The sequence below is a fragment of the Psychrobacter sp. TB15 genome, from assembly GCF_000511655.1.
In the GTDB taxonomy this organism is placed as follows: domain Bacteria; phylum Pseudomonadota; class Gammaproteobacteria; order Pseudomonadales; family Moraxellaceae; genus Psychrobacter; species Psychrobacter submarinus.
Map to the genome: position 1 here is coordinate 1 of NZ_AYXN01000031.1, position 115,343 is coordinate 115,343.

Here is a 115,343-nt window from a genome sequence, read left to right on the forward strand (position 1 = left end):
TAATCTAGCATTTGCTTAAAATTATGTTCGTAATGAATTAACTTTGAGTTTTTCTGCTGATTAAATGATAATTTTTATAGTTAGAATAAACTCCGAAAAGAAGTTCAAACCAACTTTATTTTTAGCATTCTTATCTCAGCAAAAATCCACACAAGTTGTTCTTTAGTTCTGATTTTAAATAGTGTCTCTTTACTGTCGTCCAGTTAAAGAGTTATAAACTAATAACTCAGCAATGTGCTTATTGTTATTAGCGAGCTGACTATCATATCATGTTAATTATGTTTGTCAAGCTTTTTTATAATTTGTTTCAGTAAGTTAAGCGCTTGATTTGACTAAATTATTTAGTCTGTATCTCGCCCTATCCCTTAATGAGGTGCGTATTATAGACGGTTTGTTTTGGAAGTCAAGAAGTATTTTTATTTAATTTGAAGTTTTTATCTTAAAAGATTTGAACTTCTTATCAAACTTGCTAGCTGCTAACCTAACCGTTAATCGCTTAACTTGCTAAGTATCAGTGCCGCTCCTCGTTCCGATAGGGGCGTATTATACGCAGTTTAGTTTGGCCGTCAAGCTTAAATTTGGGTTTATTTTAAATAAATTTTAGATACCCGGTTTACTGCTTATTTATCAGTGTTTTAAGGTTAACTTACCCTCAGTATTGGCATTCAATGATGGATTACGCTGCATCAACCACACCCTACTCGCTTCCCTTCTATATGAGTTATAGCTTACCCATCTTTTCAAAGAAGGCTTTATAAGCAGCTACCTTTTTATCTAGTGCTAGTGGATAAGCGCGCGACGTAGAAGGCAGTCTATATAGAGTCAACTCTGGTGCTTGTGCTTTGGTGCTTTGATTATGCCATTGGTACGGATAGTCGATACTTTGATTGGTCTTGGGCTGCTTTGACTTAATAGGCGGATCATTTAATAAATTCAGCAGCACCTCAGTTGCCTTACCCCCTGTGGTAAATAGGGCTTCTAACTTAGGAACCTTCGGCAAAATAGTATCTAAATCCACTGGGGTCACGACCGTTAAATTCTTATCAGACGCATTTCCGGTCTCACGAATGGCCTGTCTGACCGTGGGACATAGAGCGATGCCGCGCTCAAACAAAAAGTCGCGGATATGCTTAGGGTCAAAGTGTTTTTCGTCCCCGACTCTAAAGTAGTTCACATCATCGAAGAACGCGCCGCCATAGATACGCCACATATCATTATAGAAGTTCGGATAATGAAACTGCATTGCCCATTTATCAGAGGTTGGCGGAAAGGTACCCATCATCATTAGTGTAGCGTTCGGTGGCAGGACGGGTTCAAAAGGGTGAGTTTCTATTTCGGTAGTAGTTGCTTCCATCCTTGTGTTCTCCTTCGCATCAATCGTATTCGTAAATTTATTATCACTGCTTTTAGGGCGTGTTGAACATTCAAATGTGGCACTGGCGGCGGCTATTTTTTAGGCAATACGCAGTGAAATTTTCGAATCCTAGTCATTCTAGGATAGACAATTTCGCCATGTATTGGCAAAAAAAAGCCCCGCCCCGAAGGGCTGATGCTAAAATCACCCCAAACGGTGTTGTAAACCTAGCTAAGGCCTCGACATTATCGTCGGTTTACGCCTAGTTTGGTGCGATTTTATCTATCAGCAGTCCTAATATTTGAATGTTCAACACGCCCTAGTCTTATAAGTTTTATTGGTCATAACATTCTTCATTAGAAAAGCAGTTTTTTTGTTATCATAGCATACGATTAAAATTCGAAATCGAAACCTAAAATAGATATGAAGGCTGATATCCAAACTTGATAGATAAGAGAGACTTTATGAGCGAGCTAAATAACGACTTAAGCATTACCGTCATCGATCATCCATTAATACGTCATAAGCTAAGCCTTATGCGCGAAAAAGACTGTAGTACTTATAAGTTTCGCACTTTGACCAAAGAGCTTGCCCGCCTTATGGCTTATGAGGCAAGCCACGACTTTGAGATTGAGACCTTTCCGATGGCAGGATGGTGTGGTGAGATAGAAGGCGAGCAAATCGTTGGTAAGACAGCGACAGTGGTACCTATTTTGCGTGCAGGATTAGGTATGCTCGATGGTGTACTCGACCTGATTCCAACCGCTAAAATCTCGGTCGTCGGTCTACAACGTGACGAAGAGACTCTGCAGCCTGTGCCTTTCTTTGAGAAGTTCGTCAGCCACATGGACAAACGCCCTGCATTGATTGTCGATCCGATGCTCGCTACTGGCGGCTCTATGGTCGCAACAATCGATATGCTTAAAAAGCACGGCTGCAAAAACATCAAGGCTTTGGTTTTGGTCGCCGCGCCTGAAGGTGTGCGCTTGGTCAATGACGCGCATCCTGATGTGCAGATTTTCACCGCTGCTCTCGATAGCCATTTAGATGAGCATGGTTATATCATCCCGGGGCTTGGTGATGCTGGCGACAAGATATTTGGCAGACAATAATTTTAGTAAACGGTAGTTTTGGTAAACAGTCGTATCGCTGATGCCTCGTTATAACATGCGCTTTAGGCTATCAAGAATAGGTAGAGGATATATCATGAATGTATTAATCACTGGAGCGAGTGCTGGATTCGGTAAAGCGCTGGCGGAGAAGTTAGTCGCGCAAGGCCACCGCGTCATCGGCTGTGCTCGGCGCCTGGATAAACTAAACGAGATGGCAGAGACTTTAGGTGAGCTGTTTTTGCCAGTCGTTATGGATGTCAGCGATACCCAGTCTATTGCTCCAATTATCGCTGATCTGCCAAAAGACTTTAGCCAAATCGATGTCTTGGTGAATAATGCAGGGTTGGCATTAGGTACTGAGCCTGCGCAAAATGCCAAGTTCGATGACTGGATGCAAATGGTCGATACCAATGTCAAAGGGCTAATGGCATTAACCCATGTCGTCTTGCCAACGATGGTTCAGCGCGATAGCGGTTATATCATTAACGTTGGCTCTATCGCTGGCACTTGGCCTTATTATGGCGGTAACGTCTACGGCGCGACCAAAGCGTTTGTAAAGCAGTTTAGTCTCAATTTGCGTGCGGATCTACTTGGTACGCAAGTGCGCGTAACTAACCTTGAGCCAGGTAATGTGGCGGGTACGGAGTTTTCAAACGTGCGTTATCACGGCGATGACGAAAAAGCAGCAAAGGTCTATGACGGCTTTAAAACCATGAGCGGTGAAGATATCGGCGATATCTTACTGTGGTTGATTGAGTCTCCTACGCATATTAACGTCAATCGCTTAGAAGTCATGCCAGTAGCACAGACCTATAATGGTTTGACGATTGCTAAAGACTGACTATAAAAGACTAACTATAAAAAGTAAGCCTGCAAGCTCAAGCGATGTCTAAATACCCGTAATTATTGTAGTTAGCGTAATTCATAATAACGAAGCAATATAGTCTCGGCTATATTGCTTTTTTTTATCTCGCTTGTCTCGATTACCTCTTCATTCACCAAGCGCAAATCTCTAAAATCCAGTATGAGCACTTCATTACGGGTGCGCTCGCTGGTACGCTTATTATGGCGTATCGGAAAGCCCATAACTTGCTTGCCTGCTATAGTTAGCTGATTGATAATAAGGGACGGATGGCTTGCTCGCCCTGATTGTAGCGAGTGTTGATAGAGCTTTTCTGCGGCGGCAAGCGCCGTAGCAGGATTAACTGTGGTGGTAAACAGCCTCTCTTGTCTTACGCTTTTTGGCATCTCGCCTGCAAAAAATAAGGTTTGATGAAGGGGCAGATATTGAGCATGGCGCGTCAGCTCGTTACGAAATAGCGCGGGCATATCCATATTGAAGCTGTCTTCCGTCTGCTGATAGAAGGCGGCAAAACTGCGCTGAATATAGCGCCCAAAGACAGTTGCGTTAATCCACTCTTGATAGACAGGGTTGTTTAGCAGCAGCCTAGTGAAGTCTTCTGGTTTTATCTCAGCGCTCTGGCTTAGTATCGCTATCAAGAATTGCTGCGAATCTATAAAAGTCTGCTGCTCCCATACTAGCGGATAGAGGCTCATATCTAACGACGCTAAAGTCGCTCTACTCATACTTAGGCCTCCTTTTAAGAGTCAGGTTGTTATTTTTATTTATTATGATTGATAAATTAGCGCTGATGATTATTCGGTATTGCAAGCTCACTTTTATGCTATGGTCAATGAGCTGATTTTACTATAGCAGTCTTACTGCAAGTATATCGGGTCTGTTGAAGTCAGCAACCTCAATTATGGCTACTATGCGAGCGCACAGAATAGAACTCATGATAAAAAAATTACTCACACTGCCGATATCCGACCAGTATCAAGTGCAAACTACTCATATTACGATGACTGATGGCACGCGACTACCTATCTCTGTTATCGGACAAGGCGCGCCTGTGCTGATGCTGCATGCCTACGGCATGGATGCACGTGAATTTTTGCCTTTTATCTTACCGCTTGCTAGCAAATACACTTTTTATTTGCCGCATTTGCGCGGCTTTGGACTGGCACAGCCCATCGGTCTTACGCAGTTTGATTTTGTGCGGCAATATGCAGAAGATGTCGATTGTATCATCGAGCAGATTTGTCAGTGGCAGTCTGTTGAGACGCTGTCTGTAGCGGCTATTTCGATGGGCGCGCAAGTGATGTGGTCTTATTTTGAAAGGTTTGGCGCAGCCAGAGTCAGCCGCTATCTCAATATCGATCAAAGCCCTGCTATTCATAATCAAGACGATTGGCAAGGCGGACTATTTGGCAGCCGCCAACAAGAGGTATTCGATATCTTTCGCGGTGTTATCGATATGAGTCTGCCATATGCCGATGCCCAAAGCTTCACTCACCTGCCCTTTACACTGAAACGGCACGCTACTGACGTCGAGCGCTTATTCTCATTATTGTCCGTCAATCGTACGCGCTCAAAAGCGTTTATACAAGCGATGACTTATAAGAACGATCCTAAGCTTGCGCTGTATGAGCATCGTCTTTGGAACCATAAAAGGCAATGCTTGCAAGCTTATCTAACCTTGCCTTATGACTTTCGTGGTGCGTTAGATAAAGTGACGATTCCGGTCGTCAATCTAATTGGTGGGCGCTCAAAGCTATATAATCCTAAGTGGCAACAGAAGGTGACACAGATGCTGCCCAATGCCACTGAAATCGTTTTACCGCATTCAGGTCACGCCGTACCGATGGATGAGCCCGTTAGGTTTTATCAGGTATTAAGAAGGTTTTTCGGGAATGAGCTATAAGTAGAAATGGAAAAGCGACTCCATCAGTCACTCTTTTTTGATTAGAAGTTGTCAGAAATTTTTAAGCTTAATCCGCTAGCACTTTAATCAGCTCAAAGCGTGGTACTTCTGTGCCATGACGCATTACAGTTTCAGCAAACATCGCCAACGGCCGCACCCAAACGCCATACTCACCGTAAAGACAACGATAAACGACTAAGGCTTCTTCGGTTTCGGAATGATGCGCGGTGTGCAGCACTTGGTAAAGATTGCCTTTATAGTGGCGGTAGATGCCTTGGGGGACGACTTGAATTTTTTGACTCATAATTACACTCGCTAATCAATCTTATTCATATCAACGTCGTAACCTGAGCTTTTCATTTCTTTAGCAATACTATATTTCCAAGCTCCATCTGTATCCATAGATTTGTAGACTACCCCTGATATATCATTTGGAATCTCAACATGACCTTTTACAAGCGCAACAACATTTGCTTGACCAATCTTACCAATTAAAAGTCCATGCTCAAAAATAACATTCTGTCTTGCTCGTGGTTTTAAATCTTCTGGTTTAGAAGACTTAACACCTCCAATATCACATTCAGTATAAAGCACAATAGCAAAACCAACATCTGTATGCTTTTCTAACTTTTCTATGATAGTAGCGCCAGAGTCAACCTGCTCATGAAGAATTACTGCTTTAAAACCAAGTCGCTCTACAAATCTCGCTACTTCGTTTTTAGCACCATTGTCATGACCGTGAACGATGAAGACTTTGCTGCAATCAATTTTCTTCATGTCTGCTTCGGTGTCAATTTTACTAATATCTTTCGAAAATAATTCTAGTTCTTCAATTATAGTGTCTATCAAATTAATGGCACTATTTTTCCCTGACTTCCAATAAGCAATATCTTCATCTTTACTACTGTTAAATGAAAGAGGAATATAACTAATATTCATTATTTCTTGTAAATAGTCAGAATCACTACCATGGACATTTTTGATAAGCATAGTAAGTTGTCGAGTTAATCTATCTAGTTTGTGTTCATCCTCATATGTTAACTGCTCAAACTCTAGTTTGACTTTTTGGAATAAATCAACTTTATCCATATCAGCCAACCGTCACTTTTGCATAGGCTTTTTTGCCCGCTTGGATAACCACTGTCTGACCTGAGGTTAAGCTAAAGCCTGCATCGACCACTTCGCCATCTACTTTTACTGCGCCGCGTTTGACCATGTCTTTGGCTGCTGAGTTGTTTTTGGCAAGGGCTGCTTGGTTCAATATTTGCGTGATAAATAACGCATCCGCACCTTCTAGCTCCAACGTCACCTCTGGCAAATCGACTGGCAGCTCACCATCTGCTAGGACATTGCCTGCTGATTTGTGCGCATTAGCTGCAGCATCAGCATCATGGAAGCGCTCGATTAACTCTTCGGCCAAGATACGCTTGATCTCTTGTGGATTGCGACCGTTTTCCATCTCGTTCATCAAGCCTTCGACTTCATCCATCGGCTTAAAGCTTAAAAACTCAAAATAACGACGAATCAAGGTATCTGGCATCGATAGCAGTTTTTGGTACATGGTGCCCGGCGCATCATAAATGCCCACATAATTGCCAAGTGACTTCGACATTTTATTAACGCCATCTAGGCCTTCTAAGATTGGCACGGTGATACACACTTGCGGCTCTTGCCCATAACGGCCTTGCAAAGTGCGGCCCATCAAGATATTAAAGGTCTGATCGGTACCGCCCAGCTCGACATCGGCTTCAAGGGCGATAGAGTCGTAGCCTTGCACTAACGGATAGAGAAACTCATGGATGGCAATTGGCGTTTGTGCCGCGTAGCGTTTGGAGAAGTCATCACGCTCAAGCATGCGCGAGACCGTCAGCTGGCTTGAGAGCTGAATCATATCGCCTGCTGACATATCCTTGAACCATTCGGAATTAAAGACGATACGAGTTTTCTCTTTATCCAAAATCTTAAACACTTGCTCAGCGTAAGTCTGCGCGTTGACTTTGATTTGCTCATCGGTCAACGGCGGACGCGTGCTGTTCTTACCCGAAGGGTCGCCAATCTTGGCCGTATAATCACCAATAAGAAAATAAATCTCATGACCTAAGTCTTGAAAATGCTTGAGCTTATTGATGAGTACCGTATGGCCTAAATGCAGATCCGGTGCAGTAGGATCAAAACCGGCCTTAATACGTAGCGGGCGATTCAGTTTAAGCTTAGCGACTAAATCCTCTTCGGATAAAATTTCTTGAGTACCGCGCTGAATCAGGGCCAGTTGTTCTTCTAAATTGTAGGACTGCTCTGTCATGTTGCTCTCTTGTTTATCTTTATTAAATGATGAATGCCTCAAGGGCTTTTAGAATCTTGAAGGCCTATAAAAAGTGTTAGAATTTGAGAGATATATTAGCTTTTTTTAGGGGAAATTGCCATGAGTAACGCCGCACCTACTATAAATACAAATAATAATGACGCTGAGCCGACTACTAACGATTATGACGACCTAGACTACACCGCTCTCACTGATGCTCTAGAACAAACGGTGTTTGAGAATTTCGATGACGGCTTATATATCGGTATGATGTCAGGGACGAGCTTAGATGGTATGGATGCAGTGCTGTGTCAGTTTGCAAGTGATAGTGAGAACACACAGCAACCGCTGCAGCTCATCACAAGCCATAGCCAAAACTTTCCAGCGCGTCTGCGTGAGGTATTACTGGTTCTGTGTCAGCCAAACGGTACCGCTGCTTTGACCCCTAACTTCGATGAGCCCAATGATTTGGTAAGTGAGCTGGACTGGTTCGGTTGGGCCAGTCGTGAGTACAGTGAGTTTGCCAGCGAAGTGGTCAATACGTTACTGCAGCAAGCCGATACTGATAGCGAGTCGGTGCTGGCGATCGGCTGTCATGGACAAACCGTACGTCATCGTCCACAAATGGCGGTCACCTTACAACTGCTCGATGCCAATATCATCGCTGAGCGCACCGCTATCAGTGTGGTCAGTGATTTTCGACGCCGCGATATGGCAGTTGGCGGTCAAGGCGCGCCTTTAGTGCCAGCCTTTCACAAGGCTTTATTTTCTGACTCCGCTAGCACTCGTATCTTACTGAATTTGGGCGGTATTGCGAATATTACTGTGCTGCTAGCTAATGATGATCCGGTCATAGGCTATGACACCGGCCCTGCCAATCTGTTGTTAGACGCTTGGGCCAAACAGCATATCGATAAAGACTATGATCAAGATGGGGCATGGGCGCAGTCAGGACAAGTGATCGAACCACTGCTTAATCAACTCTTAGAGCATCCATTCTTTGCCCAGCCTCACCCTAAAAGTACCGGACGCGAGGACTTTAATTTATCTTGGTTAAAGTCTGAGCTACAAGCCTTTGATAAAACGGCGACCGATACACGCTATTCAGCCGCTGACGTACAAGCGACACTGACCGAGCTGACCGCTATCAGTGCTTGCGATCAGATCAATCAGTTCATTAGTAATCAAAAACAAAGCAGCGTTTATGTATGCGGAGGCGGCGCGCTCAACCGCTATTTAATGACGCGTCTGCAAGCGCATCTTCCGCACTGGGCGGTGACTACTACCACTGAATTAGGACTGCAGCCGACTTGGGTAGAGTCAGTCGCTTTTGCTTGGCTGGCGCGGCAGACCTTGATGGGCGAGACTGGTAATCTGCCGGCAGTCACAGGCGCGCGTAAAGGCGTGGTACTCGGTCAAGTTTGTTTTGCTTAAACTGTCATTAGCAGTCATCATGAGTTTACAAACGTACACTAATGTATATTATAATGACTGCTAAAATAATATCATTTTTGTATAGTCAGGATAGGATATAGCTATGAGCAAACAGCAGCAAAAATCGCGTCAAAAGCAGCCGCATTATGAGCGCTCCGATGAGATGCGTGTGGTAGTCACTGGTATGGGCGCTATTACCCCGCTAGGCTTGGACGTTGAAAGTACATGGACGCGCCTGCTGGCCGGCGAAAGCGGTATCACTCCTATTGAGCACTTCGATGCTAGCGACTATCGTACACAAATCGCCGGCACCGTCAAAGACTTCGATGCTAAGCAATTTATGAATGCCAAAGACGCGCGGCGCTATGATGAGTTTATTCATTACGGTATAGCGGCCTCAAGTATGGCGCTAAAAGACGCGGGGTTTATAGATGAGGTCAGTGCTGATGACAGCCCTGTAGCGCATGTCGATCCAGAGCGTTTTGGTATTATTCTAGGTTCAGGGATTGGCGGTATTCAAACTATTGAAAATAGCCGTGACACGTTACGTGATAAAGGCGCTAAAAAAGTCTCGCCTTTTATTATTCCAGGTTCTATCGTCAATATGGCGGCAGGCTTAGTGGCTATTAAGCACAAATTACAAGGCCCTAATCTAGCGACTGCCACCGCTTGTACCACCGCGACGCATGCTATCGGCTTAGCGGCACGTCTGATCGCTCATGGTGATGCTGATATCATGCTCGCAGGCGGTAGTGAAAAAGGCTCAAGCCCGCTAGGTATCTCAGGGTTTGGCGCTATGCATGCGCTCTCTACGCGTAATGAGGAGCCAACCCGTGCTTCACGACCTTTCGACAAAGATCGCGATGGTTTTGTCTTAGGGGATGGCTCAGGTGTCATAGTATTAGAGAGTCTAGCTCATGCTAAAGCGCGCGGCGCAACTATCCTTGCAGAGCTAGTCGGCTTTGGGATGAGCGATGACGCCAGTCACATTACCGCACCGCCAGAAGATGGTCGCGGAGCGGCACGCGCGATGCAAAACGCGCTCAATGACGCAGGCATTGATGCCGCCAAAGTCGGTTATGTCAACGCCCATGGCACGAGTACGCCGGCAGGTGATGTCGCTGAATCTTTGGCGATTGAGTCGGTATTTTCAGCAGTAAAAGACAGCATCCTTGTCAGCTCGACTAAGTCTATGACTGGGCATCTGCTAGGCGCGGCAGGCGGTATCGAAGCGATATTTACGGTGCTTAGCTTGCATCATCAAGAGGTTCCGCCAACGATCAATCTAGATAATGTCGAAGACAACTGCAATCTAGACTATGTGGCAAATCAATCGCGTGATGTGCCTGAGCTTAACTATGCGGTATCCAATAGCTTCGGCTTTGGCGGTACCAATGGCTCGCTTATTTTTGCCCGTTGGTCTTAGAGCAAACACCTTATCTTCATAAGCTAAATTGATTAGCGTAAGGTTTATAATTGTTTTGCTACGTTTGTCCTCTTGCAGCCCCTTATTATACTTGCGTATGATAAGGGGTAATTTTTAGCAGTTTATGGAAGCCATTATGTCGAGCTATTCTTTTTCTCATGAATTCTATCAGCATTGGACAGGAGCTCCTCAGCCAGTACGCGCCGCTATTGTACAAGAACTAAAAGACATCACTGCGCTATTACGAGCAGACACCTCGTTTGAGCAGTTTGTCTTTAGTAATCATGATCTCGATGCTCATCTTGATGACTTATACGGTGCACACGAGAAGCAGCAAGCGGCGGCAAAAGCACTTGCTGACGAACAAGCAGCACTGCGAGCTGAGGCGGAGCAGCAACGTTTAGAAGAAGAGCGCTTAGAGGCAGAACGTATAGAGGCCGAGCGCTTAGCTCGAGTCAGAGCGCAGGCTGAAAAACAAGCGGCAGAAGAAAAAGCGCAAGCCGACGCAGAAAATGAACAGCGACAACAGCAGCAAACCATTCAGCAAAAAGACAATCAAGAGCCAAGCGCTAGTGAAGAAAAACTAAGCTCATATACTCTTCATGCACATACCTCTCATAACCGCGAAGCCAATGCTGCAACTGCCACTTCAAAAGAAACTGATCCTAAGTCCAGTGCTGATAAAAAAGAGACGAGTGCTCACGATGAGCAGCTGATTAATGCAGTCGATGATAAAGTGTCTCATGCAGCGTCTTCCATCGATCTATCGTTAAAAGATACGACACTTAGCGCAGCTGAGCAACAAATGATTCATGAGTTAGAAGTTCATATCGATGACTATTTAACCGAACAGATGATGCAGCTGTCCGAAACGCTAAAGTCTTGGCTACGCGCGGAGGTCACGCGTCAGTTAAGCGAGAAGCAATAAGCCGCTTATAATAAAGCCAAAAACTAAGCTCAGAAAAGCGCTCAAGCCTGAACTGGCCGAGCGCTTTTTTATGTCTGATAGGTCAGAATCTAGAATGACTGACCATCAATACAGCTTTTTTAGATAGCTTGCGTACGCTTAGTGAGCCACTCAAGCGCTGCTCCCTCGACGCGACTATTTAGCTCAGCATAGACTTGGCTGTGATAGTCATTTAACCAATCAATCTCTACCTGATCTAAAAGCGACTTCTCAATAAGACGAGTATCGATAGGACAGTAAGTCACAGTTTCAAAATTTAGAAAGTCACCAAATTCTGTCTCATTAGGGTTCGCCACAGCTTTATTGATGACTAAGTTTTCGATACGGATCCCCCACTTACCTTCACGGTAGAGTCCCGGCTCATTGCTTGAGATCATATTTACCTTCATCGCGCGCTCTTTTGGCGTGCTGGCACTATAAGCGATCACTTGCGGGCCTTCATGGACGTTCAAGAAGTAACCGACGCCGTGGCCAGTACCATGACCATAGTCCATCTGCGCTTGCCACAGCGGCGCTCGGCAAATCGCATCAATAAGCGGCGAAGCGATACCGTCGGGGAAGTGCGCGCGCGCCAGTGCAATGTGCGCTTTGAGTACCGTAGTGAAGTCGCGCTTATGCTCGTCTGTGACTTGGCCAATACCGACAACGCGAGTAATGTCAGTCGTACCGTTTTGGTACTGAGCGCCTGAATCAATCAGTAGTAAGCCGCCCTCGCCCTCATTGACATCTAGATAGCTGAACTTCTCTGGCGTCGCGCGGTAATGCGGCAAAGCGCCGTTGTCATTGAAGCCAGCAATGGTCGGAAAACTCGGAGAAACATAATGCGGCTGCTGACTACGTGCGTCGATCAGCATACTATCGACATCCAGCTCGCTTAAACGCTCACCGCTTGCCAAGCGCTCCTCGAACGCACTAAAAAACTCACACAGTGCTGCGCCATCTTGACGCATGGCTTCGCGAACATGATCCACGTCGGCATCTGACTTGACGGACTTCAGTAAAGTGCTCGGCGCTATCTGCTCAATAAAACCAACGCCATCGACCATCTGTGATAACGTGCCAACAGCGACTTTGTTAGGGTCTAATAGCAGTAAGTCATCGACTGTCAGCTCGCTAAGCGCTTGTTGCACCGCGTCATAATCAGCAAGCGTGATACCACTGTCTTTGAGCTCTTTTTCAATACCGCTACTGACTTTTTGCTTATCGACAAACAATGTTGCCTCGTTTGCACTGATTAGCATATGCGATAAAAACACGGGGTTATAGTCGACATCAGAGCCGCGTAGGTTGGTCAACCAAGCAATATCATCTAAGCTTGAGAGCAAGTGATGGGTTGCACCTACTTCCTGCATGCCTGAGCGTACAGCAGCCAACTTATCGGCGGCAGACTGCGACACAAACTGCTCATCGTGCTCATATAGCTTCGCAGTTGGTAGTGCGGGACGATCTGCCCAAATGTCAGTCAACACATCACGATCCGTAATTAAGGTAATGTCGTGAGCTTCAAAAGCGTCTAATAGACGGTCTTGCTCAGCGATGGAGAGCACATTACCATCAATCGCTACGCTATCGCCTTCGCTCAAGTGCTCGCTCAACCAGTCAATGTGGTTGGGCTGCTTAGGCGCAAGCTTCTCTAGAGTAATCCCAGTATCGGCTAACTGATCAGCGGCGTGCACCCAATAACGGCTATCGGTCCATAGCCCCGCAAAGTCAGCGGTAACCACTAGCGTACCTACCGAACCGGTAAACCCTGAGAGCCACAGGCGAGCTTGCCAATACTCCGGTAGATACTCAGATAAATGCGGGTCCGCAGAAGGGACAATAATAGCGCTCAGGTCCTGCTTTACCAGCGCTTGGCGTAGGCTGTCGATACGGTCGTGAATAGCTTGTTTACTCATTGGGTGTTCCTTATATAGTTAGCTGAATGTAAAACTGTTATGGATTTAAACGCGCTACTGGTATAAATTTTACTTGCGTGCTGCGTTCCTTCGATGCTGCGCAACTTATGTTTTAAAAAGAGCATCCCAGTAGCGCTATGACATTTTTAGAGTGTATCGACTATATTATGTACTGAGTGTTTTTAATTAAGTCGTTTTGATGAGTCAGTTTTGACTGATTTGTTCTTTTGAGCTAGCGATTATCAATAATCGTCTTATTTTATTAACGCTAATATAATTAGTTGTCGATATCAGTAGAGGTTTGGGCGTGTAGATGGTTTTCAATAGCTAAGTTGAGCTATCTTTTTATAAAAGAAAAACGTGCCACCTAAGGTAACACGTTTTGGCTGATGCTCTTTTGAGTAGCGACTGACTATCAGCGCTACTTATGAGTACGACGCGTCACGGCCATTAAACTTTGGCATCCGCCTGCTCGCTCTTTTTGAGCATAGTGTTGATCGGTTTGGCTAATAGCAACAAAATCACTGCTGTTACTACCAAGAAGATAGTCATCGTGGTAAATAGACCGGGCAACCCTTCGATCTTGTCTGCCGACACATATCCACCAAAGAATGCAGCAACCAAGTTACCCATCGCTAAAGAGGCAAAGAATAACCCCATCATCTGCCCTTGCATCCCTTTTGGAGCCAGCTTAGTCATAGAAGATAAACCGACAGGACCAAGCGCCAATTCGCCAAGCGTCAATAATAAAAGACTACCGACTAACCATAAAGGCGAAGCCAAGCCGCCCTCATTGGTTAAAATACTCTTAGACGCTAGAATCATCAGCCCAAATCCCGCTGCTGCTAAGAGCATACCAAGAGCGAACTTCACCATACTACTAGGCTCAACTCCTCTATTACCGAGCTTGACCCATATAATACTCACAATTGGCGCAAGTAATAATATAAACAGTGGGTTTAGCGATTGGAACCAAATGCTCGGAACTTGAAACCCTAACACATCCAAATCAGTATAGTTATCGGCAAACAAGTTAAAGGAGGTCGGCTGCTGCTCAAAGCTTGACCAAAACAGCGTTGAGCCGATAATCAGAATAAAACAAATCAGCAAACGCAGCTTATCGGTTTTATCAAACTTCGGTAAAACGAACAAGATAGCAAAATACCCTATCACCACAGCTGCGATGATATAGGTCATATAAGTCACTACCTGTTCAGGATTGAACGGCATAATCCCAGTAGCCACTAAGATAACCACAGCTGCGAGTAGGCCCAAAAAGCCAAGCACCCAGCGACCTATGTTTTTGTGATTATCATTAGCGCGCTTCCATTCAGGAGTGATGTTTTTGGCTTGTGCATAGTGGGTTAGTGTTTTTCGCGCTGAAAAACGATATATAAGTAGTGAGGCTAGCATGCCAAGGCCGCCGACCCCAAAACCGACATGCCACATGCCTTGCTCTTTGAACACGCCCACGATAAGCGCCGCGAGTAACGCGCCTATATTGATACCCATGTAAAATATGGTAAAGCCACTATCACGGCGTACATCACCCTCAGGATATAGCGCGCCGACCATGACTGCGATACAAGTCTTGAATAGACCTGACCCTAAGACGATACAAATGAGACCGACAAAAAACAGGGTCATACCAAACATGGCGGACAGGGCAATAGACAGATGTCCTAGCGCAATAATGATACTACCCCACCACAGGGCACGCTCTTGTCCTAGCCAGTTATCTGCCAGCCAGCCGCCAGGAACGGCTGCCAAATACAATGACCCAGCAAAGATGCCATAGATAGCAGAAGCGGTCGTTTCATCGAAACCAAAACCGCCACTACCCACAGTGGCCACCATGAACAGGACTAAAAGTGGCCGAATACTATAATAAGAAAACCGCTCCCACATTTCAGTGAAGAATAGCGGACGTAAGGGTTTAGGATGTCCCATAAAGCCGTTTTCTAGCGCTTCTATCTCAGCGTCACTTCCCTGGGTGTTTGATGTTTTGCTCATACTTCTATTCCTTCAAAAAGCACTCTATGTATGACGAAGTGATTAATAATGACGACTAATGGTCATATAAGCGCAATATTGTATCACTTGTACAAATTCAAGTAAACAAGCCATTGCTCAATAATTACACAAATACCCACAAAAAAACCCTGCTCTCATCGAAGAACAGGGCATTATGCAAGCTTATATCTTAGTAGTAAGGCGTACTTTTGATAAGGCTGATAAGCAGTTGTACCGACACAGATCCACTCAGCAGCGTTATCGATATTGGCAGCGTTTGTTATAAACGTGATGACTCATTTATCATCATAAATGATTAAGGTATAAATGACGATAACTTGGCTTTACTCGGCAGCAGTCTCTTCAGCATCAACAGTAGCGTCGGCATCGCCATCGGCTTGTTCTGCAGTCAAGTCTGCATCAGCTGCCGCTGCTTGGTCTACCGTGCCATCAGCAGTCGCGGTAGCTGAACCGGTAGCGATAACAGCATCATTACTGCTAGGAGTCGGCGTAGTCGTTGCATCAGCAGCCGTATCCGCCGTGGCCTCTCCAGCGCCAATACTAGCATCGGCATCATCAGTTGCGACTGGATCAGCGACTGTTGCCTCTTCTGTGTCGGCTTCAGCTGCAATCACTGCCGCTTCATCAGCTGCGACTGACTCTTCAGTAGGCTCAGCAGTAATATGCTCACCCGCTGGACGCAAAAATGCAGAAATACCAATGAGTAACACAATGCCTAAAAATAAGCCAATGCCGCCTAAGGCAAATAGCAACTCTTTTTTTGGATTGTTATTAACAACATGCTCTGACATAGCTTATCTACCTTACAACAAAGAATATGTGAAATATTGAGCTATTATATCGCAATTTATAGCGGTTTGTTAAATCCCTTAACCAATTAAAGGTATTATTACTAGTCAGACCGTTCATTTTTATCTGACTTGACTAACTACGCTTGGGCCGCGTCCTAGTGATTGAGCGCTTACTGGCGAAACTTAGGCCCAATAGTAACGCTATAATTATTAAAATAGGATAATGACCAACCACCATAAAAGGGGTGTTGCCCACGCGCGCTTGGACATCGGCGCGCAGTACTGTACGCTCAAACTGCGGTGCGCGCGCAACGATTTGCCCTCTATGATTGATGATGGCGGTCACGCCTGTATTGGTTGCACGCATAAACCAGCGGCCGTTTTCTAGCGAGCGCATTTGTACCATCTGTAGATGCTGTAGCGGGCCTGCTGAAGTCCCAAACCAAGCGTCGTTAGATATCGTCAATAGAAAATCTGTGCCAATAGCATTGCGGCGCGTGGTATCTGGATAAGCGACCTCATAACAGACCGCGGCGCCTAAGTCGTACCCACGGACTTGCAATGGCGACTGCTGAGGACCGCCGCGGCTATAGCTCAATATCTCTTGGCTACCAGCAAGACTGGGCAAAATATCGAGCATCCCCTGAAACGGAATATACTCACCAAACGGTACTAAGCGCTGCTTTTTATACATGCCCTGCGCGTCGCTGCCAAGCGCGATTACACTATTATAAAACGGCGGATAGCTCTGCGTCGCTGGATCAAAGGCGGCCTCATCCTTATAAGGAATGCCGGTCACCCAAGTGGTATCGGTCTCCTTAGCCATTTTTACCATTTCACTGATAAAGCCTACCGCCTCAGTCTGAAACATCGGAATAGACGACTCCGGCCAAATCACAAGATCGCGGCCCCACTCATCACGCGTCAATCCGGCATAAATCTTCAAAGTCTCAAACTGATACTCAGTCAGCCACTTCATATCTTGCGGAATGTTACCCTGAATCAAGGACACCGACAGATCTGGAGTGCCTTTAGGTTTGGTCCATTGCGGATTAATCAGCCATAAGCCAACACTTAATAACAATAATACCGATGACACGACAAGGTAACCGGCGCGGCGACGCATCAGCTCGACAGCACTTGCCGCGAGCAATACTGCCACAAAAGAGACAGCAAACACGCCAGCTACTGGCGCCAACGAGGATAGCCAGTACTGCTCGGTAAAGGCGTAACCTAAGAATAGCCAAGGAAAACCGGTAAATAACCAAGTCTTCAGCCACTCTTGTAAGATCCAAAGCGCCGCAAACGAGAAAGGCTGACGACCAACGAAGCGATTAAATATCAGCGCTAAGAAGCCATGAAACAGCCCCATCCCCAAACCCATCAACGCAATCAAAATCAGTGCCAGCCATGTCGGCGTCTCACTATAGTCATTGATTGAGGTAAATAACCAAAAGGCACCAACGCACCACAGCCCGGTGCCATAAGCTTCACCGATAATAAAAGCACGTTTGCCGCTCATCTTTGGCAATAGAAGCGCATACAAAATCGCTGGCGAGACAAAAGCGATCGGCCAAAAGCCGTAAGGCGCGAGCGCAAATATAAATATCGCTCCTGCCAAAGCGGCAATGATAGCGGTAAGTCCAAGTGGCATCTGATAAGCCTGTTTGGGCTTTAAACGCTTTTGTAAATCATCAGTAGACAGACGCATAGCAAATTATCCAAGTTCTAAATCTTTAAGCCTATGATGAGAGGCTATCAATGACGGTTATAAATTAAATGGGCTCATAATAACAGCCTGTCATCATAAAAAGGGTAAAAAAGCAAAAAACACGACCGCAATCGTGTTTTTTAAACGACAAAAGAAGCGCTTAGCTTGCGCCCTTTATCGCTAATGGCTGCCTGCATTAACGCTAATGGCTACCTATGAGGATATGAGAATCGGCGTTGGTTTTGGTCACTTCAAGATCATTAATAGAGCGGCCATCGACATCGGTGATAGTAATCTGCCAATCATCGATAGTGACGCTCTCGCCTTCTAAGTCGCTGACGTATCCCAGCGCTTGCATCACAAGCCCGCCCATCGTATCGACCTCCGTATCGTCGAAGTGACTACCTAGCTCATCGTTACAATCCTCAATCACGGTAGAGGCTTGCACCCGCCAAGTATTTGGCTTTTCTGGATGTGCGACAATATTATTAATGTCGCTATCTTCATCGAAATCATCATGCTCATCGACGATATCACCAACGATTTCCTCTAACAAATCTTCCATAGTCACGACGCCTGCGAAGTTACCAAAGTCATCGACGACGATTGCCATATGCACCTGCGTACGCTGTAAGGAGCGCAGTAAGGTATCAGAGCGCGAGGTCTCAGTAATATATAAGGGCTGACGCACTAGATCTTTGAGACGCTTACTATCGATTTTCTCTTCTTGGTCTCGCATCATATGCACTAAGATAGGGATCAAATCTTTGGCTAATAAAATACCAATAACCGCATCATCATCTTGGCTGTCAAATACAGGGTAGCGTGAGTGGGTGGTCTCAAGAATAATATCCATGACCTCTTTGAGACTCGTGCTTTCGTGCAGACCTATCACTTGCGGGCGCGGGGTCATAATCTCGCGCACTTGCGTCGCTGGTAGATCTAATACGCCTTCTAACATATCAACCGTATCAGGCTCTAAGAACTGGCGCGACTGCTGCACCAAGCTGATCAATTCATCGCGGGTTTCAGGAGCGGTCGATAGCCAGCGTTTTAAGCCGCGCATCGACCAACTACTCGGACTGGGAGCATCATCAGACATAGTGATGTGAGTTAACCTCTTAAGTTCATGGACAGGGAAATAATGGCTATTTAAGTGACTGCTATTACAATTACTAATAGCAAAACAGCGACTACAAAATTTTTACTCAACCGAGTATACATGGGGATAAAATTGTAAATAAAAACAACGATTCGGCGATCGCATAAAACACTAGCCTATTTAGCTTCACTTTATCCCAAGGTAAAGCGACATTCAACGACAAATTTATCCAAATTGTACTGTCAGTGTGTTATAAACTTTGCTATGGTCAAAGCCTTCATTTACGTAGTTCACTCTTATGTCTCGTCGCTTCTTTTTCTCTCGGCTATTAGCGCCGCGTCGCCAAGCTCATGGCGATACAAATACCAAAACTTTGGCTAATCCTCCAAGCTGGCTATATCGTATCGTGCGCTTTTTTATCGTCGTGGCCTTAATGCTGTCGGCACTTTGGCTATTATTAGCGCTTTGGTATCAGTTCGGTACGTTCAGCCCTATCACTTGGCTGGCAAGTGTCTTTATCGTGGGTCTTTTAGCCTCGATAACGATGCTAGAGTACGCCCCAACACTGGCAAATAAAATCATTAATAAGACGCTTAGAACCAAAAAACTAAGTAAATTTTTGGCTATGTTATATAGCGGGCTCTGGCTAGTAGGCGTCGGCTGGTATTTTTCTATCGAGGCCAAAAGCGATCGCGACTGGCAGCCAGAAGTTAGCGAGGTGCTGTCCTACACTCGTGATGCTAACAATCCTAATCTGATTACCTTTTATAAGGTGCGTAACTTTGATTGGCACCTTGCGGAGAAAGAGACTGACGGCGCTGCAGAGATTTTAGCGAACGAGCGCTGGGAGACGCGTACGGTAGATATGTCAAAGTTATCAGGCATTGATGTGACCAACTCATATTGGATGGGACCGCTGATTGCGCATACTTTAGTGAGCTTTCGCTTTGAGGATGATAGACCGCTCGCTTTTTCCTTTGAGATTCGTAAAGAAGACGATGAGTCTTTTTCTGCTTTTGCTGGGTTTTTTCGGCGCTTTGAGCTCAGTCTTATCGCTAGCGAGGAGCGTGATATTATCTATACGCGTAGCAATGCTCGCGGCGAGCAAGTTTACTTATTTCCGATCAGTCATCTGCAAAAGCACGAGGTTAAGGCACTGTTTGAGTCTTATCTAAAAGCTGCTGATGAGCTAGTGGCTAAGCCGTCTTGGTACAATACTTTTACCACCAACTGTACCAATATTATATTTTATATGGCGCGTATCGTCAGTGGTGAGCGGCTGCCGTGGGATTATCGGATTTGGGTTTCAGGCTGGCTGCCCAATTATCTTTTTGATATCGGTATGTTAGATGCCAATCCTAAAGAGCAAGGACAACCTTGGTCGATGGATACATGGTACGAGCGCACCCATATTAACCCAAAAGTGCAAGGGTTCGATAATAATGCAGACATAGAGCTTAATGAGCAGCAGCTTATCGAGAATAGTCATGAGTTCTCTAAGCACATTCGTCAAGGTCTGCCTATGCCGCCACTTGCTGATTCGCAGATGGAGGCGGAGAGTCGCGCTAAGTCAGCGGCTAGAGTTTCTAATTAATTTTAAAACCTAACAGTTAAGGCGTCACCCAATTGACCACCCGCTCCTCCATTTCCTCATCAGAGATGCCAATCTCAGAGATGCAGCGCCCCGCAACGCCTATATTTGCCGCGCGCATTTGCTGCTGAGTCGCTACGGCATCTTTCGTCAGTAATAGATGCCACTCTGGCAACGCCTGTCCTTTATACAGGCGCTTATAGGCGCAGTGCGATGGTAGCCACATCATCTTTGGCAATTTATCGATAGTCAATTGAATACAGTCGGGCACGTACTCTTGACGGCTCTCATAATGCTGACAGTAGCCCGTTTCACAATTCATCAGCTGGCAGGAGACATCGGTATATTCAACCAACTCTTCGTCCACCTCGCCCTGCTCGTCCTCGTCGATATACTTAATCAAGCAGCAACAGCCGCAGCCATCGCACAGCGCTTCCCATTCGCTATGATTCAGCTCATCGAGGCGAAAGCGTGACCAAAACTGTGGGCGCAAAGTGTCTGCCACTTGCACATTGGCATTAGCGGCCAACTCTGCTTGCTGCTCGGCTTTGTTTTGATGTTTTGCTTTGGGGTTTGATAACACATTCAACCTCATAGACTCGCTATAGTTGTTAAAGTTTTCAATGAAAACCATTTTGATAAATTGCGTTACAGTATTATAGCTGTTTTTGTCCGCTATGGGCGTTAAGGTGGTTGAGTAGTGAAAAAGCAACCTCATAAATCACGCTATAAGTACAACTAAAACTCATAACATAATAAGGACAATAATATGTCAATTAAGACTTTGGAATTAATCAGTACCACCGAAAACGGCGTTGAGCTGATCAGCTATGTCGCTCTTCCAGAAAAAGCCACAAACGACAGTCCAGTACCTGGCATTTTAGTCGCCCCAGAATGGTGGGGCGTCGTTGATCACCCCAAGTCAGTGGCTGAACGTCTAGCCAAAGCGGGCTATGCAGCAGTCGCGATGGACGTTTATGGCGAAGGCAAACTGACCACAGAGGCGTCGATGGCAAATATGTGGATGGAACAAGTGCTCGCGGACCAAGACATGCTGATGAATCGTTGCCGTTTGATTTTGAATGACTTCGGCGATCAGCTAGGAGTAAATGGGGATAACTTAGGCGCTATTGGCTTTTGTTTCGGCGGTAAAGTCGTATTAGATATGGCGCGCGTTGGCATGCCGCTCAAGGCAGTTGCGACTTTCCATGGCAACCTAGCGCCTAAACAAGCAGCCGATGACAAGTTCAATGCCAAAGTACTAGTCGCTCATGGCGGTGATGATAGTATGGTCTCTATGGACGCCGTTGAGGACTTCAAAAAAGAGATGGACAACGCTGGTGCTGACTATAGCGTCGATGTCTATGAGGGCGCTAAGCATGGTTTCACCAACCCGCATGCCGATGAGCGCGCTGCCAAAAATGATATCGACTTGGGCTACGACGAGAAAGCTGCGAATGACAGCTGGAGTAAAATGCTAGACTTTATGAAAGCGAATCTAGGCTAATTGGACTTTTAAAGCCAATCATATAATACGCCGAAAAGCGGAGCATGCATGTCATGCTCCGCTTTTTTATGCTCTGCTTTTCACAAGGTAACGCCTTTTATAAAATATGACTTATCACCTACAACCGGCCAAAACCTATAGACTTACTTTAGCCTGACTCAGCTTCTCATTGTATAGTAAACTTAACGCCATTATAAAAACAAACCGCTAACAGCTTGGCTTAGCATTCCGTTTTAGAGAGTCATCAATTTAAAAAGGTAGTAAAACAATGGTCAAAGAGACGATTCAGTGGTTCCCCGGGCACATGAATAAAGCCCGTAACGAAGTCAAAGAAATCATGCCAGAGATGGATATTGTCATCGAAGTCATTGATGCCCGTATTCCTTATAGTAGCGAGAACCCTATGGTTGCTGCTCTACGCGGTCAAAAACCCGTGATCAAAATCCTTAATAAAGCTGACCTCGCCGACCCCGAGCGCACGCAAATATGGCTTGATCACTTTGAGGCGCAAAATGGTGTCAAAGCGATTGCTTTTGATGATAATAAAGCCGATGACGTCCATAAAATCATTGAACTGTGCAAAAGAATGATGCCGGGTAAAGCAGAGTCCGGCCGGCAAATCAAAGCGATGATTATGGGTATTCCGAACGTTGGCAAATCAACCTTGATTAATACCTTAGCCGGTCGCTCGGTTGCAAAGACGGGCAACGAGCCTGCGGTCACCAAGTCACAGCAACTGATAAAACTCGATGGCGGCATTATGCTCTATGACACCCCCGGCATGCTCTGGCCAAAAGTTGAAAACGAACATTCAGGCTATCGCTTAGCGGCGACGGGCGGCATTCGTGATACTGCCTTTGATTTCGCTGATGTCGCAGGCTACACCGCAGAGTATTTGATCAAAGATTATCCTGAATTATTGAAGTCGCGCTACAAAGTTGAAGATCTACCAACAACCGATTGGGAGTTTTTTGAAGTAGCGGGACGCAATCGCGGCCTACTCAAAAAAGGCGGTATCGTCGATACCTACCGCATGTCAGAGATACTCATCAATGAGCTGCGCAGTGGTACGCTCGGTCGCATCACCCTTGAGACGCCTGAGATGATGGCAGCAGAAGAGAAAGTCGTGGCGGAACAGAGAATCGCTGCTGAAGCCAAAAAAGAAGCCAAGCTTGAGGAAAAGAGAATGCGTAAAAAGCGGGCTCGGAAGAATCGGAAGTAGGGTTTATTTAAAAGATCATTGCTCAAAAAGCTACTACTTATATAAAAGCCCTAATGGGCTTTTTTTATGTCTGTATTATCTGTATAACATAAGTATCATATATCAAAATTATAAATATAGAGAGTGCTTAATGACAGATTACAGCATAATGAGAGAGTTAACTTTTTCGAGTAGAGATGAGTTCACACGTAAGCCTATCGCTGAAAAAATCATTAAACTCTTGGACTCAGATATTGATGTTCCCCGATGATTATTGATGGTAAATGGGGTACAGGAAAGACAGAGTTTTGTTTTAAACTAAAAAATCTGATTGAGGAGAATAATCCGAATGATTATAAGGTTGGTTATGTAAATGCTTTTCAAACTGATCATGCCAATGAGCCGCTCTTAACACTTATAGCTGAGGTGGCTAGTTTTTACGATGAAAAAGACTACAAGCGAAAGAATTTTATAAAAAATGCAGTCCCTTACCTAAGGCTTATTTCTGGTATAGGTCTCAAAGCAGGATTAGGATTTGCATTCGGTAGATATGCGGCAGATATTCCTGATGCACTAGCAGACGGAATGGAAGAAATAAAGGATGGGTCAAAATCTCTTATCGACCAGTCACTTGAGTCTATGATTAAAGATCAAGTAGAAGCGGAAAAGAATTTATCGACATTGCGCGATGCTCTATCAGATATTGCTTCCACAAACCCTATCATTTTACTCATTGACGAGCTTGACCGATGTCGTCCAGATTTTGCAGTGATGATGTTAGAGACCATCAAGCATGTGTTTGATGTAGATAATGTACAAATTATATTAATTACCAATGCTGAGCAGCTTAAAGCCACTATAAAACATAGCTATGGTAGTGAGACTGACTCACACAGCTATTTATATAAATTTTTTAAATATCAAATCAACCTGCCAACGACCATCAAAGATGTTGAAGGCAGGTCTATTGAAAATAACGTCACTTATTTCAAGGTGACAGTTCAAGCTAGCAGGGTAATTCCTCAAGATTTTAAAGACAACGAATTTATCTATGAGATTCCAACATTTCTTGATGTTGGTACGCTGTCTCTACGAAATATTGAGCAAATCGTCCGCTGTATAGAGACTCTAGTAGTATTTGAAAATATTGAGCGGAGTAAATCATTGACTATTGAACAGATTTTAATGGTCTTTCTATCATTTGTTTATATGATGGATAGAGATTTACTAAATCAAATCATAACAAGACATATAAATCCGACTAAATTTTCAAATTTTATCAGAGGCACTAGGTTAGATATGAGGCAACCGTATTCTAGGTCTAACATCCTTAATGATTTGTCCGTCAAAAATCTTTTCTCGATTGTATTTGATAAGTATTTTGTAAATTCTTTTCTAGACCTACCAAGTAGTACTATTGAACAACAAGAAGTGCAAAGGCATATCAAGATTAGTTTAGGCAAATATGATTATATCAGTGATATACATAAGGATGAATACATTAAGCAGATAATCAATAACCTCCTACTATTCGACATCGTTAAGTAGTTATTTTTATTATATTATTTCATAGAAACACGTCAAAACTGGGTCGTAGCAAATACATATATCAGGTATAATTGTTTACCTTCAAAAAACCAAATATAAGAGCCTATGACCCAACCTACCGCCATACCCGATACTCAATTTTTTCAGTCAGCTAACTCCCTAAACACCTTCGCACCCCGTCTATTAGACTGGTTCGAAACCGACGGACGCCACGACTTACCTTGGCAGCAGCACCAAACCGACACACCCAATCCTTATATCGTCTGGCTATCCGAGGTTATGCTGCAACAAACGCAAGTTAAGACGGTGCTGCCCTACTTTACGCGTTTTATGGCGTCGTTTCCGACCGTGCAAGACTTAGCAGCTGCCGACTGGGATGTGGTTGCTGAGCATTGGGCAGGACTTGGCTATTATGCGCGTGCGCGTAATTTGCATAAGGGTGCTAAGCAGTTGGTTGAGGTAATCGATGAAACGGGGGACTTTCCGCAGACTTTAGCGGGTTGGGAGGCGATTTCGGGCGTTGGGCCATCGACTGCTGGCGCGATTATGGCAATGGGGCTGCATAAATATGGCGTCATTTGCGATGGTAATGTCAAACGCGTACTGACACGCTGGGCAACTATCGATGGTGATATTACTAAGTCTGCTACCACCAAAGAGCTATGGGCATTGGCAGAGCGGTTAACGCCAAAGGATAACTCAGGACTCTTCGCACAAGCGATGATGGATATGGGCGCGACTTTATGCGTGCGCCGTAATCCTAACTGTCAGCTATGTCCGCTAAAGGCCAACTGTATCGCTCACGCGCAAGGTCGCGAAATGGACTATCCTGTCAAAGCCAAGAAAAAGCCCAAGCCGAGCAAATTTAGCAATGCGCTTATTATTGAAAACGCACAAGGAGATATCCTCTGGCTACAGCGTCCTGACAATGGTATTTGGGGTGGCCTATGGAGCTTGCCTTTGCAGTTTGTGCAGAAGCTTGAAGCTAGCGATTTAGCTAAGACATCAGAAGAACAGCCAAAGAAGTCTCAAGTACGTAGTAATGAAAAAGTCTACGAGAGCGAATTTACCACTGCTGAGCAAATCATTAATGACTGGCTAATTGAGAATAATTTAGTCGCCAAACCTGTGAGCAATACTTTATTAGAGGATGCGCCTATTAAGCATTCATTGACTCATTTTCACTGGTATTTGCAGCCACAAAGAGTGGTTGTTGATAATAAGCAGATTGCAGAACTAAAAGATAAGTTAAACGCTGCCGATATAGAGTTTAAGTGGTTAAGGCAGCAAAAAGCGCGCGATAGTCTCGGACTGCCGCGCGCAATGATTAAGATTATTGAGGTTTGAAATTAAGCTCAACCGTAGGCTGGCGCTTTAGCCTAGCATCTTGAACTAGATGTTTAAAATCTATCTTTAGTGAAGACTTCTGCCAACTAAGACTTTGGCACTCGTAGGCGCATCAGCCCTTCTTGCTGCACGGTAGCGACGAGATTACCGTCTTGCCAAAACTGGCCATGATTAAGACCTTTAGAGCTAGAAGTGGTGTCGCTCCACATCTCATAGAGTAGCCAATCATTGAGATCGAACGGACGATGAAAATGCATGGAGTGATCGATACTCGCCGCTTGTAGGCCGCTGGTCATAAAGCTGACACCATGCGACATCAGTCCCGTGCCTACTAAATAAAAGTCCGACGAAAACGCTAATAATGCCTGCTGAATAGCGACAGGCTGATTGCCAAGCTCGCGAATACGTAGCCAGTTGGCCTGCTTAGGTTTCATAGGCGTTGGGTTGATCGGATCGCGCGGTTTGACCGGTTTGATCTCGACATGACGACGACGCATAAACCGTGCTTTGAGCGCATCTGGTACTTTGCCGACGTGCTCGTCTTTTAACTCTTGCTCTGAAGCTAAGTCTTCTGGCGGCGGATACACTGGCATACTCTCTTGATATTCAAGCCCCTCCTCAGCAGGCGAGAACGACGCTATCATCGAAAATATCACTTGCTCTATAGGCTCTTTGCCTTTTACTTGCTTGTACTGAATCGCCGTCACTTCTCGCGCGGATAGGCTACGACCGTCTCGCAAGCGGCGCACTTGGTAGATGACAGGCTGCTTGATATCGCCGCCACGCAAAAAATACCCATGCAGTGAATGGCAAGGCTTGTCCTCATTCAAGGTGTGAGACGCTGCCATAATTGCTTGCGCGAGCACTTGTCCACCAAAGATACGTGAGCCCACATAATCGTGGCTTGCGCCTTCAAAAACATCCGGGCTGAGCTCAGTGAGTGCGACTGTCGCTAACAGCTCGTCGATAAGTTGCGAGTTATCAAACATATCAGACATAGCGCTTATTTTCCTTATTCTAATATTTCTACTAACAAACATTTTCGCTTTGAATGACAATACTTGTTAGTAAAAATGATCACTTTAGAAGGTTTGTTAAAAGTTAAACATAGTAACCAATAACGGCATTTTTGACCAGTGATGTCATATGACTTAGCGGCTATTATGATGACTGTATCGCCTAAAAAATAGTCTCTGCCAGTTCCATAAATGGATTCTATACCGCTCCTTGGCTCTATTTTATTTCGTGCTAAATCCTAATACGAAAAAGAGGCGCTAACGAGCACCCCTTTTTATACTACTGCTAGCTTAGACTAGGGCTTTACTGCCACCAAAATCCGGATAGAGTCAGGTACTAGCGATAGACTCGCTAGGGCCTGCTCGCCTTGGGCTTGCAGCTGCTCTAAGCGCTCAATCTCGCTGCTACGCACATTAGGATTGATGGTTTGTAAGTGCTTGAGACGCTTGATCTCACGTGACCACTGCTGAGTAAAGCGGCTACTTGCCTGCGCTCCTATTTCAGCCAGCTGTGCACGGGCGATATCTTCAGCGTCATAGTAGCGCTGCTCGATAACATCACCGCGCGCCTTAATCACTTGCCGCGCTCGATTGTTATCTAAACGCTCGATATGCGGCATAATCATCTCGGCACTGATACGACTTGATAAATCGCCGCCCTGCTCACTCATAAACACCCGAATATTTTGTGTCGGCAAGGTTGCAGGCAGATTGAGCACTTTTGGCGCGATAGTCTCGACCCGAAAGTTAATCTCAAGCAGTACGGTGCCCTGCGGCATTGCGGCGCTCTTTAGCATACCGACAGTAGTATTACCAAAGGTGCTGGTGCTCGCCAGCTCATAGATAGCGCGCATCAAAGGATGCTCATGAGTAATAAAATCAATCTCTTCGCGCTGCAAAGCCAGCTTGCGCTCGAAGGTCAAGCTCATGCCATCTTCGCCGAGTGGTAAGCTCTCCATATACTCATTGACTTCATTACTATCGATCGGCGCAATCACCCATGAGCCATCGCGCTGTACGCTATGATCGATGTTGGCGGACGCCAAAAAACGCTCGACGAATTGCGGCAGTAGATTATGACTATCAAAATCCACCATCGCATCTTTGATACGCGAGGCCACCCGCGGACGGCACGAGTTATACTCAAGTAGGCGGTCGCGGCCTGCTTGTAGCTGAGCCTCTAAACCTAAACGCGTCTGCTTCGCCTCAGCGATAACCGCTTGTAGCGCTTGCTGATTATCCGCGGTATCTGCGCCTTCTAACAGCGGCTTTAAGGTCTGAATATACTCCTCTTGCACGCTTTGCGCTGTTGGCGATATCTGATTGAATATATTGAGCGCGCTGTTATACCAGTGATACAGACGCTCTTGCGCCGTGCTCTCTACATAAGGCACATGCAGTGTAATCCGCTGCGTCTGGCCGATACGATCCAAGCGGCCAATGCGCTGCTCTAAAGTATCAGGATTGGCCGGTAAGTCCCAAAGTATCAGCTGGCTTGCAAATTGGAAGTTACGACCTTCTGAGCCAATCTCTGAGCACAGTAGTATTTGCGCCCCTTCTCTATCAGCAAAAAACGCCGCAGCTTGGTCACGCTCAAGTAGCGTCATCTGCTCAGTAAAGATAGCGGTCTTGATACCGGCATGCAAACGCAGTACCGCCTCTAAGCTCTCAACTGTCGCGCCACTACGGGCAATAAGTAATACTTTTTCTTGTTTCAGCTCGCCTTTTAAGATATCGATCAGCCAAGGCACGCGTGGGTCGTCTTCAAGCCAGCCACCATCGGGCTGATTTTCTTCGCCCCATAGCTGCTCGCGCAGTTTACCTGTGGTCTGATAGCTGTCTATCCAAGCCTCAGGCAGCGGCAATGGATGCGACTGACTGCTACGGCCGTAGAAGCCTTTGACACTTTCGCGCGTATTACGGAATAACACCCGCCCCGTCCCATGACGATCTAGCAGCTCATTGAGGGCATAATTACGCAGCCTCTCATCTTCATTGATGTTTGCCAACTCCTCGGTGCTGATATCGAGCAGGCCACTTAAAGCTTCAATCTGATTGGAGCTCAAAGGCTTATCTTCTATCAAGATATTGGCAACTGCCGCCGTTTCGGCAAAGGCATCTTGGGACTCAATAAACGCATCCAAATCATCGAAGCGATTGGGATCAAGCAGACGCAGACGGGCAAAATGACTTTGCGCGCCCAATTGCTCTGGCGTGGCAGTGAGTAGCATCACCCCTGGCGTTTCATTAGCAAAGTCAGCGACGAGCTCGTATTTATCATTGCCGCCTTGCGCCTCATCCCAATGCAAGTGATGCGCTTCATCGACGACAAGCAGATCAAACCCGGCTTCTATGGCTTGCTCATACAGATCATCATGATCAAGCAACAAGTCCATACCGGCGATGATACATTGCTCAGTAGCAAAGACGTTTTGTTCAGGGTCGTGCTCTTTTATCGCCGCCGTACGCACCAGATCAAATAGCGCAAAGTTTAGATTAAAACGGCGACGCAGCTCAATCATCCACTGATACTGCAAACTATCGGGCACGAGTATCAATACGCGCTCAGCCTTACCGGTAAGCAGCTGCTGATGGATAATAAGACCGGCTTCGATAGTTTTGCCCAATCCCACCTCGTCAGCGAGCAAGACGCGCGGCGCAAGGCGCTTACCCACTTCATGAGCGATATAGAGCTGATGCTCAATGATATCGACGCGCGCGCCCATGAGACCTTTGAGCGGATGACCGGCCAATGCCGACTGCATACGCAAGATATCTTGGCGCAGATCATACCAGTCACTACGCTCAATACGGCCAGCCAGCAAGCGCTCAAGGGGCTTAGCGAGCGTAATATTCGCCGCCAAGCGCGTCTCCATAATAGGTTTAACCTCCACCCCTTGCTCATCATCTTCGACGCTGTACTTAAGTACGCCCATCACCTCATCGACGCCGGTAACGGTATAGTTATTACCCTGCTGATCAGCGATGCTATCACCGATTTTGAATACCACGCGCGAGAGCGGAGCAGAGTTTTTGGCATAGACGCGCGTCTCTTCGCTTTGCGGAAACAAGATGTGCACGCAGCGATCATCGACGTCGATCACCACACCTAAACCAAGCTCAGACTCGGTATCAGATAAATAACGTTGACCAACAGCGAATTCGCTACTGAGTAATGAGGCGGCAGAAATAGTCATAGGGCGGTATCTTTTTGTACTTAAATGATAAAAATAGAAGATGAAAGTAGTCACACTATAGATGATGAGCAACAAGCAACGTCGCTGCAAAGTCGCACTATTATATAGCGTTAGCGGTTAGATGGTTGCGCTAATTGTGTTTTTCAAGAGCTTATCACCCAGCCGTTATTTTAGGATTTGCATTCTGCTCGCTGCAGTCTTCGCTTTAGTAGGTTAGTTTTGCTTTTTGCTACAGCATGCTACATTAGAGGCTTATAAAATAACGACTACTCATAACTAAAACTAAAAAGGACTCTCTATGAAAGCGGTACTACTCGACGAAGCCAGATTTTTAGAAGGTCTTGAGCTACCCAAGCCTGCAAAGGTCAGCGAATACGTCACCTTTGATAAAACGCCGCAAGACAATAAAGTAATCATTGAGCGCTGCCAAGATGCCGACATCATGATCTGCGGCACCTTAAGGATCGAACGCGAAGTGATTGAGGCGCTCCCTAATCTCAAACTCATACAACTGAGCTCAAGTGGTATGAACACCATAGACCAAGAGGCCTGCAAGGAAAACAAGGTTGCGCTATACAATGCTTCTGCTTTTGCTGCTAAAAGCGTTCCTGAGCACACCTTTATGCTGATGTTAAATGCGCTACGCGCTGGCATTCATTATCATCAAAAGGTCGCTGATGGCAGTTGGCGTAAAGATCGCAGCTCACAGATTAACCAAGCACCGATGATTGATGTCGAGGGGCAAACCTTAGGCATCATTGGCGTAGGTACCATTGGTAAGCGCGTAAGTGAGCTTGCACAAGCGTTTGGCATGACCGTACTATGGGCTGAACATCAAGGCGTCGAGCCCCGCAGCGACGATTATACTGATTTTGAAACCGTGCTTGCCGCCGCCGATGTTATCAGCCTACATTGTCCGCTCACACCAGAGACTAAACATCTAATTAATAAAGACACCTTAGCCAAAATGAGCAAACAGCCGCTGATCGTCAATGTAGCACGCGGCGCAGTCGTCGACTCTAAGGCTATGGCACAAGCGATAGAAAATCAGCAAGTACTCGGTTACGCAACCGATGTCTTTGAAAAAGAACCCATCGCCACAGACGATCCTTTACTTAAACTGGCAGAGCAGCAGCATCCGCGAGTTATCTTTAGCCCGCACGTGGCGTCAGGCAGCAAGAACGCGCATCATAAATTATGGCAGATTGTCCAAGAGCAAATTAACACCTTTATTAATAACACCGATGAAAAATCAAATGATAGCTCAAGTAATCATAAGAAAAATAAGTAAGGAGGCAGTATGAAAGCGGTATTTTTGGATAGAGGCACGTTTTCTCAGGACTTAGACTTGCCAGCGCCAGCAGGAGTCACCGATTATGTTGTCTACAGCGATAGCCCAGAGGATACTCAAACTATAGTCGAACGTTGCCAAGATGCAGACATTATCTTTACCAATAAGATTAAGATTAGCGCTGAGGCGATTAGTAATCTGTCCAAGCTAAAGCTGATTCAATTGACAGCGACTGGCATGAATAACGTTGACAGCGACGCTTGCGATAAGCATGGGGTGACGCTATATAACGTCGCAGGTTACGCGGTCAAAAGTGTGCCAGAGCATACCTTTATGCTGATGACTATGGCGATGCGCGCTGCTATCCACTACCATCAAAAGGTCATTGATGGCTCTTGGTCTGATGACGGTGGCTTTTGCCTATTAGATGTACCACTGATCGATTTGGAAGATAAAACGTTAGGCATTATTGGCGTTGGCACTATCGGTAAACGAGTGACCCAGATTGCCCGCGCTTATGGCATGACCGTGTTGTGGGCGGAACATCAAGGCCAAACGCCGCGCAATGAGGATTATACCGCTTTCGATGAGGTGCTAGCCCGCTCCGATGTCATCAGCTTACATTGCCCCTTAAACGAGGACACCAAACACTTAATTAATAAAGACACTTTGGCAAAAATGCAAAAGCAGCCTTTGATAGTCAATGTCGCACGCGGCGGTATTGTCGACAGCCAAGCGCTAACCAATGCTGTGAATAATGAGCAGATATTAGGCTATGCCAGCGACGTCTTTGAAGCTGAGCCTATCACTGAGGACGATCCGCTGCTTAGCCTAAAAGATCATCCGCGCGTTATCTTTAGTCCGCATAATGCCTGGGGTAGCGAGAGCGCGCAGCTGACGCTATGGCGGATACTGAGCAAGCAAGTCAGCGCGTTTATTGATAAAACAGGCTAAGGTTAAAACTAGCGCGTAAAATGCAGCCACTTATCAGCAATTTTGCGGTGTTTAAGCATCATGCGGTCGAGCAGATAGTTATTCATTACTCGCCATGGATAGCGATCGCCTTGTTTAGGTAGCACCTTGCTTGCGCGCGCGACATACCCTGACGACAAAGCACCCATTACGGTATCCTTTTGTGTTTGCGCGGTCTCAGTGGCGGTTTGCGCGCTTGCTACAGCCACCTGATAATCATGCTTATTCATATAGCTGATCAATCGCAATACGTACTGACAGGCGATGTCTATCTTTAGCGTCCATGACGCATTGGTATAGCCAAATAACACTGCCATGTTAGGTACGCCCTCGAGCAATACCGCTTTGTAGGTCATGCGCTTGCCTATCGCAACCTCTTCTTCATCAACGACTAACTTAGCACCGCCTAGTACCTGCAAATTCAACCCAGTTGCTGTGACGATGATATCAGCGCCCAACTGCTGACCTGACTTTAGTAAAACCCCTGTCTCGGTAAAGCGCTCTATCTCATCAGTTACAATATCTGCCTGCCCGCTTTGTAGCACCTTAAAAAAGTCACTATCAGGCACGGCGCAAACGCGCTGATCCCACGGATTATAATCAGGCGAAAAATGTTTGATATCGATATCGCTACCTTTGAGCTCTTTTTTGACGCCATAGCTCATTAAGGCTTTCATCAGTTTTGGTGCATAGAGTGAGGCGCGATAAGTCGCTTGTTGCATCAGCACATTGCGGGCACGCACTATTTTGTAAGCTTGGGGTTTGGATAAAGGCGAGAGCTTGCCTGAGAGCTTTTCTATCGCATAATCATCGGCGGCGACGCTAGCCACATAAGAGGGCGAGCGCTGTAACATAGTCACCTGACTGGCCGTTTGCCCCTCAGTCTCATCTAGCAGAGCTGGCAGCAGCGTCACCGCCGTGGCACCACTACCGATGATAAGCACCTTTTTATCTTGATAGTCGACGTCCTTCCATTGCTGCGGATGCACAATCTGACCCTTAAAGTCTTCTTCCCTCTCGAAGTGCGGTCGATAACCTTGATCAAAGTCATAATAGCCCGTAGCGCCAACGATGAAGCTCGCGGTTAAGGTTACAGTCTCATTGGTCTCGTGGTTTTTGACCGTTGCCGTCCACTGTCGCTCGGCACTTGACCAAGATAACTGCTTAACTTCATGGCGATAGCGAATGTGCTTTGTGACATCAAATTCATTTGCCGTATCTGCCAGATAGCTTTTAATATCTTCGCCTTTGGCAAGCATTCTGTGATCGAGCCAAGGCCGAAAGCTATAGCCAAAGGTCAGCGCATCAGAGTCGGAGCGAATACCAGGATAGTTAAACAAGTCCCACGTGCCGCCTAAGTCAGCGCGCTTTTCTAGCACGATAAATCGCTCAGCGCTATTGGGCTTTTGGTGATTGGTATTGCGCCCAAAGATAGTCTTATTGTGCGACTGCTGTAAACGGCTCGCCATGCCGATACCTGCGATGCCCGCACCGATGATAAGCATCTCGCAGTCTACTGACTGAGCGCCATTGGCCTGATGAGCTGAAGATGGAGCTGATGAGGCATCACGGCCGCTTAAGCGTTTTTTAATAGTGTCTTTTATCGCTTTTTTAGTTGTCCGTATATCGATCATTCCCATTTTCCTTATGCAAACTGGCCTATATTAAAAAGGCGTCGGACTCTCCCAGTCCATCCAAGCTTCTAGCACCGGATGTTTTAAGCGCAGCTGCTGAGCATGTAAGTTAAGCCGCGGTGCGATCGCCAGCGCCGATCCTTCAGCATAAATCGGATCGCCGATGATCACATGACCCATGTGCACCATGTGTACTCGTAGCTGATGACTGCGACCCGTGATAGGCTTTAGGGCGACGCGGGTTACCATTTGCGGCTGGTCTGCCTGCGTAACAGCGCTATGCTCTAAAGATTGCGCACCGGCGCCTTGAGCATTGAGACACTCATGCGCGAGCACTTCATAACGAGTCAAGGCCTGCTTTGGCCAATTCGGATCAACGATATGACGCGGTTTGAGCGTTGGCTCATAACGCACGGGCGCAGATATCTTACCTGTGTCTCCTACTTGTTGCCACTGCCCAAACACGCGAGCTTGATAGAGCTTTTGCGGCAGACGCTCGATGAACTGCTTACTGATATGGGTTTGCGCCGCCGCATTTTTGGCAAATATAAGCAGTCCTGAGGTATCCATATCGAGTCGATGAATAAGCTTAACGTTTGGATTCACCTTCTCAAGCCTAGCAAGCAAGCTTACCTTTAAGGTTTTTCCGTCGACGCTCAACAGCCCTGCAGGCTTATCAACCACCCAGATATCATCGTCCTCAAAGACCGTTATCGTTTTAGCGAAATCTTGAAAAAACGCTAGCGGGTAATTTTGTTCTTGCTCGTTAAGAGCGTTAGTTTCTTCTTCAGTAAAGAGCATAAATGAGCTTATTATAAAATAGGGGTAGCGAGCACTGACTATAGAACAGTAGATCACACTACTAGTGATAGGCAGATGCCATTGATAGATTTTGTGCTATTGTTTTATGTTGCGATTGATTGTACTAATATTAATTGTTAAGCATTTTAACGAGCCGAGCGCTATTAAGGTTTAGCAGATATGTTACTATATCGATATTCATTCATTGGTATTAGGGTATTAGCGTTAGTCATCACCTTTAATATATCATCTTTAATAACAGTACGACTAACCCTCGTATAGCCTTGATTGGTTTTATCATAAGGTTATATTTTACCCAAGAATAAAAATTTAAACTTAATAAAAAGAGAGACATATTATGTCAGATTTAATCGTCAACACCACCGATAGCGACTTTGATAAAGACGTACTACAAGCTGACACGCTTGTGTTAGTAGACTTTTGGGCGACTTGGTGTGGTCCTTGCAAATCTATCGCACCTATCTTAGAAGATTTGGCTGCCGATTATGAAGGCAAAGTCAAAATCGTCAAAGTTGATGTCGATAACAACCCACAAGCTGCTAGCCGTTTCGGTATTCGCAACATTCCAACGCTATTTGTCTTCAAAGACGGCGAAAAAGTAGATTCAGTTATGGGCCTACAGCCAAAAGCAGAATTGGCTAAAGTCTTAGATAAGCATCTATAATCTGATCCAAAATAGCACGGTAATAATAACTTGATCACTGATTACTTATGCTTCAAAAAAGCCATTATCTATAACAGATAATGGCTTTTTGCTGACTTTTTGCACAAATAAATCGATTAGCGACTTTTTTTAACAAAAATAATTGACAACCCCCTATCTATAACCGTATAGTCTGCTGACAAGAGTAATACAACCGTTTTTCATAAGCGTCTTGTCGCAAGTCTCCTCGTGTTTGTTACTGCAAAACACAACTATCATTATTAAGCACCATTACCAACTATAATTACTGATATTGAGCTTTTATCGAAGACTCTTATGTCACCTTCTTTATATCCATTGTGAGCGTCCCTATTGTAATATCCTACAATTGGCGCTGAGCTGATATAAAAATCCAAGACAATATAACCCTAATGCTTTGCACACCTTCTACTCATACTCAATACTGTTTGAACCAATGTCGTGGGTTGTGCTGCTTATGACCTCTCTCGCCTGATAACCTGCTAATGACTTTCCTATGAATTTAACTGAATTAAAGAAAAAATCAATCTCTGAGCTCTTGGCTATTGCCAAAGAAATGGGGCTCGATAATATGGCGCGTAGCCGTAAGCAAGACATTATCTTTGCTATATTAAAGACCCATGCGCGTAATGGCGAAGCCATCTATGGCGACGGCGTATTAGAAGTCCTACCAGATGGTTTCGGGTTTTTACGCTCATCAGAAGGCTCTTATTTAGCCGGTCCTGATGATATTTATGTTAGCCCTAGCCAAATCCGCCGTTTTAGTCTCAAAACAGGCGACAGCATCGCGGGTACTATTCGCCCGCCAAAAGACTCTGAGCGCTATTTTGCGCTACTAAAAGTCGGTGAGATTAACTTTGACACCCCAGATCGCTCGCGTCATAAGCTTATCTTTGAGAATTTAACCCCTCTCTTCCCTACTGAACAATTAAAATTAGAGTTAGGTAATGGCACTACTGAGGATCTGACCGGCCGTATTATCGATCTGATCGCTCCGATTGGTAAAGGTCAACGCTCCATTATCGTCGCCCCGCCAAAAGCCGGTAAAACGATGCTGCTGCAGACCATGGCGCAGTCGATCACTCGCAATAACCCTGAGTGCTATTTGATTGTACTCTTGATTGATGAGCGTCCTGAAGAAGTCACCGAGATGGAGCGTACTGTGCGCGGTGAAGTGGTTGCCTCTACCTTTGATGAGCCGCCGCAGCGTCACGTACAAGTGGCGGACATGGTCATCGAAAAAGCCAAACGTCTGGTCGAGCACAAGCAAGACGTGGTTATCTTGCTCGACTCTATCACACGACTCGCCCGCGCTTATAACACAGTGATGCCATCATCCGGTAAAGTCTTGACCGGTGGCTTGGATGCCAATGCGCTTGAGCGCCCCAAACGCTTCTTTGGCGCGGCACGTAACGTAGAAGAAGGCGGCAGTTTAACCATTATTGCTAGTGCCCTTATCGATACCGGCAGTAAGATGGACAGCGTTATCTTTGAGGAATTCAAAGGTACGGGTAACCAAGAGATCACCCTTGAGCGTGATTTGGCCGAAAAACGCGTTTTCCCGGCCATTAATATCAAAAAATCTGGCACTCGCCGCGAAGAGCGTTTGCTTGATGAAGATAAATTACGCAAAGTCTGGATACTGCGTAAACTCTTGCAGCCAATGGATGGGGTGCAAGCCACTGAGTTCTTACTTGAGCGCCTAAAAGAGGCGAAGACCAACGATGAGTTCTTTGAACAAATGAATCGTAAATCTAAAGTCAATTAGCCTAACCGTTGTGTTTAAACGAGATCACTTCATAGTGGTCTTTTTTAGTTTAGGCGATACCTTTTATTCATTTAAATTGTAATGACTAATTATTAGCAAAAGAGTCATCGTACAAACCGTTAGCTTACTACAGCTCATCTGACAAGTAGGTTTAGTCAAAGTCGTACTAAGGAAACAGTATAGACACATCGCTTACACCTCAGATGTAAACAATAGCGTATTCAATACGACTAAATTTTATAATCAGCGTACTATGAGCAATAGTACAAGTGTATTTCTTCTGTATTGATCTTTATTGATAATTGCTATATCTATGGTTATCCACTTTATTATTGGTATATGCTAACAATAATAGTTAATGACGATGACTAGTGACTCCTTTGATAAGCATTTTTATTGTTAACGAGTGACTAGCAGTGACAAATTGTCAATGATAAAAATATTGATCAATTTTACAATTTAATAGGTGATGATATGAAATTTGCTAAAACTTTTGCAATGACTGCGATTACAAGCTCAGCGTTAATTATGACAGGTTGTAATACTGCCGGTTACAACAGTGGCTTAAGTAATACTGCTAAAGGCGCTACTGCTGGTGCAGCCGCTGGCGCTCTTATTAGAAGTGGCGGCGATAGTAAAGATATCGCTCGCGGCGCACTTGGTGGTGCGGCAATTGGCGGTGCTGGTGCTTATATTCTTGAAAACAGCAGATAGTCATATAGCTGTTATCAGTTCTGCTACTGTCATAAATTAATGACAATACAGCTCGAACAAAAAAGCCTACCTGATAAAAGGTAGGCTTTTTTATTGCTCATTAACAATAACGCTTAGCTTATAATTAACGCTTCTCTTTATCCAGATTCTTTAAATGACAGAGCTTTATAAAGAGAAGTACTGCTAGATATTACCCGTTACAGAGCACCGCTGAAAGTATCGCAAGATTGCACATTACCGCTTTCAAGGCCACGAGTGAACCAATCCACGCGCTGTTGACTGGTACCATGGGTGAAACTATCTGGCGTTGCCGCGCGGCCGCTGGCCTGTGCTAGACGATCATCGCCTATTTGTCCGGCAGCGTTAATCGCCTCATCGATATCCCCTGGCTCTAGAAACTGTACTCGTTGCTGATTGCGATTCGCCCATACCCCTGCAAAACAATCAGCTTGCAGCTCTTGCAATACAGACAGATGATTGCCCTGTGCTTGTGTCACTTGCTGGCGAGCTTGATTCACTTGTTGACTGATACCCAGTAACGTCTGCACATGATGACCTACTTCATGTGAGATAACATAAGCTTGGGCAAAATCACCCGCTCTTCCTCGGTTCTCTTGGTCGCCAGAGCCTTGCTGATCGCCACTGATCCCTAGATTTTGACGCATCTCAGTGAAGAAGGAAGTATCCAAATAAATAGTTTGATCTCCTGGACAATAAAAAGGCCCAGTTGCGGAGGTCGCGCTACCACAAGCGGAGCTAACTTGACCATTAAATAGTACCAATGAAGGCTCTTGATAGGTTTTTCCGCCTTCATTAAATATTTGTCCCCAAACTTCTTCGGTGTCCGCTAACACCACTTGCACAAATTGGGTATCACGGTCATCACCAGTTGCAACTTCAGTGGCAGAACTGCCGCCGCCGCCCGTGACGACTTGACCCGTTTGTAGCGCGGTCATAGGGTTGACGCCAAACACTAGCCACAAAATACCCGCGATAATAATACCACCAATACCGCCCCCTATCATTTTACCGCCGCCGCTACTCGTGCGCACGTTCGTACTGCCTCTTCTTCCTCTCCACTTCATAATTGCTATCCTCTACATAACTCATTTATTTATTCTATAACTAATCAATAAAGCTGAAGTTCAACTTATTTCTTGAACTACAAAACCGCAACAGAACTTCAAACCTTTAAACGATATTTGCTTTTCTTTAATAGTACAATCTTTACAGATACAGACCATATAGAGTTAGTCTGAATTTAGGTTACTTATTGTATTTTGTATCGCTAACTGGACTTGTATATCAGGATAATATCGAACATCAAAGCCTATTTTATATTTAATAATGATTGTAAGCTCATTTAAAAACGAGATTTAGCTTAGTTTTTATATTGATCAGTCTTTGTATTGAGTAATAAATCAATATCGTCGTTTTTATCACTTTATACGAAGAAGGACAGTAGAATAAGATTTGTAAATATTGTTTACATTTTTATTGCTCATTACTCACATAAAGTCTTTTCATTCACAAAAAAAGAGTATAGAATGCGGGGAAGCTGAGTAGCTGTGACCATTGACGGTTGAATATTAAGATACTTAAATATAAAGATACTTATAAGTATCTGATTTTAAGTGTCTATTGTATTTAGCCTTTTATTATAGCTAACATACTATTTCATTTTCTGGAGAAACATTATGGATATTAAATTACTAGCATTAGCCGGTATCATGACTGCAACTTTTGGCCTAACTGCTTGCGATAGCAGCACTGAAAACGCCGCTGAAGATTTATCTGACGCTCAAGAAGAAGTGCAAGACGCTCAAGAAGAGCTAAACGAAGCTGCTGCTGAAGGCGAAGTTGTTTCTGCTGACGCCGAAGCTGCTGTTGCTGACGCTGAAGCTGACATTGCTGAAGCACAAGCTGCTACTGCTACTGACGAAATGGACGCTGAAGTTCCTGTCGACGGTACAACAACTAGCATGGATGTTGCTAGCGAAACTGATACTGCTGCTGTAGACGCTGCTGACGAAGTTGTGGTTGTTGAAGAGTAAGCTCAGTAATTTATTACACTTGTAATGAATCCTGACTAATAAAAAAAGAGAGCCTTGGCTCTCTTTTTTTTGGCTACTATTTGGTATTTTAACGAACCACTCTTTTAACCAAAAATACTACTTATTTATATCATTCTCAATTCATAAACTTGTCATTAGCTATAAACAAGGGCTCAGAGCCTATAAGAATAGTAAAGCTCTTACATCGAGCTGACTAAGACTTGCTTCAATAGCATAATGGAGCTGAAAGTTTGAGTCGACTATTATTAAGACCAATAAAATAGCACTCAAAATCGAGACTTAAGCTTCAAATAAATGCTCATCGACTTTTTGGCGAAATTTTTGGCCAGTTTTGAAAGTGACCACTCGGCGCGCGGATACGGCTACGGGCTCGCCGGTTTTTGGGTTGCGGCCTGGGCGACTGCTTTTGTCTTTGAGCTCAAAGTTACCGAAACCTGAAAGCTTAACTTCCTTACCATCAATCAAACTCTCAGACAACTCATCAAAGAAATTTTCGACCAGACAGCGGCCTTCTTGACGGCTTAGGCCTAGATGATCCATTAAATGTTCAATCATATCTGACTTTGTTAAGGTACTCACAGTGCAACTCCTGATTGGTGCGGTAGGCTCCCTTGAATACTATAGTACAGTGACAAAATGAATAGTTACTGTATCAATGGTATGGCTAAGAGAGCCTGCTTTAACTTACGGTGTTATAAAAACGGCATAAGAAAAAATTGATTTTCAACGCTTGTCATTATAAAGGATTTTTTTATAAATTGATGACTAGTTATCATAAAATTCTTTAATAATAACTAGTTAGCATAAGTGAGTGCCGCTTAGCTGTCGCGTAATTGAGCCCCGTGCTGCTCGCTCAAAGCCGCAACCACTTTATCGGTCGTTGTTTTGACCGTGTCATCAGACAAGGTTTGGCTATAATCTTGCCATACTAATGCAAAGGCTAGTGAACGCTGACCTGCAGGTACGTTATCCCCTTGATAAACATCAAATAACCACAAATCAGTTAATAATTCGCCTGCCGCGCTACGTATGGTAGCTTGTAGAGTCTGCAAGCTGATTTTATCATCGACCAAAATAGCGATATCACGGCGTATCTGTGGAAATTTGCTGGGTGTGGTAATCGTCTGCTGTTCACGAGCAAGCTCTAATAAAGGCGCTAGTGAGAGCTGAGCGACCCAAGTGACTGGCAAATCAAGCTGCTTAGCAGTATTAGGGTGTAGCTGACCGAGCCATCCTACGTACAGATCATCTATATAAAGCTTAGCGCTCTGACCTGGGTGTAAAAAGTCCAGCTCACTGCGCTCGTAACGCACTCGCGCGCCGTCGATTAAAGCAGGAAGTAGCTGCTCTACATCATGTTTGAGATCATAAAAATCAATTGCACGGTTTTGGTAGGCTTGTTCATCCCAAACATTACCTACAGCAACGAGCGCTATGCTAGGCGTCTGTACCAACTCACTAACGCTATGACCAACAAAGCTTAGACCGGTCTCAAAAAAGCGCACACGCGACTGTTGACGGTTAAGATTATACTGCACACAGGGCAACAGACTCGATAATAGCGTACGGCGCATCACGGCTAAATCACTCGATATCGGATTGGCTAGAGCTAATACCTCCCCTAGTGCCTCATCTTCGATTAGCGCTTCTATCTTTGCATCACTGAAGCTAAAGCTGATCGCTTCCATATAGCCGATATCGACTAGTGCCAGCTTCATCTCATGAGTCAAATCTGCAGTATCGTCATAGTCCATACTCACTTGTAGATGAGGCAAGGTACTGGGAATATTGTCGTAACCGTATATTCGTGCAATCTCTTCTATCAAATCCTCAGCAATACTCATATCAAAACGATGCGATGGCGGCGTAGCTTTTAAAACATGCCCTTGCTGCTCTACGTCAAACCCTAATTGAGTCAAAATACGTATCATCGTCTCAGGTTCGATATCGATACCTATCACCTCGCCCACCTTTGCAATAGGTAAAGATATGGGCGCTCGTGAGGGTAGCTGTGTAGGACTCTCAGCACTCATTATAGATCCTGCTACGCCGCCTGTAACTGCGGTGATTAATTCGCGAGCTCGCGCTAAAGCAAGCTGTGGCAACTCAAAATCAACGCCGCGCTCAAAGCGCTGAGAAGCATCGGTATGCAGACCGAAACGGCGAGCACGACCGGCGATAGCTAATGGACTAAAAAACGCACTCTCTAGCACGATATTGGTCGTCGTCTCAGTGACGCTGCTGCGCTTGCCGCCCATAATACCAGCAAGGGCTAAGATACCTTGGTCATCAGCGATGACGAGCTCATCACCGCTTAACGTTAGCGTCTGATCATTGAGCAAAGTAACACTCTCTTGCGGCTTAGCCAAACGCACTTGGATATCGCCTTCGATCGTATCGGCATCAAAAGCGTGCAATGGCTGGCCAAGCTCCATCAACACATAATTCGTCACATCGACTAAGAAGTTATGGGTACGTAGACCTGATTGAATAAGTGCGTCACTCAGCCATTTTGGGGTATCGATACTACGATCGATAGCGCTAATCGCTTGCAATAAATAACGCGGGCACTGTTCGGTGGCAGCGACCTTTACATTAGGAGTTTTTACCTCTTCACTAGCGGCAAAAGCTAAGTTTATCTCCGGCGTCTGCATCGATAGCTCATTGATAACGGCTATTTCGCGCGCGATACCGCGTACGCTGAAACAGTCGCCGCGATTCGGCGTGATAGAGATATCTAATATTTGATTGTCTAAGCCTAAGTACTCACGGATATCAGTGCCAGTTGGAGCATCGTCAGGTAGCTCAAGGAGTCCGTCGATATCATCAATCAAATCAATCTCAGAAGCACCGCAAAGCATACCGTTTGAGGCCACGCCGCGTAGCTTGCTTTTTTTAATCTTAAAAGCTGTCTTGTCATCGCTTGGTAGCACAGCACCAACGGTAGCCACAGGCGCTTTCATCCCAGCATAAACATTGGGTGCACCGCAGACGATTTGTAATGGTTCAGCAGTACCAATATTGACCTGAGTAACGCGCAGCTTATCGGCATCTGGATGTTGTTCCACACTAAGCACTTCGCCGACGACCACACCACTAAAAGCGCGGGCAACTGCAAAACGATCGTCAATCTCAAGCCCGGCCATTGTTAGCTGCTCAGCTAACTGCTCGCTAGTATTGGCGGGATTTACCCATTGACGTAGCCATTGTTCGCTAATTTTCATAAATATCTCGGATCTGAATTTTATAATAAAGATTCTATAGTAAGGAAAGGCCTATCAGCACCTAGCGCCCTAAATACAAGTCTATAGCAGACAAGCAGTTAGCCAAATTGCTGCAAAAAGCGCACGTCGTTTTGGAAGAATAGACGCAAATCATCGATACCGTAATAGAGCATCGCAAAACGTTCAATACCCATACCAAAAGCGAAGCCAGTATATTTATCGCTATCGATACCGCAGTTGGTTAGTACTTGCGGATGGACCATGCCGCAGCCCATGACTTCTAGCCACTTACCATTATCATCTAAGATGTCGACTTCGGCTGAAGGTTCAGTAAACGGGAAGAATGAAGGACGGAAACGGACAGTCAGCTCTTTGCCAAAGAAGGCTTGCAAAAACTCGCTAATCAAGCCTTTTAGCTCAGCAAAAGTGCTCGACTCAGTGACCATAAGCCCCTCTAGCTGATGGAACATTGGCGAATGCGTTTGGTCTGAGTCGTTACGATAGACGCGGCCTGGACAGATAATACGAATCGGCGGCGCGCTTTGCTCCATAGTACGAATTTGCACTGGGCTCGTATGCGTGCGCAATAAATAATGCGCGTCAAAATAAAAAGTGTCGTGCATAGCGCGCGCAGGATGATGCGAGGGAATATTTAGCGCTTCAAAATTATAATAGTCGCTCTCAACTTCAGGGCCAGTCGCCACGTTGAAGCCTGCTTGCACAAAAAACTGCTGCATGCGCTGAGTGATCATAGTCACAGGGTGCAAGTGACCTTTTTGAGCGCCGCGCGCAGGCAAAGTGATATCGACACTCTCTTTGGCAAGCTTTGCATTTAAGGCTGCAGTCTCAAGTTGCTGCTGCTGCTCGCTCAAAGCTTGATTAATACGGCTACGAACCCCGTGCAACCAGCCGCCGTACGTCTTTTTGTCGTCGGCAGCCAGCTTACCCATTTGTTTTGACCACTGGGTCAGCGAGCTTTTTTTGCCCGTCAGCTGTACGCGCAGCTCTTGCAGTTCAGGTACGGTGGTCGCTTGCGCAATTAGCGCTACAGCAGCGTCGGCAAAACCGTTTAGCTGCGCTTCATCGAGCTCATTTAATTGCGAAGATAGAGTCGGTAGCGCCGACAAATCGGTAGCAACAGGGGTAGTCATAAGACGCATTATTCCTGGTATAGACAGAGTATAGATTGTAAGGGTTTGCGCAAATATTGCAAATTATTTACCGTCTTTTTATCTGGACGGATTAGGGTCTGTTGAACATAGCGATGTTCGCTATCGTAAATTCTTGACCTATTTGAATATGAGGAAGAGACAAAGATACAAAAAAAGCCACCGACTAGCGGTAGCTTGTTTTATATTGACCTAATCATGCTGATTAACTGGCCCTTAATCACTTAACAATAAAGTCTAAGGGTAGCTAATACTTAAGCCAATTCTGCTTTCGCTTTTTCAACCAGTACGCTAAAAGTCGCCGCATCATGCATAGCGATGTCAGCTAGAACGCGACGATCGATATCGATGTTGGCTTTTTTCATACCGTTGATAAAGCGGCTGTAGCTCAAACCATTTAAGCGTGCACCAGCGTTGATACGAGCGATCCATAGACGACGGAAAGAGCGTTTCTTGTTACGGCGGTCACGATAAGCGTATTGACCCGCTTTCGTTACGGCTTGTACTGCTACACGATAAACACGTGAACGGGCACCGTAGTAGCCTTTTGCACGTTTTAGGATTTTTTTGTGACGGCGATTTGCCTGTACACCACGTTTTACACGGGCCATAATTTACTCCAAGATTCTTTAGATATAATAAGCGATAAATTGCAAAGATCGATTAGATGTATGGGCACATACGACGAACTGCTGCTTCGTCAGACTTGGCCACCATCTTTAGACCACGCAACTGGCGAATACGCTTAGGAGATTTCTTGGTCAAAATATGGCTTTTGAAGGCTTGCTTACGCTTGAAGCCATTCGCGGTTTTTTTGAAGCGTTTTGCGGCGCCGCTTCTAGTTTTCATCTTAACTTTCATGATGAGTTGCCTCTTTGTCTTTGATAGAACCTGGTCGTCAAACGATTATTATCAGCGATTCATAAAATCTGCTCATCAATCAACCATTTGCCTCGAGGTGGGAGGCGCTATTTTAGCAGACTCGCTATTAATTTGCCAACCAAAGTTTCAATTTTTAGCTCTAATTAATGAAACGCTATCATAGTAGCTAGTAGCGAATTTTCTTCAGCAGCCTATTTGTCCTTTTAGCGTGTAAAGCAACCGTTCACCCCTAAAAATATTGAAATTATCCGGCAGCTATGGCTATAATAATGTATTCATATAAATGAATATAACGTACTCTAACGATACCCGTTTATACGATTAGCTCGTGTTAGCTCCTATATGAATTTGTATAGCAATACGTGGCATTAATGATTCGGCGAGGGCACTCCCAAACTTTTACCCTTTAGAGCATCCTTATAGGAGATACTATCGATGATACCAACAGACCGAGAATTAGTCTTCGATGATACTGTATTCGTCTTTGAGACGGTCATGCGGGTGAGAAATAACGAAATTGGTGTTGGTAATTTTTTGACGCCAGAGTCTTTATCTCACCTATTGTCTGAGACTCGCGAGCGATTTTTATATGCCAAAGGTATCCAGCAGATTCATGCCGATTACCAAGGTCTTATTATAGTTGATATGCAATTGAACCTTTTTAGTATGGTGCGCACGCGTGAAGCGCTGTTATTTGAGGTAGGCGTACAGCAGTTATCTACTGAAGGCTGCGATATCAATATTAAGGTCACGCGCATGGATGATGGCTCTTTAGTAGCCAAATCACGCCAGCATTTTGTTAATTATGATTATCGATCAGGTAAAGTCACGACTCTGAACAAGACAATCAAACAGGCCCTTGATCAATGTAAACAGGCTAACGCCTAAGCCCTACTTTTCTGTTTTTTCTTGCTGTTTTTCTTATTATCGTATCGCATTCAAGCCACCTGTATAGTATTATCGATCTAGCCTAATGCTAATCAACCGCCCTCCCCTTTTTTATCAGACGCTAGAGACATTATGACTGTACCGGCTTGGCTCACTGCTATCACCTTTAATTCCGACGGACTCATTCCAGCAATCGCTCAAGACCATCAATCAGGACGTATCTTGATGATGGCCTGGATGAATAGCGAAGCGCTGCAACTGACTGCCCAAACGCAAACAGCGGTCTACTTTTCGCGCTCTCGTAATCAGCTGTGGCATAAAGGCGAAACCTCAGGGCATACCCAGCACGTACATGATATCCGCTTAGACTGTGACGCTGATGTTATCGTACTCAGTGTCACCCAGGTGGGCGGTATCGCTTGTCATACTGGCCGTGAGTCCTGCTTTTATCAGCGTTTGGACTTGTCGGGCTCAGAGCCCACTTGGCAAGCAGTGGAACCGGTATTAAAAGACCCTGCCGATATCTATAGCACTAACTCTCAAAGCCCTGAAGCTACAGAAACTACGAGTAAAACGAACACTAACTTGGCTGAAGAGAATCATCAAAGCCTGCAAGCTGAAGACTCCATTTTACAGCAGCTCGATCAAGTCCTCAGCGCCCGCAAGCAAGCAGATAGCGATAGCTCTTATGTGGCAAGCCTTTACGCAAAAGGTCTTAACAAGATATTAGAAAAAGTAGGCGAAGAGGCGACCGAGAGCATTATTGCGGCCAAAGACTTGGCCCATAGTGATGCGCAACTAGATAAAGAAGCCTTTGATGCCGCGCGTTATGAGTTTATTTATGAAGTGGCTGATGTCTGGTTCCACAGTTTAATTGGTCTGGCTTGGTTCGATATAGAGTCTGAGGCCGTACTCAATGAGCTGGGACGACGTTTTGGCCTTTCGGGTATTGATGAGAAAGCGTCGAGATAACCTATCATATAGTGAGTTCAGTATAAAAACGATACAGTGGGACTGGAATAAGTTTTTCGCAGCCTCTATCTACGTAGGCACAGCACGCAAGGAAAATTTAGACCAGTTGCACGTTGATATATAATGTATCTGTTTTATTTAGGATCGACTATATGTCGAAAACAAAAGTGCCACTACCTATTTACTCTGTGTGATTGTTGCGACTTTCACCTTTTTGTCATAACGGCAAGGTATAATAGTATTTTTACGTCAGCGTTATGTCTGTATTTTTGTCAAATAGATCAATATTCTATAAAATAACAGTAGCGCGGTGGCGGCAATACTAATGCCAACAACTAAAGAGCAGCATTCACACTCAGAAATCTCAGACATGAGGTCTCAGACATTAAGGATATCATTATGGGCAGTTTTTCTATTACGCATTGGCTCATTCTCTTGGTGGTCGTGGTCGTCGTTTTTGGCACCTCTAAGCTGAGAAATGCCGGTAAAGATTTAGGCGGCGCGGTCAAAGGCTTCAAAGATGCGGTCAAAGACGAAGAAGCCGAAAACGCTAAAAAACACCGCGTACTCGATCATGAAGCTGGCGTGCCCCCCAATAGCAGTGCTAATAAAACGCACGGCACCAAAGTTGATGATATTGAAATCAGTCCTGCTGCAAGCGATGATCAACATAAAGTTTAGTTCGACAGAGTAGTTAGTACAGCCGCTACGTTGGTTATTTTTACCTGCTCTATAGATAGTGATGCTCAGGCCTTATGTTTGATATCGGATTTTCAGAGTTACTCTTATTTGGCGTTATTGCCTTAATCGTGCTTGGCCCGGAGAAGCTGCCACAAGCAGCGCGTACTGCTGGTCAATGGTATGGCAAAATTCGCCGTACTGTCTCAACGCTACAGTCCGAGATAGAAGCTGAGCTTGATCTGGCAGAGACCCGCCAGCAGATGCAAAAAGAGCTGGCAAAAATTCGCGAGACAGAAGCGCAAATGAAGCGCGAGATGGCTGAGTTACGCGGAAACATGCAAGAGTTTGAATCTGCTCAGAATCACAGCTTAAAAGATGAAAATAATTCTACTAGCTTAAAAAAAGAGCCAAACGCTCACAAGGATAATGATACTGCTGTCGATGCTAGCAAAAGCGCGGCGACGCCAACTTTAGATGAACAATATGCTTATGATAGTGACTTGATGGTTGATAAGCAGTCCGAAGCTATAAATACTGACTCAGCCTCTATCGACGATATAAATACGCCTATAATGACGCGTCCATGGGAGAATATGTGGTTTCGCTTAGGGGCTTACGATAAGGCGCGTCGTCTGCCTGCTGCGCCTTACATGCCGAATTATAAAGCTGATACTTTGCTTTATAGCCAAACCGATGCGGATAACCCCATGCCTCATAATGGAGAGGCGAGTTTATGACATTGTTTAAACGCCAAAAAAGCCGGCAAGAAAAACGAGCTCATGAAGAGGCAGTTGATAGCGCATCTTTTGGTAGTGTTGATGCTAAAAGTGCTCAAGACGAAAAATCCGATGATTTATTAGACTCTCTTGCAGACATGCCCATCACTGAGCATTTGATTGAGCTACGCCGGCATCTCATCAAGATCTGCGCCGCGGTATTAATCGTATTCTTAGCACTGGTTGGTTTCTCACGGGAGCTTTATGATTTTTTATCTGACCCATTAGTGGCGCAGCTGCCTGCTAACTCAACGATGATCGCGACCGATATTACCTCTAACTTTATGGCGCCGATACGCTTGACTATATTTGTGGCTGCCTTTTTTGCCATGCCTTATATTCTTTATCAAATTTGGTCTTTTGTCGCACCAGGGCTGTACAAAAAAGAGAAAAAAGTCGCAATACCGGTACTATTATCATCGATCATGCTGTTTTATGCCGGCGTGGCTTTTGCCTATTTTGTGGTACTTAAAGGCGTACTTAAATTCTTTATCGTTTTTGCGCCACAAAACGTATTGCCGATGACCGATATAGACAGTTATCTGAGCTTTGCCTTGAAGTTATTTATGGTGTTTGGGCTGACGTTTGAGATTCCAGTGGTGACTTTGCTGTTGATATTGGTCGGTATTGTCTCCATTCAAAGCTTAGAAGATAAACGCCGTTATATCATTGTGGGCTGTTTTGCCATAGCGGCGGTAGTGACACCGCCAGATGGGGTATCGATGTTGATGCTCGCGTTTCCGATGTGGCTGTTGTTTGAGTTGGGCTTATTTTTAGCTAAAATCTTGCTTAAAGACAAAAAAGAAGATCTAGTCGCTGAGCACTCAGAGCATTAACAAAGCCAAAATGATATCAATGCTTTATGAAATGATTAGTGCGTTATAAGACAATGACTGCTGATAGCAAATGTTTGCTCATAAAGACAAAGCTAATCTGTTAAAATCAGTAGTGCTCATTTACGCATGCGCAACAAACCCTATTCCAATCAAGAAAGCGCCTTTATTTGCGTTTTTTCTCTTCTAATGAGCCATTGTTTACGCAGTGGCTTTTTTTAGCCCCGTGTCTTTTATTTCATGCTTCATTTTATTCTGTTTTACATTTAGGTAGCTTTTTATGTCTGCATCTATGCCCGCTTATATGAGTGACCCTACCGAAGAGCAGCTTGCTGCGCTTAATATGGCGATGGATCATAAATCGTTTAAGGTGGTCGCTTATGCCGGCGCGGGTAAAACGACTACTCTAAAGCTGATTGGTGAGCGGCTGCGTGGTCGCGGTTTGTACTTAGCCTTTAACAAGGCTATAGCTAATGATGCGCGCGCCAAGTTTCCAGGACACGTCGACTGCCGGACCTTTCATTCGCTCGCCTATCGCCATGTGCCGCGAGACATTACCGCTAAGCTATCATTGCCTCGGTTTTCGCCGAAACGCTTAGGTGATGACTTAGGCTTGCAGCCGGTGCAAGTGCGACGGCAGATAGAAGGCTCGAATAAATACATCACTTTGACCCCAGCCCGCCTTGCGCGATTTGTCAGCGATGCGGTGAGTAACTTTTGTAGTACCCATGCCAGCTACCCTGCGCCCCGGCATTTATTGTTTCCCAGCTGGCTCGATGATAGTGACGCTGAGCAGCTACGAGAAATGCTCTATCCGGCAGTTGAGCAGCGTTGGCTACAGTCGATTGACGCGCGTCATCCTGCCGGTATCGGTCATGATATTTATCTTAAATTATGGGCGCTATCTAAGCCTACTATCCCGGCCGACTTTATCTTATTTGATGAAGCGCAGGATGCCGACCCTTTGATGATGGGTATCTTGACGCAGCAATCAAAGCAAGTTATCTATGTTGGCGATGCTCATCAGCAGATCTATGAGTGGCGCGGAGCGGTCAATGCGATGAAAAAGCTACCGCTGCCGCAAACCTTATTGACGCAGTCGTTTCGCTTCGGCGAACCTATTGCTGAGGTGGCGAATACTCTACTCAAAGCGCTACAAGAAGACGTGCCTCTTAAAGGCAACCCCAATAAAAGCTCCTCTACTGAGAAAGGCCTCGTACATAGCAAAAAGGACGCCATTCTTTGCCGTACCAACGCGGCGGCTATGGCGCAATTACTCACAGGGTTAAAGCACGGCCATCGCGTAGCGCTACAAGCCGATACCGAGCGTATGCTAAAGTTCTGCCAAGCGGCAGAAAACCTCAAAAACGGTAAATCTGCTTATGGCGTGCCAGAGCTGGCGTATTTCTATAACTGGTCGGATGTGCAAGAGTATTCAGAAACCAATGAGGGCAGCGATCTAAAAACTTTGGTTAAATTGGTCGATGATCATGGCACTAGCGTCTTGACGCGCGCGGTGAATAGTTTAACTCGTGTTGAGAACGCCGATTACGTCATCTCAACCGCGCACAAAGCCAAAGGCCTTGAGTGGGGAAAGGTACAGCTCGATGATGACTTCTATTATGATGTCACGACCAACGGCATTAAGATTAGCCCTGAAGAATTGCGTTTGTTGTATGTGGCTTGTACTCGCGCACAAAATAACTTAGATATTGCCAATATTGCGCCACTCATCTCAGGACTGCAGACCGGTAAAAAAGTGATTTATGGCAGTTAGTTTGCTCATTTATTTAGCAGCTTAAATTTTTTATGTACTTTGAGCTCTTAGACGTTATAACTAAATTTTAAACTTGGTATTTACCAAGCAATATTTTAATTTTGTATAACGATTTGCTGGGCTAAAGCCGTAGCCTACCCGAACGTTTATAAACCTTGTCATTAAATTCAATTCTCCGCTGTAGACTGTCATTCGCGATACGTAACCTACCGACCCAAAACAGCTAAAACCTTTAATTCTTATACTATGTCTAATAAACAATTTAATCCTTTATTTAGCAACCCCGTCCGCCTACTAGCCCCAATGGAAGGCTTGACCGATCCGTTAATGCGGCAAATCTTAACGCAGATTGCCGCCGATTTGGGTCGCCCTTATGATTGGTCGGTGAGTGAGTTTATTCGCGTCACCCAAACTGTCTTGCCTGCGCATGTATTCTATAAATACGTGCCAGAGCTGCATCATGATGCTAAGACCGCCTCAGGTACGCCTATTCATATCCAGTTGCTCGGTAGCGAAGCGCAGTTGATGGCAGAGAATGCGGTCTTTGCTTGTGAGCTTGGTGCGCCCGCTATCGATATTAATTTTGGTTGTCCTGCTAAGACGGTCAATAGCCATCGCGGCGGCTCAGTGCTGCTCGATGAGCCTGAAGTCATGTATCAGATTATTAGCGCTGTACGCCAAGCAGTCCCTAGCGAAATTCCTGTGTCAGCAAAGATACGTCTCGGCTACACCGATACCAGCCGTATGGATGATATACGCGGGGCAATTGACGCGAGCGGCGCGGATTGGCTAACCATTCATGCCCGCACGAAAACGCAAGGCTATAAGCCGCCCGCTTACTGGGAGAAAATTCAAGGCTTTAATAGCCTAGATATCCCAGTGATTGCTAATGGTGAGATTTGGAACACTGAGGAAGCGAAGCTATGTATCAGGCAATCAGGCACCAACCATTTGATGCTCGGACGCGGGGCGGTGACGCGGCCGGATTTAATTGCGCAAGTGGATAAAATAGATGTAGCTAAGGACGAATCGTTGAAAACGTCGACACTACTTTGGTCAGACTTAATCACTCATCAAATTAGGTTTTTGCAAGGCGAAGCAAAAAATGATGTGGTGCTCGTTGGTCGTTATAAGCAGTGGCTGGGCATGCTGACTAAGGGCTATATGGAAGCACAAAGTCTATGGAATGAGATCAAAAGGCAGAAAGATAAAGCGGCTATTATCGCCGCTTTACAAGCGAGTCGCTGATAAAAATTCTAAATTGAGGTAGCTGTTAAATACCGTTTTTCGCTTTTATTATTTCAACGCTTTGACTTTAACAGCTAAGCGCTAATCCGAATCGCAATATAAAATAGCATTAGCGGACAGGCCATTGATAGCACCCAAAGAATAGAGCGAAAAGTCGCCAAATTAGTAATATAAGCCGCGCAATAACCGATACGGATAATCACATATAGCCAAGCTAAGGTATTAATAATGGGCTGTGGTACAAAGAACAGCATCGCGACAATAACCGCTGCCAAAAATACCGGTAGCGTCTCATAGCTGTTTTGCTGAGCGGCATTCGCCCGCGCCGAAGCACCTGTAGTCTGCCGCAAAAACTCTCGCGGATGGGCGTTATCCGAGAGACCAAAGCCGCCTAACACCTTGGCCGTTATTGCCATCAGTAGCGGCAATAAACTGGCGACCACCATTGCCCATATTGCGGCAGCGGCAGTATCAGGGATAAAACCAAAGAGGTAAATCATCTAACCATCTGCCCCTTCGCCTGTCGTTATGACAAAATCATGAGTGATGTTAACGCCGCCATCTACTAGCATACGACTGGCTGAGCAGTACTTATCAGCGGAAAGTTTAATGGCTTTTTCAACCTGTTTTTCAGCGATATCTTGTCCGCTAACCACAAAATGTAGGTAGATATCTGTATATACTGCTGGGATAGTTTCCGCCCGCTGTGCAGTCAGCTCGCAGCGTACATCCTGCACCTGTTGCCGCGATTTTTGTAAGATAGATACCACGTCGTAGCTGGCACAGCCGCCAAGTCCTAGTAGTACTAGCTCCATGGGACTTGCGCCCTTCTCTTTATCAGCGTCGATCTGAACGTTATGCCCTGATGGCGCTACGCCCATAAAAGCTTTATTCTCTTGCCAAGTGACGCTCGCTTTTGATTCTGCCATCTTCTTATCCTAATATTATTAATTTACGGTACTGATTTATGCCGTTAGTGTAGCACTAGTTTAGCATTAGTTTCATCTAGGGTTTGTCTAGAAACATAAACTTAAAGCCTGTTTGAACCTAAGGGAGCAAGTTTGATTATTTACCGCCTTATCATTATTTAACAAAAGTTGTATTTTAAGTTATTGATTTTAAATCGTTAAATTTGTGAAACATTTTATAGCAAATTATCGTTACACATTTTGACCATTTCTTGTTTTAATAAGGGTAATAAAACTTATTCTAATTTGGCAACGATAGTCACTACCTTATAATAATTATGTTGGCTATCGAATGTCGCTTGGCAATAAGTTATTTTTAGATAAATTAAAAGGTTAAGTCATGATAGATGCAGACGGCTTTCGCGCCAATGTCGGCATCATCTTGGCAAATACACAAGGGCAAGTACTGTGGGCAAAGCGTATCGGACACAACGCTTGGCAGTTTCCGCAAGGCGGTATCGACCGCGGCGAGACGCCAATGGATGCGATGTACCGCGAACTCTGGGAAGAGGTCGGGCTGCATCCGCGCCATGTCGACTTATTGGCAGTCACTCAAGATTGGTTACGCTATCGCTTGCCAAAGCGCTACGTGCGCCATGGGCAGTATCCTTTATGTATTGGGCAAAAACAAAAATGGTTTTTGCTACGCTTAGATGAGCCGAATACTCAACACATTCGCTTTGATGAGGGAAAACCTGAATTTGACCATTGGCAATGGGTCAGCTACTGGTATCCGCTCGGACAAGTGATTCACTTTAAACGCGGGGTCTATCGCCGTGCTTTGCAAGAGCTGGCACGCGAGTTACCCCTTAGACAAGAGCTGATTATTCCGGAACAAAACAATCATTTATTGATGGAATAGACGCTCACGTTAATGAAAGATGCTCGCTGTCATATCTAAAACATCAGATATGACAGCGAGCATTTTTTATGTCTTTAGCTATTTTTCTGGCAAGCCTAATAAAGCATAGCTCCATTTTTCAGCCCCTGTAACCTGTATAACGTCACAATATTGCGTGGAATGCTCGCTACCTAACACTTAACATTATCCGTTTCATGGCTAATCAGCTGCGCTTTTACTTCTGACTTATCTTCACCGCGCAAAGTCAAAATACTTTGCGTACGCGTGCCATAACTTGGCATTGGCGTATCAGTATTACTCAAAGCGACCGCGTCGATGTACACAGACGATAAGGCTTGCTCTATAGCTTTTGGTACGCCTGTTTTCGGCAGCCCTTCCTCAGGCGCTGAGGTGCTATCTGACATCACATTAAGCGCGGCCGCTTGCCAATACGCAAGCGAGCTATCCTCAGCGATGAGCGGCAGCACTTCTTGACGCAAGCGCGCGCGGAGCTTTTCAGTTTTAAACCACTCTTCATCCGGCTGTCCGTTGGAGAAAACATGCAATCCTGCATGTAAAGCGGTCGGCGCATGGCCACGGTTATTGACGATGACCGCTTGCTGGCTATCACCAATGATGAGATTAAACCCAGCGTAGTCTCGTAGCTTAATCTGCCGCGCAAATGCCATCGGGCTGAGTGTACTTGTCAAAAAACTGGTCACTAATTCGCCGCGTGAGCGCTCATCTGCTCTTGCTTGCACGCCATCGCGAAAGTTTAATACCGCCGCCCAGTGACCGTTTTGTTGATATAAAGGGCTTTGATTGTCCTCAGTAGACTGCTGATTCTGTTGTTGACTCTGCTGTTGACGTTCTTGCTGATAAATGCCTAACCAAGTGCCGCCACTTTGGCTGTCGCGGCCAGCATAGATCGGCTGATCTGGCCACTGGTGCAACTGCTCGGTAGGACGCGCTAAGAACTCATCACGATTTGATAAAAGTACTAACGGCAGCTCATCAAAGAGCTGCCAAGCGATAGCGACGATACACATAGTTTTCCTTTTTTAATTACTGATCAATTCTTGCTTAGCCGGATAACTGATTTGCGAGGTCGACTGCACGACTTGCGACTGTTGCGGCGCTAACTTAAAGTCCCAAGCCACGACTCCTTGATTACTATTCCAATCGCGCTCGCTAATTGGCGGCGTATGGGTGGCACTGACTTTTAAGTTATCATCGCGGCTGATAGGCTCGCTGCCTAATACTTGTAAGTTGACCGTTTTATTATGCTGATTAGTAAACTGATAAGCTTCTGTCTTAGTCAAAGTTTGGATGCGATTAAACGCGCCTTTCTCGCCTTGTTTATCTTCATCTACTAATTGTTTAACTCGCATATTATTATCAACACCAAAGCCAATGCCTTGCTCTTTTAGCAGCTGATAGCTATAGCGCGTTTGCCCGATATAATTATCATCACGGTACAGCTGCAGCGAGCCATCGACCCAAGCGGGTGTCAAGAACGGCGCTGACGCATACCAATATCCTGCCAGCTCTGCACTTGGTGTGCTTCGAATCCACAGCTTACTGATTCCTGCTTGCTCATCGATAACAGTACGTACCCGCCGACCATCACTCGGAATACTAACGCGCTGCGGCAAACGGTATTCAGTTATGCCGTTTTTATCTTGCCGGTTGACCGCAAAGCTCGGTAACGGCGCCATATTAGCCATAGCTCCAGCGCTTTCGTCTGCTGAGACCACCACGACTGGCGCTTCCATCATTGGCTGCGCGTATCTTGCGACACTACCTTGCTGCTGCTCGTCATAGAGCGATAAGCGCTGCACATAAGGCAGCTGGCCTGTCGCGTTTTGGTTCGGATTCACTGAGCTGAGCATTAAAGGCACGTTTTGCCAGTTTTCGCCGGTTTGCTGCGCGATAATGGCCGAGGCAGTAATACTTAACTGCTTAGTATCGGTATTGAGCCGTGCTTGATAGGTCGGTTGCCAGCTAGCGCCGCGCACTTGATAGTGCAGCTTGAGGTTACTTGGCGTACGGCTAGCGGTGCGCACGCTGACTTGGGTGACGCTATTTTGCGTGGTCGTGCTGCTACCAGCCATGAGCTGATTGAGTGCATCTTGCGCGCGGGCTTGTTGCTGCTCAATCTCAAGGATTCGCTTATTAATAGCGGCGGCCTGCGTCTCTAGCTCACGAGCATTACTGCCCAAAGTGCCCTCGAAGCTGATTTGGTTGACTTTGGTCATATTTTGCAAATAGGCTTTGACCAAACGCGCCGCTTCTAAATCGGCTTTGATACTGGCTAAGTGATTTTGCTGCGTCTGTACCTTAGCATCGCCTTGATACTGGCACAGTTGAGCTTGCTCACCGCTTAAGGTCTCGATACTGACTTCACCGACATTAACGTCGCCAAGCGCTTGTACGCTCAAGCTGTCTTGATCAAGATAAGGCGACAAGCAAGAAAACACTAACGTTTGCTCACCGCTACCAGCAATCGGCAGCGTACGCGTGACGCTCGCTAAGCCTTGATAAATAGTGATTTGCTCAATGCCGCTTTCAGCCGCTTGAGCACTAATAGGAGGCAATAACAAGCTAAGCGCGGTTAGAGCAAATATCGAACTTGGTATTGTGCCTAATCTTTGCTGAGTCAGCACTGCTCTATTTGACCGATAGGGTTTCATGACTGTCCTTAGTCTTATAGTATTTTTGGTCTTACAGTATTTTTGGTCTTACAGTATTTTTGGTCTTACAGTATTTTGGTATAAACCATCACAATCTCGTTTGTTTTTATCTTAGCGTTTTTTATCCGACATTACTATCTTATAACTTTGTGCGGTTAGCTTACGCTCGCGGCTATAGTAATGATGATTATTTCTCTAGCGCGCGGCTTCTTTACTAGCAGCATTTTTTTAGCATTGCACGCTTACCATACTGCCCAGTATTGCGATGCGAAATTAGTGTTCGTAACAGCTAAATTTGCTATCATGAGCAGCATCTTATTCTCAATATTATGACTTTTATGAACATTCATCCTCAGTATGACCCAGTAGCGTTAGCGCTCGGCCCTATCGAAGTACACTGGTATGGTTTGATGTACTTGCTTGCCTTTGCCGCAGCCTTTGGTCTTGCTTGGTATCGCAGTACTAAACGCGATGCTTGGTCGACGGATATGGTCTCAGACTTAGTGTTCTTTGGCGCGCTTGGGGTGATTTTGGGCGGCCGTATCGGTTACGTGCTCTTCTATCAATTTGGCGAATTACTACAAAATCCGGCCTACTTATTTAGGGTTTGGGAAGGTGGTATGTCTTTTCATGGCGGCCTTATTGGTGTCGCTCTTGGCATGCTTTATTTTGCGCGTAAGTATAAAAAGACGCCTTTTCAAGTCCTCGATTTTATCGTGCCTTGCGTGCCAACGGGCTTATTGTTTGGACGCATTGGCAACTATATCAATGGCGAGCTGTGGGGCCGTGTCTCTGATGGCGGCTATAACTGGCTCACTTATTTCCCGCAAGCGGCGGCCTTTGATGCTCAGCTAATGCAGGCCGACCCAACCTTGCAGCAATTGGCGGCTGAGGTTAGCGGTCAGTATTTACTGCCACGCCATCCCTCGCAGCTCTATCAAGCGTTAACCGAAGGACTGCTGCTGTTTTTGCTACTGTGGTGGTACTCCTCAAAGCCGCGTCCGCGTATGGCGGTGACGGGCGTGTTTATGCTTGGTTATGGCTTTAGCCGCTTTATTGTCGAGTTCTTCCGTCAGCCCGATGCCGATCAAGGTTTTATCCTTTTAGGCTGGGTCACCAAAGGGCAGATCTTAAGCGCACCGATGATTATCATTGGTATCGTGCTCATCATTTATGCTTATAAACGTGACATTTATGATTGGGGTAGACAAGCTGCTTATTAGACCCATATTAGACATTAAATAAACTTAGTTGTTATTAAATATTGAAGTTGTAGACCATGATTACTAGCAAAAACGAACAAGCTTATCTTGATTTACTCCAGTACGTGTTGGCTCACGGCACTGAAAAAGGCGATCGCACTGGCACTGGCACCTTAAGTCATTTCGGCGCGCAATTGCGCTTTGACTTGGCAGAGGGTTTTCCCTTACTGACCACTAAAAAAGTACACTTTAAGTCCATCGTGTATGAGCTATTATGGTTTTTAAGCGGTAGCACGCACGTTGATTATTTGCAGCAAAATAACGTACGCATTTGGAATGAATGGGCCACCGCTGAGCAAACCGCGCGCTTTAATCGCCCTGCTGGGGATCTGGGCCCTGTCTATGGCCATCAATGGCGCAACTATGGCGCAACTAAAAACACTGATGAAAGTGACAACAATGTTTATAATGATGACGGCGTCGATCAAATATCGCAGCTTATTGAGCAAATAAAAATTAACCCCAACTCCAGACGTCTTATCGTCTCTGGTTGGAATCCAAGCGAAGCCAGTCAAGTGGCCTTGCCGCCTTGTCATACATTGTTTCAGTTCTTTGTTGCGGATAATAAGCTCTCTTGTCAGCTTTATCAGCGCTCAGCGGATTTATTCCTATTATACCCCCATAACAATAATGCACAATACGGAGTAATAGATCGTATATAATGCAATACATAACTTAGTCTATGTATTGAGATAGTGATTATTATGGATGTTAAAGTTTGTTCTGATACAAAGTTAGATTTATCTAAGTCTTGTTTACTCAATGAGATTCCAAACTTATCATTGAACAAAACCGTAAAAGTGAATGGTGTTGGAGTATTTGATGATGATGGCAAGATCCTTCCTCTTGTTTCTGAGTATTTGTCGTATCGAACCAAACATCAAATAATCTCTTATAAATCAGCAGTTACTTATGGTAGAAACCTAAGCTACTTCTTAAGTTATATTCGTAGTCGTCCAGATTATGATGACAGTGAATCTGATGAAGTATTTATTACAGTTCCAAAATACGTAATTCAAGAATACCTGACATTTTTAATTCGTGAAGATCATAAGAACTCATCTACTGTTAGAAGTAGAGATGAGACAATACATGCCTTCATCGAATACCTTTGTAGCCCTACAGAAGACCGTGATAAGCTTAGAGAAGATAACCCATATAGCGATGGCTTGCTATCAAAACCACCAAAGCGCACACCCATTAGCTCTTGCACACTTGATGACCTTTTTATATTGATTGAATTTACTGATTCAGAACGAGAAAGAGCTTTACTCCAATTTTTATACGACTCTGGCTTACGTCGTTCAGAACTACCTAGAGTTACTCTTCAGGACTTTAACGATACTAACAACTTCAATTCTGAAAAGTTTATTTCCTCCGATAATGAACAGCCTATCCATGCTGATTACGTGCCTTTAAAAGTCAAAGGAAGTAAAGGCCGTGGTAATCAAATTAAGCCACGCTGGACTTTGCTTAGCTTAGCAACTATCAAACGTGTGCAGAAATATCATGCATCTCCCCTGTATAAAAAATATGCCCGTAAATATGTAGACCCGTCTAAAACCCCAGCATTTTTTAATGCTAAAGGTACTCCCTACACGCCTAGTGCAATCAACAAATTGCTTGAACGTATAAGTGAACGTGCAATAAAGAAAGGTCGCCTTGATCGAAGCATCTCTCCTCACAAGTTAAGGCACGGAAATGCTTATTCAATATTGCAGTCAAATGATTTAGGTTCCGATTACTTAGATCGGCTCGTTATTGTGCAAAAAAACTTAGGGCACAACCATCTCCAGACTACACAGATATATACAAGTATCCCCCAAGATATCTATAACAGTATGTGTGATGAGAACGGTGACTTATTAACTAGGGCCGAGAAGATGAGGCGCTTGTCTGAACAAACGCAATTAAGAATTGGCATTAAGGACATCAAATGAAAAACATTGGAATAACCATTGATGAGTTTCATGAGGATTTTCCTGAGCTAGGGATTTTAGGTGCAGACTGTAAAATCGTTGAAGAAAAACAACCAATTAAAGACGCCGAAGCAGCTGTTATAGAATGGGTATCGAAAACAACTGCGGATACAGAAGCATTATGGGAAATACCAATTAGTAAAGCGGATAATACTTTAGGCTTCAGTGTAGCTGTTAAGCATATTCAGAGTGCTGTAGGTGTCTCATACTCTGTTGCACAAAAATATAGGAGTCTTACTACTCCTTTAATTGAAAGGATGATCGAAGAAGGGATTCTAATAATACCAAGTGAAAGCTACGAAGCGGCTGGCATCGAAAACACTAGAAAACTTTTGAATTGGTACAGAAAGCTAACTGTAGAGGAAAAGCACACTTTACCTATTTTCGGCAACAAAATTTCGATAGGAAAAATGTCTCCAGAACAACTACCTATAAAAAAAGAATCCTTAAGATTTAGTGTTGTTAAAGATGCTTGGGAATTCATTCACAAAGACTTAGAAAAAATTGGAATTATTGATCCAAATTATAGAAGCGTTGCTGAAAGAACAAGCGAAGCGAATGTCAATAGAAGAAATCATAGTGAAAGTCAGATAGAGCGTTTTCATAGACTCGCAGCAAGAGAGCTAAATGCAGCTGATGACTTCTTCCCTCCTTCAAAATTAGAACCGTTTATTCAGGTTGAGCAACTGTTTGCTTGTAGTAGCAAAACTGTCTCTTCAAAATCAGGCAAGAGTAATTATAGAGTTGCGAGTAGTTCATTTATAGAGTTCTTATCTAAACTGTATGGAAATAAACCCTTTAGAATCGTAACAACTTTTGATGAATACCTATTATCTAGATATCGGAAATATTTAGAGGACAAGGTAATAAATAAAGAAATATCAAGTTATCATGCAAATACAGTTTTGAGTTCAGTCCGTATAACATTGAATCGGCTGACTCAAGTACGCGATATAGAATATAGCTTTTTCAATATAAATGGATTTGCTACAACTAGAGAAACAGATGTTAAAAAGCCATTTACAATGAACGAGCGACTTCGAATATTAGAGGCTATTGAAAAAGGATTGAGCGAATCTAGAAAAGCCCTCAAACCTTATAAGAAAACGGGTTTAGGCAGCAATCCTTTGGACGAAAAGGGTTCAGTCATTAGAGGCCTTTCGACACTAGAGAATGCGCGATGGCTCTTTGAAAACCGCTTAATGTGTAAGCCAGTTCATTACAATACAGCTAAATCACCTATTGAGAAGTCTTTCTTAAGAATTATTAATGATTCAGATAAGGGTTTGATAGAGGTATACAACGACTGGGGCATTACCCCAATGATAAATATGGATACACTAACGCCTTACGTTTTAAGGCTTGCTCAAATTACTGGTTTAAATGCAAATCCTTTACTTTCTCTTGATATAAACGATTATGTAGATTCCCATCCGGCAACATCGCGGCCTTGTCTTAGATATTGGAAAGAAAGGTCTGATGGTCATAAAGAATACCACCTCGATCTTTTTAATGCAGAACTGACATGGCTTACGTCATCTCAAGCTAAGTCTATAAAAATTATTTTTGAAGAATTAGTCCAATTGACGAGTAGTTTTCGACAAGATATTGAAGATGATGCCTTTAAAGATAGGTTGTTCATCTATCAGTCGAATAGTACAAAAAAGCACGGCAGAGTATCTCCACTATTAGGAAACAAAGAAAAAAATGCAAAAGCATTGGGAGCTAGTTTGTCCAGGTTTGTTAAGAAATATAATTTAAAAAATGATGCAGGAGATCCCCTAACTCTTACAATAAGTCGGTTTAGACCAACATTTGTTAGTGAGATGCTTAGAAATGGCGTAACTGTACGTGAAATTCAACTCATGTTGGGTCACTCCTCACTCCAAACAACTCTCGGTTATATAGATTCTCTAGATTTTAACTCCATGAGTAGAATGAAGATAAATGATGAATTAGAAGAGATACATCAATCGACTCTGGATAAAAAAGTTGAGAAAGTGCCAGAAGATATAGAGTCCAAAAAAAATGATGAGTTGGTAACAACCTTTCATACTCCTCTAGCTGAATGCAGAAATATTTTTGACCCACCAGATTTTGTAAAAAATCTTTCATCCTACATACCTGGTACTCCATGCTCACAATATAACAAATGTTTGGGTTGTGACAATGTCATTATTACAGCTAAGAATCTGCCTGAAATTTTTGCAATGAAGCGTGACTATACGCTTTTGAAAGAGCACTCCCGTGTCATGGATACACCCTATGGGCATGTTATTTCAGAGAATTTAGAACTGATAAAAGGTATTACAGAACCTGAACTATCTAATTTTTCCTTAGAAGAATTAGAAAATGGACGGCGTTTAGCAGAATACATTGAAACGACCACACTAGTTGATGGAGTAATCTAATGGACTATGAAAAAAAGCTGAATGTATTAACAGGTTTTGCAGAACATCGTTTATATGTTTTAGATGCTCTAGACCATGCTACAGTTCAAAAGAAGAAGCACCTTCAAAATAATTACACAGATGACATAGAGTATGTGACGTACCTTATGGACAAACCTGTATCGAAATTATCAAAGTTTTCTGACGACTTTTGGGACTTTAATGACGACTATCCTAATGCTGCACGAAATGTTCAGGGCGCAAAGCTCCGCATTAGTTTTTCAAAGTATACAGATATCCCAAGATTCGTTTTAATAGAAATAAAAATCATATTCGAGTTGGCCTTGCTAAACAATTCGATTTTCAAGCTTCAAAGTAAGGAAGGCCAAAGTCGAACAAAAAAAGTCTTAAAAGCAAACTCTTTAATTACAATTTTTGAAAATGGATTAACGTTTATTAATGAAATATTTAAACAGGCATCTCATGAGTTAGGCCATGAGTTTGTTCAGGAAAAAATCAGAACACTCTCCGATATAACACCCGAACTGTATTCCAAAGCTGCTGAAAACTACGATCGTGTAAAAAATATAGAGCTAGATAAATTTTTCAAATATCTACGCAGTCCAGCGTCGGTTCAGTATGTATTTGAAAAACCTATCGCTTATGTAGAGTTAAATAGCCTGAAATGGAAGAGACTTGCTAATACTAATACTTCGAAAAAAGAACAAGTACTGCCAGATCTGGTATTTGAATCTCTCTCGAAAATGGCTTCCTTTATCATAGTGGACTTTTTAAACGCTATAGGAGCTTCAGCAAAGATATCAGATCCTAACTCCTTAGAAAGATTTAATACAAGCAACCACGTTTCATGGGCAAACGAAGAAGGAGTAACCCACGAAATTTTAAATGCTTATATTGCTATGAGATTAGGAACTAAAGGCTATCCTTCAAGTTTCATTACAAACATAATTGAACCCTATGATTGGATGCTCAAAAAAGACTCTAGTGTCATGGGTGGACGAACTTTACGTAACGCATTGAAAAAACGTGGTTACAAGTTAGATAATCTTAGAGAATACTTTAACCTCGTAGCGTATGCCTGCGCGTATTTAGTGGGTCAATATACAGGTATGAGACCATCTGAACTATCAGAAATAAGAGTTCAGGATTGTTCGTGCTTAATTCAAAGTGACTCCGTCTGGCTGATTGAAAGTACGGTCAAAAAGCATAAAGATGAAGTTAGTACAGGTTTGTTTGACGACAGATGGGTAGCTATACCAATTGTTAAGGATGCAGTATTAGCAGCTTCGTATATCTCAAAAATTAAGGCGTCGCCCTACTTAATTTCTAATGTAGATACTGTTAAACCTGATAACTCCCCCCAGTCAATGACTAGTACTGGTATCGTGTATCAAATGAATAACTTTATTAGCCAACTCTTAGGCGAAAAAGTTGCTAAAGAACTAAAATTCAATCCATATATGTTAAGACACACATTAACATATCAATTGTTTAAGGCTGAAGTTGGATTGCCTCTTATATCGTTTCAATTGAAACATTTTGTAGAGAGCATCTCTAAGTACACATCTACTGGCGCCACCTCGTCAGTTACGTTAGGCTACGGTGATATAGGTGAGATGCTGTCAAAAGACGGCAACCGAAAAGGTGATACGAAATCACTGCGCCGAGCAGCTGAATTAGATGCTATTAAAACTGCCCATAATCCAAATGGTACATATTATGGTGGTAAAGCGAGTGAGCATAAAAAAGGTCTGATCAAGACGTTTAGTGGATATATGGCTGAAGGATACACAGAGGATGAGATTTATGAGGCTATGGTAGATCAAGGGGTTGCCATGGTCTATATGGGACAAGGGCTTTGCTATGGTGGTAGAGCAGAAGAGTATGACTCAAGCCTACCATGTATTGGTTCACTGCGTTGTAACCCAGCTCGATGCAAACAAGCCGTTGTAACTACTAAGCATGCTCCTAAATGGCGTGAAGTTTACATGTTAAATAAAACCAACCTCAATAAACCAGAATATTTGGAGTCTCGTGAGCAAATTCTAGCAGCAATGAACGAGGCCAAAATGGTATTGGAAAATCTTGGTGAGGCAATCGAACTATGAGTAATGAAGCTTATGATCAAAAAAATAATGACGACTATGAAGCAATAACTTCTGCTCTAAATATTGCCTTAATAGATCTTCAAGATAACAAAAAGCTAAAACCCACTATAGCGCAACTTTCGAAGATGACTGGTATTCATCGAAATACTATTACAAACCGTGGTTGGCCCGTCCAAAAGCTAAACCAGATCAAAGATATCAGAAAAGCTGAAGAGAAATCGCGTAAAGACAAAAGAACCATAGATAATGCTGATGTTAAGAATGCGCTTGAAGCAAAGATGATTCAAGCACAAAATGAGGTTATCTACTGGTTTAATGAATATCAAGATATAAAAAGAGTCGCTCAACACTCAGATAAACGGTTACAAAAAATGAAAGAGTCACGAGATTATTATAAAAAACAATCTGATACAGATAAAAGGTCGTTATTAGAAGCTAGACAGGAGATTAAAAAACTGAGACAAATGTTAGCTTTAAAAGATGCAACACCGAACCAGCTGATGCACTAATCTATCGAGACCACCTTTGTTATAAAAGTATAAACTTAATTTCCTTGTACTTAAGAGCTAGCAAGAGCTTAGCTAATAAGCATATACCCTATAGCATAAATCACATATACTGATACTTTATGCCTAATAGAAATTTATCACTTTTCTCGAGCCTTTCCCAAACTCTGTGTAACTGCTTATAATCCACTAACAGGAGAATAAGCAATGACGACTCAATCTGACATTAAAAAACTGGCCGAGCAAATGGCTGGTAGCATGAAAAGCTTTGATGACATTAAAGACTTCCAAAAGCAGCTCATGCAATCCTTTATCGACACTGCACTAGAAGCTGAGATGGAAGATCATCTCGGCTATCCCAAGCATGAAAAGGCGGATAAACCTAATAAGCGCAACGGACACACTAAAAAGAGAGTCCGTAGCGACACAGGCGATATTGAGATATCCACCCCAAGAGACCGTCATGGTGACTTTGAACCTACACTCGTGCGCAAGCATCAAACCCGTATTAGTGGCCTTGATGACAAGATCATATTCCTTTATGCCAAGGGTCAAACCACCACCGAGATTGTAGAGAGCATTAAAGAGCTCTATGACGTCGATATCTCAAGCTCTCTTGTCTCAAGAGTCACTGACAACATCTTAGAGGACATCACAGCTTGGCAGAACCGGCCATTGAGCAGTGTTTATCCTATCGTCTATCTAGACTGCATTGTCGTCAAGGTACGTCAAGACAAGCAGATCATCAACAAGGCGATCTATCTGGCCTTAGGCGTGGGACTTGATGGTAAAAAAGAGCTGCTTGGTATGTGGCTCTCAGAGAATGAAGGCGCTAAGTTCTGGCTGGGTGTTCTTACTGAACTACAAAACCGCGGGGTACAAGATATCCTCATTGCCTGTGTCGATGGTTTAAAAGGCTTCCCTGATGCCATCAACACCGTTTACCCCAACGCTCAGGTTCAGCTGTGTATCGTGCATATGGTGCGTTATTCAATGAAGTTCGTACCGTGGACGGACAAAAAGGCCGTAGCGGCTGATTTAAAGGCCATCTATGGCGCTGATACCCTCGAGATGGCAGAGGCTAATCTTGAGCACTTTGATGATACTTGGGGTAAGGACTATCCGCACGTGGTTAAGTCTTGGCGCAATAACTGGGAGGGCTTAACGGTGTTCTTCGAGTATCCTAAAGATATCAGAAAAGCTATATATACTACCAATGCTATCGAGTCGCTAAACAGTGTCATTCGGACAGCGGTGAATAAGCGTAAGGTGTTCCCCTCTGATCAGGCAGCATTCAAGGTGATTTATCTGGCGACTCAGCAAGCATCGTCAAGGTGGTCGATGCCCATCCGTAACTGGACGTCTGCTCTGAATCGTTTTATGATTATGTTTGATGACCGTATCAGTAAGCATTTAATCTAAATGGCAGTTACACAGAATCTGGGATGGTCTCCTTTTCTCAGCTTTCACTTTATGCTGATATCAAACTGAGAATGGATAGGCAATAGACTCATGATACTGGTATCCTTCAACTCTAAAATCATCCAATGTTACCCATGTTTCAATATCTTCGAGAGACTTAATTTCAGGGTTAATATGAAGCTTAGGTGCCGGATAAGGTTCGCGTTTTAATTGCACGTCACGCATTAATTGTAATTGATCTTCATAAATATGTGCATTTACGATCTTATGATAAGCTTTTCCGGCCTCGTGGCCCGTAATTTGAGCCATGAGAGCTAGTAAGGTAAACACTTGAATCTGATTAAAATTTTGACCTAATGGTACATCACATGAACGTTGTGATGAAGTCAAATAAAGCTTGCCACCTAACAACGAAAATGTATGAGTATGCATACAAGGACGTAAACATCCCATATGAAACTCACCTGGATTGTAGAAGGTTAGAATTTCACCTCGGTCATCAATACCGTTTCGCAAGTTATCATAGATCTTATGAAGCTGGTCAAACTCCTCTCCTACTGAATTACGCCACCTGCGCCCCTGTACACCATAAACTCGGCCCATATCATCCTTACCTTTACGATAAGGATTAGCTAACCAAGCTTCATTTTCATTGGCATTAGCGTTCCATGTATTACATCCAATAGCTCGAAACTGAGCTGCGCTATCATAACCACGTAGATACCCTAATAATTCTGCGATAGCTGCTTTCCAATAACTCTTTCGAGTAGTTACTAAGGGAAACTCATTAGCTCCTACATTGTAGTTTAAATCAGCATTAATAACGGTTAAGCAGCGTTTTCCAGTCCGTTCATTCTCGACCCATACACCCTCATCAACTATACGTTGACATAAATCTAGATACTGTTTCATTCAATAACCTTAGTTGGACTACAAACTTATCTCAAAAGGTGATTTTTGTTGAACTGCGTGGACAATACATTTTACCTTTTGATTTCATTGAGCATTATAAAGTTTCAAGGCTCAATTGTACAAACCTGTTCGTAACAACTAATTGTCTTAATAACTTATCAACAGGCTATGCCCCAATGGATCCAATGAAACCGAATCATTCTATCTAAAACCATTTACCATAATGTACCTTTATGGGAATAAAAAGTACTGCTGGCATACCTAATAACAAGTCCAATGGTTAGGTATTAAGCTCTTCGCTCACCTTTTAATATCATTATTCTCAACAAGATCTAGTGACTTGGCATACCATAGTGATTTGCGATTAGCTCAACGGTGCGATATTGGGCGGGGCGCGAATAGCCCTGAACAACCAGCATTACCTCGTCAACCCCTGTCTTTTCCTGAATATCCTCTAAACCTTTTGCGACCTCGGCAGCAGTACCATGAAGGGTTTGATCAGTATATTTGTCAATAATCTGATGCTCTTGTACATTACCTTGAAAAGCCGCCACTTCATCAGGTGGCAGTAGGGCAAAAGGTTTACGTTGGAACATTCTTAACATTGCCATAGCAGTAGAACTTGACTGGCGACGTGCCTCTACAGGGTCTTCATCTGCAATCGCACCAATACTGACCAAACTGTATGGCTTGGCTAGGATTTTTGAGGGACGGAAATTCTCTCGGTAAATCCGCATGGCATTTAAGACATCAGCACTGCCAAACTGCAAAGCGAATGCATAAGGTCTGCCAAGCTGTGCTGCCAGATGCGCTGAATAAGTCGATGACCCCAAGATCCAGACATCAGCTGTGGTCTTCGATGGTGGCACTCGATTTTGCTCGGCCTGCCATGGGCCTGGCACCGCATGAACCTCACTATAAGGATGGTCTTGTGGAAAACTATTTTCTAAAAAGCCCAACAACTCTGCGACTTGCTGAGGAAACTCATCGTTTGCCGCATGGTGACGACGCAAAGCTGAAGCTGTTGCGCCATCCGTACCTGGTGCCCTTCCCAAACCCAGATCAATCCGTCCTGGCGCCAGCGCATCAAGCATACCAAATTGCTCAGCGACCACCAGAGGCACATGATTCGGTAGCATGATGCCGCCTGCACCAAGCCTAATGCTTTCGGTTTCCCCCGTTAGACGTGCAACCATCATCTGTGGCGAAGGAACCGCGGCGCCAGGCATGGCATGATGTTCAGACATCCAAAACCGCTGAAAGCCCCTTTTATCCGCCAGTTTCGCAAGCGCAATCATCTCTTGAAAGGTGTTCTCTACTGTGTGGCCAACGCCGGTGAAGGCATTGTCAAGCACCGAAAGGACGAAAGGTGCGCTACCTGAATAATTTGGAATATTCATAAGCTGTCTCAGTTGTGCCATATTTATCATGTCTAGCAATACTCAAAAAGTACGACTAGACAAAAGTGATTCTAAAAACAAATCCATAAAGAACTAGAACTTGTAGTACTGACCATCATCAGGGACAAGCGTACGTTGTTTATCCAGATGTTTTTGCTCGATAAAACGGCGCAGCTCTGCCTTCGACAGTGCGCCATGATTGACCGTATCCATGTGCACATTAATTATCTGAGCATTAGGTGAGAATTGATACGCACGGTATACATCGTCTTTACCCATAATGATAGAGTCATCGACAAAGGTAGTCAGCTGTGCATAGCCTGTATTCAAGATAACCGCATCAGGCTTGTAGCGAGTAAGTGCATCTTCTACTTCCTTATCCCAAATGGTATCTCCTACTACATAGACGGTCTTATAGTTTGGCTTTTGGAACACAATTCCCATCGTTTTGCCAAGTAACTGAGCAAGCGCTGGAACTTTATACATCGCATCAGTGCCATGCTGTCCGATGGTTTTATTGATTTTAGTGCCTTTAAACACCACACCTTGCTTTGTCAATACTCTGACATCGGTAAAGCCATCTTTACGTACGATTGCTGCATCGGCTTCATCTTGGGTAAAAATTGGCATGTCACGAGGCACTAAGTTACGTGCAGCATCATCCCAATGATCAGCATGTAAATGGGTCAAAATAATAGCATCCGCCTTAAGCACCTCTTCAACGGATATAGGCAAATCGACCATTGGATAGCGTATTTGGCTATTTACTGTGCCTTCAAACCCTGGATAAGCGTTTTTAGCCGCTAGCATAGGATCCACTAAAAAAGTAGTACCTGCATAATCAAGCTTAATCGTGGCATTACGGATTTGCTGAAATTGAACGGTATTGGTCGCCGTCTGTTTGTCAGCGTTAGGATTAGCCGCTGGAGTGGCAAAGGTGGTACATGCGGTTAACAACATCACGCCACTTAACAGCGTGGTACTGGTGAGCGATTTCGCTATATTCATAATTTGATACCTTGTTAATGAGATTCTTGTTGATGAGTCTGTTTTACGACTTAATGAGGGTTTGGTTAAACACTCAGTATTAACGTGCAATCCAGGTTTGGGTATCAATCACTTCGCCATACATAAACTCAATGGCTGCCATAATAGTGGCATGAACCTGAGCTGCGGGTACGGTCGTGCCATTAAATTCAAGATCAAGCGTGGCACAAGCATCATGAATCGTGGTCGTGGTATAACCAAAGTCCACTGCCGCGCGAACGGTTGCATCAATACACATGTGGCTCATGGCGCCAATTACGGTCACCTCTTTAATGCCTTCTTTATCTAACAGCTCTTTCAGAGTCGTCTCACGGAATGAATTGGCATAATGCTTCACAACGACGACTTCACCCTCTATCGGTTTTACCTTCTCATGGATCTCTACACCATCGGTATTAGGCGTAAATATCGGCGCATCAATAGAGGGCATTTCATGGCGGATATGAATGACGGTATGGCCTTTTTCTCTAGCAGACTCAATCACCAAAGCTGCATTATCAGCGGCTTCATTGATACCTACGAGTGATAATTTACCTTGCGGAAAATACTCATTTTGAATATCTACAACGATAAGTGCTTTTGTGCTCATGATGATTCCTTTTTTTATCAAAGTGACTGTATAGGCGTATATTTTACAAGCTCTATGCTACACTAACGAGTGGCTACATCGACACATAAGAGGTTAATAACGACATATGAATCAAAAATATGCTATTGAAATCGGCTTAATTGTCTATGAGAAAGCACAAATGGCGGCCATCCTTGGGCTAACTGATTTACTGATGGTGGCCAGTAAAATCGCTGCCGAACGTCAAGATACAACCGATCTGCCTTTACAGGTCAGTCACTGGGAGATTACGGGTTCTGAGCAGCAGCCTACCTGCACTTTTTCGAGCAATCCCGATAGTGTAGGAAAATTAAAAGCCGTCATCATTCCACCCACGTTAGAGGCGCCTACTGCAAAGCAAGCAGCAGCACCTTGGCTTGAATGGCTAAAAGAGCATCATTCAGGAGGTGTGATAATGTCATCTGTTTGCGCCGGTGCTTTTTTGTTGGGCGAAACAGGACTACTATCTAAGCGCAAGGCGACTACGCATTGGGGTTATGCAGAGGATTTTAAGCAGCGCTTTTCTGATGTGGATCTTGATGTGGATCGCATTATTATCGAAGACGGCGATATTGTGACCGCTGGTGGCGCGATGGCTTGGACAGATTTAGGACTTAGAATGGTAGATCGCTTTCTTGGCTCACAAGTGATGAATGAGACCGCTCGTGCATTGTTAATTGACCCCTCAAGGCGTGAACAATGCTATTACAGTGCGTTCTCACCCAACCTCACCCATGGTGACGCGGCCATACTAAAGGTGCAGCATTGGCTACAAAAAACAGAAGCACGGGTTATTGATTTATCCACCCTAGCCAGTTGTGCGCAGTTAGAGGAGCGCACTTTTCTGCGCCGTTTCCATAAGGCGACGGGCATGACATCAACAGAATACTGTCAGCGATTACGCATTGGTAGTGCAAAAGACTTTCTACAGTTCTCTTTAATGCCTGTTGAGCAAATAGCGTGGAAGGTGGGTTATAGTGATGTTAGTGCGTTTCGTAAAATATTTAAGCGTGTTGTTGGTTTGACACCAAGTGAGTATCGGCGCAGATTTACTCTGGATAAAGAGTAATGTACTCAGGCGATTACTTTTTTAAAGCGCATCAATAAGATGCAGTTGCTCATTCCAGCTTTTCTCCAACTGGTCAATATTTTCAGATGTGATTCAGCCCATCGTCCTTTCTGTCAAACAGATAGGCTGCGCGTTTATAAGGCTGATTCATTGCGCTTGTGCAGGGAAACCGCCTTTTGCTAAAGCAGCTGTCATCTGCTCAATACTGGCGATGGTTTCGATACTGACCACTTTGGCTGCTAAATCAATCTTAACCTTGGCCTTTGAGTCGATATTCTGAATAGCTGCTGTCACACCACGGGCACAACCGCCACAGTTCATATTTGCAATCAATAGTTTCATACCCTTTCTCCAAATAAGTTTTATTTCATCACTAAGCTTAAGCCTTGTCATAATGGTAAGGTCAAACACATTTTTGAAAAAATATACTTGACCTTACCATGATGTCAACCTATATGCTGTTGATAATAGATTGAACATGATAGAGGCTGTTATGAATTCAGAAAATAGTAAGTCTTATCTTTATAGTGAGACATTGCCCATTGAGGGTATGACTTGTGCTTCATGTGTGGGACGAGTAGAAAAAGCATTAAAAAAAGTTGAAGGTGTTGAAAATGCTGAGGTGAATCTTGCGACTGAAAAAGCCATGATTTCCTCATCTCAACCTTTAGACCTTATCGCAGTAACCAAAGCCGTAGAACGAGCCGGTTATAAGATCTTGGCATCTCAGCCGATTGAGCTGTCGATAGAAGGTATGACTTGTGCTTCCTGTGTGGGACGGGTAGAAAAAGCATTAAAAAAAGTTGAGGGCGTACAACAAGCAAACGTCAACCTTGCTACTGAACGCGCATGGGTACAAGGCAACGCTCAAGTACAGAGCAGCGATTTGATTCAAGCCGTTAAAAAAGCGGGATACACAGCTAAGCAGATTGAGCAAAGTGTGAGTGTTCAACAGGATAAAAAAGCCACGGAACAGCAACAGCTGAAACGAGATTTAATGATCTCTTTAATTTTAGCCATGCCTGTTTTTATTCTAGAAATGGGATCACATATGATTCCAGCTTTTCATATGTGGGTCGTGGACAATATCGGCACGCAACAAAGCTGGTTGATTCAATTTGTTTTGACGACGCTGGTTCTTATCTTTCCAGGGCGACGTTTTTATCAAAAAGGTATTCCGGCATTATGGCGTTTTGCACCGGATATGAATTCATTGGTCGCGGTTGGAACACTGGCGGCTTATAGTTTTTCGCTAGTCGCAACATTTATTCCACAAGTTCTACCCGAGGGCACTGTGAATGTTTATTACGAAGCGGCCGCTGTGATTGTAAGCTTAATTTTATTAGGGCGTTATTTTGAGGCAAAAGCCAAAGGACGTACCTCTCAAGCCATTCAACATCTAGTGGGTATGCAGGCAAAAACAGCGCGTGTTCACCATAATGGGCAAGTGAATGAAGTACCGATTGCAGAAGTAACCACAGAAACGATCGTTGAGATTCGTCCCGGTGAGCGTGTTCCTGTTGATGGTGAAGTGGTTGAAGGTCAAAGCTATATTGATGAATCCATGATTACGGGTGAACCCGTTCCTGTTAAAAAACAAGTGGGTGATCAAGTGGTAGGAGGGACGGTCAATCAGAATGGAACATTGAATTTTCGGGCAACGGCCATTGGCGACTCTTCGGTATTGGCGCAAATCATTCGCATGGTTGAACAGGCTCAAGGATCTAAATTACCGATTCAGGCATTGGTTGATAAAGTCACTATGTGGTTTGTTCCCATGGTCATGTTCTTAGCAGCTCTGACTTTTGCTGTGTGGTTTGTTCTTGGTCCTGAGCCTGCTTTGACGTTTAGTCTCGTTAATGCCGTTGCTGTCTTAATCATTGCTTGTCCCTGTGCAATGGGATTGGCAACCCCTACCTCCATTATGGTTGGTACAGGTCGCGGTGCAGAAATGGGCGTCTTATTCCGTAAAGGTGAAGCGTTACAAGCTTTACAGGAAGTTAAAGTCATTGCGGTCGATAAAACCGGCACCTTGACCGAAGGTAAACCAACCTTAACGGATTTTCATGTCCAACAAGGATTTCAACATGAGCAAGTCTTGCGTATTGTGGCATCGGTTGAAGCAAAGTCTGAACATCCCATTGCCGTAGCCATTGTTCAAGCCGCAGAACAACAAAATATCAGCTTATTACCGATTACCGCCTTTGACTCTGTGACCGGACTAGGGATTAAAGCGGAAGTGACAGGTCAAACCATTCATATTGGTGCTGATCGTTATATGAAGCAATTAGAGCTTGATGTTACACCTTTTGAAAATGAGGCTGCACGCTTAGGACAAGAAGGTAAAACCCCACTTTATGTCGCGATTGACCAAAAGCTAGCAGCCATTATTGCCGTTGCAGACCCTATTAAAGATACCACTTATACTGCTATTGCAGGTTTACATCAACTGGGCTTAAAAGTGGCAATGATTACAGGCGACAATCGGCATACCGCCCAAGCAATTGCAGCAAAATTACATATTGATCAAGTGGTCGCAGAAGTGTTGCCTGATGGAAAAGTAGATGCACTACGTCAGCTGCAACAACAGTATGGACGAGTGGCTTTTGTTGGTGATGGGATTAATGATGCCCCTGCTCTTGCTCAAGCGGATGTCGGTCTGGCAATTGGGACAGGGACAGATGTGGCAATTGAAGCAGCAGACGTGGTGTTGATGTCAGGTAGTCTACAAGGCGTCCCTAATGCGATTGCTTTAAGTAAAGCGACTATCAAAAATATTCGACAGAATCTATTTTGGGCATTTTTCTATAACATTGCCCTGATTCCAATTGCCGCAGGGGTTTTATATCCAGCATTTGGTATTTTGCTGTCACCCATTTTTGCCGCAGGAGCAATGGCGCTATCCTCTGTTTTTGTGCTAGGTAATGCCTTACGTTTAAAGTACTTTCAGGTGCCAGCGATTAAAGCATAGATTATATTAAGATAGGGTTAAAGTAGCCGTTTGGCTTTAACCCTTTTTATATCAGGAGGAAAGTTATGAATATCGGTCAAGCGTCAGAGCGATCAGGAATCTCTCCCAAAATGATTCGCTATTATGAACAAATCGGTTTGCTTGATACCGCCAAACGCTCGAATTCAGGTTATCGAATCTACTCTAATCAAGATATAAAAAACTTATGCTTTTTAAGACAGGCTCGTGATTTAGGTTTTTCCTCCAAACAGATGAAAGAATTGCTTAATTTGTGGAAAAATACAGATCGGCAGAGTGCTGATGTTAAAAAATTAACACTGACACATATAGAAACTTTAAACCGAAAAATAGCTCAGTTGCAAGATATGGTGAGCTTATTACAGATTTCTGCTGATCATTGCTCAGGTAATGAAAACGCAGAGTGTGCCATATTAGAAGATCTTGAACAGGGTGAATAAAATAAATTGAACAGGGTGAATAAAATAAATTGCATTTGATCTTATCTATTTCCTTATCTATATATCAGTCTGAAAAACGTATACCTGCGGTGAACTAATCAGGTGCTTTCACTGGTTCGGTACCCTAGTGAGGACTTGAATCTTAGCCTGTAGCTAAGCGATTTCAATAGTTATAGGCTATTGGGTTTAATTAGTGTACATCTGAGTGTACTTGATAAGATTAGCTTTGTGATTCTTTGACTAGGATATTCCCTAATAACCTAGTCTTTATTCATCCTCTGTCCTTATACCCAAGTTGTTACAACCTAATTGATATCCATTGTCACAAGCCTTGGAAAAGTACTTTTTCGCTATAACTGTATTTCGACGTACGCCTATGCCATTAAGATACATCATGCCAAGATTATATTGAGATCTAGCATCTCCTTGATTGGCGGCTTTTAGATACCACTTACCGGCTTTAGCATAATCCTGAGGAGCACCTTCGCCATAGCTATAGATTGTTCCAAGTTGGTATTGGGCAGGAACATATCCTTGGTCAGCGGCTTTTGTATACCACTCGATAGCTTTAGGATAATCCTGACGTACACCTTTACCCTCGTAGTAAGCGTTACCAATGTTGAATTGAGCCTCAACATCGCCTTGGTTAGCTAATTTCTGCCACGCCTCAACGACTTTGGCATCATTTTGACGCACACGCTCGCTCTTTCGATGTGGTACGCCATTGATGAATTTCATCGGACCAATCCCTTGGTTAACAGCTTTTGTGCGCCAATCGATATGCTTATCGTAATCCTCACGTGTACCTTTGCCATCGTAATTGTGGTAAGTTCTACTAAGTTCAAGTTGAGCCTTAGCATAGCCTTGATTAGCGGCTTTTGTGAACCATTCAATAGCTTTAGAGCGATCCTGATCTACCCCTTCGCCATCGTCGTACATAATTGCAAGGTTATATTGAGCAAGATCATATCCTTGGTTGGCAGATTTTGTATACCACTCAATGGCTTTAGCGTTATCCTCGCGTGTACCTTCGCCCTCGTCATACATTACTGCAAGGCTATATTGAGCCTCAGCATCGCCTTGATTAGCTTGTACTGCAATGTCTTCAAATTCTTTTTCAACAGCTGATTTTACGGCTGAAACTACGTTTTGAGAACTACTTATTTGAGTAACAATGGCTTTATGACACCCTGTCAGCAGAATGCCAGTCAGTAAAAATGTTGCTAGCCTTTTTTTCATAGCTGTTCGTCCTGTTCGTTAATCAAGATAACACTACAATTTATCATTTACATGCCTATCGTGATGATCTTAAATACATTAGTAGATAGTATTGTTAGGCATACTTATAAAATTTACACCAGTGTTTGATTACAGTCCCCTAAATTTGACAGTCTTACCATATCAAAGTAAAGCGACCAAGATTGACCCCTGCCGTCAATCCCGTAGACTTAAATTTGGGAGATTTTAATTACGCAGCCTGACGATAATAGTCAAACCACATCTGTCTTGGCAATTTATAACTCAAACCCTTTTGAATCCTCGTTTGGTTGTAGTACAGCTCAATATAGCCAATGATATCGCTGATGGCTGTAAATCTTGTTTTATAGTCTTCGTGATACACCAACTCATTCTTTAATACGCCCCAGAAACTTTCTATCGGAGCGTTGTCGAAACAATTGCCTTTGCCACTCATAGATCCTGTAAACTGATGCTGTTTAATGATCTTGTGGTAGGCATGGCTACAGTACTGACTGCCTCTATCAGAATGAACGATTAGCCCTTTAGTAGGTCGTTTATTCTTAATCGCTATGTTGAGTGCACGGCATACTAAATCTGCGGTCATACGCTTGTTAATAGCGTAACCGACAAGCTCTTTGGTGTATAAGTCTTTAACACCTGCTAAGTATAGCCAACCCTCATCTGTCCAAATATAAGTGATGTCACTGACCCAAGCCTCATTAGGGCGATTGGCATTAAATTTCTGTTCTAGACGGTTTAGATAGATAAGCTTGTTATGGTTTGAGTTGGTGGTGACTTTAAAGCGCTTGTGACGACGGCATTTTATGCCATGTTCTTCTTTGATACGTCTGACCATGTACAAGCTAATATCATGGCCTTGCTCTATGAGCTTTGCATGCAGTCGCTCAATACCATAGCGCTCACGAGTTTCACTGTGAGCAGCCCTAACCAGTAGCTCAGACTGATTACGATGTACCTGCTGACAGCTGATATGACGACTTAGCCAGTCGTAATAGCTTGATGGCTTAACACTTAGCACACGGCACATAGTGGTGATGCTAAAGAAGTGCTGGTTATCTTTGATAAAGGCGTACCTGACTAGCTGTCACTGCGGACATAGCCCTTCGCCTTGCGTCACTAAAACAGTCTCCCAGACTGTTTCTTAACGTTCCTCATTCGCAAAGTACGCCGTGGCCTCATTCGAACATAGCTCTCATCTTGCGTCGGGGCGAAGCGGTGCTTCGCTTTATCCCTCCTCATTTAGTATTTCGCGTTCCTCTTTAGCCACTTTAAGCTGGCGTTTGAGCTGCTTTATTTCTTGAAGAGCACTTATAAGATCAGGATTATATTGTTCTGTGCCGATAAGTTTGCCTTGATTGGCTTTATTATGCCAATTAGTTAAGGTTTGCATGGGGATGCCAAGCTGCTTTGCGGTCGCTGAAATATTGCCGTTGTTGTCCGCTATCTTTTTAACAGCTTCGGCTTTAAATTCGTCACTGTAGGTTCTTACTTTCTTGGTCATGATAAACTCCGGTTAATACGCTTAGTTTACCAAGTTTAGTTGTACGGTTTCTTCAGCATAGCTCACTCAAAGCTAAGTCTAAGTTTCAATATATGAAAAATAGTAAAGCCATAGGAGCAATGACTTTTATGGCTTTTTTAATTTGGAGGTTTTATCCTAGATTCTGTGTAACTGCCATTTAGATTAAAGGCTTACTAACACGATCATCAAACATAATCATAAAGTGATTTTCTGATGTCTTTAGGGTAGTCAAAGAATACCGTTAAGCCATCCTAGTACTGCGTCAATAAAAAATAGGTTATATCAGCTGATTCTCTTGCCTGTAATGGCTTGGTGTCATGCCATAGTTTTTTTTGAAGGCGCTAGAGAATGCACTGTTATCGATAAAGCCGCTTGCTAATACGATTTGGCTAATAGGCAGCGTAGTATGTTTAAGAATATATTTGGCGTGTTCAAGGCGCAATCGCACGTAATACTGTTGCGGTGAACAACTAAAATTTTTGTTAAATATGCGCTGTAATTGTCTACTTGATAATCCAAGATGATGGGCAATATCCTTAATGCTTAAAGGCTCTTCAAGATTGGTTTTCATCAATGCAATAGCATCTATTACATTGGTATAGCTACTGCTCAGTATTTTTGGCTTGGGCATATGCTGTACGTAAGTAGGCTCACGTATAGAGGTGATAATAAACATGTCTTGTATCTTGGAAACGATATGATGACCATGATGCTTATTGATGATATGTAAAGTCATATCCAATGCGCAAGCTCCACCTGAACAAGAATATAGCTGCGGTGCTATTGTAAATATTTGGTCATTAAAAATAACACCTGGATAGCTTTCTTGGGCTACGCTGATGTTCTCCCAATGCAATGAGGCTGCTTGCTGCTCAAGTAAGCCCGCAGCAGCCAATGCTAGCGCTCCTGTACACAAACCGCCAAGTGCAATATCCCGTACTGCCAATCGCTGAATTAAGGTAATGAGCTTACTAGATTCCAAGTAATCTGTTTGGTGTCCTCCGCATACAAATACCAAGTCGCAGGTTAATAAGTAGTCGAGTGGTGCAGTATGACTTAACTTAATACCGTTACTACTACTGGTTTTATTGTCATCGAACCCTGCCACCACCCACGAGTATAAGAGTTGCTCGCTCACATAATTCGCCATTCGAAGTGGCTCAATGATATTGCTGAACGCGAGCATGGTAAAGCCATTAATCAGTAGAAACCCAATACGCCTAGGCTTGTCTATCATCTTTTCCGTTATCTGAGTCATTTTTTGTCGCCTTCAGAACATACCTAAAATTCTGGCTAATGTTAAGTTGTTTGTCTATATGTCCGATTATAAACATAAAATGTCGCTTATGAAAAAATACCTTATGAATTTTACCTCTATTATCGAACGTGTTCTCAGTTAATTATTACCTACTTTGGAGACGTTCCATGTCAGCACTAAAAGACCTTACTAGCACGTTATCTTCTACAGATTTTTCTCGAGAATTGATGAATTCATTAAACCTAACCTCTTTAGATGGCTCATTAGATAATCTGCATCTCCCAAGTCTAATCGAAATTAAAAACGGCCAGAAAGTGCAACCGACTTTTAGTCATCAAGAATATGCAAATCGTCATGAGAAACTTCGTGAGTATTTAGATAATCATGGCATTGTGGCGGCGCTTTTCACCTCGATACATAACATCAATTACTACTCTGACTTTATATATTGCTCTTTTGGGCGACCTTATGGACTAGTCGTTACTTCAAAAGAAGTCGTGTCAATCTCTGCTAATATCGATGGTGGACAGCCTTGGCGGCGTACTGTGGGCGACAATAATATTGTTTACACTGATTGGCAGCGTGATAACTATTTCAAAGCCATTGCTCAACAAATTCCTCATCACGGCCGTGTAGGTATTGAGTTTGATCATTTACCAATGGATCGCTTTGCTAAGCTCAAAGCTATTTTACCCAATGTAGAGTTTGTTGATATTAGCCTAGCATGTATGACCATGAGAATGGTTAAGTCCTCTGAAGAGATAGCGCTAATAACAAAGGGCGCTCAGGTCTGTGATATTGGTGGGGCGGCATTGGTACAGGCTGTTTATGATGGCGTGCCCGAATACGAAGTTGCCTTGGCATCTACACAAGCGATGGTGAAGGCTATTGGGGAGCAGTTTGGTCAAGTAGAACTCATGGATACATGGACATGGTTTCAGTCAGGTATTAATACGGATGGTGCCCACAATCCAGTAACCAATCGTCGTGTCCAGTCGGGTGATATATTGAGTCTTAACTGTTTTTCTATGATAGCAGGCTACTATACCGCGCTTGAACGCACATTGTTCTTGGATAAATGTGATGCAGATTCACTACGCTACTGGCAGATAAATTGTGAAGTGCATGAAGCAGGTCTTGAGCTTATAAAACCTGGCGTGCGCTGCTGCGATATCGCACATGAGCTGAATAAAATTTATGCAAAATACGACTTATTAGAAAAACGCAGCTTTGGTTATGGACATTCTTTTGGTGTGCTCAGCCATTATTATGGACGCGAGGCAGGACTTGAGCTACGTGAAGATATTGAAACAGTGCTTGAGCCAGGTATGGTCATCTCTATGGAGCCGATGATTATGATTCCAGAGGGCATGCCGGGTGCTGGCGGTTATCGAGAGCATGACATTTTAGTCATCAATGAGACGGGCGCTGATAATATCACAGGCTTTAAGTACGGCCCTGAGCATAATATTATCGGTCGTTAATGTAGGGGAGTGTCATCAATCAATACTGTCTATATTGAGTGGGCTAACATGAATAAGTTTCTTATTTTAAGCCCGCCAATATAGATGATGATGCGCCTCGCACAATGCAATTATTTTCACATTTTACTTATTAAGGAAATAACATTATGGACCTGTTTCTTAACAGCTGGACGTTATTTTGGTTTTTGACCATTAATGTACTGACGCTATTACTGGCAGTGAGTTATTTCTTCGTAGAGCGTCATAACAAGTAATGTAGTAAACGATACGAGGAATCGACATGTTTATTAATTGGATGATATTGTTAGCAGCAATTGCACTTCTCATTGTATTGGCTAGTAAAGCGTCAAAAGTCATGTCAGCAGATGAGGAAAGTGGTTTTTTAGTAGCCGGTCGCTCATTAGGGCCTTTTGTTATAGCAGGTACTGTCGTGGCGACTGGGTTTAGTGGTTGGGGCTTTATGGGTTCACCTGGTGCCGCATACCAATACGGGACGATTGAGCTTTTAGGTAATTTCTTTTTTGCACCAGCCATGGTCGTCGCCGTATTATTCTTTGCGGTCTATTTGCGTAATAGAGCCATGAAGATGGGTAGTAGTACCATTCCTGAATTTATTGTCAACTTGCACTGTAATGATCGAAATTCAATATCTGCTCGCACTTTGCGTATTGTCACGTCTTTGGGCATGGTTATATTTTTGACCGTATTTTTGACGGCTCAGATTAGAGCGCTTGGTATGTTGGGTAGTAGCTGGCTCGGCATTTCACCTCTTCTGGCTTCTGCGCTTTTATTGGTGATTATTACTATTTATACCATGGCAGGCGGATTGCTCGCTGTTGCTTGGACTGATACTTTTATGGTGATTGGGATGGCTACCGCTGCCATTTATATAGTGGTTCAGGTGTTCACTGACATTCCGTTAGCAGATATGATGACGCAGCTGAATGCGATAGATCCAAACCTTGTCAATCCAGAGAGTTCTAACCCATATGGTAATGCCAAAGCTTCTGTTTTTCTAGTATTTGTCTATGCGCTTATCTTTAGTACTGCATTGCCTTATATGTCAGTACGTTTTTTGGCGATGAAATCTAATATTAGTATTGCCAAAACAGGCTTTTATACGGCCATTCTAGGGTGTATTTTGAGTTTGGTGCCTATCGTTGGCTTATATGTTCGTATCAAAAACCCAGGTCTGATCAATCCCGATGAAGCAATGCCTTGGTATTTAGCCAATGCTATTCCAAGTGTGGTAGGTAGTGTGATCACTTTGTTTATTCTTTTTGCTATGAAGTCTACGGCAAACTCTATCTTGCATACCTTATCAACTGCTGCCTCACATGATTTGCGTTTGGCTATATTTGACAATAAACCTCGCACTGAGGCTGAACTATTGAAACTGAATAGATTGTGGGTCGCTATTGTGGCTGCTATCGCCTTCATTTCTACTTTCTTCTTACCTGAAGCGATGCTTAGCTATCTAGGCATATTCTCTAGCGGTACTTTAATGGCAGCTCTATCTGGTGTACTTTTGGTGACTATCTTTTATAAAGGCTCAACGATGGCTGCTATTGCCTCTATTATCGTCGGTGCTGTTTGCAGTAGTTATCTCTTAACATCAGGTATTGTCGGCTGGGTAGAGGGGCCTCTTATCGGATCAGCTGCATCAGCCATCACTTACGTGGTCGTTAGTGTATTGGTTCCTAATAGAGTCAAAGCCATATCAGAAGAATCTGTCAGCGCTTAGATATAGATACTTATATTTATGAATACTTAACAGAGCCTAAACTAACCGCTGAGTTTATTGACTGATAGTCATAAATTCAGCGGTTTACGTATCCAGTAAGGCTGGCAAGTATGAGTTGTATAGATAAGCTAATGCTGATTAACACTCAGTCATTTTGTACCAGTTTTATATTTACTCAATGATATTACGAACATTTTATGTTCAATAATAGAGGTGACTAGTCGTGGAAGTATTGAAAACCAGACCTATAGCGGTTGATGTCAAGCCATGGATTGGCACCATACAAATTGTCATGGCGGCCATATGTTGGGGCACACTTGGTATATTTTCGACTTATCTTAGTCAATTAGGTTTTAGTAGTTGGCAAATTACGATATTGCGTATCATAACGGCAGCTATTATTGCTATAACGATGTTGCCTAAGATCTGGAAACCATTAAGTAGGCTAACACTCGGTCAATGGTTTGGGCTTGGTCTACAATCCCTAATTGGCGTGCTGGGTATGACGGTTTGCTACTTATTTGCAGTGCTTCATGTGGGAGCAGGCACAGCAGTCGCATTACTCTATACGGCGCCAGTCTTTAGCTTGATATTCTCGCACCTATTATTAGATGAGCGAATTACTTATAAAGCTGCATTGTTAGCAATTGTAGCAGTGATTGGCGTTAGTATGACTACGATGGGTGGCACTACTGAAGGGAATTTGGGTATTGCCGTTGGGCTGCTTTCTGGCGTTTGTTACTCTTTATATGGTGTGCTTGGTAAACGCGCCATGCATCATAAACACTCTGCACCACTTGTCTTTTTTACGTCAATTTTGTTCAGTGGCATTGTATTATTGTTCATTCCTACCACGTATACAACTTATTATAAGCTGATACAGCTTCCCGTTATTAGCTGGATATATGTACTGGGCTTATCTTTGGTAGGTACGATTGCACCTTTTGCATTATATATGAAAGCATTAGAAAAACTACCAGCCACACGCGCGTCAGTATTTACTATCTTTGAACCTTTGACCGCAATATTTTTGGCAGTGTTGCTCCTGCATCAAATGTTATCAGGTATTCAATATATAGGCGTTTTTTTGATTTTGCTCGTTGCTTTATTAAATGGGCTAACAAATTCGACCAATGTACAACTGCCGAGATGGTTTAGAAGACAAAAATTATCGTAATTTAGTCTTATAAACATTATTATTTATAGTACAACTCTCTCAAATCAGTTGCTGAGCTCTCAAAAATATTGAGGTGCGCTACAAGTTAATAGACAGTTATTGAAAGCACTCTAAATATTGAGTATACAACTTAGAGTTCGATTCCTGTATAGGGAACCGAACCAGTGCGAGCGTCTGATTGGTTCGCCATAGGTATACCCCAAAGGAACCAGCTATTTCACCCTTTAAACCTATTAACAGACTACTCAAAATAGACTGTTAATATGGAACTATCTATAACAGGCTTTTGAATTATGGGACTGGTCGCCGCGCTTTTGCCCTATCATTAGCCTATACCTTAACAGTAAAATCATTAAATAATAACTCAACCTATCATTAGTCTTGTTTTACATATTAAACGATAGTATTATTCTTAAACACTAAATTACAAGTCTAAACGATAGGATAATGCTATGACAGTCAGAATTTATGTAAGAGCGAGCACTAAAGACCAAGATGCCAAGAGAGCCTTGTCTGAGTTGATTAGCTTTAGCAAAAGCTATGAAGATGACCATGCTGAGTATGTTGAAAATTACAGTGGTACTAAGTTAGATAGACCAGCGCTTACTAAATTGCTTGTTGATGCTAATCAAGACGATATATTGCTTGTTGAGAGTGTAGATAGATTGAGTAGATTATCCCAGGATGACTTTGCTATTTTAAAGCAAAGAATTAAAGACAAAGGGTTAAGGCTAGTAGTAGCAGACCTACCCACCACTCATACAATTAACGTTGGTATGAGTGGTGAAATTCTAAACGTAGTAAATAACATGCTCATAGACTTATTAGCTACGATGGCTAAATTAGATAATGACAAGCGTAGAGAGCGGATCAAACAGGGTTTAGCTAGAAGTGGTTATAAGCCCTCAGGTAAGAAGCCTAATATAGCAAAGCATAAACGTATCTTAGAATTAGATAGTCAAAACACTATGACAAAAGATGAGATAGCCAAGGCGGTTGGTGTTGGTGTGGCTACTGTCTATCGAGTATTAAAAGAGAGCTAGTGTCTTAGGTATTTTAGATAGATATACATCCTTTTCATTGCTCCTATTCATTAGTTTTAATATATGATACAAGTATTTATTAAGAGCTCCTTTGATAGGAGTTTTATATTTACCTTAACTCATAATACCGTCTATTAATATGACTCTATAATTAAAGCATTTGAAGGTTGAACTCAATGCAACTAAAACCTATCGCTGATGTACTCAATCCACTTAATTTAAATTCGCCCGACTTAGAAATGTTACGTCCAGATGAGAGACGATATACAACACTACTTATGCAACCTGATGGTCCTATATTCGCAAGTAAAGAAAGAATAGGAGCATTCGATCAAACTAAAGCCAAGATTAAAGGTAAAAAATTCTTAGAAACTGCAAATGAACGTGGTGCAACTCTTGCGATTACCCCTGAGTATTTTTTGCCTTGGGATACCTTATCAGAAGGTATTGCAGGGGGGTTAGTACCATCTGATAATGCTTTGTGGGTTCTTGGTACTGAAAGTATCACACAAGAGGGACTTGAAAGTTTCAAACAACAAGTTAGTGATCTGTGCATTATTATTCACGAGCCTTTAGAAGATCTTCCTCGAGATCGTCATCTTCTCGGTACGGTAGCACTTTTATTTCAGACAACACATATTGATGGCACAAAAAAACTCATAATATTAATTCAGTTTAAGACGTATCCATCTCGTGACGATTTGTTTTTTGAGGAATCTGTTTTAAGAAGAGGTTCGGTCGTTTACCAGTTCAAGGGTATTAATGGCCCATTAACTGCTGCCGTTATTATTTGTGCAGATGCTTTTGCTCTTGCTGAACTGGACCCTCAATCATTAAGTGACTTCAGTAATCAATCGACACTTATACATATCCAACTCAATCCTGATCCTAGAAATTCTGCTTTTAGGAGGTATCGCACAGCTACTTTTGGTACTGATCCTAGGGTAACAAACTGTCATATTGTTTGTCTTAACTGGGCACAATCCATTGTGCAATGTGATGAGCAAGGAAACGGAATCCATGACTGGCAAAATATAGCAGGATCAACTTGGTACTGTCCTGCCGATTCATGTTCATACAAAGACGAAGTTATTTTGCCTAATCATAAACTTGGTTTGTACTATGCTTATATGAAAGAGCGTCGACACGCTTTACTCTTTCATTATGACGAGGCAGTATTTGAAATATTAGTTCCTAAGATTCTTAGTTTCGGAAATGCAGTTGTTGCCAATCGGAATGGTCCTGTTGCGGTAAGTCGATATGAATGGAAAGAAGACATTAATACGTGGAAGAATGATGTTCCTCCTCCCGAAACAGGTTTTGATAATTTGATAGACAAAACTCCTGATACACGATTAGCACTAACTCACGTATTATCAGAAAACAATGCTATGAATATCGAGCGAGTGCTTGCTTTGAGTGCAGGAGCTATACCTGGAGTAGATGACTGGTATATAGCTAAAAATATAGATTCGTGTCAAATAGAGAAAGATGAAATAATTAATAGAGTGACAGTGGCTCAAGACAATAGTGAGCCTGCCACAAATTTTCGAGATATGAGACTCAAACCAGTTACACATATTCATCATGAACTTATAAACTACGAAAAATGGCCTCCACAGGTTTCAGACATTGATAAGGGTTCCACAATAAACTGGTCAAAAAGAAGCCCTAATTTCAATGTATTAACTTCTGATAAAAAACCTACACTTATTGTTTATCTAGGAGATTCTCCGTCAGCTGATGAGCTAAGTAAAAAAGGGGATATGTTTTACCATCTATTGCGCAAAGAAGGCGGTCCTCATCAGAATCGATTTTGCCTTATATATCGAAAATATGGAGAAATAAAATTCGCTTCGATTCCTACAATGACTCGCATCGATAATCCTATAGAAGATCAAACTGACATTACGTCTGTTACTCCATTTTAAAACATGAGAAATAAAAATGAATGATGTAACCACAGTACTTGAAATAATAAAAAAACAATTTTCAAGCATCCAAGATTTAGGTAAGGGTTTATTCCGATGTGAGCGGTCTTATTCAGGAAAAGTTTTCGCCACAGTTTACTTTGATATTTCAGATGATGTAGTAAAACGTGCTAATAATTTGCACGATTTCCAAGAAGGTTTGTTAGGAGCTGACTTCTTCAAAGTAAATGTTGATAGACGTTGGAATAACTATTTGTATTTTTGGGCAGGTCCAAAATCAAAAAAAGATAGTAAATTTTCTGAAGCGAAGTCTTCTATCGAAAAGGATAGACACTTTGCTCGGAAGTTTGTCCTTTCAGCAGATGAACTCTCAGGACATCTTTGTAGTATAAGTAGCCAAACGTCGCAACCGCATATTAGCGAAGATGCTAGTGTTCGATGGGGAGAGTTGTTAACTTCTGCTTCACTTGGCATAATACTGGAGAAGCGTCCACGTACTCGAGTTATTGAACTTATAAGTTCTGGAGAGGCATTCGTTTTAGATAATAGTCCAGTAGATAAATCAGTTTTAAATTTCGACCAAGATCCATTGGGAACAGGGTTTTTGCATCATTTACAGATTAATGGTTTTAGGCCAGCAATAAATGATAGCAAATTCTCATTTAGCAATGTAAACCTGATATTTGGTCAAAACGGTGCAGGTAAAACCTCTCTACTCGAATCAATAGAGGGTCTTTATTGTGGTCGAATACGGAGAGATTCTGATGCAAATATTAGTGGGATACAGGGTTGTTTAGAAATGCCGAATGGCTCTCTAGTTAATGTTAAGACTACAACTATTGCTTCAGTTATCAAAGAACGTAATCTCAGTTGGTATGGCCGATCTAATCAGCTATCAAGTGCGATTACAAACTCATTTACTAGATTCAACTTCCTTGATACAGACGCCGCTTTTAGACTCGCAAGTGATAATAATGCTGAGGATATAAAGGAAGATCTTAGCCTTTTATTGGTTGGGCCTGAAGCTTCATCCCTATGGACATATATTAAAAAGATAAACAGCGATATAGCCGATAAATATTCTGAAGCTTGCAAACAAATTCCATTTCTTTTAAAAGAAACGGATTATTTAGGTCGTGAACTAAAGCGTTTAAAAGAGTCACCCTCTGAATCAGCCACTCTAATTAAAACATATCAAGCAGGTTTGCAAGCCATTGGTATCAAATGGGATCTAGTAGAAAAATCAACATCTATTAATTTGTCCGAAAGAACTGACTTAGAGTACTTATTGAGAGGCTTTAGGAGTGCTATTTCGGTTGTCCAATCTACATCAGTTACAAAACGATTGCTGCAAGACCACAAAATATTGGTTATGGAAACTATCAATACTTTAAATGATAGTGTCAAAGAGTTTAATGCTATAAGAAAAAAAACTATAGATACTGAAGCGCTGATGAGTAAATATAAATCTGACCTTCATCTACTCAGAAGCTGGATGACATATTGCGAGAATGGTGCTCCGATAGTTCATGAATCCATAGCTCAAAAAACCAAAGCTCTTTCAGTAGTGCGTAAAACCATCGGTGACATATTTATTGATGATGTATATGAACTGTCTGAAAAGTATGAGTTACATTCTATTAGTGATGCTTTGCAAGCTGCAACTGATAATTTGAAACGTGCAACACAAGAAGAAGCTTCTTTTATCAATAGTCTTGAGCAAATAGAAGGACTAGAGGAATCAGTAGACGCATTACGTAGTGATCTGCGTTCTGCAGTAATCTCCATTATAGATCGTACAGGAGATCCAAATCACTGTCCTGTATGTATGACATTTCATAAAGAAAATGAATTATTACAAAAGATTGAAAAGCTTACTTTAGCAGAGGTGTCATCGACTACCGAAACATTACGCCAATCTGTTAAGTCGGCGAAAATGTATGCACAACAAGAAAGAAATGAAATCAAGTCTTTAGAGGCTTTGAAACGTTTTGCCGATACAAATATGCTCTCTAGCAAGCTTGTTGTAGGTGATATTCAGGAATTACTATTATCAAAATATCATGATATTTCTGTTCTTAATGAAGAATTATCAAGTCTTGAGTCCAAATTTGAATCGCTAAGCTTGCTTGGCATAGACTGGAGTAAATATGATGAGATTCGCCATGCTGCAACTATAGTTTTAGGTAAAAATGGTCACGTCTCTTCTTTGGAAGATGTTAATAAACATATACTTCTATTAAATAAAAATATTGAGATAACGTTCAAAGAACTCTCAAATCTTAGGCTTAATTTGAAAGAAATAACTGAGAAATCTTTGCATGGTTCTGCGCCTATAATTGTTCCAAATGACTTAAGTATTACTCCAATAGGACTGTTATCAAATGTGAAAGAAATAGCCGACAACCTTGAAAGCTCGATTAATTTTTTACAAGCAGCCGAACAGCAGATTGATTTAGATAGTAAAGACTCTTTCGAGGAAATCATACTATCTCTAGAGCAAATTTTAAATGATTTTGACCGCGCTTATTATGCTTTTCAAAATGAAGTAGTAGCGAAAACAGAGTTAGTTAAGAAAATGGAAGAGCTGAGCAAATCTACCGAACAGCTATATAAATATTCTTTAAATCGGGATAATTTAGAGAAGGCAAAAGTTTTACTTGACCATATAATACAAGATTACTCTCTTGAAAAAGCAACACAAAAATCTCTTGAGTCTATTCGTACACATGTGAGTAGTATATTCTCAAGAGTTCATGCCCCAATTGAATATACACTTGGGGACTTTCAGAGTGAAACACTGCTAGTTAGTCGCTCAGGAACAAACCACGGTATAAATCAAGTAAGCACTGGTCAAAGAGCAGCATTTGCACTATCTATTTTTCTTGCTCTTAATCTAAGTGCAGAAAGTGCCCCTCCAATCATTCTTATTGATGACCCTATAGCTCATATAGATGATTTAAATGCTCTCTCGTTTATAGATTATTTAAGAGATCTAGCGATTGAAACTAATAAGCAGATTTTTTTTGCTACAGCCGACTCAAAGCTTGCAGCCCTCTTTGAGAAAAAATTTGAGTTCCTAGGTGATCGCTATAAAAAAATTGTTCTAACCAAGTAAGCGACGTCTTCAATGGGTGAGTCATACAGTCTTTTACAATTTAATAATTGCATCGATTTCCTGATATGAGCGGTTCAATCCTAATAGGCTATTAATACACAACATATGTTAGAGTATAGGCTATCACTAACGCTAGCTATATAGGAAACGTACTGCCATGGCTGGTATCAACAAATTAGAATTATCCGAAGCGGACATTATCAGTAAGTTCATTCTACCTGCCGTTATCGGTTCAGGCTGGGATGACATGACCCAAATTCGTGAAGAGGTTAAGCTTCGTGATGGTAAGGTTATCGTTCGCGGTCAAATGGCAGTACGTAAAACAGTCAAGTCTGCTGACATTGTTTTATATCACAAGCCTAATCTGCCGCTTGCTGTTATCGAGGCCAAAGCTAATAAACACTCTATTGGTAAAGGTATGCAGCAAGCGCTTGATTATGCTGGGCTGCTCGAAGTACCGTTTGTATTTTCATCTAATGGTGATGGCTTTATTTTTCATGATAAAACCAATAGCACTATCCTCGAAACAGAGATTTCACTATCAGACTTCCCAACACCAGCTGAGCTATGGGATAAGTATTGTCAGTGGAAAGGCTATACGCAAGCTCAGTTGCCTATCATCACTCAAGACTATCATGATGATGGCAGTGGTAAGTCACCACGCTACTATCAGCTACAAGCCATCAATAAGACCATAGAGGCCATTGCTTGCGGACAGAATCGTATCCTGCTCGTGATGGCAACAGGAACGGGCAAAACCTACACTGCCTTTCAAATCATTTGGCGTCTGTGGAAAGCGAGAGAAAAAAAGCGCATTTTGTTTTTAGCTGACCGCAATATTTTAGTCGATCAAACTCGCGTTAATGACTTTCAGCCTTTTGGCACTGCGATGACCAAAATAGAAGGTCGTACGGTTGATCCTGCCTTTGAGATTCATCTTGGCTTATATCAAGCGTTAACAGGCCCAGAAGAGCATCAGAAAGCCTTTAAACAGGTTGCACCAGACTTCTTTGACCTAATTGTCATTGACGAGTGCCACAGAGGCAGCGCTGCTGAAAACAGTGCTTGGCGTGAGATATTGGAATACTTTAATAGCGCTACGCAGGTCGGTTTGACAGCGACCCCTAAAGAGACTGAAGAGGTATCTAATTCTTATTACTTTGGCGACCCTCTTTATACTTATACCTTAAAGCAAGGTATCGAAGATGGATTTTTAGCGCCCTATAAAGTGGTTCGGGTTGATATCGATATTGATATGCAAGGCTGGCGTCCAACGAAAGGACAGATAGATAAGCATGGTGAGTTGATTGAGGATCGTATCTATAATCAAAAAGACTTTGATCGCACTTTAGTAATTGATGAGCGTACGGAATTGGTGGCTCAGACCATTACAAGCTACCTTGAGCGCACTGATCCAATGGCCAAAACCATTGTGTTCTGTAATGACATTGATCATGCGGAGCGAATGCGTCGTGCGCTGATTAATTGCAATCCAGAGCAGGTCAAAAAGAACGAAAAGTATGTTATGAAAATCACGGGTGATGATGAGTTGGGTAAGGCTCAGCTTGATAATTTCATCAACCCCAAAAAGCCCTATCCAGTGATAGCGACGACTTCAGAGCTGATGACTACAGGTGTCGATGCCCAAACCTGTAAGCTAATCGTGCTAGATCAAAATATCAAATCGATGACCAAGTTTAAGCAAATTATCGGTCGTGGCACCCGTATCAATGATAAATACGGTAAGCTTTGGTTTACGATTCTCGACTTCAAAAAAGCGACTGAGCTATTTGCAGATGAACGCTTTGATGGTGTTCCTGAACGTATCATGACTGTGACGCCATCGCAGATTAATGAAGGCAGCGACGAGCTTGATGAAGTGGTAGATGGTGAGTCAGACGCAGATCTAGATATTGTCAATGGCACCGACCCAGCTTATACAACCCAGAGTGATGATAGGGGCTTTGATTTAGGGGCTGGTATGGGTGATGACATAGGTGTTAGTGAGCCTGCTAAAAAATACCATGTGAAAGGCGTATCTGTAAAAGTAATGGCTCAGCGTATCCAGTACTATGATACTGATGGTAAACTGGTCACCGAATCCTTTCAGGACTATACTCGCAAAACCTTCAGCAAGCAGTTTGCTAGTTTGGATGAGTTTATAAAGCGTTGGAACGCTACTGAGCGTAAACAAACCATTATTGATGAGCTGGCAAACGCTGGTATTATTTGGGAAGCATTGCAAGAAGAGATCGGCTCGGATATGGATCCTTTCGATCTGATTTGTCATGTGGTTTATGACCAACCGCCCTTGACCCGACGTGAACGTGCGAATGAAGTCAAAAAGCGCAATTACTTTACCAAGTACTCAGATACTGCTCAAAAAGTACTGAACGCCTTGCTTGATAAATATGCTGATGCTGGTGTAGAAGAGATCGAAAGCCTAAATGTGCTCAAAGTAAAACCACTTGATCAGTTAGGTAGTCCGATGGAAATTGTCAGAGAAGGCTTTGGTAGCAAAAAAGACTATCAGCAAGCCATTAGTGATCTCGAAGATGAAATATATTGGACACCACCGCCTAAGCAAGCTTAAGCAACTAGAAAGAATTAGCTACGATCTACATATCTAAGCCTCTTATTGAGGCTTGTTTTATTCCTATCGTTTATTAAAAAGAGAAACCACATGTCAATCAGTTCGGTTATCAAGTCTATTCAAGATATCATGCGCCAAGATGCTGGTGTCGATGGTGATGCCCAACGTCTAAGCCAATTGTCATGGTTATTGTTTCTCAAGATATTTGATGCCCAAGAAGAAGCGCTTGAGTTCGAACAAGAAAACTATAAAACGCCCATTCCTGAGAAGTATCTCTGGCGTAATTGGGCAGCTGATCCTGAAGGTATCACTGGTGAGGAGCTACTAGAGTTCGTCAACGATGAAATATTCGTTGAGCTAAAAAACCTGACAGCGCCAGTAGATACCAATCCGCGTGGCTTTGTCGTGCGTCAGGGTTTGAGCGATGCCTACAACTATATGAAGAACGGCACGTTGCTACGCCAAGTAATAAACAAGCTCAACGAAGTGGACTTTAACCGCTCAGATGAGCGTCATCTGTTTGGTGATATTTATGAGCAGCTACTGCGTGATTTACAGAGTGCGGGCAATGCAGGTGAGTTTTATACCCCTCGTGCCGTGACACGCTTCATCGTTGATCGTGTGGATCCAAAGCTCGGTGAGCGCGTCATGGATCCAGCTTGTGGTACAGGTGGGTTTTTGGCCTGTGCGTTCGATCATGTCAAAAACAATTATGTTGAAACTGCTGAAGATCACCAAGTACTACAGCAGCAGATTTTAGGGTTTGAAAAGAAACAATTGCCACATTTGCTCTGTACGACCAATATGATGCTGCATGGTATCGAAGTACCCGTACAGATACGCCACGATAATACCCTAAATAAGCCGCTGTCGAGCTGGGACAGTGATATTGATGTCATCGTAACCAACCCACCTTTTGGTGGCACTGAAGAGCACGGTATCGAAAAGGATTTCCCTGCTGAGTTCCAAACGCGTGAAACGGCAGATTTGTTTTTACAATTAATCATTGAGGTCTTGAAAGATAAAGGTCGCGCTGCCGTCGTATTGCCTGATGGCACCTTGTTTGGTGAAGGGGTAAAAACCAAGCTAAAGAAAATGCTAACCGAAGAATGTAATCTGCATACCATCGTGCGCCTGCCAAATGGTGTGTTTAACCCTTATACAAGCATTAAAACCAATATTCTCTTCTTTACCAAAGGTCAGCCAACCAAAGATATTTGGTTTTATGAGCATCCTTATCCTGAAGGCGTCAAAAACTATAGCAAAACCAAACCAATGAAGTTCGAAGAGTTTCAAACAGAGATTGATTGGTGGGGTGATGAATCTGATGGTTTTACCAGTCGTATCGAAAACAATCAGGCTTGGAAGGTCAGCATTGATGAAGTCATCGAGCGTAACTATAACCTCGATATCTCCAACCCCTACCAAGGTGAAGTCATTGATTATGATCCTAATAAGCTACTGGCTGACTATACTAAACAGCAACAGAGCATCGATACGTTACGCAGCCAATTAAAAGACGTGCTGGGCGCTGCGCTGTCTGCTAACACGACAGAGGGCAAGTAGCTATGAATGTAAAGACGAGCTTAGAGATGAGTAAAGACATAAGCAAGCCAGAGCAGCTAATCACTGAACATATCGATATCTGGACCAGCGCTATACTAGCTAAGTCGACTAGTGGACGTGGCAGCAGTAAAAAGTATGAGCTGTATGGTATTACTAAATTACGTGAACTGATCTTGGAGTTAGCTGTATATGGAAAGTTAATTCCACAAGATCCTACGGATGAGCCCGCTGCGGTTTTACTTGAACGTATTGCGGTAGAAAAATCTCAGTTAGTCAAAGATAAAAAGATAAAAAAGCAAAAAGCATTGCCGTCATTGGAAGAAGCTGGAGTTGAGCAGAATACTTTACCACAGGGATGGACGTGGGCATTTATGCCTCAAGTGATAGCCCACGATGACTATGCAATTAAGAGAGGACCTTTTGGGAGTGCTTTAAAAAAAGCATATTTTGTTAATTCTGGCTATAAAGTATATGAGCAGCAGCATGCAATAAACGATGATTTTTCACGTGGAGAATATTATATTGATGAGACAAAGTTTAATGAGCTGAAAGCATTTGAAGTTAAGCCTTATGACTTGATTATTAGTTGCTCTGGTACTGTTGGTAAAGTCGCAATAGCCCCACCAAATATGGAGAGAGGAGTCATTAACCAAGCTTTACTTAAAATAGCTTTGAATAATAATGCACTTATAAATGAATATTTTAAAATCTTATTCCCTGCCTTTTTTATGCGTACAGATACATTGTCTGATCTAAAGGGGACCGCCCAAAAGAATATGGTTTCAGTTGATACATTAAGGAAAGAACCATTTCCATATCCTCCATTAGCAGAACAACGCCGCATCGTCGCTAAAGTCGATGAGCTGATGCTGCTATGTGATCAGCTAGAGCAGCAAACCGAAGCCAGTATCGACGCTCACGCGACGCTTGTAGAAGTATTATTATCCACGTTGACAGATAGTGCGGACGCTGATGAGCTAGCACAAAATTGGGCAAGAATTGCCGAGCATTTCGATAGCCTATTTACGACCGAGCAAAGCATTGACGCTCTAAAGCAAACCGTTTTGCAATTGGCAGTGATGGGTAAGCTAGTTTCACAGAGTTCAGATGACGAACCTGCTTCAGTATTGTTAGAAAAGATTGCGGAAGAGAAAGAGCAGTTGATTCAAGAGAAGAAGATTAAACCACGTAAAGCATTACCACCTATTGAAGATGAAGAAAGATTATTTGATTTGCCCTTAGGTTGGGAATGGTGTCGATTAGATGATATATGCGATGGTATAACTTCTGGATCAACGCCACCTAAGAGTTCATTTATAGATGATACAGGTATCCCATACTTGAAGGTTTATAATATAAGAAACCAAAAAATAGATTTTGAATACCAACCACAATTTATTGAGGAAGGTTATCACTCTTCAAGTTTGAAGCGCTCTCAGCTTTGCCCAGGAGATGTGATAATGAATATCGTGGGTCCACCTCTTGGAAAGATAGCTATCATTCCCGATACCTATCCAGAATGGAACTGCAATCAGGCCATTGTGATGTTTAGACCATTCATTTCGAATCTAAATAAATTTATCTATACCTACTTAGTTTCAGGTATGTTTCTTGATAAAATTGCGCTTATAGGAACAGCTGGTCAGGACAATATTTCAGTCACAAAAAGTCGTTCAATCTTATTACCAACACCACCTCTTGCAGAACAACATCGCATTGTTGCTAAAGTCGATGAACTAATGGCTATTTGCGATCAGCTAAAAGAGAAGCTAAAGCAGTCCCAAGAGACGCAAGTTCAGCTTACCGATGCGTTGGTTGATCGGGCTTTAGGGTGAGTTTTAGTGTTAGAGCAATCATGTTTTATATGCTTTGGTAAAACTAAAAGAAATAAATAAGACCTTCTATTAACAGCGATATTTTAAAATCAGGTATAATAACCTTGTACGTATAAGTCGTATTGTGCAGAATTAAAAGTGCACAATGCTATTATAGTTGTTAAGGCTATATTATTAGGCGTCTTGTGCATAAATTAGGGGTTATAATATTCCTGGGTGTGCCTTTTAACATCGCCAGTTATGCGCTATTAACGCATATGATCGCGCAAGTGTGTGATTTAGAAGTGGGCGAATTTATCTGGACGGGCGGCGATTGTCATATTTACCAAAACCACCGCGAGCAAGTTGAATTACAGTTGACGCGGGATCTTTATCAGCTGCCGACCTTGTCATTGAATCCAAAAGTTAAAGATATCTTTGCTTTTACTTTTGAAGACATCAGCGTTAATGGTTACGAGTCGCATCCGGCTATCAAGGCGAAAGTCGCAGTTTAAGCGACTAAACTGTAAAATTGAAAATAACTGTAAAACTAGAAAACTAGAAAACTAGAAAACTGATAAATAATAAAAGGGATAAGTGATGAGTTACGCGCATACTGAAGTGGCCCAAATCGCAGCGATTAGTAGCAACCGCTGTATCGGTAAAGACAATGAGCTACCCTGGCATATCTCAGCGGATCTACAGCATTTTAAGGCTATGACCACTAAGCAAAACGATGGCGATGCAGATAGCATTCAAGGTATCGTCATTATGGGCCGCAAAACCTATGAGTCGATGGGCAGTAAGCCGCTTCCTAAGCGAGTCAGCTTTATCATCAGCACTCAGCTTGATTATGCTGAACAAAAGAACCTCACTGATCGTGATGATGCTTATGTGGTGCATAATTTAGATGACGCCTTGACGCAAGCGGCTAGCCTCGCTCATGGCGCGCATTTAGATACAATCTGGGTGATCGGCGGCGAAAAAGTGTTTAAAGATGCGATTATGTACACCGATCGCATCGAGCTGACCCATGTCGATACTGAAATCAGCGATGGTGATGCATTTTTCCCGGAGCTGCCAAGCGATTTTATCGCCGCAGAAACCTCCGACACTCAGCATGATGAAAAAAGTGGTTTGGACTTTCAGTTTGTGAGTTATAGAAGACAAGGTTAGTTTATCATTTGTTAAAAAAATGCTGGGTCAAAAACCCAGCCTACAGCTAGCTAAATTCTAGCCCATAAAAAAGCTAGGCTATTTAAAGCCTAGCTTAAACCAATGCCATTTAAAACCTAGGGCGTGTTGAACATTCACAAATGCGCACTGCTGATCGCTAAAATAGTTCTAGTCTAAGTGAAAATTGCAGGTAATGCTTATTGCATTGGTTAGCTGATTTTATTTAAACAGTCGCAACGACTAGGGCGATTTTAGCATCAGCCCTCACGACAACAATAGGGACAGGACTATTTTTTGCCGCTTTATTGATAAAAATAGACGCTTAGAACGACTAAACTTACCATTTTTATCTGCAAATCGCCTAAAAAATAGTCTCTGTCAGTGCCATGGTCGAATGTTCAACACGCCCTAATATAGCTATAAAATAGCGAGTGGTTGCAAACTCTACTCATGCAACACCTTATAAATCGTCTTGGCAAGTACAGGTCCAATGCCGTTAACGCCTGCCAGCTCCTGCTGCGATGCACCCAATAGTTGCTGCATACCGCCAAAGTGATTGAGCAGATCACGGCGACGCTTTTCGCCCAGTCCAGGTATCACTTCTAACACTGAAGAAGAGCGACGCTTATCACGCTTTTTACGGTGCGCGGTGATGGCAAAACGGTGCGCCTCATCACGGATATGCATCAGTAGATGCAGCGCTTTACTGTCCATAGGTAGATCAAGCGGCTCATGGTCTAAGAAATGTAGCACCTCGAGCCCTGCTTTACGTCCCTCGCCTTTGGCTACGCCAATGAGCAAAGTATCCCCTAAGATTCCAAGTTCTGTCAGCACTTCTTTAGCGATACTCATCTGCCCTTTACCGCCGTCAATCAGTAGTAAATCCGGCAACGGCTGCTTTTTATAACGGCGGGTCAATACTTGCTGCATCGCCGCATAGTCATCGCCGCCGACAATATCGTGAATAGCATATTGACGATAGTCGCGCCGCCGCGCCCCGCCCTGATCGAAGACCACGCAGCTACCGATAGTCGCCTCGCCCATAGTGTGCGAGATATCGAAACACTCAATGCGATCGATGGCTCTATCGGTGACATCAGCGAGCACATCTTTTAGAGCATTGAAGCGCGCATGCAGCTCAAGATAATCACCAAGCTTAGTCTTTAGCGCATTGCTGGCATTAAGAGTGGCCAAATCTAACCATTCAGCGCGGTGTTCGCGCACGTTAGTCTTGATGGTGACTTTACTACCGAAATGAGTCGTTAGCGCCTCGCTGATGGCTTGTTGATCGGGTAGTTTGTGGCTTAAGATAATCTCGCTTGGTAAGTCGTCAGTCACCTGAAAATAAAACGAGGTAATAAAAGCGGATAAATTATCAGCGATAGGCTCGCTGCTATCGACATCAGGGAAGTAGTTCTTGCCACCGAGCACGCGCCCACCGCGGACCGTCAGCACATTCACTGTTGTCATGCCAGCTTGGCTAGAGATGGCGATGACATCGGCCTCACCTTGCACGGTATAGACCGCTTGCCGCGCTTGCACTTCGCGCAGCATCGATAGCTGGTCGCGATAAAACACCGCTTTTTCGAAGTCCAACGCTTCGGCAGCGCCTTCCATTTTTTCGATCAAAGCACTATGGATATCGCTAGAGTCGCCTTTTAAGAAACGAATCGTATTATTGACATCCTCGAGGTACTCTTCTGGCGACACCAGTCCCACGCAAGGCGCACGGCAACGCTTGATCTGATACTCCAAGCAAGGGCGTTTGCGCTGCTTAAAAAAGGTATTAGTGCATTGACGCATTTGAAACATCTTTTGCATCAGCACGAGCGTCTCTTTTGCTGCATGCGCTGAAGGAAAAGGCCCAAAAAAACGGCCTTTTTGATGGTTGCCTTTGCCGCGCCCATAAGCCAAACGCGGATAGGGTTTATCAGCAGAGATAAACACATACAGATAAGACTTATCATCGCGCAGCAGCACGTTATAAGGGGAACGGTATTCTTTAATGAGGTTTTGTTCGAGTAGCAGCGCTTCGGTCTCACTACGAGTAATGATGGTTTCGATATTATGAATACGCGCAACTAAAGCCCGAGTTTTTGGATGGTCGATAGTCTTAGCAAAGTAGCTATTAACGCGGCTTTTTAATGATTTGGCCTTACCCACGTAGAGAATATCACCATTTTTACCCAGCATTTTATAGACGCCTGGCAAGTTAGGTAAGCGCTTGATTAGGTGCTTTAAACGAGCTTTTCTATCGTCTTTACTCTCTACTTCAACAGTATTTTTACTGTTGTCTGCACCCATATTATCGTTTGCACTCATACTGTCATTCGCACTAGCCCCTTTACTAGTAGCACTTTTGACTTCACTACTAGTATCGCTGTCAGTATTCGATTTTAGAACTTTAACCATAACCACTAAAACTCTCGAAGGGTTTGAATTACTATTATTTATGGGGAGCTGCCGACTAGATTACAAGATGAAAAACAACAACCTTATCAAGCCATTATCTGCTTTATTGGACATCTATAGTGTCTATAATATCTATCCTACCTAAATATTTATCTTACTTACGCATTTTTTTACCAAAACACCAATGCAAAAAAAGCCAGCGCTAAGCTGACCTTTTTATTGCTACAACCTGTTTTTGTTTGAGCAGTATTATTTGAGCTGCGACAAAATAGCAACCTCGCGAATATAACTGGCCAGATCTTGCTCAGACTCTTCCATCAGCTCATCGTCTTGCATATGTTTGGCGTACTCAACCCACAATAATAGCTGATATAGGCTATTACGCTCAGAGGCCGTGTATTGCTTAATGAATTGCTTAAGCGTGCTCTCATCATTGATATTGAGCCTGCCGCGCCAGCTTTCTATCTTAGCGACTTGCTCATTCGGAAAAAATGCCTCAAACAGCGCTTTGACAAGCTCGTGACGGTTCTCTTCGCTGATGAGTTTACCGACCCGCTTAGTCTGACGGTTACGCGCATTAGCACTAGTAATATCAGCTAAAGCCATCAATTCCGCCATAAAATAATCACTGGCTGGCAAGGCTTTTAATTGCTTTTTTGATAAATTGGCTAAGGGTATCGATAACGCTTGTAGCCGCTCGTGAGATTTTTTGAGTTCGGTACGCGAAACGCGCATGTCTTGTTCTGACCAATCAATCATAAAAGCTCTCTAAAGATAATGGGAATAAAAGATATAAAGTAGCGACTAAAATAAGCGACTACCAGCGACTTTTTTCACGGTGCTTAGCGACTACGGTTAGCTCTTTTGGTAGGTGCTGGGTCAAATGACGCTGTAGCTTTTCAGTGATAAAAACCGAGCGATGCTTGCCGCCTGTGCAGCCGATAGCGACGGTTACGGTATGGCGATTATTATGCAAAAAATTGGGCAGCCAACGCGTAAGAAAGTGAGCAATATCCTCGCTCATTTCACTGACCTCTGGATAATCCGCAAAAAACGTGGCAACCTCACTATCTAAGCCAGTCGCGCTACGTAGATCGGCATTCCAGTGCGGGTTAGGTAAGATTCTCACGTCAAAGACGAAGTCAGCGTCGATAGGCGTGCCGTATTTAAAGCCGAACGATAGTAAATTAATGACGATTTTGTTTTCTGCTCCAACTTGATCACGCAGGCGCTCTTTGAGCTGATGGATATTGAGCTTGCTAGTATCGATAGTGATATCGGCGCGGCTAGCGATGGGCTGTAATAATTCAACTTCTCTTTTTATCGCGGCGGGTAAGTTATATCTAGTGTTTTCGATTCCATCAGCATCTTGCGACATTAGCGGATGTACACGGCGCGTGGCATTGAAGCGAGCAACCAAGATATCTTCTTGCGCGGTGACATAGATTACTTGTACTTTTGCCTCGCCATAGCGATTATGTAGCTGCTGGTGGATCGCTGCAAAGTTCGACAAGTCAGCTCGCGGTGAGCGAATATCGACACCCAGTGCCACCCGCTTGATGTTACTTTCGTTGACAAGCTTATGCGCCGCTTCAGGCACTAAAGATAACGGTAAGTTATCAATAGAGTAATAGCCCAAATCTTCCAAAGCATTGAGCACTGAGGTCTTGCCTGAGCCTGAGCGTCCAGAGATAATAAGCACGCTGAGCTTATCGCTGTTAGGCGATGGCGTTTGAGCATTTGCGCCGAGCTTGTCCACTTCCATGCTATTACCTTAATCCATAAGCTGATTGATAAATACCGTTACTGCGCTCTAAATGACTGAGCTCACTGTATCTATCCTACGCTATTTATTTGACGATAATATGACTATTTGACCAATGGGCGGTTTAGTAGTACCAATTGATTATCCAGTAGCCTTGCCTGCCCTAAGGTAGCTGCAACTAGAATAATCAAGTCTTGCTGATTTTCTTTGAGCTTAAACGCTTCAAAATCGATAGCTTGTAGATCAGTCGTTTTTACTTGTAGATAGTCTATCTCAAACCCAGCTTGTGTGATACGCTGAGCCGCCTTTGTCAATAACGATTGCAGTACGGACTCATCAAAACTATCTGCTGCTATTTTTTGCGCTAATTGCTCAGCCAAATCTTCTAGGACTTCATGTAACACAGGTGCGGTTTGTCGCTCAGCAGCAGTTAAATATTGGTTGCGCGAAGATAACGCTAAGCCGTCTTCTGCTCGTACGATAGGCGCGCCGATAATCTTTATCTGATAACTCAAATCTCTGACTAACTGCTTAATAATCGCTAGTTGCTGATAGTCCTTTTGACCAAAAAATGCCACATCAGGCTGCACAATATTGAACAGTTTTGCGACGACAATACCTACGCCATCAAAATGCGTCGGCCGCGATTCACCGCACAACTGCATGGCTATATTACCTGCCGTAACCTTGGTAGGCGGTGGCAATTGCGGATACATCTCATCAATACTAGGCGCAAACACATAATCGGCGTCTACGCTTGCAAGCTTGGCCACATCAGCTTCAAGAGTGCGCGGATAGCTATCAAAATCCTCACCAATACCAAACTGAGTTGGGTTGACAAAAATACTGACCACCACGATATCAGCGTGTTGTTTAGCCATTTTGACCAGTTGTAAGTGTCCAGCATGCAAATTACCCATCGTCGGTACTAAGGCAATACGCTGCTGACTACGCAGAGGATTTAAGGTGTCTTGCAAGCTTGCAATATGATGATAAATGATAGGCATCACAGGGTCTTCTTTTGGTATCGGATAATATTAATCAAACTGATGCTGCGCCTGCGGAAAGCTGCCTTCACGTACCGACTGCTGGTACAGCGCAAACGCGCCTTCGATGCTACGTTCCGTGTTGCGCTCATCAGTTAAGAAATCATGAATAAATCTTGGCGCGCGCCCATGCACCATGCCCAGCATGTCATGCATCACTAACACTTGACCGTCGGTATCTGCGCCAGCACCAATGCCGATGACAGGTACCGCGACTGCCTCAGTCACTGTCTTAGCAAGCTCTGCAGGTACGCACTCTAGTACCAATAGCGCCGCGCCCGCTTCTACCACTGCTTTGGCGTCCGCTAATAATTTGTCTGCCGCTTCATCGCTGCGACCCTGAATCTTGTAACCGCCAAAGACATTGACCGACTGCGGCGTTAAGCCTAAATGTACACAAGTTGGCGTACCGGCTTGCGCTAAAGTCGCGACCAAACGACTCAGCTCACGTCCGCCTTCTATCTTGATGACATGCGCGCCTGCCTGCATCAGCTGACGGCTATTAGCGATAGCCTCAGCTTCAAGCGCATAGCTCATAAAAGGCAGGTCCGCTAAGATCAGCGCTTGTTTATTACTACGGGCGATATTCGCGGTATGGTATGCCATATCGTTTACAGTAACTGGCAAAGTCGACTCATGACCTTGCACCACCATACCTAAACTATCACCAACCAAGATAGTATCAATCTCAGCCTTCTCCATCATCCGCGCAAACATGGCGTCATAGCAAGTCAGGCAAGTGAACTTAGTACCGTCTTTTTTGAACTTTTTTAGCGTAGATAAAGTCGTCATATGACCCTCAATGACTTAAATAAAAGTATTTTGAATAGCTAATAAAGATAGGAGCGAGCGGTGACTTTTAGCGTAGCTTTTTGCACTTATTCAATAAGCTTAAGGCCGCTCCAGTCTGCACTCAATGGATGAGCTGAGAGGGGCTGACCCTTAATCGTAAGCTCAGGCGCTAGCTCGCGTAGCGGCACTAACATAAAGTTGCGCTCATGCAGCCCTGCATGCGGCACTATCAACGCTGGCTCATCAATTTGCTGCTGACCATAAAGCAAAATATCAACGTCCAAACTACGCTCGCCCCAACGGCGCACACGCTCGCGCTGCGCTTGCTTCTCTAGCTGCTGACACAAAGCAAGCAGCGCTAGAGGCGCTAAAGTCGTCTCTATTTCCACCACAGCATTAATAAAGTCGGGCTGATCTTGCGGGCCCATTGGCGCTGACGCATAGTAAGAAGACACTCGCAGCTCACGTATGTCCTGATGCTGCTCTAAGCTGAGCAGCGCTTGCTGTAAATGCTCAATGGGCGAGCCAAGCTCATTAGCTAAGTTACTGCCTAAGCCTAAATAACAAGTGGTCCAATGGTTACTCATACGCCTCTTCACTCAGCTTATCACTATCAAGCATTATCGGTACTGTTTTTGCTACTATTTTTAGTGCTAGGCTGACGGCGTCGGCGTTTGGCTGGTACCGCGCCTTTATGAGTTGCTGCTGTCGCTGGCGTAGTATTAGCTTTAGGATGACTAGACTTAGCGGCGGCTTGAGTAGCGGATTTAGTAGCTAGGGCTTTCTTCTCGGCTTTGGCAGCAGTGTCTTTTTTAGCAGCTTTGCCGCTCTTAGAAGCTTCGCCGTCTTGCAGCGCTTTATCTGTACTGTTATTTGCTGCAGGTTCAGATAAATTTAACGGCTTACGGCGACGCTTGCTAGGGACAGGCTCGCTACTTTTAGCACTCGCTACCGACTTTGGCGTTTGCGGTACTGACATAGTGGCTGAAGCTTCTAACTGCTTAGCTTCTGATTGCTTAGCTCCTGATTGCTTAGATTTTGAAGGCTGAGCTGGTGTCTTGTCAGCTGCTGATTGAGCGCTTTCTTGATTGTCTGCAGCGGCTTTATTTTTGGCAGAGACTTTACGGCCGCCAGATTTCACCGCCTTGCTAGCGTTAGCATTGCTATTCGTGCTGTTATGATTGACTCTATCTTTATCAGCATTATCGCTACTATTTTGGCCAGCCAACTGTTTGTTTAGCGGTGGCACAACTCTTTCGTCTTCAATTACAAATAACGGCTTTGGCGCGGCAGGCTTTTTATGCGACTTTTTAGTCGCGGCTAATGACAATTGCTGCAATTGTTCAAGCTCTTGACTATCTTGTTGCAGCTGCTCAGGGCTAGCGCCTTGCTGAGCATTATTCTGAGTGCCCGTTTTATCACTATTGCGGCGGCGACGACGCGAAGGTACATTGGCAGTATCATTTGCCGATTGATTATTATGACTTCGACTGACTTTGACTTGGTCTGGATTGCTGTGAGCAGTCGCTTGGGTAGTATCGTTTTGCTTTTGACGATTACGCCTGCGTCCACGTTGACCTTTTTTGTAAGCGCCGCGGCGGATATTTTCATCAAAATCAGCGATGGCTTGCTGCTTGTCTCTCTCGGACAAGGTTTGATAAGTCTGCCACCACTCACCCATGCCATTGGTAGACTCGGATAACGGATGCTCGCTATCGCCGCACTGCTCACGCAATAATAAAAAGTCGAAACCCGCACGAAAGCGCGGATGCTCAGCCAATTGTTCAATCTGCTTGTTACGCGGCGCCGCAAGCTTCGGCTGCAAAATCCAAATATCACGGATAAATTGTTCAGCGAACTTCGGAATGGCAGTCTTGATGCGCTGACGATCGATCACTTTACCTGCGGCATGTAGCTGCGCATCGCCAAAAGGCATATTACGGTTTTTGGCTTTTTCTAGCTGATGCAGGTAATTCTCCCACAATAAAGCGGCGTAGAAGAAGGCAGGGTTGATACTCTTACCAGCAGCAATACGCTTATCAGTGTTGATAGCGACTTGTTGTACTAATGGACTTGGCTCTGCAGGCGGATAGATAAACAGGTTATCGATAGCACCATATTCGAATAAAAGCGGCAATAGCGGTACCAGATAGCCGCCAGTAAACATCTTTTGCGTCTCGTCATAGAGACGGTGCGGCGAGATTTGCTCAAGCAGTGCCCAATTACTTTCGTGGAACTGCTCGGAGAGCTCTTTGTCAAACTCAAAGCCTAATTTGGCCTTAAAACGTAGCGCCCGTAGCAAGCGCACAGGATCTTCTTCGATGCGAATAGGCGCGTGACCTAACAAGCGAATGATTTTATTGTCAATATCTTCAAGCGCACCGCAAAAATCATGGACTACGCCTTTTAGCGGTTGATAATACAGCGCATTCATTGAAAAATCGCGACGGGCAAAATCTTGCTTGATATCGCCCCAAACATTGTCACGCAAAATCATACCGTCTTGATTGGTGCTTGCTTTATTATTGGGCGGGCCACGAAAAGTGGCCACCTCAATGAGCTCACGGCCCGAATAAACATGCGCTAGCTGAAAGCGGCGACCGATAATGCGGCAGCGCTTACCAAAGACATCTTTTATCTCGTACGGCTTGGCATCGGTAACCGCATCAAAATCTTTGGGCGCAAGCCCTAATAAAGTATCACGCACCCCGCCGCCGACAATATAGGCATCAAACCCAGCTCGCGATAAAGTGGCAATAACTTCGGTAATGGAATTGGGTAATTCAGATTTATTCAGTTCTAACTGCTTGGCGGCACGCTCGGCCATGCATCTACTCCTCGCCGGTATTCTGTCGTTCCCGATAAACACAGCGTTTATCAGGCAAACACATCGGTTAGTTTAACAAATTTTAGGCTTGATTGTTGTATTATGACATTTACTTACAGCCGATTTGCTAAAAAACTTATAACCGATAGCAAATAACAGAGCTACTTTATTAATATAGCTAGTTTTTGGCAGAGATTTTGGCAAGTGCTCAAGGCGTAACGCTTTTGACTGAACTGCCGAATTAAAAAATGATTTAACGCCTAATGCTGCACCCGCATGCGCGCTCGGTTGTTTGCTATGGTTTTAGCGCCGATACCTTTTACTTTCTCTAGCTCATCAACGCTTGTAAACGGGCCAAACATCTCACGATAGAGAATAATGGCTTGCGCTTTACTGCTACCAATACCGTCAAGCGTTACCAGCTCGCCCTCGCTAGCACTATTGATATCGACTACGGCCTGCTCACGCGCTTGCGTCTCATAATTCTCTTGCGCTAATAGATACTCATAAGCCTGCTTTGGATCTGCATAACAAACCGCTGCTTGCACCTTAATTATCATAAAGCATAGGATTAAAACAGACAAAATAGCACTTGACTCAAGGCGTGAGCGTTTATTATGGTTTTGCACACCTCGATAGTTGATAAGCTTATAAAGCGCGTTCATGTTGTTTGGCGGACTCCCAAAGTGCATCCATCTCATCGATATCGCTCTCTTCCAAGCTTTTACCACAAGCTTGCAGCTGATCTTCGATATAACCAAAGCGCGACTTAAATTTATGAACGCAAGTTAAAGTCGCCGCTTCTGCATCAAGATTGAGCTTACGCGCAACATTGACTAAGGCAAAGACACAATCACCAAGCTCTTTTTCAATATCACTACTATTGGCTTTTATCTCAGCCTTGGACTTGCCGGTAATTTCAGTTTTTAATTCATCGATCTCTTCTTCTAGCTTTTCAAACGCGCCTGCCACTCCTTCCCAATCAAAGCCTAACTTTGACGCTTGGCTTTGTACTGACTGCGCTTGCATCAGCGCACTACCTGCCTTCGTCGCATCCAAACGCCGACGCGGTTTGCCCCGCGCTTCGTCGACTCGCCGCTCCTCCGCCTTTATCTCATCCCAGCGCGCTTTTACCGCAGCCTCGTCTTTAAGACTCTCCGCTTCAAACACATGCGGATGACGACGAATTAACTTCTGTTGCAAAGTGGTAATCACGTCACTCATATCAAAACGCCCTTGCTCCGCATAAAGCTGACAGTGAAAAATCACTTGCAATAACACATCGCCAAGCTCGCCTTTGATATCCTCATCGTCATCAGTCTGCACCGCCGCGCCAAGCTCGTACGCTTCCTCTATCGCATAAGGGATCAGGCTGTGATTGGTTTGCTTTTTATCCCAAGGACAATCGCGCCGCAGCCGTGCCATTAAAGCCAGTAAATCGCCTAATTCACCGGTGGCAGTGGGTGTGTCTTTTACCGGCTGCGGTGGTAAGGTTTTAGTCTGATATTCATTAACTTGTGAATTATTATCATCGATAGTCATAACCATAGTCACTCTTATTTTTATCGTTTAACACTAATTACTTAAAGCCGCTTACAAGTTAGTGTACCATTGAATGCTTATTGAAGAATAACAATGCTTTTCACTTTTAAGCCTAGGAATATCTGTTTTATGTCTACTGTCAATACTACCAGCTACCAGCCTACGACTACCTTCGATCCCATCACTATCGGCTCGTTTAAAGCCTACGATATTCGCGGCGAGCTTGGCGTGACTCTCGATGAAGACATAGCCTACCGCATTGGTCGCGCCTTCGCGCAAATTTTATCGCAGCGTATTGATGATGACGCTGAGTTAGAAACGTTGAAAAAAGCAGTGGTCATAGGCTGCGACATCCGCGACTCCAGCGAAGCCTTAAAACAAGCGACTATCGCCGGTATATTGGATGCCGGTGTTGATATTATCGATTTAGGAATGACCGGCACCGAAGAGGTGTATTTTGCTACTAGCCATTACCAAGCGTTAGGCGGTATCGAAGTCACCGCGAGTCATAATCCAATTAACTACAATGGTCTAAAGCTGGTTAAAGAGCACTCAAAACCCATAAGTGCGGACGATGGCTTAGCTGAGATTCAAGCCTTGGCTGAGTCGGGTGACTTTGCTGCGATCAAGCAAAAAGGCGAATTGGCAATACTAACGGATAAAAGCGCTTACATCGATCACGTGATTGGCTTTATCGATATCGACAAGCTCAAGCCGTTAAAAATAGTGATTAATTCAGGTAATGGTAGCGCCGGTCCCGTCGTTGATTTACTGATTGATAAACTCGTGCAAGCTGACGCGCCTATTGAGATCATCAAACTGCACCACAAGCCTGACGGCAGCTTCCCTAATGGTATTCCTAATCCAATGATCTTAGCCAACAGAGAGTCCACTCGCCAAGCGGTATTAGACAATAAGGCTAATGTAGGCATTGCCTTTGACGGTGATTTTGATCGTTGCTTCTTATTCGATGAGACCGGCGAGTTTGTCGACGGTAGTTATGTGGTCGGTATGCTCGCGCAGGCCTTTCTTAATAAGTACCCAAATGAGTCCATCGTTTATGATCCTCGCGTTATTTATAACACCGAAGCGGTGATTGACGATCTCGGTGGCAAGGCAGTGATCAGTAAGTCAGGGCACTCTTTTATCAAGCAAGTCATGCGTGAGTCCGGAGCGGTTTATGGCGGCGAGATGTCGGCGCACCATTATTTTCGCGATTTCTTTTATTGCGATAGCGGTATGATTCCGTGGCTGTTGACCATTGAGCTGTTATCAATTACGGGTAAAAGCTTATCAGAACTCGTCAACGGCTACATCAGCGCTTATCCAAGCTCAGGCGAGCTGAATTTTCGCTTAACCACGCAGGATGCGCAGGCGATTATTGAGAATATAGAAAGTAGATTTGCAGATGAAAAACCCAGTAAATCTACTCTAGATGGGCTTAGTCTTGACTTTGGCGATTGGCGTTTTAATTTGCGGGCTTCTAATACTGAGCCGCTCATTCGGCTCAATATAGAGACTCGTGGCGATAAAGACTTACTGAAAGCCAAAATCAATGAGATTGAGGACTGGCTAGCTCAGCAAGGAGCGGTTCCGGCTTAATAACGGATTAGGCAACGTTCATGCGAAAAGATAGAGTCATACAATCTGTGTTTCTAGTTTGTAGGCTGGAGTAAAACCCAGCCTACGCCAATCAAATGCTTCATTTACAACTGGGATAGCTTTATGGCCTTATTTCGCACGCCCAATACCTGCATAAGCGCCGACAAGCGCGTTTATTTGCGGGCGTGATAAAGCATTTTGTGCATCAAACATCGGCATAGCGAATTGGTTGAGCTGCGCGATGTCTAGCTGATGCTGCGGCGATAGGCTAATAATAAAAATCGCCTGCGCGTAAGCGAGCTGCTCATAAGGACTATCAAGCAGTTGTAGCAGTGGCTGCTGCCCATAGTCCTTGGCAAGCGAGCTTTTGGCTTTATCACTATAGACTAAGGTTTTAATGTTATAAGACCATAGTAGCGCCAGTAGCGGATGGATAGCTGAGCCTGTGGTACGCCCTGAGCCTGACTTATAGCTACCGCCCCAAATCATCACGGTTTTGTTATCTATAAAACCATCATAATGCTGCCAGAATTTGCGGAAAATCAGCTCTTTTTGGTCATCATTGATGTGCAGTACTGACTGCAGTAAAGGCATATTGACGCTATTGTCTTGCGATGATTGCTGCAGCTTGTCAAGCTCAGTCGGTAGCGTATGGCCGCCAAAGCCCCAGCCTGCCTGCAGATAGCTACTGCCTACCCGCGCGTCTAACCCCATAATACGGCTGACTTGACCGATATCCACTTGTTGACTGTCCGCTAAGCGTGATAGCTCATTCATAAAGCTCACTCTCGTCGCTAGCATCGCCATAATACTGCTACGCGCAAACTCGATAGTGGCAATATCAGCATGATGATAAGCGCGAGCATGTTGTAGTAACGGCTGCAGCACAGTTAGCTGATGACTACTCTCAGGCGTTTTTTCGCCCAACAGCCACAGCGAGGGTTTGAGCATTGAGCTGTAAGCCTCACCATCTTGCAAAAACACAAACGGCACATAATAGACCCAAGCGCGCTGCAAGCTGTCTGCTAACTTAGTGATATGACCGAGCTTTTCGATACCACTCATAATAACGGGCGTCGTCTGCTGCTGACTATGATTAAAAGCTATTACCCAGTTATCATCTGTCCAAACGCTTTTGATACTCTCCAAAAATAACCAATAGCAACTGACTGATAAGGGCGTCGCTTTTTGTTCGTCTGGCGATTGGCCAACTTTGCCTTCATAACTTTGAATAAGTTTATCCGCGCTAGCCGGTAATGCACATTGAACGATTTGCTGCTGCTGTCCATATAGCTGCCATAGTGCCTGTAAATGCCGCTCAAAGCCATACTGCTCAACTTGCTGCGCTAACAAGTCTAAATCGGCATAAATGTGCACCTGATGATCTAGGCTCGCTAACACCACCGCGCTAGTAATGGCTTCGATACTATGACCGATGATCACGCAGACCTCAGATGACTTGTCGTTCAATGCGTGATCATTATTAACAGCAGACTCAGAGCTCATAGCATTCCCTTAATTATCGTTTTCTCAGCCGCAAAGTCGACTCTCATTTCTATACTTTGTCTTGCCATCGTTATTCAAATAACTGCTTGATATGCGCAAGGAGCTGATTGGTAGAGCTATCAAAAGGCGCGGTGCTGTCTTGTTGCATTGCCTGATAGACAGTTTCGGCCATCTGCTTACCCATCTCAACCCCCCACTGATCAAAAGGGTTGACGTCCCATATACTCGCCATCACGTAGACCTTATGCTCATATAAAGCAATCAGCTCGCCTAAACTATGTGGGGTCAGCTCATCGAGCAGCAAGGTCGTAGAAGGCTGATTGCCGCGATAATGCTTGTATTTATCCGTAGTACAAACCGTCGTACTGACAGCAGCGACAGCAGCGTTACCGAAGGCTAATACTCGGCTCTGCGCCAAACAGTTAGATAAAGACAACTCATGCTGATGCTGTAGTGAGCTGTTTTGCACCTCATCACTATAGTGACGCACGCAAGCGATAAAGTCGCAAGAGACATGCTGAGTGCCCTGATGTAGCAGTTGATAAAACGCGTGCTGGGCATTGGAGCCAATCTCGCCCCATAAAATCGGGCAAGTATCATAGTCGATATGAGTACCGTCATGTGTCACTGACTTACCGTTACTCTCCATCTCCAGCTGAGTCAAGTAGCTTGGCAAGTACTCAAGCCGACCATCGTAAGGCAAGACGGTATGCGCGTGTATCTGTAAAAAGGTACTATTCCAAACCGCAAGCAAGCCTAATAGCACTGGTAGATTGTCTTTGAAGTTCGCGGTCGCAAAGTGCTGATCCATACTATGAGCGCCAGCGAGCAGTTCACGAAACTGACTCATACCGATACGAATGGCAATCGCCAGCCCAATCGCCGACCATAAAGAAAAGCGACCACCGACCCACTCCCAAAGCTGCAGCTGATGCTCAGGATGAATGCCCCATGCCGTCATCTTGGCGCTGTTAGCGGAGATACCGATGAAGTGACGGCGCAGCACGCTATTTTGCGAGCCTGAATATAGAGCCGCTGTCGTCAATAGCCAAGACAGTGCCGTTTGTGCATTAGATAGCGTATCAACGGTGCCAAAAGATTTAGAAGAGATGATAAATAGCGTCGTCTCAGCATCTAAACGTTTTAGCAAGTTATCGAGCTGTGAGCCATCCATATTAGAGACGAAATGCACGATAATATCTGTATCAGCCCACTCATCTAGCGCAGACGTTGCCATTAGTGGGCCTAAGTCTGAACCACCGACGCCGATATTGACCACATCAGTGATGGCTTTACCCGAAAACCCGCGCCAAGTACCATTACGAATCCGCGCCGATAAACGCTCAACTTGCTGTAAGCTGTGATGCACATCACTGACCACGTCCTGCTCATTGACGACTAACTCTGCGCCCTCAGGCAATCGCAGCGCAGTATGTAGTGCCGCACGCTCTTCGCTAGTATTGACCATAGCGCCTTGTAGCAAATCTTTGATACGCGCTGTTAGCTCACAGCTCTCAGTCAAATGTAACAAACTTGCTAATACCGACTCATCGATACATTGCTTGCTATAATCCATATACAGGCTACCTGCCTGCGCGCAAAAGCGCTGCGCTCGACTGCTATCCTCTGCAAACAGCTCCGCTATCGACCACTTCTGCTTCGCTAACGTTTGCAATTGCTGCCAATACTCAGAGTCGCGAGCACTGCTATAAATGTTATTGGCACTCATATCGTTCATCAGCTACCCTTTAGATGCGAGCTGCTGCTCAGCAAAGTAAATAAAAGCTTGCATATAAGAGTGCATGTCACCAGCATCGTAGCTATCACCGCGCATGGTGGTGACATTAACACCAGACTCACTAATCAGCGCATCGATAGCATCGGTTAGCTGAATCTCGCCGCCGACAGAAGCTTTGGTGTTGGCCAAATAGTCAAAGATTTGATTACTAAACACATAACGACCCACTACCGCTAGGCGCGACGGCGCATTGGCTAAATCAGGCTTTTCGACAAATCCCGCTACCCCAAAGCTAGCATTACTGTCTGTACTGTCACTGATCTCAGTAGTGCTATCGACAAGTTTGGCAATGCCATATTTATGGACGTCGCTATCGGCGACTTGCTCAACGAGTATCTGTGAATGCTGATCTTTAGCAAATTCCGCCAACATAAAGGCTAAGTTGTCAGTAGCCATATCGCCAGTAAAGGGATCAAGCACGACATCGGGCAGTAAGACTGCAAAGTCATTGTCAGCGACAATGGGACGCGCTGCTAATACCGCATGACCTAAGCCCAAAGCCCTACCTTGGCGGATCATCGACACGCTGACATCATCCGGTAGCCAGTTGAGACTATCAGCCAGCTCGTCTTTGCCTTTATGACGTAATTGCGTATCAAGCTCGGCATTGATATCGAAATAGTCTTCAATCGCGCTTTTTTGCGCATGACCGACAAGGACGATATGCTTGATGCCGGCGGCGATAGCTTCCTCGACGACGTAATGAATGGCCGGGCGATTTCCTAAAGGCAATAACTCTTTAGGTACGGACTTGGACAGTGGTAGCATACGAGTGCCGAAGCCTGCGACAGGAATAACGGCATGGGTTATTTTTTTCATAGATTAATAGTGCTTTTAGTTAGTTTTAAGGCAATATAGCGATTTTTTCTTGGCTACTCTAGTATAACCGCGTCTATTTTGTGTTATAGCCGTCAGGATTCATGCTTTGCCAGCGCCAAGTATCTTCACACATATTAGTAATGGAAAGCTTAGCTTGCCATCCTAGCAGCTCTTGCGCTTTATCAGCACTAGCATAACAGCTTGCAATGTCACCAGCACGCCGCGCCGCAAACTGATAAGGGATATCTATTTTATTTACTTTACTAAAAGCGTTAACCAACTCCAGAACTGAGCTACCTCTGCCTGTGCCCAAATTAATAGGCAAAAATCCTGCTGCATGAGTCTGCTGCTGCAAATGATCAAGTGCAGCGACATGGCCTTGTGCTAAATCAGTAACATGAATATAGTCACGCACCCCTGTACCATCGATAGTCGGATAGTCATTACCAAAGATACTAAGCTTGTCTCGTCTACCTACAGCTACTTGCGAGATAAAAGGCATCAGGTTATTTGGAATACCGCTTGGGTCTTCACCAAACTGTCCTGACTGGTGCAGAGCAATACAGGTATGAGTACCAATATACCCAGCACCACCCGTCACTAATATTTTATTATTCATAGCAATTTTCAAACATAAAAAAACACCCCATTATAGGGGTGTCTCTCTTACTTCTCAACATAGCTTTAGTAGTTGGTTCTTAACTCTTTATCTACTATCGAGAATACCTGACTTACCAGCCAGTAACTTCTTTTAGCTTATCACCAATTTTTGATGGGTCACGCGTGTAAGCGATACCTGCATCTTCAAAGGCCTTAAATTTCTCTTCAGCTGTGCCTTGACCGCCAGAGATGATTGCGCCAGCATGGCCCATGCGCTTACCAGCAGGTGCTGTGACGCCAGCGATATAGCCGACAACAGGCTTAGTAACGTTGTCTTTAATATAAGCGGCCGCTTCTTCCTCAGCGGTACCACCGATTTCACCGATAAGTACAATAGCTTCAGTCTGTGGATCGGCCTCAAACAGTTTTAGCGCATCGATCTGGTTCATGCCTGGGATAGGGTCACCGCCGATACCGATACAGGTTGACTGACCAAAGCCAAGCTTCGTGGTTTGCGCCACCGCTTCATAAGTTAGCGTACCTGAGCGGGAGATGATACCGACTTTACCTGGCAGATGGATGTGACCTGGCATGATACCGATTTTGCACTCGCCTGGCGTGATGACACCTGGGCAGTTCGGACCGACCATACGTACATCACCAGCTTCTTCGATATAGCGCTTCGCTTTTAGCATATCGATCGTCGGTACGCCTTCGGTAATGACGATAATCAGCTTAACGCCGGCATCGACCGCTTCAACGATAGAATCTAGCACAAATGGCGCAGGCACATAAATGACTGACGCATCCGCTTGTGTTTCATCCATTGCTTCTGCCATCGTGTTAAAGACTGGCAGACCTAAATGCGTTTGTCCGCCTTTACCTGGGGTTACGCCGCCAACGACTTTAGTGCCATATTCGATCGCTTGCTCAGAATGGAAAGTACCGTTTTTACCGGTGAAGCCTTGTACTAATACTTTGGTATCTTTATCAATTAATACACTCATTGTTTTATCCTTGTATTCGCTTGTCTGATAGCTGTTAGTAATAGCGGCTTACTCGCTATAGGCAAGCAAGCAGCGACTATTACTGATGAACTCTACTGTTTACCTACTAATGATAAGTTAGGCTTGAACAGCATCGACGATTTTTTGGGCAGCGCCCGCTAAGCCTTGAGCAGAGATGATTTTGACATCGGACTGCTCGAGCAGCTCGATACCTTTCTCAGCATTGTTACCCTCTAAGCGCACAACGACAGGTACTTGTACATCGACTTCTTTTACCGCGGCAATGATAGCTTCTGCAATCATGTCACAGCGCACGATACCGCCGAAGATGTTAATGAGTACGCCCTCGACACTGCTGTCTTCTAGAATAATCTTGAACGCTTCAACGACGCGATCTTTAGTTGCGCCGCCGCCAACGTCTAAGAAGTTAGCAGGCTTGCCGCCGTATAGCTTAATGATATCCATGGTCGCCATAGCAAGGCCGGCACCGTTGACCATACAACCGATGTTACCTTCTAGCGCAACATAGTTAAGGTCAAACTCTGCAGCTTTTAGCTCACGCTCATTTTCTTGCGT

At 43.9% G+C, this 115,343-nt stretch carries 93 protein-coding genes and 2 pseudogenes (1 of these 95 running past the window's edge); 47 read left to right on the forward strand and 48 right to left on the reverse strand.

Going from position 1 to position 115,343, the window contains the following annotated elements:
• Nucleotides 1–721: 721 nt before the first annotated feature.
• Entirely contained in the window at nucleotides 722–1,354 is a 633-nt protein-coding gene (locus W234_RS0106885; protein ID WP_025645980.1) for a DNA glycosylase, read from the reverse strand.
• Nucleotides 1,355–1,818: 464 nt separating this feature from the next.
• On the opposite strand from W234_RS0106885, the gene upp reads away from it, so the two are divergent.
• Nucleotides 1,819–2,466: a uracil phosphoribosyltransferase gene (gene upp / locus W234_RS0106890; RefSeq protein ID WP_025645982.1), complete on the forward strand. Its 648-nt coding sequence runs from the start codon at nucleotides 1,819–1,821 to the stop codon at nucleotides 2,464–2,466.
• A 94-nt stretch (nucleotides 2,467–2,560) separates the two neighbouring features.
• The gene (locus W234_RS0106895) at nucleotides 2,561–3,307 is read left to right on the forward strand and encodes an SDR family NAD(P)-dependent oxidoreductase (protein WP_025645984.1); all 747 of its coding nucleotides are present in this window, start codon (nucleotides 2,561–2,563) and stop codon (nucleotides 3,305–3,307) included.
• 71 nt (nucleotides 3,308–3,378) lie between these two features.
• Here W234_RS0106895 and W234_RS0106900 read toward each other — a convergent pair whose 3' ends face one another.
• Nucleotides 3,379–4,053, reverse strand: a complete 675-nt coding sequence (locus W234_RS0106900) for a hypothetical protein (RefSeq protein WP_025645986.1) — start codon at nucleotides 4,051–4,053, stop codon at nucleotides 3,379–3,381.
• 209 nt (nucleotides 4,054–4,262) lie between these two features.
• Here W234_RS0106900 and W234_RS0106905 point away from each other — a divergent pair, with 209 nt between their 5' ends.
• Nucleotides 4,263–5,231 (forward strand): alpha/beta fold hydrolase, encoded by a 969-nt coding sequence (locus tag W234_RS0106905; protein ID WP_025645988.1) that lies wholly within the window; start codon nucleotides 4,263–4,265, stop codon nucleotides 5,229–5,231.
• Nucleotides 5,232–5,298: 67 nt separating this feature from the next.
• Here the strand turns inward: W234_RS0106905 and W234_RS0106910 are convergent, their stop codons facing one another.
• The 3 genes from W234_RS0106910 to tyrS are packed head-to-tail and all read right to left on the reverse strand — an operon-like array spanning nucleotide 5,299 to nucleotide 7,533.
• Complete coding sequence (locus W234_RS0106910) at nucleotides 5,299–5,535, reverse strand: DUF1653 domain-containing protein (RefSeq protein WP_025645990.1); 237 nt, start codon at nucleotides 5,533–5,535, stop codon at nucleotides 5,299–5,301.
• A gap of 11 nt (nucleotides 5,536–5,546) precedes the next feature.
• Nucleotides 5,547–6,320, reverse strand: a complete 774-nt coding sequence (locus W234_RS14180) for a TIR domain-containing protein (protein WP_025645992.1) — start codon at nucleotides 6,318–6,320, stop codon at nucleotides 5,547–5,549.
• A gap of 1 nt (nucleotide 6,321) precedes the next feature.
• On the reverse strand, nucleotides 6,322–7,533 hold the full coding sequence (tyrS, locus tag W234_RS0106920; RefSeq protein WP_025645994.1) for a tyrosine--tRNA ligase: 1,212 nt from the start codon (nucleotides 7,531–7,533) through the stop codon (nucleotides 6,322–6,324).
• A 120-nt stretch (nucleotides 7,534–7,653) separates the two neighbouring features.
• On the opposite strand from tyrS, the gene W234_RS0106925 reads away from it, so the two are divergent.
• From W234_RS0106925 to W234_RS0106935, 3 genes are all read left to right on the forward strand, one after another.
• Entirely contained in the window at nucleotides 7,654–8,967 is a 1,314-nt protein-coding gene (locus W234_RS0106925; RefSeq protein ID WP_025645996.1) for an anhydro-N-acetylmuramic acid kinase, read from the forward strand.
• 163 nt (nucleotides 8,968–9,130) lie between these two features.
• Nucleotides 9,131–10,393, forward strand: coding sequence for a beta-ketoacyl-ACP synthase II (gene fabF / locus W234_RS0106930; protein ID WP_413771573.1), 1,263 nt, complete (start codon nucleotides 9,131–9,133; stop codon nucleotides 10,391–10,393).
• A 136-nt stretch (nucleotides 10,394–10,529) separates the two neighbouring features.
• Nucleotides 10,530–11,321 carry a hypothetical protein gene (locus W234_RS0106935; protein WP_051397458.1) on the forward strand — a complete coding sequence of 264 codons (792 nt, stop codon included), beginning with the start codon at nucleotides 10,530–10,532 and terminating at the stop codon, nucleotides 11,319–11,321.
• A gap of 119 nt (nucleotides 11,322–11,440) precedes the next feature.
• On the opposite strand, the gene W234_RS0106940 is transcribed toward W234_RS0106935, so the two are convergent.
• The 5 genes from W234_RS0106940 to W234_RS0106960 form a co-directional block, all read right to left on the reverse strand.
• Entirely contained in the window at nucleotides 11,441–13,258 is a 1,818-nt protein-coding gene (locus W234_RS0106940) for an aminopeptidase P family protein (protein ID WP_025646001.1), read from the reverse strand.
• 450 nt (nucleotides 13,259–13,708) lie between these two features.
• Nucleotides 13,709–15,271 (reverse strand): peptide MFS transporter, encoded by a 1,563-nt coding sequence (locus W234_RS0106945; protein WP_025646003.1) that lies wholly within the window; start codon nucleotides 15,269–15,271, stop codon nucleotides 13,709–13,711.
• 344 nt (nucleotides 15,272–15,615) lie between these two features.
• Complete coding sequence (locus W234_RS0106950) at nucleotides 15,616–16,083, reverse strand: hypothetical protein (protein ID WP_025646005.1); 468 nt, start codon at nucleotides 16,081–16,083, stop codon at nucleotides 15,616–15,618.
• A gap of 133 nt (nucleotides 16,084–16,216) precedes the next feature.
• The gene (gene lnt, locus W234_RS0106955; RefSeq protein ID WP_025646007.1) at nucleotides 16,217–17,794 is read right to left on the reverse strand and encodes an apolipoprotein N-acyltransferase; all 1,578 of its coding nucleotides are present in this window, start codon (nucleotides 17,792–17,794) and stop codon (nucleotides 16,217–16,219) included.
• A 202-nt stretch (nucleotides 17,795–17,996) separates the two neighbouring features.
• Nucleotides 17,997–18,896 (reverse strand): CBS domain-containing protein, encoded by a 900-nt coding sequence (locus tag W234_RS0106960; protein ID WP_025646009.1) that lies wholly within the window; start codon nucleotides 18,894–18,896, stop codon nucleotides 17,997–17,999.
• Nucleotides 18,897–19,194: 298 nt separating this feature from the next.
• Here W234_RS0106960 and W234_RS0106965 point away from each other — a divergent pair, with 298 nt between their 5' ends.
• Nucleotides 19,195–20,490, forward strand: coding sequence for a DUF4105 domain-containing protein (locus W234_RS0106965; RefSeq protein WP_051397459.1), 1,296 nt, complete (start codon nucleotides 19,195–19,197; stop codon nucleotides 20,488–20,490).
• Nucleotides 20,491–20,506: 16 nt separating this feature from the next.
• Here W234_RS0106965 and W234_RS0106970 read toward each other — a convergent pair whose 3' ends face one another.
• Complete coding sequence (locus W234_RS0106970) at nucleotides 20,507–21,082, reverse strand: YcgN family cysteine cluster protein (RefSeq protein ID WP_037059300.1); 576 nt, start codon at nucleotides 21,080–21,082, stop codon at nucleotides 20,507–20,509.
• A gap of 174 nt (nucleotides 21,083–21,256) precedes the next feature.
• Between W234_RS0106970 and W234_RS0106975 the strand changes: the two genes are divergently transcribed.
• The 4 genes from W234_RS0106975 to mutY all read left to right on the forward strand — a co-directional run bounded on the left by W234_RS0106975 (nucleotide 21,257) and on the right by mutY (nucleotide 26,090).
• Complete coding sequence (locus W234_RS0106975) at nucleotides 21,257–21,994, forward strand: dienelactone hydrolase family protein (protein WP_025646015.1); 738 nt, start codon at nucleotides 21,257–21,259, stop codon at nucleotides 21,992–21,994.
• A gap of 268 nt (nucleotides 21,995–22,262) precedes the next feature.
• Nucleotides 22,263–23,216, forward strand: a complete 954-nt coding sequence (ylqF, locus tag W234_RS0106980) for a ribosome biogenesis GTPase YlqF (protein ID WP_025646017.1) — start codon at nucleotides 22,263–22,265, stop codon at nucleotides 23,214–23,216.
• A gap of 246 nt (nucleotides 23,217–23,462) precedes the next feature.
• Nucleotides 23,463–24,743, forward strand: coding sequence for a P-loop NTPase fold protein (locus W234_RS13805; RefSeq protein ID WP_051397460.1), 1,281 nt, complete (start codon nucleotides 23,463–23,465; stop codon nucleotides 24,741–24,743).
• 105 nt (nucleotides 24,744–24,848) lie between these two features.
• Nucleotides 24,849–26,090, forward strand: a complete 1,242-nt coding sequence (gene mutY, locus W234_RS0106990) for an A/G-specific adenine glycosylase (protein ID WP_025646019.1) — start codon at nucleotides 24,849–24,851, stop codon at nucleotides 26,088–26,090.
• An 86-nt stretch (nucleotides 26,091–26,176) separates the two neighbouring features.
• On the opposite strand, the gene W234_RS0106995 is transcribed toward mutY, so the two are convergent.
• Both W234_RS0106995 and rapA read right to left on the reverse strand, forming a co-directional pair.
• Complete coding sequence (locus tag W234_RS0106995; RefSeq protein ID WP_025646021.1) at nucleotides 26,177–27,079, reverse strand: acyl-CoA thioesterase; 903 nt, start codon at nucleotides 27,077–27,079, stop codon at nucleotides 26,177–26,179.
• Between the two features lie 323 nt (nucleotides 27,080–27,402).
• Complete coding sequence (gene rapA / locus W234_RS0107000; protein WP_025646023.1) at nucleotides 27,403–30,303, reverse strand: RNA polymerase-associated protein RapA; 2,901 nt, start codon at nucleotides 30,301–30,303, stop codon at nucleotides 27,403–27,405.
• Between the two features lie 298 nt (nucleotides 30,304–30,601).
• Between rapA and W234_RS0107005 the strand changes: the two genes are divergently transcribed.
• Together W234_RS0107005 and W234_RS0107010 are read left to right on the forward strand one after the other, a co-directional pair.
• Nucleotides 30,602–31,594, forward strand: coding sequence for an NAD(P)-dependent oxidoreductase (locus tag W234_RS0107005; RefSeq protein ID WP_025646025.1), 993 nt, complete (start codon nucleotides 30,602–30,604; stop codon nucleotides 31,592–31,594).
• 9 nt (nucleotides 31,595–31,603) lie between these two features.
• Nucleotides 31,604–32,548, forward strand: coding sequence for a D-2-hydroxyacid dehydrogenase (locus tag W234_RS0107010; protein ID WP_025646028.1), 945 nt, complete (start codon nucleotides 31,604–31,606; stop codon nucleotides 32,546–32,548).
• Between the two features lie 8 nt (nucleotides 32,549–32,556).
• On the opposite strand, the gene W234_RS0107015 is transcribed toward W234_RS0107010, so the two are convergent.
• Both W234_RS0107015 and W234_RS0107020 read right to left on the reverse strand, forming a co-directional pair.
• Nucleotides 32,557–34,200 (reverse strand): flavin-containing monooxygenase, encoded by a 1,644-nt coding sequence (locus W234_RS0107015; RefSeq protein ID WP_025646030.1) that lies wholly within the window; start codon nucleotides 34,198–34,200, stop codon nucleotides 32,557–32,559.
• Between the two features lie 30 nt (nucleotides 34,201–34,230).
• The gene (locus W234_RS0107020) at nucleotides 34,231–35,001 is read right to left on the reverse strand and encodes an RluA family pseudouridine synthase (RefSeq protein ID WP_025646032.1); all 771 of its coding nucleotides are present in this window, start codon (nucleotides 34,999–35,001) and stop codon (nucleotides 34,231–34,233) included.
• A 358-nt stretch (nucleotides 35,002–35,359) separates the two neighbouring features.
• Between W234_RS0107020 and trxA the strand changes: the two genes are divergently transcribed.
• The 3 genes from trxA to W234_RS0107035 all read left to right on the forward strand — a co-directional run bounded on the left by trxA (nucleotide 35,360) and on the right by W234_RS0107035 (nucleotide 38,186).
• Nucleotides 35,360–35,686 carry a thioredoxin gene (trxA, locus tag W234_RS0107025; protein ID WP_025646034.1) on the forward strand — a complete coding sequence of 109 codons (327 nt, stop codon included), beginning with the start codon at nucleotides 35,360–35,362 and terminating at the stop codon, nucleotides 35,684–35,686.
• Nucleotides 35,687–36,200: 514 nt separating this feature from the next.
• Complete coding sequence (gene rho / locus W234_RS0107030; RefSeq protein ID WP_025646036.1) at nucleotides 36,201–37,472, forward strand: transcription termination factor Rho; 1,272 nt, start codon at nucleotides 36,201–36,203, stop codon at nucleotides 37,470–37,472.
• 474 nt (nucleotides 37,473–37,946) lie between these two features.
• The gene (locus tag W234_RS0107035; protein WP_025646038.1) at nucleotides 37,947–38,186 is read left to right on the forward strand and encodes a hypothetical protein; all 240 of its coding nucleotides are present in this window, start codon (nucleotides 37,947–37,949) and stop codon (nucleotides 38,184–38,186) included.
• 197 nt (nucleotides 38,187–38,383) lie between these two features.
• Here W234_RS0107035 and W234_RS0107040 read toward each other — a convergent pair whose 3' ends face one another.
• Complete coding sequence (locus tag W234_RS0107040; protein WP_025646040.1) at nucleotides 38,384–39,271, reverse strand: neutral zinc metallopeptidase; 888 nt, start codon at nucleotides 39,269–39,271, stop codon at nucleotides 38,384–38,386.
• A 612-nt stretch (nucleotides 39,272–39,883) separates the two neighbouring features.
• Between W234_RS0107040 and W234_RS13810 the strand changes: the two genes are divergently transcribed.
• Complete coding sequence (locus W234_RS13810) at nucleotides 39,884–40,240, forward strand: hypothetical protein (RefSeq protein WP_037059270.1); 357 nt, start codon at nucleotides 39,884–39,886, stop codon at nucleotides 40,238–40,240.
• 300 nt (nucleotides 40,241–40,540) lie between these two features.
• On the opposite strand, the gene W234_RS0107050 is transcribed toward W234_RS13810, so the two are convergent.
• The 5 genes from W234_RS0107050 to rpmI all read right to left on the reverse strand — a co-directional run bounded on the left by W234_RS0107050 (nucleotide 40,541) and on the right by rpmI (nucleotide 45,515).
• Entirely contained in the window at nucleotides 40,541–40,840 is a 300-nt protein-coding gene (locus W234_RS0107050) for an integration host factor subunit alpha (protein WP_025646042.1), read from the reverse strand.
• A 239-nt stretch (nucleotides 40,841–41,079) separates the two neighbouring features.
• Nucleotides 41,080–43,485 (reverse strand): phenylalanine--tRNA ligase subunit beta, encoded by a 2,406-nt coding sequence (gene pheT / locus W234_RS0107055; RefSeq protein WP_025646044.1) that lies wholly within the window; start codon nucleotides 43,483–43,485, stop codon nucleotides 41,080–41,082.
• Between the two features lie 98 nt (nucleotides 43,486–43,583).
• On the reverse strand, nucleotides 43,584–44,636 hold the full coding sequence (gene pheS / locus W234_RS0107060; RefSeq protein ID WP_025646046.1) for a phenylalanine--tRNA ligase subunit alpha: 1,053 nt from the start codon (nucleotides 44,634–44,636) through the stop codon (nucleotides 43,584–43,586).
• Nucleotides 44,637–44,908: 272 nt separating this feature from the next.
• Nucleotides 44,909–45,265: a 50S ribosomal protein L20 gene (gene rplT, locus W234_RS0107065; protein ID WP_025646048.1), complete on the reverse strand. Its 357-nt coding sequence runs from the start codon at nucleotides 45,263–45,265 to the stop codon at nucleotides 44,909–44,911.
• A 52-nt stretch (nucleotides 45,266–45,317) separates the two neighbouring features.
• Nucleotides 45,318–45,515 (reverse strand): 50S ribosomal protein L35, encoded by a 198-nt coding sequence (gene rpmI / locus W234_RS0107070; RefSeq protein WP_025646050.1) that lies wholly within the window; start codon nucleotides 45,513–45,515, stop codon nucleotides 45,318–45,320.
• A gap of 456 nt (nucleotides 45,516–45,971) precedes the next feature.
• Here rpmI and W234_RS0107075 point away from each other — a divergent pair, with 456 nt between their 5' ends.
• The 7 genes from W234_RS0107075 (at nucleotide 45,972) to W234_RS0107105 (ending at nucleotide 52,711) form a co-directional block, all read left to right on the forward strand.
• Nucleotides 45,972–46,424, forward strand: coding sequence for an acyl-CoA thioesterase (locus tag W234_RS0107075; protein WP_025646052.1), 453 nt, complete (start codon nucleotides 45,972–45,974; stop codon nucleotides 46,422–46,424).
• 132 nt (nucleotides 46,425–46,556) lie between these two features.
• Nucleotides 46,557–47,396 (forward strand): bifunctional phosphoribosyl-AMP cyclohydrolase/phosphoribosyl-ATP diphosphatase HisIE, encoded by an 840-nt coding sequence (gene hisIE, locus W234_RS0107080; RefSeq protein ID WP_025646054.1) that lies wholly within the window; start codon nucleotides 46,557–46,559, stop codon nucleotides 47,394–47,396.
• A 399-nt stretch (nucleotides 47,397–47,795) separates the two neighbouring features.
• Complete coding sequence (gene tatA / locus W234_RS0107085; RefSeq protein ID WP_025646056.1) at nucleotides 47,796–48,077, forward strand: Sec-independent protein translocase subunit TatA; 282 nt, start codon at nucleotides 47,796–47,798, stop codon at nucleotides 48,075–48,077.
• A gap of 74 nt (nucleotides 48,078–48,151) precedes the next feature.
• Nucleotides 48,152–48,814, forward strand: coding sequence for a Sec-independent protein translocase protein TatB (gene tatB, locus W234_RS0107090; RefSeq protein ID WP_025646058.1), 663 nt, complete (start codon nucleotides 48,152–48,154; stop codon nucleotides 48,812–48,814).
• Nucleotides 48,815–48,951: 137 nt separating this feature from the next.
• On the forward strand, nucleotides 48,952–49,689 hold the full coding sequence (gene tatC, locus W234_RS0107095) for a twin-arginine translocase subunit TatC (RefSeq protein ID WP_392397031.1): 738 nt from the start codon (nucleotides 48,952–48,954) through the stop codon (nucleotides 49,687–49,689).
• A gap of 277 nt (nucleotides 49,690–49,966) precedes the next feature.
• On the forward strand, nucleotides 49,967–51,463 hold the full coding sequence (locus tag W234_RS0107100) for a UvrD-helicase domain-containing protein (RefSeq protein WP_025646060.1): 1,497 nt from the start codon (nucleotides 49,967–49,969) through the stop codon (nucleotides 51,461–51,463).
• A 246-nt stretch (nucleotides 51,464–51,709) separates the two neighbouring features.
• Nucleotides 51,710–52,711: a tRNA dihydrouridine synthase gene (locus W234_RS0107105; protein WP_025646061.1), complete on the forward strand. Its 1,002-nt coding sequence runs from the start codon at nucleotides 51,710–51,712 to the stop codon at nucleotides 52,709–52,711.
• A gap of 74 nt (nucleotides 52,712–52,785) precedes the next feature.
• Here W234_RS0107105 and W234_RS0107110 read toward each other — a convergent pair whose 3' ends face one another.
• Both W234_RS0107110 and W234_RS0107115 read right to left on the reverse strand, forming a co-directional pair.
• Nucleotides 52,786–53,211: an MAPEG family protein gene (locus W234_RS0107110; RefSeq protein ID WP_025646062.1), complete on the reverse strand. Its 426-nt coding sequence runs from the start codon at nucleotides 53,209–53,211 to the stop codon at nucleotides 52,786–52,788.
• On the reverse strand, nucleotides 53,212–53,640 hold the full coding sequence (locus W234_RS0107115) for an OsmC family protein (protein ID WP_025646063.1): 429 nt from the start codon (nucleotides 53,638–53,640) through the stop codon (nucleotides 53,212–53,214).
• A gap of 379 nt (nucleotides 53,641–54,019) precedes the next feature.
• Here W234_RS0107115 and W234_RS0107120 point away from each other — a divergent pair, with 379 nt between their 5' ends.
• On the forward strand, nucleotides 54,020–54,541 hold the full coding sequence (locus W234_RS0107120) for an RNA pyrophosphohydrolase (protein WP_025646064.1): 522 nt from the start codon (nucleotides 54,020–54,022) through the stop codon (nucleotides 54,539–54,541).
• Nucleotides 54,542–54,711: 170 nt separating this feature from the next.
• On the opposite strand, the gene W234_RS0107125 is transcribed toward W234_RS0107120, so the two are convergent.
• Both W234_RS0107125 and W234_RS0107130 read right to left on the reverse strand, forming a co-directional pair.
• Nucleotides 54,712–55,569 (reverse strand): NRDE family protein, encoded by an 858-nt coding sequence (locus W234_RS0107125; protein WP_025646065.1) that lies wholly within the window; start codon nucleotides 55,567–55,569, stop codon nucleotides 54,712–54,714.
• Between the two features lie 12 nt (nucleotides 55,570–55,581).
• Nucleotides 55,582–57,213, reverse strand: a complete 1,632-nt coding sequence (locus tag W234_RS0107130; RefSeq protein WP_025646066.1) for a DUF4139 domain-containing protein — start codon at nucleotides 57,211–57,213, stop codon at nucleotides 55,582–55,584.
• 338 nt (nucleotides 57,214–57,551) lie between these two features.
• On the opposite strand from W234_RS0107130, the gene lgt reads away from it, so the two are divergent.
• The 7 genes from lgt to W234_RS0107165 all read left to right on the forward strand — a co-directional run bounded on the left by lgt (nucleotide 57,552) and on the right by W234_RS0107165 (nucleotide 66,901).
• Nucleotides 57,552–58,436: a prolipoprotein diacylglyceryl transferase gene (gene lgt / locus W234_RS0107135; RefSeq protein WP_025646068.1), complete on the forward strand. Its 885-nt coding sequence runs from the start codon at nucleotides 57,552–57,554 to the stop codon at nucleotides 58,434–58,436.
• 56 nt (nucleotides 58,437–58,492) lie between these two features.
• Complete coding sequence (gene thyA / locus W234_RS0107140) at nucleotides 58,493–59,137, forward strand: thymidylate synthase (RefSeq protein WP_025646070.1); 645 nt, start codon at nucleotides 58,493–58,495, stop codon at nucleotides 59,135–59,137.
• A 42-nt stretch (nucleotides 59,138–59,179) separates the two neighbouring features.
• Nucleotides 59,180–60,415 carry a tyrosine-type recombinase/integrase gene (locus tag W234_RS0107145; protein ID WP_007394866.1) on the forward strand — a complete coding sequence of 412 codons (1,236 nt, stop codon included), beginning with the start codon at nucleotides 59,180–59,182 and terminating at the stop codon, nucleotides 60,413–60,415.
• Nucleotides 60,412–62,865: a tyrosine-type recombinase/integrase gene (locus W234_RS0107150; protein ID WP_025646077.1), complete on the forward strand. Its 2,454-nt coding sequence runs from the start codon at nucleotides 60,412–60,414 to the stop codon at nucleotides 62,863–62,865. The genes W234_RS0107145 and W234_RS0107150 overlap by 4 nt, the downstream gene beginning before the upstream one ends.
• A complete protein-coding gene (locus W234_RS0107155) occupies nucleotides 62,865–64,973 on the forward strand; it encodes a site-specific integrase (protein ID WP_025646079.1) in 2,109 nt (702 codons plus the stop codon). The genes W234_RS0107150 and W234_RS0107155 overlap by 1 nt, the downstream gene beginning before the upstream one ends.
• Nucleotides 64,970–65,482, forward strand: a complete 513-nt coding sequence (locus W234_RS0107160; RefSeq protein ID WP_025646081.1) for a hypothetical protein — start codon at nucleotides 64,970–64,972, stop codon at nucleotides 65,480–65,482. The genes W234_RS0107155 and W234_RS0107160 overlap by 4 nt, the downstream gene beginning before the upstream one ends.
• A gap of 204 nt (nucleotides 65,483–65,686) precedes the next feature.
• A complete protein-coding gene (locus tag W234_RS0107165; RefSeq protein ID WP_025646083.1) occupies nucleotides 65,687–66,901 on the forward strand; it encodes an IS256 family transposase in 1,215 nt (404 codons plus the stop codon).
• A gap of 60 nt (nucleotides 66,902–66,961) precedes the next feature.
• On the opposite strand, the gene W234_RS0107170 is transcribed toward W234_RS0107165, so the two are convergent.
• The 4 genes from W234_RS0107170 to W234_RS0107185 form a co-directional block, all read right to left on the reverse strand.
• Nucleotides 66,962–67,813 (reverse strand): thymidylate synthase, encoded by an 852-nt coding sequence (locus tag W234_RS0107170; RefSeq protein WP_007394861.1) that lies wholly within the window; start codon nucleotides 67,811–67,813, stop codon nucleotides 66,962–66,964.
• A gap of 332 nt (nucleotides 67,814–68,145) precedes the next feature.
• Nucleotides 68,146–69,234 (reverse strand): LLM class flavin-dependent oxidoreductase, encoded by a 1,089-nt coding sequence (locus W234_RS0107175; RefSeq protein ID WP_264673175.1) that lies wholly within the window; start codon nucleotides 69,232–69,234, stop codon nucleotides 68,146–68,148.
• Between the two features lie 72 nt (nucleotides 69,235–69,306).
• Complete coding sequence (locus W234_RS0107180) at nucleotides 69,307–70,221, reverse strand: MBL fold metallo-hydrolase (RefSeq protein ID WP_025646088.1); 915 nt, start codon at nucleotides 70,219–70,221, stop codon at nucleotides 69,307–69,309.
• Between the two features lie 79 nt (nucleotides 70,222–70,300).
• On the reverse strand, nucleotides 70,301–70,849 hold the full coding sequence (locus W234_RS0107185) for a cysteine hydrolase family protein (protein ID WP_025646090.1): 549 nt from the start codon (nucleotides 70,847–70,849) through the stop codon (nucleotides 70,301–70,303).
• Nucleotides 70,850–70,955: 106 nt separating this feature from the next.
• Here W234_RS0107185 and W234_RS0107190 point away from each other — a divergent pair, with 106 nt between their 5' ends.
• Nucleotides 70,956–71,936, forward strand: a complete 981-nt coding sequence (locus W234_RS0107190) for a GlxA family transcriptional regulator (RefSeq protein WP_025646092.1) — start codon at nucleotides 70,956–70,958, stop codon at nucleotides 71,934–71,936.
• A 147-nt stretch (nucleotides 71,937–72,083) separates the two neighbouring features.
• Here the strand turns inward: W234_RS0107190 and W234_RS0107195 are convergent, their stop codons facing one another.
• Nucleotides 72,084–72,278: a heavy-metal-associated domain-containing protein gene (locus W234_RS0107195; RefSeq protein ID WP_025646094.1), complete on the reverse strand. Its 195-nt coding sequence runs from the start codon at nucleotides 72,276–72,278 to the stop codon at nucleotides 72,084–72,086.
• A 151-nt stretch (nucleotides 72,279–72,429) separates the two neighbouring features.
• Here W234_RS0107195 and W234_RS0107200 point away from each other — a divergent pair, with 151 nt between their 5' ends.
• Nucleotides 72,430–74,907, forward strand: a complete 2,478-nt coding sequence (locus W234_RS0107200; RefSeq protein ID WP_025646097.1) for a heavy metal translocating P-type ATPase — start codon at nucleotides 72,430–72,432, stop codon at nucleotides 74,905–74,907.
• A gap of 65 nt (nucleotides 74,908–74,972) precedes the next feature.
• On the forward strand, nucleotides 74,973–75,365 hold the full coding sequence (gene cueR, locus W234_RS0107205) for a Cu(I)-responsive transcriptional regulator (protein ID WP_007394853.1): 393 nt from the start codon (nucleotides 74,973–74,975) through the stop codon (nucleotides 75,363–75,365).
• Between the two features lie 267 nt (nucleotides 75,366–75,632).
• Here cueR and W234_RS0107210 read toward each other — a convergent pair whose 3' ends face one another.
• From W234_RS0107210 to W234_RS0107225, 3 genes and pseudogenes are all read right to left on the reverse strand, one after another.
• Entirely contained in the window at nucleotides 75,633–76,604 is a 972-nt protein-coding gene (locus tag W234_RS0107210; protein WP_025646099.1) for a tetratricopeptide repeat protein, read from the reverse strand.
• 229 nt (nucleotides 76,605–76,833) lie between these two features.
• Nucleotides 76,834–78,126, reverse strand: a pseudogene (locus tag W234_RS0107215) (IS3 family transposase).
• Nucleotides 78,127–78,424: 298 nt separating this feature from the next.
• Nucleotides 78,425–79,405, reverse strand: coding sequence for a GlxA family transcriptional regulator (locus tag W234_RS0107225; protein WP_051397418.1), 981 nt, complete (start codon nucleotides 79,403–79,405; stop codon nucleotides 78,425–78,427).
• A gap of 227 nt (nucleotides 79,406–79,632) precedes the next feature.
• On the opposite strand from W234_RS0107225, the gene W234_RS0107230 reads away from it, so the two are divergent.
• The 11 genes from W234_RS0107230 (at nucleotide 79,633) to W234_RS0107285 (ending at nucleotide 97,051) form a co-directional block, all read left to right on the forward strand.
• Nucleotides 79,633–80,889, forward strand: a complete 1,257-nt coding sequence (locus W234_RS0107230) for a M24 family metallopeptidase (RefSeq protein ID WP_180952642.1) — start codon at nucleotides 79,633–79,635, stop codon at nucleotides 80,887–80,889.
• 280 nt (nucleotides 80,890–81,169) lie between these two features.
• On the forward strand, nucleotides 81,170–82,633 hold the full coding sequence (locus W234_RS0107240; protein WP_025646105.1) for a sodium:solute symporter family protein: 1,464 nt from the start codon (nucleotides 81,170–81,172) through the stop codon (nucleotides 82,631–82,633).
• A 223-nt stretch (nucleotides 82,634–82,856) separates the two neighbouring features.
• On the forward strand, nucleotides 82,857–83,810 hold the full coding sequence (locus tag W234_RS0107245) for a DMT family transporter (RefSeq protein WP_025646106.1): 954 nt from the start codon (nucleotides 82,857–82,859) through the stop codon (nucleotides 83,808–83,810).
• Nucleotides 83,811–84,262: 452 nt separating this feature from the next.
• Nucleotides 84,263–84,853: a recombinase family protein gene (locus W234_RS0107250; protein ID WP_025646108.1), complete on the forward strand. Its 591-nt coding sequence runs from the start codon at nucleotides 84,263–84,265 to the stop codon at nucleotides 84,851–84,853.
• A gap of 176 nt (nucleotides 84,854–85,029) precedes the next feature.
• Nucleotides 85,030–86,784: a hypothetical protein gene (locus W234_RS0107255; protein ID WP_025646110.1), complete on the forward strand. Its 1,755-nt coding sequence runs from the start codon at nucleotides 85,030–85,032 to the stop codon at nucleotides 86,782–86,784.
• Nucleotides 86,785–86,800: 16 nt separating this feature from the next.
• Nucleotides 86,801–89,902, forward strand: coding sequence for a hypothetical protein (locus W234_RS0107260; RefSeq protein WP_025646112.1), 3,102 nt, complete (start codon nucleotides 86,801–86,803; stop codon nucleotides 89,900–89,902).
• 166 nt (nucleotides 89,903–90,068) lie between these two features.
• On the forward strand, nucleotides 90,069–92,495 hold the full coding sequence (gene hsdR / locus W234_RS0107265; RefSeq protein WP_198013334.1) for an EcoAI/FtnUII family type I restriction enzme subunit R: 2,427 nt from the start codon (nucleotides 90,069–90,071) through the stop codon (nucleotides 92,493–92,495).
• A 90-nt stretch (nucleotides 92,496–92,585) separates the two neighbouring features.
• Nucleotides 92,586–94,061: an N-6 DNA methylase gene (locus W234_RS0107270; protein WP_025646116.1), complete on the forward strand. Its 1,476-nt coding sequence runs from the start codon at nucleotides 92,586–92,588 to the stop codon at nucleotides 94,059–94,061.
• 2 nt (nucleotides 94,062–94,063) lie between these two features.
• Nucleotides 94,064–95,896: a restriction endonuclease subunit S gene (locus W234_RS0107275; protein WP_198013332.1), complete on the forward strand. Its 1,833-nt coding sequence runs from the start codon at nucleotides 94,064–94,066 to the stop codon at nucleotides 95,894–95,896.
• A gap of 218 nt (nucleotides 95,897–96,114) precedes the next feature.
• Nucleotides 96,115–96,390, forward strand: coding sequence for a thymidylate synthase (gene thyA / locus W234_RS13815; RefSeq protein WP_319802571.1), 276 nt, complete (start codon nucleotides 96,115–96,117; stop codon nucleotides 96,388–96,390).
• Nucleotides 96,391–96,475: 85 nt separating this feature from the next.
• Nucleotides 96,476–97,051 (forward strand): dihydrofolate reductase, encoded by a 576-nt coding sequence (locus W234_RS0107285; RefSeq protein ID WP_025646119.1) that lies wholly within the window; start codon nucleotides 96,476–96,478, stop codon nucleotides 97,049–97,051.
• 444 nt (nucleotides 97,052–97,495) lie between these two features.
• Here the strand turns inward: W234_RS0107285 and uvrC are convergent, their stop codons facing one another.
• From uvrC to mazG, 9 genes are all read right to left on the reverse strand, one after another.
• Nucleotides 97,496–99,355, reverse strand: a complete 1,860-nt coding sequence (gene uvrC / locus W234_RS0107290; protein ID WP_037059316.1) for an excinuclease ABC subunit UvrC — start codon at nucleotides 99,353–99,355, stop codon at nucleotides 97,496–97,498.
• A 357-nt stretch (nucleotides 99,356–99,712) separates the two neighbouring features.
• Nucleotides 99,713–100,222, reverse strand: a complete 510-nt coding sequence (gene yjgA / locus W234_RS0107295; protein WP_025646123.1) for a ribosome biogenesis factor YjgA — start codon at nucleotides 100,220–100,222, stop codon at nucleotides 99,713–99,715.
• 58 nt (nucleotides 100,223–100,280) lie between these two features.
• Nucleotides 100,281–101,228: an RNase adapter RapZ gene (gene rapZ / locus W234_RS0107300; RefSeq protein WP_025646125.1), complete on the reverse strand. Its 948-nt coding sequence runs from the start codon at nucleotides 101,226–101,228 to the stop codon at nucleotides 100,281–100,283.
• 104 nt (nucleotides 101,229–101,332) lie between these two features.
• Nucleotides 101,333–102,235: a pantoate--beta-alanine ligase gene (panC, locus tag W234_RS0107305; RefSeq protein WP_025646127.1), complete on the reverse strand. Its 903-nt coding sequence runs from the start codon at nucleotides 102,233–102,235 to the stop codon at nucleotides 101,333–101,335.
• 30 nt (nucleotides 102,236–102,265) lie between these two features.
• The gene (gene panB, locus W234_RS0107310) at nucleotides 102,266–103,066 is read right to left on the reverse strand and encodes a 3-methyl-2-oxobutanoate hydroxymethyltransferase (RefSeq protein ID WP_025646128.1); all 801 of its coding nucleotides are present in this window, start codon (nucleotides 103,064–103,066) and stop codon (nucleotides 102,266–102,268) included.
• Between the two features lie 86 nt (nucleotides 103,067–103,152).
• Nucleotides 103,153–103,653, reverse strand: coding sequence for a 2-amino-4-hydroxy-6-hydroxymethyldihydropteridine diphosphokinase (folK, locus tag W234_RS0107315; protein WP_025646129.1), 501 nt, complete (start codon nucleotides 103,651–103,653; stop codon nucleotides 103,153–103,155).
• 26 nt (nucleotides 103,654–103,679) lie between these two features.
• On the reverse strand, nucleotides 103,680–105,893 hold the full coding sequence (pcnB, locus tag W234_RS0107320) for a polynucleotide adenylyltransferase PcnB (protein ID WP_025646130.1): 2,214 nt from the start codon (nucleotides 105,891–105,893) through the stop codon (nucleotides 103,680–103,682).
• Between the two features lie 260 nt (nucleotides 105,894–106,153).
• A complete protein-coding gene (locus W234_RS0107325) occupies nucleotides 106,154–106,558 on the reverse strand; it encodes a ComEA family DNA-binding protein (RefSeq protein WP_025646131.1) in 405 nt (134 codons plus the stop codon).
• Nucleotides 106,542–107,441: a nucleoside triphosphate pyrophosphohydrolase gene (gene mazG / locus W234_RS0107330; protein WP_025646132.1), complete on the reverse strand. Its 900-nt coding sequence runs from the start codon at nucleotides 107,439–107,441 to the stop codon at nucleotides 106,542–106,544. Before mazG ends, W234_RS0107325 begins: the two co-directional genes overlap by 17 nt.
• A 123-nt stretch (nucleotides 107,442–107,564) precedes the next feature.
• Between mazG and W234_RS0107335 the strand changes: the two genes are divergently transcribed.
• Complete coding sequence (locus W234_RS0107335; protein ID WP_025646133.1) at nucleotides 107,565–109,037, forward strand: phosphomannomutase/phosphoglucomutase; 1,473 nt, start codon at nucleotides 107,565–107,567, stop codon at nucleotides 109,035–109,037.
• 129 nt (nucleotides 109,038–109,166) lie between these two features.
• Here W234_RS0107335 and W234_RS0107340 read toward each other — a convergent pair whose 3' ends face one another.
• From W234_RS0107340 to sucC, 6 genes and pseudogenes are all read right to left on the reverse strand, one after another.
• Nucleotides 109,167–110,543, reverse strand: a complete 1,377-nt coding sequence (locus W234_RS0107340; RefSeq protein ID WP_025646134.1) for a UDP-glucose/GDP-mannose dehydrogenase family protein — start codon at nucleotides 110,541–110,543, stop codon at nucleotides 109,167–109,169.
• Between the two features lie 70 nt (nucleotides 110,544–110,613).
• Nucleotides 110,614–112,281 carry a glucose-6-phosphate isomerase gene (pgi, locus tag W234_RS0107345; RefSeq protein WP_025646135.1) on the reverse strand — a complete coding sequence of 556 codons (1,668 nt, stop codon included), beginning with the start codon at nucleotides 112,279–112,281 and terminating at the stop codon, nucleotides 110,614–110,616.
• A gap of 3 nt (nucleotides 112,282–112,284) precedes the next feature.
• Entirely contained in the window at nucleotides 112,285–113,160 is an 876-nt protein-coding gene (locus W234_RS0107350; RefSeq protein WP_025646136.1) for a UTP--glucose-1-phosphate uridylyltransferase, read from the reverse strand.
• 73 nt (nucleotides 113,161–113,233) lie between these two features.
• A pseudogene (locus tag W234_RS0107355) lies at nucleotides 113,234–113,722 on the reverse strand (GDP-mannose 4,6-dehydratase); the annotation flags it as partial.
• A gap of 169 nt (nucleotides 113,723–113,891) precedes the next feature.
• Nucleotides 113,892–114,767, reverse strand: coding sequence for a succinate--CoA ligase subunit alpha (gene sucD, locus W234_RS0107360; protein WP_025646140.1), 876 nt, complete (start codon nucleotides 114,765–114,767; stop codon nucleotides 113,892–113,894).
• A 117-nt stretch (nucleotides 114,768–114,884) separates the two neighbouring features.
• Nucleotides 114,885–115,343, reverse strand: partial view of an ADP-forming succinate--CoA ligase subunit beta gene (gene sucC, locus W234_RS0107365; RefSeq protein ID WP_025646142.1) — the end only. It continues 708 nt past the right edge of the window; 459 of the gene's 1,167 nt are visible here — the last part of the coding sequence; the start codon falls outside the window, past its right edge — the gene reads right to left on this strand; it ends in the stop codon at nucleotides 114,885–114,887.

What these genes read in the sequence shown, in the direction of transcription:
- W234_RS0107005 (WP_025646025.1), top strand. Translation starts at nt 30,602, where the DNA reads ATGAAAGCGGTACTACTCGACGAAGCCAGATTTTTAGAAGGTCTTGAG.
- W234_RS0107250 (WP_025646108.1), top strand. Translation starts at nt 84,263, where the DNA reads ATGACAGTCAGAATTTATGTAAGAGCGAGCACTAAAGACCAAGATGCC.
- hisIE (WP_025646054.1), top strand. Translation starts at nt 46,557, where the DNA reads ATGACTGTACCGGCTTGGCTCACTGCTATCACCTTTAATTCCGACGGA.
- mazG (WP_025646132.1), bottom strand. Translation starts at nt 107,441, where the DNA reads ATGGTTATGACTATCGATGATAATAATTCACAAGTTAATGAATATCAG.
- cueR (WP_007394853.1), top strand. Translation starts at nt 74,973, where the DNA reads ATGAATATCGGTCAAGCGTCAGAGCGATCAGGAATCTCTCCCAAAATG.
- W234_RS0106960 (WP_025646009.1), bottom strand. Translation starts at nt 18,896, where the DNA reads ATGTCTGATGATGCTCCCAGTCCGAGTAGTTGGTCGATGCGCGGCTTA.
- W234_RS0107110 (WP_025646062.1), bottom strand. Translation starts at nt 53,211, where the DNA reads ATGATTTACCTCTTTGGTTTTATCCCTGATACTGCCGCTGCCGCAATA.
- W234_RS0107340 (WP_025646134.1), bottom strand. Translation starts at nt 110,543, where the DNA reads ATGAGCTCTGAGTCTGCTGTTAATAATGATCACGCATTGAACGACAAG.
- W234_RS0106950 (WP_025646005.1), bottom strand. Translation starts at nt 16,083, where the DNA reads ATGTCAGAGCATGTTGTTAATAACAATCCAAAAAAAGAGTTGCTATTT.
- W234_RS0107015 (WP_025646030.1), bottom strand. Translation starts at nt 34,200, where the DNA reads ATGATCGATATACGGACAACTAAAAAAGCGATAAAAGACACTATTAAA.
- W234_RS0106900 (WP_025645986.1), bottom strand. Translation starts at nt 4,053, where the DNA reads ATGAGTAGAGCGACTTTAGCGTCGTTAGATATGAGCCTCTATCCGCTA.
- panC (WP_025646127.1), bottom strand. Translation starts at nt 102,235, where the DNA reads ATGCCTATCATTTATCATCATATTGCAAGCTTGCAAGACACCTTAAAT.
- W234_RS0107255 (WP_025646110.1), top strand. Translation starts at nt 85,030, where the DNA reads ATGCAACTAAAACCTATCGCTGATGTACTCAATCCACTTAATTTAAAT.
- W234_RS0107160 (WP_025646081.1), top strand. Translation starts at nt 64,970, where the DNA reads ATGAGTAATGAAGCTTATGATCAAAAAAATAATGACGACTATGAAGCA.
- W234_RS0106905 (WP_025645988.1), top strand. Translation starts at nt 4,263, where the DNA reads ATGATAAAAAAATTACTCACACTGCCGATATCCGACCAGTATCAAGTG.
- W234_RS0106940 (WP_025646001.1), bottom strand. Translation starts at nt 13,258, where the DNA reads ATGAGTAAACAAGCTATTCACGACCGTATCGACAGCCTACGCCAAGCG.
- folK (WP_025646129.1), bottom strand. Translation starts at nt 103,653, where the DNA reads ATGAGTAACCATTGGACCACTTGTTATTTAGGCTTAGGCAGTAACTTA.
- W234_RS0107225 (WP_051397418.1), bottom strand. Translation starts at nt 79,405, where the DNA reads ATGACTCAGATAACGGAAAAGATGATAGACAAGCCTAGGCGTATTGGG.
- W234_RS0107075 (WP_025646052.1), top strand. Translation starts at nt 45,972, where the DNA reads ATGATACCAACAGACCGAGAATTAGTCTTCGATGATACTGTATTCGTC.
- ylqF (WP_025646017.1), top strand. Translation starts at nt 22,263, where the DNA reads ATGGTCAAAGAGACGATTCAGTGGTTCCCCGGGCACATGAATAAAGCC.
- W234_RS13805 (WP_051397460.1), top strand. Translation starts at nt 23,463, where the DNA reads ATGATTATTGATGGTAAATGGGGTACAGGAAAGACAGAGTTTTGTTTT.
- W234_RS0107035 (WP_025646038.1), top strand. Translation starts at nt 37,947, where the DNA reads ATGAAATTTGCTAAAACTTTTGCAATGACTGCGATTACAAGCTCAGCG.
- trxA (WP_025646034.1), top strand. Translation starts at nt 35,360, where the DNA reads ATGTCAGATTTAATCGTCAACACCACCGATAGCGACTTTGATAAAGAC.
- W234_RS0106885 (WP_025645980.1), bottom strand. Translation starts at nt 1,354, where the DNA reads ATGGAAGCAACTACTACCGAAATAGAAACTCACCCTTTTGAACCCGTC.
- W234_RS0107040 (WP_025646040.1), bottom strand. Translation starts at nt 39,271, where the DNA reads ATGAAGTGGAGAGGAAGAAGAGGCAGTACGAACGTGCGCACGAGTAGC.
- rapZ (WP_025646125.1), bottom strand. Translation starts at nt 101,228, where the DNA reads ATGGAAGTGGACAAGCTCGGCGCAAATGCTCAAACGCCATCGCCTAAC.
- W234_RS0107010 (WP_025646028.1), top strand. Translation starts at nt 31,604, where the DNA reads ATGAAAGCGGTATTTTTGGATAGAGGCACGTTTTCTCAGGACTTAGAC.
- W234_RS0107325 (WP_025646131.1), bottom strand. Translation starts at nt 106,558, where the DNA reads ATGAACGCGCTTTATAAGCTTATCAACTATCGAGGTGTGCAAAACCAT.
- W234_RS0106895 (WP_025645984.1), top strand. Translation starts at nt 2,561, where the DNA reads ATGAATGTATTAATCACTGGAGCGAGTGCTGGATTCGGTAAAGCGCTG.
- W234_RS0107105 (WP_025646061.1), top strand. Translation starts at nt 51,710, where the DNA reads ATGTCTAATAAACAATTTAATCCTTTATTTAGCAACCCCGTCCGCCTA.
- W234_RS0107145 (WP_007394866.1), top strand. Translation starts at nt 59,180, where the DNA reads ATGGATGTTAAAGTTTGTTCTGATACAAAGTTAGATTTATCTAAGTCT.
- W234_RS0106970 (WP_037059300.1), bottom strand. Translation starts at nt 21,082, where the DNA reads ATGAGGTTGAATGTGTTATCAAACCCCAAAGCAAAACATCAAAACAAA.
- W234_RS0107120 (WP_025646064.1), top strand. Translation starts at nt 54,020, where the DNA reads ATGATAGATGCAGACGGCTTTCGCGCCAATGTCGGCATCATCTTGGCA.
- W234_RS0107155 (WP_025646079.1), top strand. Translation starts at nt 62,865, where the DNA reads ATGGACTATGAAAAAAAGCTGAATGTATTAACAGGTTTTGCAGAACAT.
- W234_RS0107150 (WP_025646077.1), top strand. Translation starts at nt 60,412, where the DNA reads ATGAAAAACATTGGAATAACCATTGATGAGTTTCATGAGGATTTTCCT.
- rapA (WP_025646023.1), bottom strand. Translation starts at nt 30,303, where the DNA reads ATGACTATTTCTGCCGCCTCATTACTCAGTAGCGAATTCGCTGTTGGT.
- W234_RS0107285 (WP_025646119.1), top strand. Translation starts at nt 96,476, where the DNA reads ATGAGTTACGCGCATACTGAAGTGGCCCAAATCGCAGCGATTAGTAGC.
- W234_RS0106910 (WP_025645990.1), bottom strand. Translation starts at nt 5,535, where the DNA reads ATGAGTCAAAAAATTCAAGTCGTCCCCCAAGGCATCTACCGCCACTAT.
- rpmI (WP_025646050.1), bottom strand. Translation starts at nt 45,515, where the DNA reads ATGAAAGTTAAGATGAAAACTAGAAGCGGCGCCGCAAAACGCTTCAAA.
- W234_RS0107175 (WP_264673175.1), bottom strand. Translation starts at nt 69,234, where the DNA reads ATGGCACAACTGAGACAGCTTATGAATATTCCAAATTATTCAGGTAGC.
- W234_RS0106965 (WP_051397459.1), top strand. Translation starts at nt 19,195, where the DNA reads ATGTCTCGTCGCTTCTTTTTCTCTCGGCTATTAGCGCCGCGTCGCCAA.
- upp (WP_025645982.1), top strand. Translation starts at nt 1,819, where the DNA reads ATGAGCGAGCTAAATAACGACTTAAGCATTACCGTCATCGATCATCCA.
- tyrS (WP_025645994.1), bottom strand. Translation starts at nt 7,533, where the DNA reads ATGACAGAGCAGTCCTACAATTTAGAAGAACAACTGGCCCTGATTCAG.
- W234_RS0107350 (WP_025646136.1), bottom strand. Translation starts at nt 113,160, where the DNA reads ATGAAAAAAATAACCCATGCCGTTATTCCTGTCGCAGGCTTCGGCACT.
- W234_RS0107275 (WP_198013332.1), top strand. Translation starts at nt 94,064, where the DNA reads ATGAATGTAAAGACGAGCTTAGAGATGAGTAAAGACATAAGCAAGCCA.
- tatC (WP_392397031.1), top strand. Translation starts at nt 48,952, where the DNA reads ATGCCCATCACTGAGCATTTGATTGAGCTACGCCGGCATCTCATCAAG.
- W234_RS0107100 (WP_025646060.1), top strand. Translation starts at nt 49,967, where the DNA reads ATGTCTGCATCTATGCCCGCTTATATGAGTGACCCTACCGAAGAGCAG.
- pheS (WP_025646046.1), bottom strand. Translation starts at nt 44,636, where the DNA reads ATGACTACCCCTGTTGCTACCGATTTGTCGGCGCTACCGACTCTATCT.
- lnt (WP_025646007.1), bottom strand. Translation starts at nt 17,794, where the DNA reads ATGCGTCTGTCTACTGATGATTTACAAAAGCGTTTAAAGCCCAAACAG.
- W234_RS0107230 (WP_180952642.1), top strand. Translation starts at nt 79,633, where the DNA reads ATGAATTCATTAAACCTAACCTCTTTAGATGGCTCATTAGATAATCTG.
- W234_RS0106975 (WP_025646015.1), top strand. Translation starts at nt 21,257, where the DNA reads ATGTCAATTAAGACTTTGGAATTAATCAGTACCACCGAAAACGGCGTT.
- W234_RS0106945 (WP_025646003.1), bottom strand. Translation starts at nt 15,271, where the DNA reads ATGAGCAAAACATCAAACACCCAGGGAAGTGACGCTGAGATAGAAGCG.
- W234_RS0107200 (WP_025646097.1), top strand. Translation starts at nt 72,430, where the DNA reads ATGAATTCAGAAAATAGTAAGTCTTATCTTTATAGTGAGACATTGCCC.
- W234_RS0107165 (WP_025646083.1), top strand. Translation starts at nt 65,687, where the DNA reads ATGACGACTCAATCTGACATTAAAAAACTGGCCGAGCAAATGGCTGGT.
- W234_RS0107180 (WP_025646088.1), bottom strand. Translation starts at nt 70,221, where the DNA reads ATGAATATAGCGAAATCGCTCACCAGTACCACGCTGTTAAGTGGCGTG.
- W234_RS14180 (WP_025645992.1), bottom strand. Translation starts at nt 6,320, where the DNA reads ATGGATAAAGTTGATTTATTCCAAAAAGTCAAACTAGAGTTTGAGCAG.
- rho (WP_025646036.1), top strand. Translation starts at nt 36,201, where the DNA reads ATGAATTTAACTGAATTAAAGAAAAAATCAATCTCTGAGCTCTTGGCT.
- sucD (WP_025646140.1), bottom strand. Translation starts at nt 114,767, where the DNA reads ATGAGTGTATTAATTGATAAAGATACCAAAGTATTAGTACAAGGCTTC.
- pcnB (WP_025646130.1), bottom strand. Translation starts at nt 105,893, where the DNA reads ATGGCCGAGCGTGCCGCCAAGCAGTTAGAACTGAATAAATCTGAATTA.
- W234_RS0107270 (WP_025646116.1), top strand. Translation starts at nt 92,586, where the DNA reads ATGTCAATCAGTTCGGTTATCAAGTCTATTCAAGATATCATGCGCCAA.
- W234_RS0106995 (WP_025646021.1), bottom strand. Translation starts at nt 27,079, where the DNA reads ATGTTTGATAACTCGCAACTTATCGACGAGCTGTTAGCGACAGTCGCA.
- W234_RS0106935 (WP_051397458.1), top strand. Translation starts at nt 10,530, where the DNA reads ATGTCGAGCTATTCTTTTTCTCATGAATTCTATCAGCATTGGACAGGA.
- W234_RS0107335 (WP_025646133.1), top strand. Translation starts at nt 107,565, where the DNA reads ATGTCTACTGTCAATACTACCAGCTACCAGCCTACGACTACCTTCGAT.
- W234_RS0107185 (WP_025646090.1), bottom strand. Translation starts at nt 70,849, where the DNA reads ATGAGCACAAAAGCACTTATCGTTGTAGATATTCAAAATGAGTATTTT.
- tatB (WP_025646058.1), top strand. Translation starts at nt 48,152, where the DNA reads ATGTTTGATATCGGATTTTCAGAGTTACTCTTATTTGGCGTTATTGCC.
- pheT (WP_025646044.1), bottom strand. Translation starts at nt 43,485, where the DNA reads ATGAAAATTAGCGAACAATGGCTACGTCAATGGGTAAATCCCGCCAAT.
- W234_RS0107240 (WP_025646105.1), top strand. Translation starts at nt 81,170, where the DNA reads ATGTTTATTAATTGGATGATATTGTTAGCAGCAATTGCACTTCTCATT.
- fabF (WP_413771573.1), top strand. Translation starts at nt 9,131, where the DNA reads ATGCGTGTGGTAGTCACTGGTATGGGCGCTATTACCCCGCTAGGCTTG.
- yjgA (WP_025646123.1), bottom strand. Translation starts at nt 100,222, where the DNA reads ATGATTGATTGGTCAGAACAAGACATGCGCGTTTCGCGTACCGAACTC.
- W234_RS0107210 (WP_025646099.1), bottom strand. Translation starts at nt 76,604, where the DNA reads ATGAAAAAAAGGCTAGCAACATTTTTACTGACTGGCATTCTGCTGACA.
- W234_RS0107170 (WP_007394861.1), bottom strand. Translation starts at nt 67,813, where the DNA reads ATGAAACAGTATCTAGATTTATGTCAACGTATAGTTGATGAGGGTGTA.
- W234_RS0107195 (WP_025646094.1), bottom strand. Translation starts at nt 72,278, where the DNA reads ATGAAACTATTGATTGCAAATATGAACTGTGGCGGTTGTGCCCGTGGT.
- panB (WP_025646128.1), bottom strand. Translation starts at nt 103,066, where the DNA reads ATGACGACTTTATCTACGCTAAAAAAGTTCAAAAAAGACGGTACTAAG.
- W234_RS0107115 (WP_025646063.1), bottom strand. Translation starts at nt 53,640, where the DNA reads ATGGCAGAATCAAAAGCGAGCGTCACTTGGCAAGAGAATAAAGCTTTT.
- thyA (WP_025646070.1), top strand. Translation starts at nt 58,493, where the DNA reads ATGATTACTAGCAAAAACGAACAAGCTTATCTTGATTTACTCCAGTAC.
- rplT (WP_025646048.1), bottom strand. Translation starts at nt 45,265, where the DNA reads ATGGCCCGTGTAAAACGTGGTGTACAGGCAAATCGCCGTCACAAAAAA.
- mutY (WP_025646019.1), top strand. Translation starts at nt 24,849, where the DNA reads ATGACCCAACCTACCGCCATACCCGATACTCAATTTTTTCAGTCAGCT.
- tatA (WP_025646056.1), top strand. Translation starts at nt 47,796, where the DNA reads ATGGGCAGTTTTTCTATTACGCATTGGCTCATTCTCTTGGTGGTCGTG.
- W234_RS0107020 (WP_025646032.1), bottom strand. Translation starts at nt 35,001, where the DNA reads ATGCTCTTTACTGAAGAAGAAACTAACGCTCTTAACGAGCAAGAACAA.
- W234_RS0107190 (WP_025646092.1), top strand. Translation starts at nt 70,956, where the DNA reads ATGAATCAAAAATATGCTATTGAAATCGGCTTAATTGTCTATGAGAAA.
- uvrC (WP_037059316.1), bottom strand. Translation starts at nt 99,355, where the DNA reads ATGGGTGCAGACAACAGTAAAAATACTGTTGAAGTAGAGAGTAAAGAC.
- W234_RS0106925 (WP_025645996.1), top strand. Translation starts at nt 7,654, where the DNA reads ATGAGTAACGCCGCACCTACTATAAATACAAATAATAATGACGCTGAG.
- pgi (WP_025646135.1), bottom strand. Translation starts at nt 112,281, where the DNA reads ATGAACGATATGAGTGCCAATAACATTTATAGCAGTGCTCGCGACTCT.
- lgt (WP_025646068.1), top strand. Translation starts at nt 57,552, where the DNA reads ATGAACATTCATCCTCAGTATGACCCAGTAGCGTTAGCGCTCGGCCCT.
- W234_RS13810 (WP_037059270.1), top strand. Translation starts at nt 39,884, where the DNA reads ATGGATATTAAATTACTAGCATTAGCCGGTATCATGACTGCAACTTTT.
- W234_RS0107260 (WP_025646112.1), top strand. Translation starts at nt 86,801, where the DNA reads ATGAATGATGTAACCACAGTACTTGAAATAATAAAAAAACAATTTTCA.
- W234_RS0107125 (WP_025646065.1), bottom strand. Translation starts at nt 55,569, where the DNA reads ATGTGTATCGTCGCTATCGCTTGGCAGCTCTTTGATGAGCTGCCGTTA.
- W234_RS0107130 (WP_025646066.1), bottom strand. Translation starts at nt 57,213, where the DNA reads ATGAAACCCTATCGGTCAAATAGAGCAGTGCTGACTCAGCAAAGATTA.